The 86,424-nt window shown below is 61.4% G+C and carries 67 protein-coding genes and 3 pseudogenes (1 of these 70 only partly in view); 40 read left to right on the plus strand and 30 right to left on the minus strand.

What is annotated here, in order from left to right; translation table 11 throughout:
* Positions 1 to 4, minus strand: the beginning of a protein-coding gene (locus tag CAF63_RS12980; protein ID WP_085685266.1) for a LysR family transcriptional regulator. 899 nt of this gene lie to the left of the window's left edge; only the first 4 of its 903 coding nucleotides appear in the window; its start codon is at positions 2 to 4; its stop codon lies off the left edge, out of view.
* Between the two features lie 103 nt (positions 5 to 107).
* On the opposite strand from CAF63_RS12980, the gene CAF63_RS12985 reads away from it, so the two are divergent.
* The 4 genes from CAF63_RS12985 (at position 108) to CAF63_RS13000 (ending at position 3,629) form a co-directional block, all read left to right on the plus strand.
* Positions 108 to 440 carry a multidrug efflux SMR transporter gene (locus CAF63_RS12985; RefSeq protein ID WP_085685269.1) on the plus strand — a complete coding sequence of 111 codons (333 nt, stop codon included), beginning with the start codon at positions 108 to 110 and terminating at the stop codon, positions 438 to 440.
* A gap of 204 nt (positions 441 to 644) precedes the next feature.
* Complete coding sequence (locus CAF63_RS12990) at positions 645 to 1,820, plus strand: FAD-binding oxidoreductase (protein ID WP_085685272.1); 1,176 nt, start codon at positions 645 to 647, stop codon at positions 1,818 to 1,820.
* Positions 1,817 to 2,629 (plus strand): aldo/keto reductase, encoded by an 813-nt coding sequence (locus CAF63_RS12995; RefSeq protein WP_085685275.1) that lies wholly within the window; start codon positions 1,817 to 1,819, stop codon positions 2,627 to 2,629. The genes CAF63_RS12990 and CAF63_RS12995 overlap by 4 nt, the downstream gene beginning before the upstream one ends.
* A gap of 31 nt (positions 2,630 to 2,660) precedes the next feature.
* Positions 2,661 to 3,629, plus strand: coding sequence for a metal ABC transporter ATPase (locus CAF63_RS13000; protein WP_085685278.1), 969 nt, complete (start codon positions 2,661 to 2,663; stop codon positions 3,627 to 3,629).
* Between the two features lie 66 nt (positions 3,630 to 3,695).
* Here the strand turns inward: CAF63_RS13000 and hldE are convergent, their stop codons facing one another.
* The 4 genes from hldE to msbA all read right to left on the minus strand — a co-directional run bounded on the left by hldE (position 3,696) and on the right by msbA (position 8,567).
* The gene (hldE, locus tag CAF63_RS13005; RefSeq protein WP_011332149.1) at positions 3,696 to 5,120 is read right to left on the minus strand and encodes a bifunctional D-glycero-beta-D-manno-heptose-7-phosphate kinase/D-glycero-beta-D-manno-heptose 1-phosphate adenylyltransferase HldE; all 1,425 of its coding nucleotides are present in this window, start codon (positions 5,118 to 5,120) and stop codon (positions 3,696 to 3,698) included.
* A 102-nt stretch (positions 5,121 to 5,222) separates the two neighbouring features.
* Positions 5,223 to 5,834 (minus strand): adenylyl-sulfate kinase, encoded by a 612-nt coding sequence (gene cysC / locus CAF63_RS13010; RefSeq protein WP_085685281.1) that lies wholly within the window; start codon positions 5,832 to 5,834, stop codon positions 5,223 to 5,225.
* The gene (locus CAF63_RS13015) at positions 5,827 to 6,531 is read right to left on the minus strand and encodes a sulfotransferase family 2 domain-containing protein (RefSeq protein WP_085685284.1); all 705 of its coding nucleotides are present in this window, start codon (positions 6,529 to 6,531) and stop codon (positions 5,827 to 5,829) included. Before CAF63_RS13015 ends, cysC begins: the two co-directional genes overlap by 8 nt.
* A 233-nt stretch (positions 6,532 to 6,764) precedes the next feature.
* Positions 6,765 to 8,567, minus strand: a complete 1,803-nt coding sequence (gene msbA, locus CAF63_RS13020) for a lipid A export permease/ATP-binding protein MsbA (protein WP_085685287.1) — start codon at positions 8,565 to 8,567, stop codon at positions 6,765 to 6,767.
* A 154-nt stretch (positions 8,568 to 8,721) separates the two neighbouring features.
* On the opposite strand from msbA, the gene CAF63_RS13025 reads away from it, so the two are divergent.
* Both CAF63_RS13025 and CAF63_RS13030 read left to right on the plus strand, forming a co-directional pair.
* Positions 8,722 to 10,584: a bifunctional O-antigen ligase/aminoglycoside phosphotransferase family protein gene (locus CAF63_RS13025; protein ID WP_085685290.1), complete on the plus strand. Its 1,863-nt coding sequence runs from the start codon at positions 8,722 to 8,724 to the stop codon at positions 10,582 to 10,584.
* Positions 10,584 to 11,801 carry an acyltransferase gene (locus tag CAF63_RS13030; protein ID WP_085685293.1) on the plus strand — a complete coding sequence of 406 codons (1,218 nt, stop codon included), beginning with the start codon at positions 10,584 to 10,586 and terminating at the stop codon, positions 11,799 to 11,801. The genes CAF63_RS13025 and CAF63_RS13030 overlap by 1 nt, the downstream gene beginning before the upstream one ends.
* Positions 11,802 to 11,819: 18 nt before the next feature.
* Here CAF63_RS13030 and CAF63_RS13035 read toward each other — a convergent pair whose 3' ends face one another.
* The 15 genes from CAF63_RS13035 to glnE form a co-directional block, all read right to left on the minus strand.
* On the minus strand, positions 11,820 to 12,704 hold the full coding sequence (locus tag CAF63_RS13035) for a glycosyltransferase (RefSeq protein WP_085685446.1): 885 nt from the start codon (positions 12,702 to 12,704) through the stop codon (positions 11,820 to 11,822).
* Between the two features lie 14 nt (positions 12,705 to 12,718).
* Positions 12,719 to 13,873: a glycosyltransferase gene (locus tag CAF63_RS13040; protein WP_085685296.1), complete on the minus strand. Its 1,155-nt coding sequence runs from the start codon at positions 13,871 to 13,873 to the stop codon at positions 12,719 to 12,721.
* Positions 13,870 to 15,315: a PIG-L family deacetylase gene (locus CAF63_RS13045; RefSeq protein WP_085685449.1), complete on the minus strand. Its 1,446-nt coding sequence runs from the start codon at positions 15,313 to 15,315 to the stop codon at positions 13,870 to 13,872. Before CAF63_RS13045 ends, CAF63_RS13040 begins: the two co-directional genes overlap by 4 nt.
* Positions 15,316 to 15,323: 8 nt before the next feature.
* Entirely contained in the window at positions 15,324 to 16,220 is an 897-nt protein-coding gene (locus tag CAF63_RS13050; RefSeq protein ID WP_085685299.1) for an antimicrobial resistance protein Mig-14, read from the minus strand.
* On the minus strand, positions 16,220 to 17,350 hold the full coding sequence (locus CAF63_RS13055; RefSeq protein WP_085685302.1) for a glycosyltransferase: 1,131 nt from the start codon (positions 17,348 to 17,350) through the stop codon (positions 16,220 to 16,222). The genes CAF63_RS13050 and CAF63_RS13055 overlap by 1 nt, the downstream gene beginning before the upstream one ends.
* Positions 17,334 to 19,091, minus strand: coding sequence for a carbamoyltransferase (locus CAF63_RS13060; RefSeq protein ID WP_007952261.1), 1,758 nt, complete (start codon positions 19,089 to 19,091; stop codon positions 17,334 to 17,336). The genes CAF63_RS13055 and CAF63_RS13060 overlap by 17 nt, the downstream gene beginning before the upstream one ends.
* Before the next feature lie 172 nt (positions 19,092 to 19,263).
* A complete protein-coding gene (locus CAF63_RS13065; RefSeq protein WP_085685305.1) occupies positions 19,264 to 19,599 on the minus strand; it encodes a YceK/YidQ family lipoprotein in 336 nt (111 codons plus the stop codon).
* Positions 19,600 to 19,758: 159 nt separating this feature from the next.
* Positions 19,759 to 21,210, minus strand: a complete 1,452-nt coding sequence (locus CAF63_RS13070) for a lipopolysaccharide kinase InaA family protein (RefSeq protein WP_085685308.1) — start codon at positions 21,208 to 21,210, stop codon at positions 19,759 to 19,761.
* Positions 21,210 to 21,962, minus strand: coding sequence for a lipopolysaccharide kinase InaA family protein (locus tag CAF63_RS13075; RefSeq protein WP_085685312.1), 753 nt, complete (start codon positions 21,960 to 21,962; stop codon positions 21,210 to 21,212). Before CAF63_RS13075 ends, CAF63_RS13070 begins: the two co-directional genes overlap by 1 nt.
* Positions 21,959 to 22,693 (minus strand): lipopolysaccharide kinase InaA family protein, encoded by a 735-nt coding sequence (locus CAF63_RS13080; RefSeq protein ID WP_085685315.1) that lies wholly within the window; start codon positions 22,691 to 22,693, stop codon positions 21,959 to 21,961. The genes CAF63_RS13075 and CAF63_RS13080 overlap by 4 nt, the downstream gene beginning before the upstream one ends.
* Positions 22,693 to 23,499, minus strand: a complete 807-nt coding sequence (gene rfaP, locus CAF63_RS13085) for a lipopolysaccharide core heptose(I) kinase RfaP (protein WP_085685318.1) — start codon at positions 23,497 to 23,499, stop codon at positions 22,693 to 22,695. The genes CAF63_RS13080 and rfaP overlap by 1 nt, the downstream gene beginning before the upstream one ends.
* Entirely contained in the window at positions 23,500 to 24,621 is a 1,122-nt protein-coding gene (locus tag CAF63_RS13090; protein WP_085685321.1) for a glycosyltransferase family 4 protein, read from the minus strand.
* Positions 24,621 to 25,682 (minus strand): lipopolysaccharide heptosyltransferase I, encoded by a 1,062-nt coding sequence (gene waaC / locus CAF63_RS13095; RefSeq protein WP_085685324.1) that lies wholly within the window; start codon positions 25,680 to 25,682, stop codon positions 24,621 to 24,623. Before waaC ends, CAF63_RS13090 begins: the two co-directional genes overlap by 1 nt.
* Before the next feature lies 1 nt (position 25,683).
* A complete protein-coding gene (gene waaF / locus CAF63_RS13100) occupies positions 25,684 to 26,718 on the minus strand; it encodes a lipopolysaccharide heptosyltransferase II (RefSeq protein ID WP_085685327.1) in 1,035 nt (344 codons plus the stop codon).
* 51 nt (positions 26,719 to 26,769) lie between these two features.
* Positions 26,770 to 29,709, minus strand: coding sequence for a bifunctional [glutamate--ammonia ligase]-adenylyl-L-tyrosine phosphorylase/[glutamate--ammonia-ligase] adenylyltransferase (gene glnE, locus CAF63_RS13105; RefSeq protein ID WP_085685330.1), 2,940 nt, complete (start codon positions 29,707 to 29,709; stop codon positions 26,770 to 26,772).
* Between the two features lie 384 nt (positions 29,710 to 30,093).
* Here glnE and aceE point away from each other — a divergent pair, with 384 nt between their 5' ends.
* The 5 genes from aceE to msrA all read left to right on the plus strand — a co-directional run bounded on the left by aceE (position 30,094) and on the right by msrA (position 40,185).
* Positions 30,094 to 32,739 carry a pyruvate dehydrogenase (acetyl-transferring), homodimeric type gene (gene aceE / locus CAF63_RS13110; protein ID WP_011332129.1) on the plus strand — a complete coding sequence of 882 codons (2,646 nt, stop codon included), beginning with the start codon at positions 30,094 to 30,096 and terminating at the stop codon, positions 32,737 to 32,739.
* Between the two features lie 11 nt (positions 32,740 to 32,750).
* Positions 32,751 to 34,715: a dihydrolipoyllysine-residue acetyltransferase gene (gene aceF, locus CAF63_RS13115; RefSeq protein WP_085685333.1), complete on the plus strand. Its 1,965-nt coding sequence runs from the start codon at positions 32,751 to 32,753 to the stop codon at positions 34,713 to 34,715.
* A 278-nt stretch (positions 34,716 to 34,993) separates the two neighbouring features.
* Positions 34,994 to 36,391 carry an alkaline phosphatase D family protein gene (locus CAF63_RS13120; RefSeq protein WP_085685336.1) on the plus strand — a complete coding sequence of 466 codons (1,398 nt, stop codon included), beginning with the start codon at positions 34,994 to 34,996 and terminating at the stop codon, positions 36,389 to 36,391.
* Between the two features lie 238 nt (positions 36,392 to 36,629).
* Positions 36,630 to 39,326 (plus strand): GGDEF and EAL domain-containing protein, encoded by a 2,697-nt coding sequence (locus CAF63_RS13125; RefSeq protein ID WP_085685339.1) that lies wholly within the window; start codon positions 36,630 to 36,632, stop codon positions 39,324 to 39,326.
* Between the two features lie 193 nt (positions 39,327 to 39,519).
* A complete protein-coding gene (gene msrA / locus CAF63_RS13130; RefSeq protein ID WP_085685342.1) occupies positions 39,520 to 40,185 on the plus strand; it encodes a peptide-methionine (S)-S-oxide reductase MsrA in 666 nt (221 codons plus the stop codon).
* A gap of 146 nt (positions 40,186 to 40,331) precedes the next feature.
* On the opposite strand, the gene CAF63_RS13135 is transcribed toward msrA, so the two are convergent.
* The 6 genes and pseudogenes from CAF63_RS13135 to putP all read right to left on the minus strand — a co-directional run bounded on the left by CAF63_RS13135 (position 40,332) and on the right by putP (position 48,102).
* On the minus strand, positions 40,332 to 41,171 hold the full coding sequence (locus CAF63_RS13135) for a 23S rRNA (adenine(2030)-N(6))-methyltransferase RlmJ (RefSeq protein WP_085685345.1): 840 nt from the start codon (positions 41,169 to 41,171) through the stop codon (positions 40,332 to 40,334).
* 240 nt (positions 41,172 to 41,411) lie between these two features.
* Positions 41,412 to 41,732 (minus strand): hypothetical protein, encoded by a 321-nt coding sequence (locus CAF63_RS13140; RefSeq protein WP_085685348.1) that lies wholly within the window; start codon positions 41,730 to 41,732, stop codon positions 41,412 to 41,414.
* Between the two features lie 335 nt (positions 41,733 to 42,067).
* Entirely contained in the window at positions 42,068 to 42,790 is a 723-nt protein-coding gene (locus tag CAF63_RS13145) for a DUF4123 domain-containing protein (protein WP_085685452.1), read from the minus strand.
* Positions 42,791 to 42,817: 27 nt separating this feature from the next.
* Positions 42,818 to 43,207, minus strand: a complete 390-nt coding sequence (locus CAF63_RS13150) for a hypothetical protein (RefSeq protein ID WP_085685350.1) — start codon at positions 43,205 to 43,207, stop codon at positions 42,818 to 42,820.
* A 1,052-nt stretch (positions 43,208 to 44,259) separates the two neighbouring features.
* Positions 44,260 to 46,266 (minus strand): annotated as a pseudogene (locus CAF63_RS13155) (type VI secretion system tip protein VgrG); the annotation flags it as partial.
* Positions 46,267 to 46,617: 351 nt separating this feature from the next.
* Positions 46,618 to 48,102, minus strand: coding sequence for a sodium/proline symporter PutP (gene putP / locus CAF63_RS13160; protein ID WP_085685353.1), 1,485 nt, complete (start codon positions 48,100 to 48,102; stop codon positions 46,618 to 46,620).
* A gap of 456 nt (positions 48,103 to 48,558) precedes the next feature.
* Here putP and putA point away from each other — a divergent pair, with 456 nt between their 5' ends.
* Together putA and CAF63_RS13170 are read left to right on the plus strand one after the other, a co-directional pair.
* On the plus strand, positions 48,559 to 52,512 hold the full coding sequence (gene putA / locus CAF63_RS13165; protein ID WP_085685356.1) for a trifunctional transcriptional regulator/proline dehydrogenase/L-glutamate gamma-semialdehyde dehydrogenase: 3,954 nt from the start codon (positions 48,559 to 48,561) through the stop codon (positions 52,510 to 52,512).
* Positions 52,513 to 52,770: 258 nt separating this feature from the next.
* Complete coding sequence (locus CAF63_RS13170; RefSeq protein WP_085685360.1) at positions 52,771 to 54,573, plus strand: acyl-CoA dehydrogenase; 1,803 nt, start codon at positions 52,771 to 52,773, stop codon at positions 54,571 to 54,573.
* A gap of 119 nt (positions 54,574 to 54,692) precedes the next feature.
* Here the strand turns inward: CAF63_RS13170 and CAF63_RS13175 are convergent, their stop codons facing one another.
* The 3 genes from CAF63_RS13175 to CAF63_RS13185 all read right to left on the minus strand — a co-directional run bounded on the left by CAF63_RS13175 (position 54,693) and on the right by CAF63_RS13185 (position 57,260).
* The gene (locus CAF63_RS13175) at positions 54,693 to 56,630 is read right to left on the minus strand and encodes a methyl-accepting chemotaxis protein (protein ID WP_085685363.1); all 1,938 of its coding nucleotides are present in this window, start codon (positions 56,628 to 56,630) and stop codon (positions 54,693 to 54,695) included.
* Positions 56,631 to 56,730: 100 nt separating this feature from the next.
* Positions 56,731 to 57,033, minus strand: a complete 303-nt coding sequence (locus CAF63_RS13180) for a cell division protein ZapA (RefSeq protein ID WP_007952314.1) — start codon at positions 57,031 to 57,033, stop codon at positions 56,731 to 56,733.
* Positions 57,030 to 57,260 (minus strand): hypothetical protein, encoded by a 231-nt coding sequence (locus CAF63_RS13185; RefSeq protein ID WP_085685455.1) that lies wholly within the window; start codon positions 57,258 to 57,260, stop codon positions 57,030 to 57,032. The genes CAF63_RS13180 and CAF63_RS13185 overlap by 4 nt, the downstream gene beginning before the upstream one ends.
* A 343-nt stretch (positions 57,261 to 57,603) precedes the next feature.
* Between CAF63_RS13185 and CAF63_RS29245 the strand changes: the two are divergent.
* The 6 genes and pseudogenes from CAF63_RS29245 to trxC all read left to right on the plus strand — a co-directional run.
* Positions 57,604 to 58,260 (plus strand): annotated as a pseudogene (locus CAF63_RS29245) (MCP four helix bundle domain-containing protein); the annotation flags it as partial.
* A gap of 303 nt (positions 58,261 to 58,563) precedes the next feature.
* Positions 58,564 to 59,163 (plus strand): annotated as a pseudogene (locus CAF63_RS29250) (methyl-accepting chemotaxis protein); the annotation flags it as partial.
* Positions 59,164 to 59,441: 278 nt separating this feature from the next.
* On the plus strand, positions 59,442 to 61,184 hold the full coding sequence (locus CAF63_RS13200) for a potassium/proton antiporter (RefSeq protein ID WP_085685372.1): 1,743 nt from the start codon (positions 59,442 to 59,444) through the stop codon (positions 61,182 to 61,184).
* Positions 61,185 to 61,218: 34 nt separating this feature from the next.
* Positions 61,219 to 64,572 carry a mechanosensitive channel MscK gene (gene mscK / locus CAF63_RS13205; RefSeq protein ID WP_085685375.1) on the plus strand — a complete coding sequence of 1,118 codons (3,354 nt, stop codon included), beginning with the start codon at positions 61,219 to 61,221 and terminating at the stop codon, positions 64,570 to 64,572.
* Positions 64,573 to 64,620: 48 nt separating this feature from the next.
* On the plus strand, positions 64,621 to 66,084 hold the full coding sequence (selO, locus tag CAF63_RS13210) for a protein adenylyltransferase SelO (RefSeq protein ID WP_085685378.1): 1,464 nt from the start codon (positions 64,621 to 64,623) through the stop codon (positions 66,082 to 66,084).
* 81 nt (positions 66,085 to 66,165) lie between these two features.
* Entirely contained in the window at positions 66,166 to 66,600 is a 435-nt protein-coding gene (gene trxC / locus CAF63_RS13215) for a thioredoxin TrxC (RefSeq protein ID WP_064592954.1), read from the plus strand.
* Between the two features lie 7 nt (positions 66,601 to 66,607).
* On the opposite strand, the gene CAF63_RS13220 is transcribed toward trxC, so the two are convergent.
* Positions 66,608 to 67,378: a ParA family protein gene (locus tag CAF63_RS13220; RefSeq protein WP_064382864.1), complete on the minus strand. Its 771-nt coding sequence runs from the start codon at positions 67,376 to 67,378 to the stop codon at positions 66,608 to 66,610.
* A gap of 369 nt (positions 67,379 to 67,747) precedes the next feature.
* On the opposite strand from CAF63_RS13220, the gene CAF63_RS13225 reads away from it, so the two are divergent.
* From CAF63_RS13225 to CAF63_RS13325, 21 genes are read left to right on the plus strand one after another with little or no spacing between them, the layout of a single operon-like run.
* The gene (locus CAF63_RS13225) at positions 67,748 to 68,473 is read left to right on the plus strand and encodes a beta-ketoacyl synthase chain length factor (protein ID WP_085685381.1); all 726 of its coding nucleotides are present in this window, start codon (positions 67,748 to 67,750) and stop codon (positions 68,471 to 68,473) included.
* Entirely contained in the window at positions 68,449 to 69,258 is an 810-nt protein-coding gene (locus CAF63_RS13230; protein WP_085685384.1) for a 1-acyl-sn-glycerol-3-phosphate acyltransferase, read from the plus strand. Before CAF63_RS13225 ends, CAF63_RS13230 begins: the two co-directional genes overlap by 25 nt.
* The gene (locus CAF63_RS13235; RefSeq protein WP_007952344.1) at positions 69,239 to 69,499 is read left to right on the plus strand and encodes a phosphopantetheine-binding protein; all 261 of its coding nucleotides are present in this window, start codon (positions 69,239 to 69,241) and stop codon (positions 69,497 to 69,499) included. Before CAF63_RS13230 ends, CAF63_RS13235 begins: the two co-directional genes overlap by 20 nt.
* Before the next feature lie 9 nt (positions 69,500 to 69,508).
* Positions 69,509 to 69,763, plus strand: coding sequence for an acyl carrier protein (locus CAF63_RS13240; RefSeq protein ID WP_007947135.1), 255 nt, complete (start codon positions 69,509 to 69,511; stop codon positions 69,761 to 69,763).
* Complete coding sequence (locus CAF63_RS13245; protein WP_085685386.1) at positions 69,760 to 70,305, plus strand: hypothetical protein; 546 nt, start codon at positions 69,760 to 69,762, stop codon at positions 70,303 to 70,305. Before CAF63_RS13240 ends, CAF63_RS13245 begins: the two co-directional genes overlap by 4 nt.
* A complete protein-coding gene (locus tag CAF63_RS13250) occupies positions 70,302 to 71,981 on the plus strand; it encodes an acyl-CoA synthetase family protein (RefSeq protein ID WP_085685389.1) in 1,680 nt (559 codons plus the stop codon). The genes CAF63_RS13245 and CAF63_RS13250 overlap by 4 nt, the downstream gene beginning before the upstream one ends.
* Positions 71,974 to 72,708 (plus strand): glycosyltransferase family 2 protein, encoded by a 735-nt coding sequence (locus CAF63_RS13255; protein WP_085685391.1) that lies wholly within the window; start codon positions 71,974 to 71,976, stop codon positions 72,706 to 72,708. Before CAF63_RS13250 ends, CAF63_RS13255 begins: the two co-directional genes overlap by 8 nt.
* Positions 72,705 to 73,652 (plus strand): glycosyl transferase, encoded by a 948-nt coding sequence (locus tag CAF63_RS13260; RefSeq protein ID WP_085685394.1) that lies wholly within the window; start codon positions 72,705 to 72,707, stop codon positions 73,650 to 73,652. Before CAF63_RS13255 ends, CAF63_RS13260 begins: the two co-directional genes overlap by 4 nt.
* On the plus strand, positions 73,633 to 75,177 hold the full coding sequence (gene hutH, locus CAF63_RS13265) for a histidine ammonia-lyase (protein ID WP_085685397.1): 1,545 nt from the start codon (positions 73,633 to 73,635) through the stop codon (positions 75,175 to 75,177). Before CAF63_RS13260 ends, hutH begins: the two co-directional genes overlap by 20 nt.
* A complete protein-coding gene (locus CAF63_RS13270) occupies positions 75,170 to 75,595 on the plus strand; it encodes a thioesterase family protein (protein WP_085685400.1) in 426 nt (141 codons plus the stop codon). The genes hutH and CAF63_RS13270 overlap by 8 nt, the downstream gene beginning before the upstream one ends.
* Complete coding sequence (locus CAF63_RS13275) at positions 75,592 to 76,194, plus strand: outer membrane lipoprotein carrier protein LolA (protein WP_085685403.1); 603 nt, start codon at positions 75,592 to 75,594, stop codon at positions 76,192 to 76,194. Before CAF63_RS13270 ends, CAF63_RS13275 begins: the two co-directional genes overlap by 4 nt.
* The gene (locus CAF63_RS13280; RefSeq protein ID WP_085685406.1) at positions 76,178 to 78,517 is read left to right on the plus strand and encodes an MMPL family transporter; all 2,340 of its coding nucleotides are present in this window, start codon (positions 76,178 to 76,180) and stop codon (positions 78,515 to 78,517) included. The genes CAF63_RS13275 and CAF63_RS13280 overlap by 17 nt, the downstream gene beginning before the upstream one ends.
* Positions 78,514 to 79,674, plus strand: a complete 1,161-nt coding sequence (locus tag CAF63_RS13285) for a sodium:proton antiporter (RefSeq protein ID WP_085685409.1) — start codon at positions 78,514 to 78,516, stop codon at positions 79,672 to 79,674. Before CAF63_RS13280 ends, CAF63_RS13285 begins: the two co-directional genes overlap by 4 nt.
* Positions 79,661 to 80,908, plus strand: coding sequence for an NAD(P)/FAD-dependent oxidoreductase (locus CAF63_RS13290; RefSeq protein WP_085685411.1), 1,248 nt, complete (start codon positions 79,661 to 79,663; stop codon positions 80,906 to 80,908). The genes CAF63_RS13285 and CAF63_RS13290 overlap by 14 nt, the downstream gene beginning before the upstream one ends.
* Positions 80,905 to 81,630, plus strand: coding sequence for a class I SAM-dependent methyltransferase (locus CAF63_RS13295; protein ID WP_085685414.1), 726 nt, complete (start codon positions 80,905 to 80,907; stop codon positions 81,628 to 81,630). Before CAF63_RS13290 ends, CAF63_RS13295 begins: the two co-directional genes overlap by 4 nt.
* Positions 81,630 to 82,226, plus strand: a complete 597-nt coding sequence (locus CAF63_RS13300; protein ID WP_178081287.1) for a hypothetical protein — start codon at positions 81,630 to 81,632, stop codon at positions 82,224 to 82,226. The genes CAF63_RS13295 and CAF63_RS13300 overlap by 1 nt, the downstream gene beginning before the upstream one ends.
* Positions 82,223 to 83,419 (plus strand): beta-ketoacyl-[acyl-carrier-protein] synthase family protein, encoded by a 1,197-nt coding sequence (locus tag CAF63_RS13305; protein WP_085685417.1) that lies wholly within the window; start codon positions 82,223 to 82,225, stop codon positions 83,417 to 83,419. The genes CAF63_RS13300 and CAF63_RS13305 overlap by 4 nt, the downstream gene beginning before the upstream one ends.
* Positions 83,416 to 83,880 (plus strand): hotdog family protein, encoded by a 465-nt coding sequence (locus CAF63_RS13310; protein WP_085685419.1) that lies wholly within the window; start codon positions 83,416 to 83,418, stop codon positions 83,878 to 83,880. The genes CAF63_RS13305 and CAF63_RS13310 overlap by 4 nt, the downstream gene beginning before the upstream one ends.
* The gene (locus tag CAF63_RS13315; protein ID WP_085685422.1) at positions 83,873 to 84,601 is read left to right on the plus strand and encodes a 3-ketoacyl-ACP reductase FabG2; all 729 of its coding nucleotides are present in this window, start codon (positions 83,873 to 83,875) and stop codon (positions 84,599 to 84,601) included. Before CAF63_RS13310 ends, CAF63_RS13315 begins: the two co-directional genes overlap by 8 nt.
* Positions 84,601 to 85,836, plus strand: coding sequence for a beta-ketoacyl-ACP synthase (locus tag CAF63_RS13320; RefSeq protein WP_085685425.1), 1,236 nt, complete (start codon positions 84,601 to 84,603; stop codon positions 85,834 to 85,836). The genes CAF63_RS13315 and CAF63_RS13320 overlap by 1 nt, the downstream gene beginning before the upstream one ends.
* Before the next feature lie 20 nt (positions 85,837 to 85,856).
* A complete protein-coding gene (locus tag CAF63_RS13325) occupies positions 85,857 to 86,297 on the plus strand; it encodes a hypothetical protein (protein WP_007952363.1) in 441 nt (146 codons plus the stop codon).
* The last annotated feature ends 127 nt before the right edge of the window (positions 86,298 to 86,424 follow it).

Here is an 86,424-nt window from a genome sequence, read left to right on the forward strand (position 1 = left end):
TCATCGGGCCAACCCATCTTTTAAACAGATAGGTAATGACTTTACCCCATCTGGGGAGTCACTAAAATGCCGCCTCAGAAAGCCACGTTTCACATGAGGATTGAATCATGACCGCCTACGCCTACCTGGCCATTGCCATCTGCGCCGAAGTGATCGCCACCGTTTCGATGAAAGCCGTCAAAGGCTTCAGCACGCCGTTGCCGCTGCTGCTGGTCATCGTTGGTTATGGCATCGCGTTCTGGATGCTGACGCTGGTGGTGCGCAGCGTGCCGGTGGGCGTGGCCTACGCGGTGTGGGCCGGCATGGGCATCGTCATGGTCAGCGTCGCGGCGCTGTTCATCTATGGGCAGAAGCTGGATGTCCCGGCGATGCTCGGAATGGCGCTGATCGTGCTCGGCGTGGTGGTGATTCAACTGTTCTCGAAAACCGCCGGCCATTAACTGATTAATGCATAACCCCCTGTGGGAGCGGGCTTGCTCGCGAAGACGGTGTGTCAGGCAACATTGTTGTTAACTGATAGACCGATTTCGCGAGCAAGCCCGCTCCCACATTGCCCGACACCTTCCCCTCTGTTGATCATCGACAAATCCCCTTTTCCCCGAGTCTGTATACTGCGCCCTCGTCTTGAACACTGAGGTCGTTGCATGCCATCTCCCATTTCCACCGACGTGCTGATTGTCGGCGCTGGCGTCGCCGGTCTCTGGCTGAACGCGCGCCTGCGTCGCCAGGGTTTCTCGACCGTGCTGGTGGAAAGTGCCAGCCTCGGCGGCGGGCAGAGTGTAAAGTCCCAGGGCATCATCCACGGCGGCGCCAAGTACGCGCTGCACGGTGCGCTGACCGGCGCCTCGGAAGCCATCGCCGACATGCCGCGCCGCTGGCGTGAAGCCCTGGCCGGCAACGGCGAACTGGACCTGAGCGGTGTACGCCTGCTGTCCGAAGCCCATTACCTGTGGTCACCGGGCACCCTGGCCGGCAACCTCACCAGTTTCTTCGCCAGTAAAGCGGTGCGTGGCCGGGTCGATCAGGTCAAGGGCGATCAACTGCCGCCGGCCCTGCAAGACAAACGTTTCAAAGGCAAGGTCTACCGCCTCGCCGAACTGGTGATCGACGTGCCAAGCCTGATCCAGCGTCTGGCCGACCTGTCGGGCGACGGCCTGCTCGCCGGCCAGACCATCGAGCCACTGCTGGAAAGCGGCGTGCTGGTTGGCTTGAAGGTTGATGGCCGCGAGATCCGTGCCCAGCGCATCGTGCTCAGTGCCGGTGCCGGCACCGCCGATCTGCTGACTGCTTTGGGCCTGACTCATCCGGCCATGCAACGCCGGCCGCTGCACATGATCATCGCCAAGGGCCCGGGCCTGAAGCCGCTGTACGCGCACTGCCTCGGTGGCGGCACCAAGCCGCGCATTACCGTGACCACTCACCCGGCCGCTGACGGTCAGTGGGTCTGGTATCTGGGTGGTGACATTGCCGAATCCGAAGGCGTGGCCCGTGAGCCGGCCGAACAGATCGCCACCGCCCAGAAAGAAATCGGTCAGTTGCTGCCATGGATCGACCTGAGCACCGTGCAATGGGCGACCCTGCGCGTCGATCGCGCCGAACCGCTGCAAACCGGCCTGACCCGCCCGGACAACGCCTTCCTTGCAGAAGAAGGTCGCCTGCTGGTCGGCTGGCCAACCAAACTGGCCTTGGCGCCGGATTTCGCTGACCGCGTGATCGCATCCCTCGAACGCGATGGCATCCAGCCAAGCCACGCTGCTCCGCTGCCCGAGCTGCCAAAACCGCCGATGGGCGTTCCCGCCTGGGAGCAATTGCTGCCATGAGCCTGCCGACCCTGCACGATTTGCACCGCCCGCTGGGCAGCACCGGCCTGCTGGTCTCGCCGCTGGGCCTGGGCACCGTCAAACTCGGTCGCGACCAGGGTGTGAAATACCCCAACGGCTTCCAGATCCCCGACGACGCCGCCGCGCGCATGCTGCTCAAGCAGGCGAGGGAGCTGGGCATCAACCTGATCGACACCGCCCCGGCCTATGGCCGCAGTGAAGAACGCCTCGGCCCGCTACTGCGCGGCGAGCGTCAGGACTGGGTGATCGTCAGCAAGGTCGGCGAAGAATTTGTCGATGGCCAGTCGACCCACGACTTCAGCGCCGCCCACACCCGGATGTCGGTGGAGCGCAGTCTGCAACGTCTTGAAACCGATTTTATCGACCTGGTGCTGGTGCATTCCGACGGCAACGACCTGGCGATTCTCAACGACAGCGAAGTCTACGCAACCCTCGCGGCGCTCAAGGCCGAGGGCAAGATTCGTGGCTTCGGTTTCTCCGGCAAAACCGTCGACGGCGGCCTCAAAGCGCTGGAGCAAGGCGATTGCGCGATGGTCACCTACAATCTGAACGAACAAAACGAGAAGGCGGTCATTGACTATGCTGCTGCCCACGGCAAAGCCATTCTGGTGAAGAAGGCCCTGGCCAGCGGCCACGTGTGCCTGAGTCCCGGCGTGGATCCCGTGCGCGCGAGCTTCGAGTTGCTGTTCGCCCAGCCCGGCGTGGCCAGTGCCATCGTCGGGACAATCAATCCGCTGCACCTCGCCCATAACGTTGCGACCGTTGCCCAGGTCCTTCGTGGTCACTGACGCCGCCTCGCGGCCTTAAGCAGGAGCCGACATGCCGCGTACGCTCATCAGAAAGAACCCGAGCAACTTCAAGACGCTGCCGCTGTTCGTCGAAGCCACGCCGGAAGGCCTGACCTACCAGAGCGTCGGCATGCCGCTTAATTTCACCCAGACTTTGCAGCGGCGCAAACCGGTCAGCGTGGCCGACGCCGAGCGCTTTGCGCTGGAGCTGGCCAACCTCGGCGTCTCCGTGCGCCTGACCCTGCACTGGCAGAATCGCGATTACTGGGTGCTGGTGCGCCAGCGGCGGCAGGATCGCGGCGATGTGGTGCTCAAGCTGATTTCCGGCTACGTGCCGGCGCACGAACTGAATATCCCGCTGCACACAGCGATTCAGGAAATCGCCGAGGAATGCCTGCTGGAAACCCCGGAAGGCTGGCTCGGCGGGCGTTTCAATGACACCTGGCTACCGGCGCCCTACGCGGCGGCATTGCATTATCGCGAGGCCCTGCCCTTTCGCCTGACGCCGCTGTCCGGTTCGGCGCGGCCGGTGCGCTGCGCCAATCTGCAATTGCTTGAACGGCCACGGGCTTACGTGCACTTGCCGACCGCGTCCCTGCAATTGATCTACGACTTGCGGCTGGACGTACCCAAGGAAGCCAAGAACCTCAGCCTGTTCCATGTCGATGAACGGCTGGAAGGCGATCAACTGGTCGCCCGGCTCGACCGCAAACGCCCCGATTTGTATTTGATGCCGTTGCAGGATGGCGAACCGCTGCCCGAGCTGTATACGCTGAAGAAAGGTCAGTTGTACCCGGCAGGCACTCGCGGTCTGTACCTGGCGGAAAGTTTCGCCAGACAGGACGGCTGGCTGGTGCGCGATGAGCGGATTCGCTGGAAGGACTGGCTGCGCCAGCAGGGTTTGACGCCGCCACCCAAGGATACGGGGCTGGCACGGTTGCGCGGCAAGGCGAAGCAACTGCTGAAGAAGATCGTGCCGCGCAAGAAAGTGAATTCCTGAACGGCAAAAGACCGCGCCTGCGAGCGACTCCAGAGAGTCGTCGCAGGCGCGGTCTTTATGTTTGCATCACTCGGACTTGCGGATTTTTTCCACAATCGCCGTGGTCGAGCTGTTTTCTACCAGTCCCAGCACCTTCACGGCGCCGCCGTAGGCTTTGACGATGTCGGCGCCGACAACCTGGTCGATGCCATAGTCGCCGCCCTTCACCAGTACGTCCGGCTTGACCTCGCGCAGCAGGTTTTCCGGGGTGCCTTCAGCGAAGCTGATCACCCAGTCCACTGCACCGAGACCGGCGAGAACCGCCATCCGACGATCGACGCTGTTGATCGGTCGGCCCGGCCCTTTCAGGCGGCTGACCGAAGCATCGTCGTTGATCGCGACGATCAGGCGATCGCCTTGGGCTCGCGCCTGCTCGAGGTAGGTCACGTGGCCGGCATGCAGGATGTCGAAGCAACCGTTGGTGAACACGATCTTCTCGTTGTGCGCACGGGCATCGGCGACGGCCAGCAGCAGTTGCTCCAGACCCAGCACGCCACGCTCGGAACCTTCTTCACGCTGAATGGCGCGACGCAGTTCCGGGGCGCTGATCGCCGCCGTACCCAGCTTGCCGACGACGATGCCCGCCGCCAGGTTGGCCAGCGCCACCGCGTGCGGCAGTTCTTCACCAGCAGCAATCGCGGCCGCCAGGGTGGAAATCACCGTGTCGCCGGCACCGGTCACGTCGAACACTTCACGGGCCCGCGCAGGCAAATGCAGCGCCGGATGATCCGGACGCAGCAGGGTCATGCCGTGCTCGCCACGGGTCACCAGCAGTGCGCCGAGATCCAGGTCGTGCATCAGCGTCGCGCCCTTCGTCACCAGCTCGTGCTCATCGGCGCAACCGCCGACGATGGCTTCGAACTCGCTGAGGTTCGGGGTGATCAGGCTCGCGCCACGGTAGATCGAGAAATCCTTGCCCTTCGGATCGGCCAGCACCGGAATGCCCTTGGCACGGGCGGCCTGGATCAGCGCCTGATGGTTTTTCAGGGCACCTTTGCCGTAGTCGGAAAGCACCAGCACCTTGATGCCTTCGAGCAGATCATCGACCTGCGCGCCGAGGGCCAGGGCGTCGGTGGCGAACGGTTCTTCGAAGTCGATACGCAGCAATTGCTGGTGCCGGCTCATGACCCGTAGCTTGACGATGGTCGGCTGGTGCGCAATGCGCTGAAACAAGGCCCGCACACCCGCGCCCTTGAGGCTGTTGCTCAGGCTGTCGGCGGCTTCGTCGTCACCGGTCACACCGACCAGCGACGCCGGCGCACCCAGCGCGGCAATGTTCAAGGCAACGTTGGCGGCACCGCCCGGGCGGTCTTCGATTTGCTCGACTTTAACGACAGGAACCGGCGCCTCAGGGGAAATCCGTGAGGTTCCACCATGCCAGTAACGGTCGAGCATGACATCGCCGACCACCAAGACAGGGGCTTGATCGAATCGCGGCATGGACAACTTCATGGAGCAACCCACATACAAAATGAACAGGGGCGCGATATTAACACAGGGTTGGCGAAGGCTTGTGCGGCGGCTGCAACAGGATGAAACAGCTGGCTTTTTTGCTCATTTTTTGAGCAAAAAAGCCGCCAGCCGATGGCAGGCATCGGCCAGCCCCACCTCATCGGTATCAATCCGGCACTCGGCATCCAACGGCGCCTCGTACGGGCTGTCGATCCCGGTGAAGTCCTTGATCCGCCCTCCTCGCGCCGCCCGGTACAAACCCTTCGGATCGCGTCGGGCGCAGACCTCCAGCGAGGTGCTGACATGCACTTCAATGAAATCACCCTCGGCGAACAGCCGGCGTGCCGTATCCCGCTCGGCACGAAACGGTGAAATGGCGGCCACGATCACGATCAACCCGGCGTCCACAATCAACCGCGCCACTTCCGCGGTGCGCCGGATGTTCTCGCGCCGACAGGTCTCGGTCATCCCCAGATCGCGACAAAGACCGGCGCGCAGGTTGTCGCCATCGAGCAGGAACGTATGCAGCCCGAACTGATGCAGATGCAGCTCCAGTGCATTGGCCAGCGTCGATTTGCCAGCCCCGGACAATCCGGTCAGCCACAGGCAGCGCGGTTGCTGCGACTTCTGCTCGGCGCGAGCCTGGGCGGGAAGGGTCAGGGCATAGGGGCGGATGGCCGGTGGCAACAGGGAAACGGTCAGTGCTTCATTCATAGCCGAGCATCTCGTAGTCACGCTCATAGACCCGCCGAACTAGACGTCGGGTGCGCTGCGTGCAGAAATCGCGCGCCGGCGACGGACGCCGCTGCCTGGAAACATTGACGTGCTGCAATTGACTCGTCAGCCCCAGGTGCTCGCACACCAGACGGAAATCCCGCTCCAGATGCTCCTGGTATCCGATGAAGTCCAGCGCCAGGCGGCCCAGTGAATCAGTGAGAAAGTCGGTTTGTGCAGCGAAATGGAGTTGTCGCGCGATGTTGTCAGGATGCAGCCAGCGTCCGACAAAATCGTCAAAGTCCCGGTAATGCCTGACCAATTGCTGGGCGGCGTGATCCCGTCCGCTCAGCTCGTTGCCGCGCAGGAAAGCGTAGGCCGAATAAGCACGCTCAAGCGGATCGCGCACGAAAGCAAACTTGTACGCTGCAGCGAACTGAGCGGGAAATTGCTCTTCATACCAGTACAGCGGCAAATGGCCGGGACGCCAGCCGTCGAACATTGCCGCGCACACGCTGCTGCCGGCACATTTGGGCACATGAATGAACAGGCAGGAGCGCTGCTCGAAAGCCTTGGGAAACTGCAGGCTGGCCGACATCGACTTGTTCACCACTTGCCGGTCGACCACCGACAGGCGCCCGAGCAGAAAGGCCCGCTGCGGTTTGGGCAGCAATTTCCAGAGATAACGTTGCAGCATGCCAGCACCCGCGCGAAGAGGATGGCCCCTTCGATTGAAGTCAGAGTTCGTTCAGGAACCTTAACAAGCGCGATGCCGGGTTTTATGCCGGTTTGGTCAAGATGGGTAAAGGTCTGGATACAAATGAATGTGGGAGCGAGCTTGCTCGCGATGGCGTATGCACATTCAACATTGATGTTGACTGTTGCACCGTCATCGCGAGCAAGCTCGCTCCCACAGGATTTACTTCTTGATCAGGCGATGTCTTCGGCCGGGGCGTCGAGGCCCATGGCATTCAGGCGAGCGTAGTAGCCGTTCTGCGCCAGCAGACTGTCGTGCGTACCGCGCTCGACGATCCGGCCCTGATCCATGACCAGAATCAGGTCGGCCTTCTCGATGGTCGACAGACGGTGAGCGATCACCAGCGTGGTACGGCCCTTCATCACTTGATCCAGGGCGGCCTGAATGTGTCGTTCGGATTCAGTGTCGAGGGCCGAGGTGGCCTCGTCGAGAATCAGCAACGGTGCGTTCTTTAGCAGCGCACGGGCAATCGCCAGACGCTGGCGCTGGCCGCCGGAAAGCAGCACGCCGTTCTCGCCGACCTGGGTGTCCAGGCCTTGGGGCAGTTGCGAAATGAAGTCCATCGCGTAGGCATCACGCGCGGCTTTCTCGATGTCTTCGCGCGGTGCCCCGGCCAGATCGCCATAGGCGATGTTGTTGGCCACGGTGTCGCTGAACAGCGTGACGTGCTGGGTTACCTGAGCAATGTGGCGGCGCAGGTTCAGCAATTTGTACTGCTCGACTTCCACACCGTCGATCAGGATCTCGCCCTTGTCGTGGTGATAGAAACGCGGAATCAGGTTGGCCAGGGTCGACTTGCCGCTGCCCGAACGTCCCACCAGTGCGACCATCTGCCCCGGCTCGACCGAGAAGCTGATGTCGTCGAGCACCTGACGGTCGGTACCCGGGTAGGTAAAGCTCAGGTTGCGTACATCGAGCCGACCGGTGACTGAATCGCGCTCGACCGTGCCGGTATCGACTTCAGGATCGACATCCAGTTGCTCGAAAATGCTTTCGGCACCGGCCACGCCCTTCTGGATGGTCGAACTGACTTCGGACAGCTGACGGATCGGCTTGGGCAGCAAACCGGCAAGAGTGATGTAGGCGACCATGTCACCGGCCGAGGCGTCACCGCGCAGGAACAGCACCAGGAACATCAGCACCGCCATGGCGCTGTAGATCACCAGCTGCAGCATCGGCGTGTAGATCGCGCCAGTACGGGTCATGCGCAGTTGTTTGTCGGTGTTGCTCTGACTGGCATCGAGGAAGCGTTTTTCCTCATACGCCTCGCCGCCAAAGCTGCGCACCACGCGATAACCCTGGATGGTTTCCGAGGCGACGTGCGTCACGTCGCCCATGGCCAGCTGGATTTTCTTGCTCTGTTTGCGGAATTTCTTGCTCGCCGTGCGCACCATCACCGCGATGAGTGGCAGGATCGCAACCATCACCAGCGTCAGCTTCCAGTTCATGAACAACAGGGAGGCGAACAGGAAGATAACCGTCATGCCTTCACGGATTACGACCTTGATCGCATCTGTTGCCGCCCCCGTGACCATGGTGACGTTAAAGGTGATACGCGAAATCAGATGTCCGGAGTTATGCTTGTCGAAGTAACGGTTGGGCAGGACGAGCAGGTTATTGAAGAGCTGTACCCGCAAGTCATGCACCAGGCCCAGGGAAACCTTGGCCAGGAAATAGTTGCCCAGATAAGATCCCAGCCCCTGCCACGCGGCGATCAGGATGATCAGCAGCGGTACGGCCTGCAGCAGCTGCAGGTCGCGCAGGTAAGGCACGGTGGGAAACAGCACCGCCTCGGGATTGGACAGGCCATCGACAAAGTACTTGAGGATGTAGCCGAGCATCGGCTGGGTCGAGGCAAAAATCAGAAAACCGACGATGCTGATCAGGAACAGACTGATGTACGGCCGGACATAGCCGAGCAGGCGGAAGTAGATTTTCAAGCTCGAAGGGCTTGCGGCGGGACTGGAGTCGGTCATATCACGCGAAAGTCGATAAAAAGGACGCTGACTTTAGCACAGCTTCTTCAGGGTTCTGGCAATCGGGCAAAGGCTGTTATTGTTAGGCACCTTTTTCAGCGTCAAATAGCCATCATCGAATCGGCCGATCAACCTCAGGATTGAATTTCACAGCATGCAACTTCGCGGCTTCAGCAGTACGTCCAATCGAATCTTCGATTTCATTAGCCTGTGGATACTTCCCGTCGGCTACTTCCTGCTCTTGTGCGCGCTGTTCTTTCTGCCGGGCCGCAGTCTCCATCACAAGCTGTTTTACGGACTTTTCAGCATTCCGACGCTGATTGCCCTGTGCCTGCGCCCGCGAGAACTCAAGGAAATGCTGCGCGAACCGATTTTTGTCGCGTTGCTGCTGTTTGCCGCTTGGGCCCTTCTCAGCCTTTGCTGGGGCCCGCAAGACGAGCCGATAAGTGGCATGTTCAAGCCTCCTCTCCATACCCTGATGCTGTTCGCCGGCTGTTTCCTTCTGGTTCGCTACCGCAGCGACATTCTTTCGCCTCTGCTGTTTGCTGCCGCGCTGGTGGCACTGGTCACCACCCTCTGTTTCCTGATTCCGTTCATCCTCCACTTCGAGCCGGGCGCGCGCCTGATCGGTGGCGGGGCGTTCGACAACCCGCTGCTGAGCTCGCACCTGTTCGGATTCTTCTGCGCCTACTGGCTGAGCCTGAGCATGACCTGCAAGGATGGCCGGATGTACTGGCTCAGCCTGCCGGCGATGCTGATCATGTTCATGGCAGTGATCGGAACCGGTTCCCGCACCCCATTGGTCGCGCTGACCATGGCGGCACTGTGGCTGGCCTTCATCTGCTGGAACCGTCGCTCGCTGGTGCTGTTGGGCGCACTGGCGATCAGCGGTGTGTCGGTGGTCACTCTGTTCTCGAAAATGATCATCGAACGCGGTGACTCTTATCGTTTTGAAATCTGGCAACTAGCCTTGCAGAAAATCGCCGAACACCCATGGATCGGCCATGGCTACAACGCTGCTCTGGCTATTGATCCGGGCGTTGGTTACAACTTCCAGGAACCGCATAGCTTTGCGCTGGGCGTACTGTATTACGTTGGCATCCTGGGCATGCTGCCATGGCTGTTTTTTCAGGCCTGGGGGCTGCTGAGCAGCTGGCGTCAGCGTGTGCAGCCGCTGCTGATCATTGCCTCGACCTGGCTGGTATTCGGTATCGGCGCCGGCCTGACCGAGGGTGGCGGCATCATTTCACGCCCCAAGGAGCACTGGTTCCTGCTCTGGATCCCCTTGGCGCTGATTGCGGCCTTGAGCATCAATCAACGCGCAAGACGTCTTTTGGCGATGCCGGTGCAGAAGCTGTCGGCTTCAGGTCTGCAACAGTTGAGTACCAGCGCTCAGGTCATTGAAGAGGACGGCTTGGGGCCGAAGGTCCTGCGCCTGACCGACGGCAGCTTTCTCAAGCTGTTTCGCCGCCGCCGCTGGTATACCTCCGGTAGCTTCAATCCTTATTCCGAACGGTTTGCCGTCAACAGCGAACAACTGCGCCAGATGGGCATTCCCACACCACAGGTGCTGAACCTCTATCGCCTCGACGACGGCAGCAGCGCCGTGCATTACTCGCCGCTTCCGGGGCATACCCTGCGTCAGGTCTTGCAAGGGATCACTGCCCCTGCCGTGCGTCATGCGCTGGTGGAAAGATTCGGCAAGTTCATGGCGAGCCTGCACGAGCAAGGCGTATATTTCCGCTCGCTACATCTGGGCAATGTGCTGGTGCTGGAGGATGGCGAGTTCGGGCTGATCGATCTGGCCGACCTGCGGATCTACCCTTCACCCCTCAGCCTGTCACTGCGCCAGCGTAATCTGCGCCACATGCAACGCTACACCGTCGACAAACGCTGGCTGTTCGAGGATCACCTCGAAGCGCTGCTCCAGGGGTACGCCGTAACGGCGTCGAAATCCGCCGTAGACAATCTGCACAGGCAAGTGCTGGCCGGCAACACGCCGGCTCGGGTTCATTGATGATTCAGACCAGTCCGTTCATTGCGCCGGCCGCCTATCTGCTGGCCACCGTCACCGCCGCGTTGCTGCTGCGGGCCGTGCCGAAAATCGCACGCCATCTGCAGCATTCGGGTGAAAGCCGCTATGCCAGCATCGATGGCCTGCGCGGCTATCTGGCATTCGGTGTATTCGTGCATCACTCGATCATTACCTGGATCTTTCTGCGCACGGGCGTGTTCGAATTTCCGCCGAGCAATTTCTACTCGATGCTGGGCCAGGGCAGCGTGGCCCTGTTCTTCATGATTACCGGTTTTCTGTTCTGGAGTCGTCTGTTGGCCCAGGGCCGTCAGCACGACTGGCTGGCCTTCGGTATTTCGCGAGTGTTCCGGTTATATCCGCTGTATCTGCCATTGATGCTGGCGGTGTTCGTCACCGTGTTCTACCTGCAGGACTGGCAACTGAAGGAGCCGGTGTCACAGCTGTTCAAACAGGGCCTGCTGTGGCTGACGTTCGATCGCCCCGACGTCAACCAGTACCCGCAAACCGGCATGCTGATCTCCAATGTCACCTGGACGCTGGCCTACGAAGTATTTTTCTATCTGGCACTGCCTCTGGCGGCGCTGGTGTTTGTCTATCGCGGCAACTGGCGACAAGTGGTGCTGTGTCTGATCGGCATCTACACGCTTTATCAACTGGTTGGCTGGGAGCACTCGCTCAAGAAACACTTCCTGGCCAGTTTCCTCGGCGGGATCGCGGCAGCGTACTGGATTCGTCGCCCGCAACTGGTGGCATGGAGCCGAACGACGCTGGCCAGTGTGATCGCGCTAGTGGCTCTGGTTATCGCCTTCACTGCCTTCAACCGGGCCTTCAAGACCGCGCCGCTGTTTCTGTTGTCGCTGTTTTTCGTGATCGTGGCCTCGGGCAACAACCTGTTCGGCGCGCTGAAACCCCGCAGCATCCGCTGGCTGGGAGAAATCAGTTACAGCACCTACCTGCTCCACGGGTTCGTGCTGTGGCTGATGGTTCAGCGATTACCGCTGCTGCTGCACCTCGATGCCCGGGAGAGCGGGGTCTATCTGCCATTGCTGGCGGCATGCACTTGTCTGTTGATTCTTATCAGCAGCGCGACATTCCTCTATATCGAACAGCCTGGCATGAGTGCCGGCAGAAAAGTCGTGCAGTGGATTCGCCAACGCCAGAAAGGCAACAAGCGCCTGGCGGAAAAAGTCGCTCGCTGAGCACGAGCGACGAGCGCCTCAGTCTTTTTCCAGCGGCGAAAACAGCAACCGCCCCAACCCGCGCCAGGTCTTCTTGTTCCACGCCTTGAATGGAATCTGCGCCAGCAGTTCACGCGCCAGCTTACGGTCGCGGTTGGCGGTTTTCAGGAACATCGAATTGAGCGACTTGTAGCGCACTTCGTCGTACAGCGGATGATCGCTGAACAACGCGTAAGTGCGCAGGATGTTTTCGATCATGAAGCGGTGGTTCTTGTAGGAGTTGGTGGCGTGCTTGCGATAGCGCGCCATCACCACGTTCAGACCGTCGATGAAGTACCCGGCGCGGGTCACTTTCAGCTCGATGTACAGATCCTCGAGACGAATCGTCGGGTCGAACCCGCCCACTTTGTCCAGCGCCTCACGACGGATCATCAGGGTCGGTGCCGGCGGATACGGTTTGCGCTCCAGAAACATGTCATCGAAATCCAGGCGACGGAACGGGACGTCCCGGCGCTGACGCTTTTCCGGGTAGAGATTGCCGTCGGCGTCCATCAACTCGATGTTACCGGCGCAAATGCCCACTTCCGGCTTGCCGTCCATGTAGGCAACCTGGGTGGCGATCCGGTCCGGGTACATGATGTCGTCGGAACCGAACGGCACGATCAGGCTGCCTTTGGCCCGCGCGATGGCGCCGTTGAGCGTATTGGTCAGGCCCTGGTTCTGCTGCACACGAAAATCGAAGCCGTGCTTTTCCTGCAGGGCCTTGATGCGCTCAACGCTGTCGTCCTTGGAACCGTCGTCGACCACCAGCAGCTCGATGCTCTGGTAGCTCTGGTTGATGACACTGAGGATGCTTTCCTCGATGTACGGCCCGTGGTTATAGGACGCGATAATGACGGTGACGAGGGGCTGGGCATCGCTCAGGGCACTTGTATCGCTCATGACTGTTCCTTGCGGGCCTGCTCAAGGCCGGAGTCGATCAGGTTCAGGTATTCTTGGCGGAAGACCTCGATATCGTGCTGTTCCTGCAAATAGCGGTAGGCCTGCTCGCCCTTGGCCTTGAGCTCGTCATCCGACAGCGCGAGGTAGGTGTCCAGCGCCGCCATCAGGCTCGGTACGTCCTTGGGGGTGATCGACAAGCCGCCGGCACCTTCAATCAGCGGCAGCATGGCTGGCACGTTCGAGGCGATCACCGGCAGATGCCCGCTCATGCCTTCCAGCAGGGCCAGGCCCAGGCCTTCGGCCAGCGACGGCATGGTCCAGATATCGAACGCACGCACGTATTGCAGGGCGTTTTCCTTGAAGCCCAACAGGTGCGCCCGACCTGCCAGTCCAAGCTGTTCGATCTCGGCGGCCAGCGGCGCCTGCAGGCGTCCGGCACCGATGATGGCCAGTTGAGTGTTCGGGTATTTGTCTTTGAGTTGGGCGAAAGCCTGCAACAGATAAGTGTGGCCCTTGACCGACACCAGCCGCCCCAGGGCACCGATCAGGCGCACGTTCGGGTCGATGCCCAGCAATTCGCGCGCGCGTTCGCGGCTGTGTTGCAAACCCTCGGCCTGTTCGATATCGATGGCGTTGGTGATCGCATACGTGTTCTGGTCAGTGAAACCGCAATCGCAGTCCAGCAGATACTGTTTGACCGCCGGCGACACGCCGACGAAGCGCCAATGCCGGTCGATCAGGCGCTGAGTCTGGCGACGACGGTAGAAGCGGTCATACTCGCCGAAACCATGAGAAATACCGATGCACAACGGCACTTTCAACCAGCGGTTGAGCGTCAGCATCATATTCACCGGTTTGAAGCGGTTGCAGATCACCACGTCGAACTTTTCCCGGCGGCAGAACTTGTACAACTGCCACATCGCCCGCAAGCGCATGCCCTTGAGGGACTTGTCGGAAAACTCGAAATACACCGAACGGTCAGCCCGGCTGACGGCTTCGCCCGGCCCTGGTTTGCCGCGCAGGAAGGCTGCGGTCACTTCGTAACGATCGGTCGGCAGCGCCTTGACGATCTGTTCAGCGAGGTCGGCGAAATCATGGGATTTGACGTTGTAGTCGGGCTGCAGCTGCAGCACCTTTGCGCGTTGACTCATATCTCTCCCCGGTGCGATCCCGTCGCGCCTGTTTCGCTCTGCTTCAGTACCCAGAACAACTCCTGGCGTCTGACCGCTTTGCGGAAAAATTCATTCTCGCCGTAGACCGACGGCATCCGACCGGCAAGCAGTCGCTGCAACAGCCGGCGCAGGCGGCGCTTGAGCGGGGCCGGTGGTTGCAGGTCATGCATCATGCCCAGCGCCATGGCCTTGTCCCGTTGCAATTCGATCGACAGCGGCAGGCACAGCGGCTGCATCGCCACGCCTGCGTCGAACGTCGGCGGCAAGGCAATGCCCTGCCCGCTGTCGCCCATCGGCCAGCGGTCATTGTCGTGCAAGTGATTGGCGTAACCGAGCAGGGTCGGTTGGTAATCGAGACCGCGCAAGGCTTCCAGTACCGCCTCTTGGGCGCAGATATGGTCGGGATGCGGATCCAGCGTCGGATGCGGCAACACGATCACATCCGGGCGCGCGCGAGCCAGCACGTCATGCAGATCGGCCAGCAGGTTGTTCCAGGTCGGCGCGCCATCGGCATCGCCGGGCAAGGCAAACGGATTCAACTGACGGAACAGGCGTGTGTCACTCAGATCGGCTTCCCGCGAGCCAATCGGTTGATTGGGCGCAGCCTGCATCGCCGCCAGTTGCAGGCAGAAATAACCGAGCTGCACGCAATGTTCCTGCGGCACGCCGGCCCAGCGCGGTACGGCGAGGCTGTCCCAGGCACGCAAGCGACCCTTGAGCCGCGCCGCCTCGACCTTGTTCAGGCCCATCTGTTGATAATGTTCGGCTTCGATCTCGCCGGCGGTAAGTGTCACGATCCAGGCGTCCTTGGCCTGGCTGTACAGACCGTAGGCGGCCAGTTCGGCATCGTCGGCGTGCGGCGCAATGACCATCACCCGCTGCTGGCGGAAATCCGGTTGCTCCAGCGCCCACAGCACCGGCTCGCCGGACACCTGGCAAAAGCGCCCGCGCAGACGCAACTGGCCTTGTGACAGGGCCTGCGCCTGGCCGCTGAGGTTCAGATACCGCAGACCATTGACGCCACGTTCGAACGTCTGCGCATCGGGATGGGTGCCACCGGCCAACTCGACCCGGGGATCGAAGAAGCGTCCCAGAAAGCTGCTTTTGACCTTCACGGCGAGGATCAGCGTGGCGTCGTCCACCAGCATCACGCCCTCGTCGAGACGCAGCTGTTCACCATTCAAATGCACTTTTGGCTGCGGGGTAAACGGCGGAAAGCTGTATTGGTAATCGTCTTTCGGCGAATAGAACAGGTGATCGGCGAACCACGCTTCGTGAGCGATCCAGCCAATCACAGCCAGCACCAGCGGCAACCACCAGGCCACCAGTACGCCGAGGGCGATCAACACGATCAGTGCGATCAACAGGCCGATTCGTTTGTTACGCCGGTGACGCTTGAGCAATTGCTGTTTGCGGCTCATGGGCTGACTCATACGGTGAAGACCGGCACAGGATTGCACCAGCGATCCTTGTATTCACGGTCGGCGCGACCGAAGGAAAAGCGCAACGGCTTGTCTAGCGCCCGCGCATGTTCCCAGGCACTTTGCGTATTAAGGAAACTCAGGACGCTGCCAGGGCTGAATTCGCGGGTTTCAGGGTCGACGCCGCCGTTGATGTATTCGACGCTGATCCATTCCGGGGCTTCAACGCGATACACCAGTTGAATGGCAATCGGCGCGTCGTTGAGGAAGATCACCGAGCCGATCAACAATTCGCGCAGCAATTCGATGACTTCGGCCATGCGTGCCGCGCCAGTGGCCGGAAAACCCCAGCGACGCTGAAACAAGTCGCAGTAGATTGCTGCCAGTTCCGCACTCGAGAAGTCGCTGACCGGCCGCACCACACCGCCCGCCTCTTCCAGCAGGCGCAGTTCACGGCGCTGGTTGTAGCGAAACTTCTTCGACAGTTCTTCGGGGGTACGGGCCATGGCCAATTGTTCGGTCTGCAACTTGAGGCCGCTGAAGCGGTTTTCGTTGAGCGCCGACAGGTAGCGTCCGCGATGGCGCAGCGGGGCCTGGGCATCGACGGCGGCCGGCAGAATCAGCTCGGCGTTGCCGAGGTCGAACAAGCCTTTCTTGCCGTTGCGCTTGAGCACGTCCTTGGACAAGGCCAGGTCGCGGCCCCAGGTCGGGATCGCGGCTTTGACGTCGCCCTGCTGCTCCCAGGCCAGATAACGCACCGGGATGCCGGCCAGATCCGCCAGACGCTCGACCACCATGGGATGAGTCGCGACGCTGCCGCCGAAACGCTGCCAGGCCTGTGCATAAGTTGAGGCGTCAACGGGCGACCAGCCACGTTCGCGCCAGCCTTGAAATCGGTTGAGCATCAGCCCCTCGGTGCCAGATCGGTAACTTGTGGCAAATGCCAGAAAGTGTCGCGTACAGCTCGGTCGGAGAAGCGCTCGCGCAGACGATCGACCATCATTTCGGCGCATTGACGACGCTGCTGCTCGTCCATGCCGGCCAGATGTTTCAGACCCTGGGCCAGATGCTCGGCGTCACCCAGCGGGAACAGAATGCCCACGCCTTCGACCACTTCCTTCGCCCCGCCACACGCCGTGGCCAGCAACGGCACGCCGGCGGCCATGGCCTCCAGCAGCACCATGCCAAACGGTTCGTGGTCGGAGCTCAAGGCAAACACATCGAATGCGCGGAAATAATTGCGCGCGTCCGGCACCTGGCCGAGGAACAACACGCGATCACCGATGCCCAGTTCACGGGCCAGTTCCTTGAGGTCTTGTTCCAGACGCCCTTTGCCGAGAATCACCAGTTGGCTGTTGGCCGGCAGACCGGGCAATGCCGCAGCAAAACCGTGCAGCAGCGTGGCCTGATCCTTGTCCGGGTGCAGACGACCGACGTTGCCGACAATGAACGCATCCGCTGACAGACCGAGGGTTTCGCGGGCTTCACGGGCCGACACCTGACTCATCTGCAACGCCGAGACATCGATGCGGTTGTAGAGGGTCTGGATGCGCGCCGCCGGCCATTTCGGCAGGCAACGGCGCATGTCGTCGCGCACTGCATCGGACACGCCGAGCAGGCTCAAACGCTTGCGGAAAATATGCGCGAAGAGTTTGCGCGAACCACGTTGGTAATCGCCAAACGCGTGGTGCACGCCAATCACCGGCAGCGAAGTGCCGAGCAAGGCGATGTAGATCGGCTTGAAGCGATGGGCGATACAGAAACTGAAATTGCGTGAAGCGGCGATCTTGCGCAGATCGCCGATGGCACCCAGCTTCAGGCCACGAATGGCCTTGGAGCTGTATTCCATAAACAACACTTCATCGGAGGCGCAGGCTGCGGCCACCTCGCTATCGGCCGCCCCGGTCAGAAAGACCGTGGTGACCCGATAACCGGTGCCCGCAAACAGGCTGGCGTATTGCCGTGCGCAGTCGAGGAACGGCCCGTCATAGCCGTGACAGAACTGCAGCACATGGCGTTCAGCCGAGCGTGTCATAAGCGTTTGCGCCTTCTTTGACCACCAGGATGTCTTCCATGATCAGGTACTGCAGATCCGAGCCGAAGAACATGTTCAGGGCGTCGGTCGGCGAGCAGATCATTGGTTCACCACGGCGGTTGAGCGAGGTGTTCAGGGACACGCCGTTGCCGGTCAGCACTTCCAGCGCCTTCATCATGTCGTAGTAGCGCGGGTTGTATTCGCGCTTGAGCACCTGGGCCCGGGAAGTACCGTCTTCGTGGACGACTTCCGGCACGCGGGTCTTCCACTCTTCAGCCACTTCGAAGGTGAAGGTCATGAACGGCGCCGGGTGATCGATCTTGATCATCTGTGGCGCAACGGTGTCGAGCATCGACGGGCAGAAAGGCCTCCAGCGCTCGCGGAACTTGATCTGGTGGTTGATGCGGTCAGCCACGCCAGCCACGCTCGGGCAACCGATGATCGAACGACCGCCCAGTGCACGCGGACCGAACTCCATGCGACCCTGGAACCAGGCCACCGGGTTGCCATCGACCATGATCTTGGCGATCTGCTCTGGCATGTTGTCGAGCTTGCGCCAGGTCGGTTTGTTCTCGTGACGGGCGCACGCGGCGATCACGTCTTCGTTGCTATACGACGGGCCGAGGTAGACGTGTTCCATCTTCTCGACCGGCACGCCACGGGCATTGGACACATAGGCCGCTGCGCCGACTGCGGTGCCGGCATCGCCGGACGCAGGCTGTACGAACAGTTCCTTGACGTCGTCGCGGGCAATGATTTTCTGGTTGAGCTTGACGTTCAACGCACAGCCACCGGCGTAGGCCAGTTTGCCGGTTTCCTTGAGCACATCGCCCAGGTAGTAGTCGATCATCTGCAGCGCGATTTTTTCGAACAGCGCCTGAATGCTGGCGGCGTAGTGGATGTACGGCTCGTCGGCGATGTCGCCTTCGCGCTTCGGACCCAGCCACTCGATCAGCTTCGGCGAGAAGTAGTAACCCTTGCCCTTCTCTTTATAGCGACGCAGGCCGATCACGTTGGCGTAGTCGGTGTTGATCACCAGCTCGCCATTCTCGAACGAAGCCAGACGCGAGAAATCGTATTTGCTGGCGTCGCCGTACGGCGCCATGCCCATGACCTTGAACTCACCGTCCAGCATGTCGAAACCGAGGAACTCGGTGATCGCGCCGTACAGGCCGCCGAGGGAGTCCGGATCGAAGAACTCCTTGATCTTGTGGATCTTGCCGTTTTCGCCATAACCGAAGAAGGTCGTGGCGTACTCGCCCTTGCCGTCGATGCCGAGGATCGCGGTTTTCTCTTTGAAACCCGAGCAGTGATAGGCGCTGGAAGCGTGGGCCAGGTGGTGTTCAACCGGCTCGATCTTGATTTTCTTCGGATCGAAGCCCAGTTGCTCCAGGCACCAGACGATCTTGTTGCGATAGCGCTTGTAGCGACGGTTGCCCATCAGGATCGCGTCGAGTGCGCGGTCCGGGGCGTACCAGTAACGCTTGGCGTACTGCCAGCGGGCCTTGCCGAATATGCTGATCGGGGCGAACGGAATCGCGACCACGTCAACGTCGGACGGCTTGATGCCTGCCTGCTCCAGGCAGAACTTCGCCGATTCGTAGGGCATGCGGTTCTTTGCATGTTTATCGCGTACGAAGCGCTCTTCCTCAGCCGCCGCGACCAGCTTGCCGTCGATGTACAAGGCTGCTGAAGGATCATGGCTAAGGGCGCCGGACAGGCCAAGAATCGTCAATGCCACAGGGGTCTAGCCTCTTTAGTCTGCATTCAGGCGCGATGCGCCTTGAAAAATGATGTGCCCTCGCACCGGGCGAGAGACAGCTAAAGGGCGGGATTATAGCGTAAACGTGGCGGGAATGACCCTGTGCGAATTGCCCCATGTCGTTCAACCCACAGAACCCTTGCCCATGGGCCTATCCACGACCTGGCCGCCAATAAACACTGATATTCCCGTCCACCGCCTGACGATAGATCGTATACGGCAGGCAAGCCGTGTCGAACACGCCGGACAGGGTCAGGTCGAGCAGGACCACCGGTACCAGAATGCCGGTAGGATCGGGCGGCGCGTGCAGCAGGCAGAAATCATGGGCGAGCCCGCTGTAGATGCGCGGAATCGACTGGCAGTAGGTCTTCTGTTTGCGCAGGCCGCGCGTGGCGCCTTCGTCGTCCTGCAACACCGTGACGGCGGTGCCGCAACCGGTCAGTGCCAGGGAAAATGCGCCGATGGCGATAGCGTTTTTGATGGTCAAGATTTGCCCTCCGGGAACGTCGGGGCAAACTAGCATCGGGGCTTTGCAGGGGGCAGTTCATGGGTTCCGGGAAGGCCGTAGGACAAGTCACAAGGATTTGTCGCCACATGCCTTACCCGAATTCAACTGCAGAAACGTCTTACGCGCTGGCGAAAATAATCACGCAGTGCCCGCTACATCCTTGGGCAAACGCTGATCAATCACCTGATACAGCGCACTGCTCTCAGGCCAATTACGCATGAACCGCGCACGGTCCCGGGCATAGGCCGGAGCGAAGCTGCCCACCGAGCCGTGCTGGCACATCGAGTCCAGATCGATCAGCGCCCAGCGGTCGTCCTGCCAGAACAGGTTGTGGCCCTTGAAGTCGCCATGGCTGATGCGTTCGGCGATCAACCGTGCAAACAACTGATCCAGCGCCTGCAACTCGCTTTCCGGCGCCGCGCCGCTTTCGACGTAAGGCGCAAAGCGCTCGATGATGTCCGGCCCGGCCAGGTGTTCGGTGATCAGATAGGCCTTGCTGCGCAGCCAGAAAAACCGGGTTTCCAGCACCGCCAGCGGCTTGGGCGTGGCGATACCGAGGAACGCCAGGCGATTGCCTTCGCGCCAGGAATGCCAGGCGCGGCTTGGACGCCAGAAGCGCTTGAGCCAATGGGCAAAATTCTTGATGTTGTAACGCTTGATCACCAGAGGACGCCCGGCAACCTCGACCTTGCCGACACTCGCCGCGCCGCCGGTCTTGTACAGATGGCCCTGATCGAGCAAGGCATCGGCCTGTTCCAGCACCGGCAACATCGCGGGCTCTTCCTCGCGGCGAATCGACCGCAGACCGAACGCGCCGCGCTTGACGCTGAACAGCGTGCATTCACGACCGACCTTGATCAGGTAATCCTTCAAGCGCCAGGCGCGCACCTTGTCGATCTGCTTTTGCAGGGCTTCCAGCGGCAGCGCGTGTTCGCTGTTGCTCAGCAGGTAATACACCAGCAACTCTTCGGTGAACGGTTCGAGCGATTTGGGCAACTGGGCGAAGAACACCCCGAGGTTTTCCAGCACTTTCTGCCGGGACAATGGCTGGCCGGCGTTTTCGGCGCAGATACCCGCGCCATCGATCAGATACAACTGACCGCCGTGGCGCAGCAGGTTGTCCAGGTGCAGGTCTTCTTGCCACAAGCCTTTGCCATGTAACTGACCAATGGCGCCGAGCGCTTCCGCCAATACCGCCGACTGCTCGTCGGCCAGCACCGGCAAGGATTCGACCTTGCTCCAGGCATCGCCGAGGCTTTCGGCGCCTTCCAGGAATTCGAACAGCAGCCAGCCGCCCTCGCCGTCCTTCAATCCATCAGCCAGCAGCAACGGCGTGGTCATGCCCTGGGCGGCGAGCAGTTTCACGCCCTCCAGTTCACGCTGAAAATGCCGCGCAGCCTTGTTGCCGACCAGCAATTTGGCCAGCACCGGACGCCCGCGCCACACACCGGCACCGACGTAACGCTGCCCCGGCAAAACCCGCAGCAGACTGAGCAATTGCAGATCGGCAGCGCCCGCCGCGTCGGCCAGCGAAACGGTCAGCGGCAGGCTCGGCGTGCGCCCGGCATTTTTCAGGTCGGACAGTTGCATCAGCGGGTCTCCTTGCGACTGCGCCGCGCGGTCAGCCGCGTGACCCAGCTGTCGACCAGCGAACTGTCCGTCGGCTGATCGAGGTAAGCCGCCAGCAGCTCACGCAATTGCGCATCGCTCCACTCCGGCGCACGACGCAGCAGCGGCTCCAGATCCTTGACCCGGTCACGCATACCGAACAGCAACGGGCGGGTCTTTTCCAGATCAATCAACTGCGCCTGATAGCCATCGCCCTCGGCGCGCAAGAATATGTGTTTTGGATAGAAGCAGCCGTGCACCTGGCGCATGCCGTGGAGATGGCGCGCCAACAGGCCGCACGACTTGAGAATCGCCGATTGCTGCGCGGCATCGAGGTCCGACCAGCGCTGCAACAGCGAGTCGAGATCGTCCCAGCCGTCCAGCGCCCGGGTCAGCAGGAGCGCACGGACTTCGCCGTTGACCTTGCGCTCACCGAAGAACGCCGCCTGCAACGCCGGAATGCCGAGCTTGGTGTAACGACTGATGTTGCGAAATTCCCGGGCGAACGTCGGCTCGCCGAACGGCGCGTGCAGGGTGCGGGTCAGGTAATTGCACTGGCGCTTGAGGTAATAGCCATGCCCTTCCAGCTCCAGACGAAACACGCTGCTCCAGCCGCCGCCATCGGTGTTGGGCTCATCCACGGCGTCGAGCTGCTTGGACCACAGCGCATCGAACGTGCCGAGACCGTGGCGCTCCAGCAGCGCACGATCTTCAGAGGCCAGAAAATCAGTCATTCGCGTCCCTCGAAAAATCTCACCACGTGGCGAATCCGTTGCTTGTCGGCGGCATTCAGCCGATCACGTCCACGGTATTGCAGGTAGAAACGCAGGCGCTGGGTGTTCGACAGGTGATACTTGGCCACCTTGTCGAGACAGGCCAGATCCTTGGTGATCCGGTACTTGAGCCAGAAGCCGCGCCAGAAATCGCCGTTCGGGCAGTCGATCAGATACAACTGCGCCTGATCGTCGATCAGCAGATTGCGCCACTTCAGATCGTTATGGGTAAAGCGGTGGTCGTGCATGACACGCGTGTAACCGGCCAGTTGCCGGCTGACGCCGTCGACCCAGGCGCGATCCTTGAGTTTGGGATCATTGCGTTCGGCCAATGCCGACAGGTCTTCGGTGCGCGGCAGCTCACGGGTGATCATCGCCCCGCGATCGTAGGCCATGCCGTTGCGCTCCAGGCCCCACGCCACCACTTCGGCGGTGGGAATGCCCCACTTGGCGAAGCGCTTGAGGTTCTGCCATTCCATCTTCACCCGGGGTTTGCCCAGATAACGCCGCAAGCCTTTGCCGGCGCCGACGTAGCGCTTGACGTAATAGTTGACGCCGTTGAGCTGCACGCGAATGACTTCGGACAATGGATCGCGAGTCAAGCGCTCGCCCTGAAGGGCAAATACCGCTTCGAGGCTACCGAAATGCTGCGCAAGTTCACTGTACTCAGGCTCCAGATTCCAACCCGCCATCAGAGCGCATCCCCATAACGTTGCTTGCGCGCGTAGAGCTTGTTGGCCTTGCCTTCGAGCCAGTTCAGCAACGGCGCTTCTTCGGCCAGGATCTGGCGCAGCGGTTGCTGGAAGTAACCTTTGAGGAAGCGCAGCTTGTCGCGGCGGGTCAGGCCGATATCCAGTGCGGAAAAGTACAGCGCCGCCAGATCCTTGTTGCGCCAGCGCCGGGTGATCGCCGGACGGGTCTGGGCCCGGTGCAGGTCGATCACCGAGAGTTTGAAATCTTCGGGAGTGACCGGTTTGTCGGTGTGCAGCAGAAAATGGCAGATGTAGCAGTCGCGGTGATTGACCCCGGCGCGATGCATCATGCCGGTCATGCGCGCGACTTCGGCAATCAGCGCCCGCTTGAGTTTCGGCTGCGGCGGTTGCTTGACCCAGTCGATGCTGAAGTCTTCGAGACTGATGGTCGGCGCCAGCTCTTCAGTAACGATGAACGAATGCTGATCCGCCGGGTTGCTGCCCTTCTCGCCGTACGCGACGGCGGTCATGGTCGGCACGCCGACTTCCTGCAAACGCTGGATGGCTTTCCATTCCTGACCCGCGCCGAGCACCGGCAGTTTGGCAGTCAGCAGGTTCTTGAAGATTTCGCCCCAACCGATACCGCGGTGGATCTTGACGAAAAAGCCATTGCCGTCGACTTCCGTGCGCAACGTCCGGCGGGCTTCCAGCTCGCGGTACACCTCGCCCTGCAAGCCTTCGACTTCCACGAACGCATCGCGGCCAGCCCACAGGCTCTTGAACGGTTCAGCCAGCATCAACTTCATTTAAGCGTGCTCCGCCAGAATCACATCGGCCGCATGCTGCGGCATGCTGTAGAGGTCGGCCGTCTCGGCGAAGGCCAGACCGTTGCGGCTCCAGGCCGCCCGTGCAGCGTCGTCGTTCAACATGTCAGTCAGGTATTGCGTCAGTTGCGCCTGATCGAACGGTTCGTCCAGCACTCGCCCGGCGTCGGCCTCGGCGATGTAATGGGCATAACCGCAGACCGCGCTGACCAGCACCGGCAACCCGGCGACCAGCGCTTCAAGCAGCACCGTACCGGTGTTTTCGTTGTACGCCGGGTGGATCAACAGATCGGCGCCGAGCAGGAAACGCGGGATATCGCTACGCCCCTTGAGGAACGTGACGTTGTCGCCCAGGCCCAGCGTCGCACTCTGCATCTGGAACAATTTGGGGTCATCCTGGCCGATTACAAACAGCCGGGTGCGTTTCTTCAGCTCGGCAGGCAATGCGGCCAGCGCTTTCAGGCTGCGATCAACGCCCTTGGTCTTGAACCCGGAACCGATCTGCACCAGCAGCAGTTCGTCGTCCTTCAGATTGAATTCGGCGCGGAAACCGGCGCGAATCTGGTCGGCATCCGCAGGGCGGCGACGGTCCTGGGCAATGCCCGGCGGCAACAGGTGGAAGCGCTCGAGCGGCGTGTCGTAATGCTTGATGAACAGCGGCTGCTGCACTTCGGAAATCATCAACACTTCAGTCTTCGCATCTTTGGCGAACACCGCGCGCTCGTACTCGGCGAAGTGGCGGTAGCGGCCCCAGCGGCGATACAGGGAATTGCGCAGGTTCTGCGCCTTGTCTTCGAAGCAGCCGTCGGCGGCATAGTAGACGTCCAGCCCCGGCATCTTGTTGAAACCGATCAGGCGGTCCACAGGGCGCTTGGCCAGGTCCGCTTCCATCCACGCGCTGAGCTTTTCGTTGCGGCGGTGATTGAAGAACGCCTTGACCGGCGCCACCAGTACTTCGAAACCGGGTGGCACGTCGCCTTCCCAGATCAGAGTGTAGACGCGGATCTGGTGTCCGCGCTTCTGGCATTCGAGGGCGATGCGCATGAAATCGCGCTGCAAGCCGCCGAACGGGAAATATTTGTACAGGACAAAAGCCAATTGCATCAGCGCAGCTCCTCAGCCATCAACAACGTGCTCAGTCGGCTGGCAACACGCTCGGGATTCAGACGCGTGAAGCACAGAGGCCACTCGCGTTTCAGGTCAAACTGACGGGCATCCTGCGCGGTCGGTTGATACGTACATTTCTTTTGCAGGCACGGCGCGCACGGGAAATCGCTGCCGAGGTGAATCTGCAGCTTGCCGTAGGCGCCGGTCAGGCCCGGATTGGTCGGGCCGAACAGGGAAATCGTCGGCACGTCCAGTGCCGCAGCCAGATGGCCGAGACCGGTGTCCACCGCGACGCAGGCCTGGGCGCCGGCCAGCACCTTGCCGACCCCGGCCAGGTTCAGTTTCGGCAGCACTTCGGCGTGTTTGAAACCGGCGGCGATGCGCTCGGCCCGGGCCTTCTCCAGCGGGTTGCCCCACGGCAGCTTGATCCCGACGCCGAGGTAGCCGACCCGTTCGGTCAGCTCGCGCCAGTAGGCTTCCGGCCAGTGCTTGGTGTCCCAGGTGGTGCCGTGGAGGAACACCACGTAGACATTCTTGCGCGGCAGCTCGACCAGACGCTCGACATTGAGGCCGTAATCGCCCAGGCCCTTGGGCAAGTCGTAACCCAGGGCGATGGCGAACAACTGGCGCACGCGCTCGACGGCATGCTGCCCACGGGCGACCGCAAGTTTGCGGTCATAAAAGCGCGCCGCGATCGGCTCGCGGGCCGAGCCCTTGTCCAGACCGGCCACCGGGGCTTTGACGTAGCGGGTCAGCCAGGCGCTTTTCAGCAGGCCCTGCGCGTCGATCACCAGGTCATATTTGTTCGCCCGAACGGATTGCTTGAAGCGCTTCCATTCGCCGCTGGTGATGGTTTTCCAGATGTTTTTGCGCCAGCGGCGGATCGCTACCGGAATCACTTTGCCTACGGCCGGGTGCCAGGTCGGAATCTCGGCGAAGCCTTCTTCCACCACCCAGTCGAACTTGATCCCGGGAATCGCCCGGGCGGCATCGGTCAGCGCCGGCAACGCATGAATCACGTCACCCAGCGATGAAGTCTTGATCAGCAATACCCGCAAGTTAATGAACCTCGACCACAGAGCCCTGCAAACGCTGCAAGGCATCGTTGACCGCGTCCGGCATCAGCTGGCGCAGGCAGTTGTAATGGCCGAAACGGCAAGTGCGGTCGAAGCAAGGGCTGCAATCGAGGCCCAGACGGACGATTTCCACGTGTTCGGCCAGCGGCGGGGTAAAACCCGGCGAAGTCGAACCGTAGACAGCCACCAACGGGCGATTCAGCGCAGCGGCCACGTGCATCAGACCGGAGTCGTTGGAGACGACCGAATCGGCGCAAGACATCAGGTCGATGGCCTCGGCCAGCGAGGTGCCGCCGCTGAGGTTCACGGACTCTTCGCGCAGGCCCGGAATCAGCCGCGCGCGAATGTCTTCACCCACCGCATGATCGTTCTTCGAACCGAACAGCCAGACCTGCCAGCCTTCGCGGATGCGCGCCTCGGCGACCTTGGCGTAATGCTCGGACGGCCAGCGTTTGGCTTCACCGAATTCGGCGCCGGGGCACAGTACCAGCACCGGGCGGTCGAGGGTCAGGCCGAATTTGGCCAATGCGGCCTCACGGGTCACCGGATCGATCTGCAGGCTCGGGCGCGGATAAGGTTTCGGCAACTCGGCGTTCGGCTCATAGGCCAGCGCCATGAAACGCTCGATCATCAGCGGATAACGTTCTTTATCCAGCGTGCGCACGTCATTGAGCAGGCCATAGCGGAATTCTCCGCGCCAGCCAGTGCGTTTCGGGATGCCGGCGAAGAACGGCACCAGCGCCGACTTCAACGAGTTCGGCAGCAGGATCGCCTGGTCGTACTCGCCGGCCAGGGATTTGCCGATCCGCCGACGGGTCGCCAGCTCCAGCGCGCCGTGGCCGAGCGGGAAGCTCAAGGCCTTGCGCACTTCGGGCATGCGTTCAAGGATCGGCCGGCTCCACTCGGGGGCCAGCACGTCGATTTCGCACTGCGGGTGGCGCTGCTTGAGACACTGAAACAGTGTCTGCGCCATCACCATGTCACCGACCCAACTGGGCCCAACGATCAGAATATTCATGTGGTTTCCATAAACGAACCGGGGAGGCTTTACGCCTCCCCGTCTCGAGAATCAGCTTAGCCCCAGCTCACGCCAGATCCGCATCACCTGCCGCCGTTCGTCCGCGAACTGATCGCCCGGTATCACCCCGGCGTCCTTCTGCAAGGCCTGCCGGTGGGCGGCGGAACGATAGGCCTTGTAGGCCTCGCGCAACAGGCTGGCGTCTTCGGCAGGCATCAGCCCTTCGTGCTCCAGCTCTTCCAGAATGCGGATATTGTCCGTCCAGCGCAGCAACGGCGGGTGGGTCTGCGACCACGCCAGGGCCGCGTATTGCACCATAAATTCAATATCGACGATACCTCCGGCGTCCTGCTTGAGGTCGAACGGCGCCGTGGCCTCGAAGGCATTCGCCCCGGTACCGGCGGCTGTGCTCTTGCTGCCGAGGTTGTCACGCATCTTGGCGCGCATCTCGCTCACTTCCTGTTGCAGTTTCGTCAGATCCCGCGCCTTGCCCAGCACCTGGGCCCGAACGTTCTCGAAGGCCTGGCCGACATCCTTGCTGCCCACCAGCACCCGCGCCCGCACCAGGGCCTGATGCTCCCAGGTCCAGGCTTCATTTTCCTGATAGCGCGCGAACGCGCCGAGCGAACTGACCAGCAGCCCGGACGCCCCGGAAGGACGCAAGCGCATGTCCACTTCGTACAGCTGACCGGAGTTGGTCTGCGCCGTCAGCAAGTGAATGATCCGCTGGCCGAGCCGGGTGAAAAACTGCGTGCCATCGATGGGTTTCGGGCCGTCGGTTTCGGCCTGCTGGTCGCCATCGTGGATGAACACCAGATCCAGATCCGAACCATGCCCCAACTCGATCCCGCCGACTTTCCCATAACCGACAATGATGAAGCCGGGATCGCACAGCGTGCCATCGGTGCGCAGCGGCGTGCCGTACTTGGCCACGGTCTGGCGCCAGGCCAGGGCCAGCACTTGCTCCAGAATCGCTTCGGCCAGCCAGGTCAGGTAATCGCTGACTTTCATCAACGGCAGGCTGCCGGCGATTTCCGAGGCGGCGACGCGCAAGCGGTGCGCCAGCTTGAAATGACGCAGCGCTTCCATCTGTTGTTCGAGGTCGTCTTCCGGGATCCGGGTCAGGCGCTCACGCAACTCGGCGGCCAGTTCCGGCGCCAGCGGAGGTTTGAACAGGCGACCTTCGTTGAGCAGCTCATCGAGCAACAGCGGGAAGCGGGTGATCTGCTCGGCGATCCACGGGCTCGCGGCACATAGCGTCAGCAAGCGACGCAGCGCGCCGGGGTTTTCCGTCAGCAAGACTAAATAAGCCGAGCGCCGGGCCACCGCTTCGACCAACGGTAGAACGCGCTCAAGCACCAGATCGGGATTTTCATGCTCCACCGCCTGGGCGAGCAGGCGCGGAATAAAGGCATCGAGACGTTCGCGCCCCAGACGCTGCATCGCCCGCAACTGCGGGCTGGCACGCAGGCTCGCCAATGCCTTCAAGGCCTTGGTCGCGTCGGCGAAACCGCCCTCCTCCAACTGGCGACAGGCCGCTTCCTCGTCCTGAGCCTCTTCCCACAGCGGCAGCCATTCTCCGCCGACCACCACTTCACTCTCGACGCCTTCGTCCTCATCGGGATCGGCGATCACTTGCGCAAAGTGCCAGGCCACCCGGCCGCGCCAGAACATCAGCTTCTCGTGGAACGCCTCCCAGTCGGCAAAACCGAGCATGAACGCGATACGCGCCTGATCCTGAGCGCTGTCCGGCAGCATCTGGGTCTGGCGGTCGGCGATCGCCTGGATCGCGTGTTCGGTGTAACGCAGGAATTCGTAACCTTCGCGCAGTTCGCTGATCACCGCCGGCGGCAGATAGCCCTGCCCTTCAAGCGTGCTCAACACCTTTAATAGAGGGCGCTGTTGCAGACTCAGGTCGCGGCCACCGTGAATCAGTTGAAAGGCCTGAGCGATGAACTCGACTTCACGGATACCGCCGGAGCCAAGCTTGATGTTGTCGGCCATGCCCTTACGCCGCACTTCCTGCTGGATCAGCTGCTTCATGGTGCGCAGCGCTTCGATCGCCGAGAAGTCCAGATAGCGCCGGTAAACGAACGGCCGCAGCATTTCCTGCAACTGCTCGCCCGCCACCTGATCGCCAGCCACCACCCGCGACTTGATCATCGCGTAGCGTTCCCAGTCGCGGCCCTGATCCTGGTAATACTGCTCCAGCGCATTGAAGCTCAGCACCAGCGCGCCGGACGAGCCGTAAGGACGCAGGCGCATGTCGACGCGGAACACGAAACCGTCGACGGTGATCGGGTCGAGGGCCTTGATCAGGCGCTGGCCGAGGCGGATGAAGAATTCCTGGTTATCCAGCGGGCGCTTCACGCCGACGGTTTCGCCGCCCTCGGGGTAGGCGAAGATCAGGTCGATGTCCGAGGACAGGTTCAGCTCGACCGCGCCGAGCTTGCCCATGCCGAGGATGACCATCTGCTGTGGTTCGCCGCTGCGTCGGCCGGTCGGTGTGCCGAACTGGTCGCAATGGCGGCGGTACAACCATTGATAAGCCTGATCGATGCTGGCGTCGGCCATGTCCGAGAGATCGCGACAGGTCTGTACCAGATCGGCCTGGCGGTTGAGGTCGCGCCAGATGATCCGCACCTGATGCCGGGTGCGCTGACGACGCAGGGCCCGGCCGAGTTCATCTTCGGTCTGGGCGAGGCTGACGGCGGCGGCGATCTGCGCGCACAACTCACCTTTGGCGAACGACCGGTCGAGCTCGCCGGACTGCACCAGCGACAACAACATCAAAGGGTCACGAACGCTCTGTTCAATAACGAAATCGCTGGCGGCGCTGACGCGGGCGAACTGCGCCCAGCGTTCCGGCGTCCAGGACGAGAAGCCGTGATCGTCTTCCAGTTGTGCAACGGCCGCACGGAACGACTGCTCCGATCGGCTGACCAACGGCAGGAGAATGGCGGGCAGTTCGGCAAGCGCGGGCAGGGTCATGGTCTATCCTTGATCGGCGTGCAAATGGCCGCTTGTAGTGATGATTGAAAAACCGCTACGCGAAGGACTGTCGAACAAAAGTGAGAAATAGCTGAAATTTCTTTTTCTTTGGCAGCCAGCATCAAACTTTCACCTTTTTCGGATGGCTAAAGACCAACCTTAACGATTATTCTCACAACGCAGTCGGAGGCCACAAGCCTTTCATCTGTAGTTTTACTACTCGTCTATACATTCGAAAGGCTGAAATGCCGGATGATTTGTAGTAAAACTACACGCCGCCGGAACAACCTGTCGGCAATCCAAGAATTTTAAATCGTCTGCCCACAAGGCCAGTCGCAAACTCAGGCAACCGATTCTGGAAGCCTTTCCGCCCTGGAGCAAGCCATGCAAGACCTCGATCCCGTCGAAACCCAGGAATGGCTGGACGCCCTGGAATCGGTTCTCGACAAAGAAGGCGAAGACCGTGCTCACTATCTGATGACCCGTATGGGTGAACTGGCGACCCGCAGCGGTTCGCAGCTCCCTTACGCCATCACCACGCCTTACCGCAACACGATCCCCGTTACCCACGAAGCACGCATGCCTGGCGACCTGTTCATGGAACGCCGCATTCGCTCGCTGGTACGCTGGAACGCGATGGCCATGGTAATGCGTACGAACCTGAAAGATTCTGACCTGGGTGGTCACATCTCCAGCTTCGCTTCCAGTGCGACCCTGTACGACATCGGCTTCAACTACTTCTTCCAGGCCCCGACCGACGAACACGGCGGCGACCTGATCTACTTCCAGGGCCACACCTCGCCAGGCGTTTACGCCCGTGCGTTCATGGAAGGCCGCATCACCGAAGACCAGATGAACAACTTCCGTCAGGAAGTCGACGGTCAGGGCCTGTCGTCCTATCCGCACCCTTGGCTGATGCCTGACTTCTGGCAGTTCCCGACCGTTTCGATGGGTCTGGGCCCGATCCAGGCGATCTACCAGGCTCGCTTCATGAAGTACCTGGAACACCGTGGCTTCATCCAGCCGGGCAAACAGAAAGTCTGGTGCTTCCTGGGCGACGGCGAGTGCGACGAGCCGGAATCCCTGGGCGCCATCTCCCTGGCCGGCCGCGAGAAGCTGGACAACCTGATCTTCGTCATCAACTGCAACCTGCAGCGCCTCGACGGCCCGGTTCGCGGCAACGGCAAGATTATCCAGGAACTCGAAGGCGTGTTCCGTGGTGCTCAGTGGAACGTGACCAAAGTCATCTGGGGCCGCTTCTGGGACCCACTGCTGGCCAAGGACGTCGACGGCATCCTGCAACGCCGCATGGACGAAGTCATCGACGGCGAGTACCAGAACTACAAAGCCAAAGACGGCGCATTCGTGCGTGAACACTTCTTCAACACGCCTGAACTCAAGGCGATGGTTGCTGATCTGTCCGACGACGAGATCTGGAAACTCAACCGTGGCGGCCACGACCCGTACAAGGTCTACGCGGCGTACCACGAAGCGGTCAACCACAAAGAACAACCGACCGTCATCCTGGCCAAGACCATCAAGGGTTACGGTACCGGTGCGGGCGAAGCGAAGAACACCGCGCACAACACCAAGAAAGTCGACGTCGACAGCCTGAAGCTGTTCCGCGACCGTTTCGACATTCCGGTGAAAGACGAAGAGCTGGAAAACCTGCCGTTCTTCAAGCCAGAGCCAAACAGCGCCGAAGCCCGTTACCTGGCCGAGCGTCGCGCCGCACTGGGCGGTTTCGTGCCTCAGCGCCGCGCACAGAGCTTCAGCGTACCGACCCCGGACCTGGACACCCTCAAGGCAATCCTCGACGGTTCCGGCGACCGTGAAATTTCCACCACCATGGCGTTCGTGCGAATCCTCGCGCAACTGGTCAAGGACAAGGAAATCGGCCCGCGCATCGTTCCGATCATCCCGGACGAAGCCCGTACCTTCGGTATGGAAGGCATGTTCCGTCAGCTGGGCATCTACTCGTCCGTCGGCCAGCTCTACGAGCCAGTCGATAAAGACCAGGTGATGTTCTACAAGGAAGACCAGAAAGGTCAGATCCTTGAAGAAGGCATCAACGAAGCAGGCGCCATGAGCTCCTTCATCGCCGCCGGTACTTCGTACTCCAGCCACAACCAGCCAATGCTGCCGTTCTACATCTTCTACTCGATGTTCGGCTTCCAGCGTATCGGCGACTTGGCCTGGGCTGCCGGTGACAGCCGTACCCGTGGCTTCCTGATCGGCGGCACCGCCGGCCGTACCACCCTGAACGGTGAAGGCCTGCAGCACGAAGACGGTCACAGTCACCTGCTGGCTGCCACCATCCCGAACTGCCGCACCTACGATCCGACCTACGGCTACGAGCTGGCGGTGATCATTCAGGACGGCATGAAGAAGATGACCGAAGAGCAACAGGACATCTTCTATTACATCACCGTGATGAACGAGTCCTACCAGCAGCCAGCCATGCCGGCCGGTGCCGAAGAAGGCATCAAGAAAGGCATGTACCTGCTGGAAGAAGACACCCGCGATGCGGCGCACCACGTACAGCTGATGGGCTCCGGCACCATCCTGCGTGAAGTCCGTGAAGCGGCGAAGATCCTGCGTGAAGAGTTCAACATCGGCGCCGATGTGTGGAGCGTCACCAGCTTCAACGAACTGCGTCGCGACGGCCTGGCCGTAGAGCGCAGCAACCGTCTGAAACCTGGCCAGAAGCCTAAGCGCAGCTACGTCGAAGAGTGCCTGAGCGGCCGTAAAGGTCCGGTCATCGCCTCCACCGACTACATGAAACTGTTCGCCGAGCAGATCCGTCAGTGGGTACCGTCCAAGGAATTCAAAGTCCTGGGCACCGACGGTTTCGGCCGCAGCGACAGCCGCAAGAAACTGCGTCATTTCTTCGAAGTCGACCGTCATTTCGTGGTGTTGGCAGCCCTGGAAGCACTGGCTGACCGTGGTGATATCGAACCTAAAGTCGTGGCCGAGGCCATTACCAAGTTCGGCATCGACCCGGAAAAACGCAACCCACTGGACTGCTGAGGAGAAACTCTGTGAGCGAACTCATTCGCGTACCTGACATCGGCAGCGGTGAAGGTGAAGTAATCGAACTGTTTGTGAAGGTCGGCGACCGTATCGAAGCCGACCAGAGCATCCTGACTCTGGAATCGGACAAGGCCAGCATGGAAGTGCCGGCCCCGAAGGCCGGCGTCATCAAGAGCCTGAAAGTGAAGTTGGGCGATCGCCTGAAAGAAGGCGACGAACTGCTGGAACTGGAAGTCGAGGGCGCCGCTCAAGCGGCCCCTGCTCCGGCTGCTGCTCCTGCCGCCAAGGTCGAAGCTGCACCGGCTGCCGCTCCTGCACCGGCTGCACCAGCCGCAGCTCCGGCTGCCGCTTCGGTTCAGCAAGTTCACGTGCCGGACATCGGTTCGTCGGGCAAGGCCCAGATCATCGAGATCCAGGTCAAGGTCGGCGACACTGTCGAGGCTGATCAGTCGCTGATCACCCTGGAATCCGACAAGGCGAGCATGGAAATCCCGTCGCCTGCCGCTGGCGTGGTCAAGGCCATCAGCGTCAAGTTGAACGACGAAGTCGGCACTGGCGACCTGATCCTGGATCTGGAAGTGGCGGGTGCTGCGGCCCCTGCAGCTGCCGCTCCGGCCCAGGCTGCTGCTCCAGCCGCTGCCGCTGCACCAGCACCGGCCGCCGCGCCAGCTGCACCGGTTGCCGACAGCGTTCAGGACATCCACGTTCCGGACATCGGTTCGGCCGGCAAGGCCAAGATCATCGAAGTACTGGTCAAGGCTGGCGACAGCGTTGAAGCCGACCAGTCGCTGATCACTCTGGAATCCGACAAGGCGAGCATGGAAATCCCGTCGCCTGCCGCTGGCGTGGTGGAAAGCGTTTCCATCAAGCTGGACGACGAAGTCGGCACTGGCGACCTGATCCTCAAGCTGAAAGTCAAAGGCGCCGCTCCGGCTGCTGCCCCGGCTCCAGCTGCCGCCGCTGCTCCAAGTGCTCCGGCGCCGGCCGCTGCTGCTCCGGCCGCCGCTGCACCTGCTGCTGCCGCTCCGGTTGCCGCTCCAGCCAAGCCGGGCGCCAAAGTTCACGCCGGCCCTGCCGTGCGTCAACTGGCTCGCGAGTTCGGCGTCGAGCTGAGCGCTGTCGGCGCCAGCGGTCCGCACGGTCGCATCCTGAAAGAAGACGTGCAGACCTACGTCAAAGCCATGATGCAGAAGGCCAAGGAAGCACCGGCCGCTGCCGCTGGCGCAACCGGTGGCGCGGGCATCCCGCCGATTCCGGTCGTCGACTTCAGCCGTTTCGGCGAAATCGAAGAAGTACCGATGACCCGCCTGATGCAGGTCGGCGCTGCCAACCTGCACCGCAGCTGGCTGAACGTGCCGCACGTAACGCAATTCGACTCGGCGGATATCACCGAGCTGGAAGCGTTCCGCACCGCACAGAAAGCCGTCGCAGAGAAGGCCGGCGTCAAGCTGACCATCCTGCCGCTGCTGCTCAAGTCCTGCGCACACCTGCTCAAGGAACTGCCGGACTTCAACAGCTCGCTGGCTCCAAGCGGCAAGGCGATCATCCGCAAGAAATACGTGAACATCGGCTTCGCCGTCGACACCCCGGATGGCCTTCTGGTACCGGTCATCAAGAACGTCGACCAGAAGAGCCTGCTGCAACTGGCCGCCGAGGCCGCTTCCCTGGCTGAAAAAGCCCGGACCAAGAAGCTCTCGTCGGACGAGATGCAAGGCGCCTGCTTCACCATTTCCAGCCTCGGCCACATTGGCGGCACCGGCTTCACGCCGATCGTCAACGCGCCGGAAGTGGCGATCCTCGGTGTTTCCAAGGCAACCATCCAGCCAGTCTGGGACGGCAAAGCCTTCCAGCCGAAACTGATGCTGCCACTGTCGCTGTCCTACGATCACCGTGTGATCAACGGCGCCGCTGCTGCACGCTTCACCAAGCGTCTGAGCGACCTGCTGGCGGACATCCGCACCATCCTGCTGTAAAGCGCTCGGCCCTCCGGCAACGGAGGGCCGACCGCGTTCCACGTTTTCGAGCGCCACACGCTCGTACCTCAACCCCGTCAGTTTGGCGGGGCTTTTTTTTGCCTGAAATAACTGTCACCAGCATTTTTCCCACAACTTGCGCTGATATAGACCACGACTTGAGTCCACTTCCTGTCGATATTTTTCAGCAGCAGGCAACTAACCTTGGTGTATTAAAGTTTCACCAATAAAGCGGGAAACTTTGTTCATCACCAATACTTATTCGAATGGATTCGAACATGCTGAAACCTACTGTCGGCCCGATCGTTGGCCACACGACAACTAATCAGGCGCGAATCTTTATTCGCGGCGGACTACAACATAACGCGGCCGTATTTGCCGGCATTCGCTATCGGACACTGGATTCGAAACAATGGCAGACGAGCACGTTTGTAAAACTTGATTCAACTCGCGATATGACGGAAGTGCTGGTGCTCGATCATCTGCAAGCCGACACCGACTACGAATACCAGACCGGCTGGTTCAGCCCGATGAGTCCCGTTCATACCATCCACAGCGTGGCCGAGTTGCCACTGCAATGGCCGAGGGAAACTTATCGCCTGCGCACCCGCAGCAACCAGCCTTTGCAGCCCCGCGCCTACATCCTCGGTTCCTGTCGCTACCTGCGCCTGACCGCCGGCATCCCGTCACTCCCGCATCTGGGTGACCGGATTTTCGCTTCGATCAGTCAATTGATCGAAGGCGCACAACCGGCGATCAGCGCAATCATGATGTGTGGCGATCAGATCTATGCCGACGATCTGAACTTGTTCGCCCCGGACCGCGACTATGAAGACATCATTGCAAAGTATCGTGTGGCGTTTTCTCTGCCTAACATTCGACGACTGATGTCCGGCACTTCGACTTACATGATCCTTGATGATCACGAAATTGAAGATAACTGGCCAATGAACGCCGGAAAGTCCGACAACATAATGTTTCGCAACGCAATGGCGGCTTACGAAATCTATCAAGCAAGTCATAGCCCGATCTGTTCAACAACAACTAACAGCACAATTGATCGCACGACACTGAAGCACTACTGGTATCAATTCAGCGACGGCGATATCGAATGGTTTGTGACGGACAGTCGAACTCGCCGCAACTTGTCATCAGCTGATCGGCGCATTCTCGATGAAGAGCAGGAGCAGGCATTGTGCAAGTGGCTGGTCAAAAGTCCTGCGCGGGTCAAGTTCGTGGTTACCAGCGTCATGTTCTACCCCGATCGCAAGGCCCACGGCGACGACGCCTGGAAAGCCTTCCCGGAGCAAAGGCTGCGCCTGTTGGAAGTCATTCGCACCCACCGGATCGAGAATGTCATCTTCGTCAGCGGCGATGTCCATGGCTCACTGACCTCGCGCCTCACGCACAGCGACGATGCGGATTTCGAGGTACACACCATCGTCTCTTCACCGCTGTGCAACAGCAAATTGCTGCCATATGCCAAGGCGTCGACCTTCATCCTGGATCAGCCTCTGATTCGCACCGCAAGCGGCGAATACCAGCACGAACTGACCAGCCAGGTCATCAGCCAGGACAACTTCGCGCACATGGTGGTCGAGGCCGGGCGGATCCAGGTCAACTATCACGATCGGGATGGCAAGCACCTGCAATCCATCGAGATTCCGTTGCGATAAATCCAGCGGCACGACCGTTCCGGACGCTCGAAGGCTCTGGAGCGGCCATCTCCACGTTTGAAAGCATTAGTTTCCGGCACGTGCTGGAGAAATGTTCACTGCAGCCGACATATTCTTATAGCACTTGGCCTTCATGTCTCTTGTCAGTCGGTGCCGCAATGATGCAACCTTGCCGCAGGCAACAGTAAAGAGGGCGAGAGCCCGGCGCGTTCAGCAAATTTCCAAGCGAGTTCCCTTCATGAAGAGCCAACCCGATGCCGCCAGCCGTATGGTGGCCGAGGTAGTGACGCAGTTGCCTGTGCCCTCGCGGCTCGGCATGCTGCGTTTCGAGCGCCTGAATGAAGCCAGCTGGGCGATGCTGTTTCTCGATCCCAACTGCGAACGCCAGTTCGGCCTGCCCGCCGTCGAACTCTGCGCCCTGGTCGGCTCGCCCTACGCCAGCCTGATGGAGCCCGAAGCGCGCTATCAACTGCACGATGCGATCCAGCAACAACTCGGCGAAAGCCCGCATTATCTGGTGCGCTACACACTGCACACCGCCGCCGGCGCGCTGAGCATTCTTGAACTCGGCGAAGCCTACAAACAACACAACCGCCACTTGCTGCGCGGTTACCTGCTGGCGGTCGACAACGTATTCGACGAAGCACCACCGCTGCCGTCCGTCGACCTGGAAACCCAGAACTCGCGCCTGCAAATTGCCCTTGAGCTCAATCAGCGTGCCCAGCAGGAACAACTGCAACATCTGGAGCGGGTGCGCGCCCAGCAGGATCTGATCCTGTTGCTGGCCCGCCAGCGCTACAGCAGCCAGAATTCCCTGCAAGAAGCCGCCGAGCTGATCACCCGCTGCGCCTGCGATATCTACGAGATCGACTGCGCCAGCCTGTGGAATCTGGAAGGCCAGAAACTGGTGCCGATCTCGGCCTACCACCGCGCCACCCAGGAATACATCCTGCCGGATGTCATCGACGTCAGCGGCTTCCCCGATTACATGGACGCGCTGCACGGCAGCCGCGCCATCGACGCGCACAACGCGATGCGCGACCCACGTACCCGGGAAATGGCCGAAGCCCTGCGCCCGCGTGACGTCAACGCCATGCTCGACGCCAGCATCCGCGTCGACGGCCAAGTAGTCGGCGTGTTGTGCCTGGAGCAGACCGGTGTCACCCGGGCCTGGCAGTCCGACGAAATCGCTTTTGCCGGTGAACTGGCCGACCAGTTCGCCCAGGTCATCAACAACCACAACCGCCGCACCGCCACGAGCGCCCTGCACCTGTTCCAGCGCGCGGTCGAGCAAAGCGCCAACGCCTTTTTGCTGGTCAATTGCGACGGCGTGGTCGAGTACGTCAACCCGAGCTTCACCGCGATCACCCAGTACACCACCGAGGAAGTCCACGGCCAGCGCCTGTCGGAACTGCCGGCCCTGGAAAACCTCAGCGAGCTGCTGTTCGACGCGCCCTCGGCGCTGGCCAAAAGCAACAGTTGGCAGGGCGAATTCAAGAGCCGCCGGAAAAACCTCGAACCCTACTGGGGCCAGTTGTCGATCTCCAAGGTCTATGGCGACAACCGTGAGCTGACGCACTACATCGGCATCTACGAAGACATCACCCAGTCCAAACTGGCGCAGCAGCGCATCGAGCGCCTGGCCTATACCGACAACCTGACCAACCTCGGTAACCGGCCTGCATTTATCCGCAATCTGGATGAGCGCTTCGCCCGAGACAGCGATACCCCGATCAGCCTGCTGCTGGTGGACATCGACAACTTCAAGCGGATCAACGACAGCCTCGGCCACCAGACCGGCGACAAACTGTTGATCAGCCTCGCCCGCCGTCTGCGCAACAGCCTGAGCCCGAGCGGCAGCCTGGCGCGGTTCGCCAGTAACGAATTCGCAGTATTGCTCGACAACACTGACCTCGAGGCCGGCCAACAGATCGCCAGCCAACTGTTGATGACCCTCGACAAACCGATGTTCGTCGACAACCAGTTGATCAGCGTCACCGGCTCCGTGGGCCTGGCTTGCGCGCCGCTGCACGGCCGCGACCCGCAGACCCTGATGCGCAACGCCGGCCTCGCCTTGCACAAGGCAAAAGCCAACGGCAAACATCAGGTGCAAGTGTTTACCGAAGCACTGAACGCCGAGGCCAGTTACAAACTGTTCGTCGAGAACAACCTGCGCCGCGCCCTGACCCAGAATGAACTGGACGTGTTCTACCAGCCCAAACTGTGCCTGCGTAGCGGCCGGCTGCTGGGCATGGAAGCGCTGCTGCGCTGGAACCACCCGGAGCGTGGCATGATCCGCCCGGACCAGTTCATCAGTGTCGCCGAGGAAACCGGCCTGATCATTCCGATCGGCAAATGGATCGCTCGCCAGGCCTGCCGCATGAGCAAGGCACTGACCGCCGCCGGCATGGGCAACCTGCAAGTGGCGATCAATCTGTCGCCCAAACAGTTCTCCGATCCGGACCTGGTGGCCTCGATCGCCAACATCCTCAAGGAAGAGGCGCTGCCGGCCAATCTGCTGGAGCTGGAGCTGACCGAAGGCCTGCTGCTGGAAGCCACCGAAGACACTCACTTGCAGCTCGATCAGCTCAAGCGCCTGGGCCTGACCCTGGCCATGGACGACTTCGGCACCGGTTACTCGTCGCTCAGTTACCTGAAAAAATTCCCGATCGACATCATCAAGATCGATCGCAGCTTCATCCACGAAATCCCGGACAACCAGGACGACATGGAAATCACCTCCGCCGTGATTGCCATGGCCCACAACCTGAAACTCAAGGTCGTGGCCGAAGGCATCGAGACCGCCGAGCAGCTGGCGTTCCTGCGTCGGCACCGCTGCGACGTCGGCCAGGGCTACCTGTTCGACCGGCCGATTCCGGGCGGCGAACTGATCCAGATGCTCAAGCGCTACCCGCGCGGCCCGCTCTGCCTCTAAATCCCATAATCCCCCCAACCCTGTGGGAGCGAGCTTGCTCGCGAAAGCGGTGGGTCAGTCACTGCAAATGTTGAATGGATGGCCGCCTTCGCGAGCAAGCTCGCTCCCACATTTGAATAGTGCGAAATCAGGCATCATTGGGCACACTGGCGGTCAGACTTTTTACATCCCATCCTGACTGAGAGGAACGATCATGGTTCTGCGCTCGGAAATTCTGGTGAACAAAAACGTGCTACCGACTAAAGAACAAGCTCTGCCTGGCCGCGAAACCCCGATGGCCCTGCCTGAAAAACACTTTGTGTTCGAAGATACGCCGCTGCTCGGCCCGTTTTTCGAAGACGTCGACTTCGCGATTTTCGGTCTGGGTTGCTTCTGGGGTGCCGAGCGTCGCTTCTGGCAGCGCGAAGGTGTGGTCAGCACCGTGGTCGGCTACGCCGGCGGCTACACGCCGAACCCGACCTACGAAGAAGTCTGCTCGGGCCTGACCGGTCACGCTGAAGTCGTTCTGGTGGTGTATGACAAGGCCAAGGTCAGCTACGAAGAGCTGCTGGCGATGTTCTGGGAATTGCACAACCCGACGCAGGGCATGCGCCAGGGCAATGACATTGGCACTCAGTACCGCTCGGTGATCTATGCCACCACGCCGGAGCAACTGGATGCAGCGCTGAAGAGCAAGGCTGTTTATCAGGCTGAGCTGTCGAAGGCGGGTCTGGGTGAAATCAGCACCGAGATTGAACAGGCCCCGACCGTTTACTTCGCCGAGGCCTATCACCAGCAGTATCTGGCGAAAAATCCGGAAGGCTACTGCGGGATTGGCGGCACGGGTGTTTGCATGCCACCGAGTCTGGCGGGTAACTGAGCCCGCCCTGATCGCTCCCGCGCTACGCCTGATCGTTCCCACGCTCCGCGTGGGAATGCCTCAATGGACGCTCTGCGTCCGCTGTTGGGACGCGGAGCGTCCCGGGCTGCATTCCCACGCAGAGCGTGGGAACAATCGGTCAGCGATCAGCTCTCGGCGATCAACCAATCCATCTGCCACCCACCCTGGGTCTGCCCAAGTTTCTTGGACAGCCACGGCAGCAGCTCACGCAATTCTTCCTCCAGCCCCCACGGCGGATTGGCAATCGCCAGGCCAGAGCCGTTCAGGCTGTTCGGCGTGTCCAGCGGATGCACCAGCAGTTCGACCCGCAGCAACTTCGGCGCACCGGTGCCGGCCAGATCCTGATAGAAGCGCCGCAGTGCCCGCTGATCCTTCACCGGATACCAGATCGCCGCCACCGTCTGGCGCATCCGACCGATTGCCTCTTTCAACGATGCGGCGCAACGCTGCATCTCGTCGAGCTTCTCGAACGGCGGGTCGATCAGCATTACCGCACGTTTCTCGGCCACCGGCAGCAACGCCCGCGCCACATGCCAGCCCTCGCCCAGATGCACCGCCACACGACGGTCTCCCTTCATATTGTCTTTGAGCAGCACGCCGTCTTCCGGGTGCTTCTCGTTGAGCAACACCCGATCCTGGGAACGGGTCAGACGCCGCGCCAACTCCGGCGACCCCGGGTAATAGCGCAACTGGCCATCCGGGTTCATCTCGTGCAGCACGTTCATGTAGTCGGCAGTCAGCGCCGGCAGATCCGGCTGATCCCACAAGCGCGCGATGCCTTCCAGATACTCGCCGGTACGGTTGGCCTGATCGCCCTGCAGGTCATACAGACCGATGCCGGCGTGGCTGTCGAGATAGGCAAACGGCTGCTCCTTGCGCGACATCAGGGCGATGAGGCGGGTCAAGGTCAGGTGTTTGAACACATCGGCGTGATTGCCGGCATGGAAGGCGTGACGATAATTCATGGCTGCTCCTGCGAGGGCCGTGAAGTTTACCTTTTACCGGGCGGCAAGTCAGGGGCTCGCAGCTGAGTGGCGTCCCGCTGCACTAATGATCGTTCCCACGCTCTGCGTGGGAATGCAGCCCGTGACGCTCCGCGTCGCATGGGGTATCAGCCACAATGGCGGTGGACGCCTGGAACGCGGAGCGTCCCTGGAGGCATTCCCACGCAGACGGTTCGACGCCTCGACGTGGGAACGATCGAGTCAGGACGGTATGGCGTGTAGGCGTTTGCCAATCACATCCAGCACATCACAGCCATCACGCAACGGAATCACGCAGAGCTGGGCGAAGTCGCTGAGTATGACCGAGTCGCACTCGACCGAGCCGCGCATGCACATGTTTTCCAGGACCTGGATCACGGCGCGGATGCGGTAGTTGGCGGCGTCCATCAGAATGTCGAGCGGGGCGTGGGTGTCGATGAACAGGGTGGGCATGTCGTTGCAGTTGCTGGTCAGCGCCATGAGGCGGTTGTTGGGGTGAGGCGTGAAGGGTTCGTAGGGTGGATCGGGTTTTAACGTCGACATATTGTTTGCACCTCGGCAGGTAAAGTGAGGCTGCCAACGACCTTCCTACAGGTTTGGGTGGCAGCTGTACGCGAGAGTAGGAAACTGAGGAACCCACCAAACTCAGCTACGCCGAAGCGTTCCCGCGCACAGCCGCCGCGAACAATGTCATGGGCACGTTCAAGTGCCGCAATCAAAGAGCAGAGCGAATGCACGGTGAGTTTTCCAAGGGTTCCTACACCCTGTCACCACTCTCGCAGTGACAGCCAAAAGACTATCCCCGCACCACCGCGCCAACCAGTTCACGCAAACCGCCGCAACTCGCAGGAAACGTCCGAAGCCTTTGCCCGGAAATTTCACTCTGACTCGTCCCGCAAGTAGTCCAGCAATGCCGAAGCCGACGATTCGTCCGACGCCGTAACCGCAAAAAATCTGACAACCTTGCAGCGCAAGACATCGGCGGGGAAAGCTTCGAACAACGCCGGCTGCTCCTCGCTCAACCACTGCAAGGCATTGTTGATTCGGGCATCACTACCGAATTGCGCCAGCAGCTTTTCCGGCACCGACCACCAGGGAAACTCCCGACCCGAGACCCGCGCCCTGCCCCCGATCTCGACGGCCTGACCGTTGATCAAGCCTCGCGTGAGAACCGGCAGCAATTGCCCGGCATCCACCTCGGACGACTCAAGGATCGGCAACAAAAACCGCCCATCCCAAAACCGGAAGAACACCGCTTTCCCGTCCGACATCAGCACCTGGGTCAAACTGCGAAAGTGCTCGACCACCCCCTCAAGCCCCGCCGAAGAGACCGCCAGCCAGCCCCAGTCGCGATACTCCGTGGTCGCCACCCAATCCAGAAACCCACTGCCCGCGTCGACGATTCCCACGTAGGGCATCACCGCATCCCACTCGGCATAGTTCGTTTCCGCCCAAACAGGGCTGGGTGCCGACGCAAACTTCGAGCGTTGCCAAACTTTGAACGGCTCGGCACTGCTCGCATTGCAGAAGATGGCGAAGAGTTGTTCAGCACTGTCAACGGGGTGGGCTTGAAGCCAATTTCTAACGGAATCGTCTCTCATAAACCTATAACTGCCTGCCATTCAATTTCATTCAAGCCACCCCATAAAGTTCGCAACCAATAAAAAAACAACCATCACTACGAAGCTTCCAATTGCTGATAAATACACATAGCGAATCAAACGCAACAAACCCTTCGGAAAACTCAGAAAGTCACTCTCATCCAACGCCCCCCCCTTGATTGCCCGAGATGGCATGAGCAGGTACGAGCCGATGCACGCCAACATGAAATAAGCACCTGTAACCCCACCACTCAAAGGCTTACGAACTAACACGCCTTGCGAATTACTGAGAAAACGAAAAATCGCCTCCATTCTGAATAGAACGAGATAGATCTGACCGACAACAGATATGAAAGCAGACCCAAAGAACATTCCGCCAAAAGTCAAAACGAACCAGATTTCATCAGCCCTCGTCATGTGCCGACTCCTTCATAAATGACCTCACCAACCTTTTCACCCAAAATCTCGCCGCCCACTCCCCCTCCAAAAGTTCCAGCCCCGACCAGAACCAATGAGCAAAGCACCCCACCTGTTCCTGCCGTACCCAAGCCAATGCCAACGCATACAAGAGAGCCCGCGATACCACCACCGAGACTTCCCCCAAATGCACCGGCAAATTTCGCCGTCTCGATGAACTTCACTTTCCTGCAAGCTTCCTCCGTACCTAACCGGCAAGTCTCCCTGACCTTTAACCCCGAAGCCGTCGCCCCCAGACCAACCCCAACCCAACCACCTAACTTGATCACCTTGCTGGCCTTACTTACGCCTTGAATATGCGTTGCGTATCCAGGAATCTCACCCGCAATACCAGCCTTGCTCCAATGGTGAACGAGACTCCGGCTGGAAATACCCAACGTTTTTTTTAAGTTTGGATGATCGGGTAAACCAGCCGCTTTACGCACTAGCGGGCTAAGACTGCCATCGAGTTGCGCCATCAACTGTTTGCGCCTGGAAAAGAAATCAGCGCCCTGAAGCTTTCCGTGTTTTTCGAAGGTTTGCTTATGCAGTATCTCCAGCTCTTTCAGCGTCTTGCCAAGATTGTCCAGATGATTACTGAACATCGCCGAGCCGATCCCCACGGCCGTCGAACCCTGAGATAAAAACGACTGAATCTCACCGTGATGCCGCGCCATAAACTCAGCCTCCGCATCACTCATTGGCGCCAGTGCCGCATCAACCTTCTGCGCCGCCTCCATCAATAAGGCTTCTTCGCGCGTGCACTGCGTATTACGTGGATCACTCAGGACAATAAGTTGACCGGGTTTTGCGTATTGAGTGAGTTGTGGATTAAGACTGCGGAATTTATCCAGCACGGCAGAATCCGGCTGCGGGAACAACGTTGATTCAAGCGCTGCCCGAGACATTCCCTGTTCAACAATATGAAAGCCCGGCTCAACGCTGGAAGGCGTTGGCCGGGCCGAAGGCTTTGGGGAGTGAGTCAAGCTGTTCGAGGGCAGAGTCGGAGTTGGGCACACACCCTCCTTACAGCGCTCGCATTCTTCGCAGAACGGTGCGTCTCCTTTAAGGCTCATGATTTGCGCGGCAGTCAGAATCGCTGCCGGTGCCGCCACCAGTTTTTCCGGCAAACCCGGCACTGTCGGCGCCGCGCTCATCGCCGCCATCGGCGCGCCACCCACCACAATTGGCACGCTGCTGAAGATCCCGCCGGGGCCGATGTTGATCCACTGCCCGCCCGCCTGAATCGTCGCGCTCGCCCCACCGTCGATTACCACCTGCTGGCCGGCGCTGACGTGAAATTGAGCACTCGCGTTGATCGCCTGATTGCTCACGCGGATGTGCCGGTCGCCGGTCACCGTCAGATGGTCGTCCTGCTTCACTTCGGTCTGACGCTGACCGTGGGTGATGCGCTGCTCATCGGCTTTATGTTCATGTTTGGCGAGACCGGTGACGACGACACTGCGCTGGTTATCCACCTGCACCTGCTGATCGTTCAGCACATGCTGGGTCCAGTTTCGCTGGGCGCGCAGGTAGATTTCCTCGGCGCCTTTGCGATCCTCGATGCGCAATTCGTTGTAGCCCCCGCCGCCGGGACTGCTCTGGCTGCGGAAAATGCTGCGGGTCTTGTCGGCCGGCAGATCGAGCGGGACCGGCGTGGCGGCGTTCGGCAGGCAACCCATGACCAGCGGTTTGTCGGCATCGGAATCGATGAACCCCACAAGCACTTCCATGCCGACCCGTGGAATCAGCACGCTGCCATAACGGTCGTGGGCCCAGCCACTGGCGACCCGCAGCCAGCAGCTGGAATGCTCGTTGAGTTCGCCGTCGCGATCCCAGGCCAGTTGCACCTTGACCCGGCCGTACTCGTCGCAATGGATTTCACTGTCTTTCGGGCCGGTGACCACGGCGGGTTGATAACCGAGCATCCGAGGTTTTTCCGGGCCCATCGGCGGGCGGAAGAACACGTCCCACGGCGTGGCGAGAAAGGTATTACGGTAACCCTGGAATTCATCGCCATCGCTGGTGACCGATTCCTCCAGCACTTGCGGCTGTCGGCCATGGTGCTCGATAGCGGTCAGCAGCCAGAGGTCATTCAAATCCTGGCGCGGATGCTCGCTCAGTTGCAGGAAATGTCCGCTGACCAAGGCAGATTGATCGCTGCGCCCCTCGGCCTGACGGTAATCGGCGACATGTCGCTCAAGGGTGCGCCGGGCCAGTTGCTTGCCGGTTTCGCGCTCGGTGAACTGGCCGGGAAAGTGGTAATCCTCCAGCACCGGGCGCTGTTCGCTTTCCACCCGACTCTGCAACGGCAGGCGCGGTTTGGTGAAGTCGTAATCACGGCGGGTGACCACGCTGGTGCGGGTTTCCACACGGACGGTGAAGCGCTTGATCGCCGGTGCCGCCGCAGCCATGCCGCTGCCCGGCAAATAAAGCGTCGGCTCGGCCAGACGCGGGAACACCGTTTGATCGTCGCCGAACACCAACAGATGCCCGTCCGGGCTGTGCTGAAAGTGGAAATGAATACCGACCTCGGCACATAAGCGCTGAATGAACGCCAGATCACTCTCGGCGTACTGCACGCAGTACTCACGCGGCGGGTAATCGCTGCCCAGGCGAAATTCGAAGGCATCGCGCAGGATCGCGTGATCCTTGAGGATCTGCGTAACGATCTGCGGCACACTTTGGTGCTGGAAGATTCGCTGATTGATCCGGTGATCCAGATAGGCCAGACGCGGAACAAGACTGACGTGATAGCGGGTCAGACGCTTGCCGGAATCGCCCTGCCCGACCCGATAGATCTGACCGTGGACACCGGAACCGTCTTCATCAAAACTCAGAAACGCCTGACAGTGCAGCAGGCTTTCCAGATCCAGATCCGGCCGTTCACTGACCAGCTCCAGGTCGAAGCGGAAGGGTTGGCTGATGGCTTCCTTGCCCGTGAACTCAAGGACTTTGAGGTCAAACTGGGCGCCTTCGACGGTCAACGTGAAACGCGGTTGATTGGCAGGCGCGAACATCCGATGTCTCTCTGCAGATTGAGGGCGGGCGATTCTGCATGAGGGGCAAGGGGTGCAGGTCGGGTGACTGAAAAATCAGATTTTCCCTACTTGAAACTTCGATCTTCCCTTCAAAAATAAGCGCATTCGACTACAGACTTATCTCTCAGAAACATCACCAAATCCTGTGGGAGCGAGCTTGCTCGCGAATGCAGTGTGTCAGAAAAACAAATGTGAACTGACAGGACGCTTTCGCGAGCAAGCTCGCTCCCACAGGGCTTTTGGACACTTTCAAAGAACTTGCAGCAATAAAAAACGGCCCGCTTCTTGTAGGAAACGGGCCGTTTTCTTGTGAGCCTCAGCTCATTTCCATCACTTGTTCAGATGGAAATCTTTCTCTGCCGCTTCAAAGCGCTGAACCATGCCGGCGCTCGGCTGACCCATCAGGCTGACGAAGTAGATCGCCAGGCTGGCGAAGATGAAGCCCGGGATGATTTCGTACAGACCCAACAGTTCGAAATGCTTCCACACGATTACGGTGATCGCGCCGACCAGGATGCCGGCCAGTGCGCCGTTTCGGGTCATCTTTTTCCAGATCACCGAGATCAGCACCACCGGGCCGAAGGCTGCACCGAAACCGGCCCAGGCGTAGGACACCAGACCCAGCACACGGTTTTCCGGATTGGCGGCCAGAGCGATGGCGACCAGGGCGACCAGCAGCACCATCGCACGACCGACCCACACCAGTTCAACCTGGGAAGCGCTCTTGCGCAGGAAAGCTTTGTAGAAGTCTTCGGTCAAGGCGCTGGAGCACACCAGCAACTGGCAGCTCAGGGTGCTCATCACTGCCGCGAGAATCGCCGACAACAGCACGCCCGCAATCCACGGGTTGAACAGGATTTTCGCCAGTTCGATGAATACGCGCTCGTGGTTTTCGGTCACTGGACCCGCCACTTCCGGGTGCGCCGAGAAGTAAGCGATACCGAAGAAGCCCACGGCCACGGTGCCGCCCAGGCACAGGATCATCCAGGTCATGGAGATGCGACGGGCGTTGGCGATGGATTTCACCGAGTCAGCGGCCATGAAGCGCGCCAGGATGTGCGGCTGGCCGAAGTAGCCCAGACCCCAACCCATCAGCGAGATGATGCCGATGAAAGTGGTGCCCTTGAGCATGTCGAAGTTGCTCGGGTCCTGCGCTTCGATGGCCAGGAACGTGGTATCCACGCCACCGGTAGCCAGCAGCACGATGATCGGGGTCAGCAGCAGCGCGAAGATCATCAGGGTGGCTTGCACGGTGTCGGTCCAGCTGACCGCGAGGAAACCGCCGACGAAGGTGTAGGCAATTGTCGCCGCAGCACCGGCCCACAGCGCCGTCTCGTAGGACATGCCGAAGGTGCTTTCGAACAGGCGGGCGCCGGCCACGATGCCGGAAGCGCAGTAGATGGTGAAGAACACCAGAATCACGACTGCGGAAATGATCCGCAGCAGACCGCTCTTGTCTTCGAAACGGCTGGAGAAATAGTCCGGCAGGGTCAGCGCATCGCCGTTGTGTTCGGTTTGAACACGCAGACGACCGGCGACGAACAGCCAGTTCAGGTAGGCACCGACGATCAGGCCGATGGCGATCCAGCTTTCGGACAGGCCGGACATGTAGATGGCGCCCGGCAGGCCCATCAGCAACCAGCCGCTCATGTCGGAAGCGCCGGCGGACAATGCCGTCACCACGCTGCCCAGGCTGCGGCCGCCCAGAATGTAATCGGAAAGGTTGTTGGTGGAGCGATAGGCCATGAAGCCGATCAGCACCATTGCTGCGATGTAGATCACGAACGTGATCAGGGTTGGATTGCTTGCGCTCATTACGTACGTGCCCTGGCTTTGTTTTTATGTAGCGGCGGCGGTTGCACCGTTTGCAGACTGACGTCTGACAGACGATTCGCACGGCCACGCATTTATGACCAATGTTTCCCCAGGAAAGCCATTGGCCGGTGCGTAGGGTTTCCCCGGTTGCACCTTGGGCGCGAATCCTATGCAACAAAGCAAAACAGGTGCAACCAGTTTCTGGAGAATAAGTTGCACCCAGTCGGATTTATCCTGCGAAAGTCGCTTTTTGCTCCCTTTTAACGCAGTCACAGCGCTTTTCTAGAAGCAAAAGCACCAAGCAGGAGCAGCACTTTCGTACCAGAAATTATTTCCTGACGAGTTGCAGAATATTCCGACAAAAAAGGGTTGCACCCGGTTGCACCTCTTTCGGCTCGCGGCTAATCTTGCCGCCAGCTGTTGTCGCGCAACTGCGGCACCTATGAGGATAAAAATATGGCTACCACCACCCTTGGGGTCAAACTTGACGACCCGACCCGCGAGCGCCTGAAGGCTGCCGCAACCTCGATTGATCGCACACCGCACTGGCTGATCAAGCAGGCAATTTTCAATTACCTGGAAAAACTCGAGGGTGGTGCAACCCTGACCGAGCTGAACGGTTTGACCGCCAAGGACGCCGACGACGCGGGCGAAGTCCACACCGATCACGCTCACCAATGCTTCCTCGAATTCGCCGAAAGCATCCTGCCGCAATCAGTGCTGCGCGCCTCGATCACCGCCGCTTACCGTCGCCCCGAGCCGGAAGTGGTGCCGATGCTGATCGAGCAGGCTCGCCTGCCAGCGCCGATGGCCGAAGCCACCAACAAACTCGCTGCAACCATTGCGGAAAAACTGCGTAACCAGAAGAGTGCCGGTGGTCGTGCAGGCATTGTTCAGGGCCTGCTGCAGGAATTTTCCCTGTCGTCCCAGGAAGGCGTGGCGCTGATGTGCCTGGCCGAAGCGCTGCTGCGCATCCCGGACAAAGGCACTCGCGATGCGCTGATCCGCGACAAGATCAGCACCGGCAACTGGCAGCCGCACCTGGGCAACAGCCCGTCGCTGTTCGTCAACGCTGCGACCTGGGGCCTGCTGCTGACCGGCAAACTGGTCTCGACTCACAACGAAGCCGGCCTGACTTCGTCCCTGAGCCGCATCATCGGCAAGAGCGGCGAGCCGATGATCCGCAAGGGCGTCGACATGGCCATGCGTCTGATGGGCGAGCAGTTCGTCACCGGCGAAACCATCGCCGAGGCCCTGGCCAACGCGAGCAAGTTCGAAGCCAAGGGTTTCCGTTATTCCTACGACATGCTGGGTGAAGCGGCGCTGACCGAACACGACGCCCAGAAGTACCTGGCCTCGTACGAACAAGCCATTCACTCGATCGGCAAAGCGTCCCACGGCCGTGGGATTTATGAAGGTCCGGGCATCTCGATCAAACTGTCGGCCCTGCACCCGCGTTACAGCCGCGCCCAGTACGAGCGCGTGATGGACGAGCTGTACCCGCGCCTGCTGTCGCTGACGCTGTTGGCCAAGCAATACGACATCGGCCTGAACATCGACGCCGAAGAAGCAGACCGCCTGGAGCTGTCGCTGGATCTGCTCGAGCGTCTGTGCTTCGAGCCGCAACTGACCGGCTGGAACGGCATCGGTTTCGTGATCCAGGCTTACCAGAAGCGCTGCCCGTACGTGATCGACTACGTGATCGACTTGGCTCGCCGCAGCCGTCATCGCCTGATGATCCGCCTGGTGAAAGGCGCGTACTGGGACAGCGAAATCAAGCGCGCCCAGGTCGAAGGCCTGGAAGGCTATCCGGTCTACACCCGCAAGGTGTACACCGACGTTTCCTACATCGCCTGCGCGCGCAAATTGCTGTCGGTGCCGGAAGTCATCTACCCGCAGTTCGCTACGCACAACGCCCACACCCTGTCGGCGATTTATCACATTGCCGGTCAGAACTATTACCCGGGCCAGTACGAATTCCAGTGCCTGCACGGCATGGGCGAACCGTTGTACGAGCAGGTTGTAGGCAAGGTTTCCGAAGGCAAGCTGAACCGTCCGTGCCGTGTGTACGCTCCGGTCGGCACCCACGAAACCCTGCTGGCGTACCTCGTACGTCGTCTGCTGGAAAACGGTGCCAACACTTCGTTCGTCAACCGCATCGCCGACCAGTCGATTTCGATCCAGGAACTGGTGGCCGATCCGGTTGCGCAGATCGAGCAGATGGCAACCGTGGAAGGTGGTTTCGGCCTGCCGCATCCGCGCATTCCGCTGCCGCGTGACCTGTATGGTTCCGAGCGCGCCAATTCCAGCGGCATCGACATGGCCAACGAACATCGTCTGGCATCGCTGTCCTGCGCCCTGCTGGCGACCGCGCACAACGACTGGAAAGCCGCGCCGATGCTCGGTTGCGCCTCCAGCAACGAAGCGCCGGTTCCCGTCCTGAACCCGTCCGATCTGCGTGACGTGGTCGGCCACGTACAGGAAGCCACCGTCGAAGACGTCGACAACGCCATTCAATGCGCCCTGAACGCCGCACCGATCTGGCAGGCCACCCCGCCAGCCGAACGCGCCGCGATTCTGGAACGTGCCGCTGACCTGATGGAAGGCGAGATCCAGCCGCTGATGGGCCTGCTGGCCCGCGAAGCCGGCAAGACCTTCGCCAACGCCATCGCCGAAGTCCGCGAAGCGGTCGATTTCCTGCGTTATTACGCGGTACAGGCACGCAACGATTTCAGCAACGATGCCCACCGCCCACTGGGCCCGGTGGTCTGCATCAGCCCGTGGAACTTCCCGCTGGCGATCTTCAGTGGCCAGGTTGCTGCCGCACTGGCCGCCGGTAACCCGGTTCTGGCCAAACCGGCCGAACAGACTCCACTGGTCGCCGCACAAGCCGTGCGCCTGCTGCTCGAAGCCGGAATTCCGGAAGGCGTGCTGCAACTGCTGCCGGGTCGCGGTGAAACCGTCGGCGCCGGCCTGGTGGGTGACGAGCGCGTCAAGGGCGTGATGTTCACCGGTTCCACCGAAGTTGCGCGCCTGCTGCAACGCAACATTGCCGGCCGCCTCGACAACCAGGGCCGTCCGATCCCGCTGATCGCCGAAACCGGTGGCCAGAACGCGATGATCGTCGACTCTTCGGCACTGACCGAACAGGTGGTGATCGACGTGGTGTCGTCGGCCTTCGACAGCGCCGGTCAGCGTTGCTCGGCCCTGCGTGTCCTGTGCTTGCAGGAAGATTCCGCTGATCGCGTCATCGAAATGCTCAAAGGTGCGATGGCTGAAAGCCGTCTCGGCAACCCGGAGCGTCTGTCCGTGGACATCGGCCCGGTGATCGACGCCGAAGCCAAGGCTGGCATCGAGAAGCACATCCAGAGCATGCGCGACAAAGGTCGCAACGTGTACCAGGTGGCCATCGCCGATGCCGAGGAAGTCAAACGCGGCACCTTCGTCATGCCGACCCTGATCGAACTGGAAAGCTTCGACGAGCTGCAACGCGAGATCTTCGGCCCGGTGCTGCACGTGGTGCGCTACAAGCGTAAAGAGATCGATCAGTTGATCGCCCAGATCAACGCCTCCGGTTACGGCCTGACCCTCGGCGTGCACACCCGCATCGACGAGACCATCGCCAAGGTGATCGACAACGTCAACGCCGGTAACGTCTACGTCAACCGCAACATTGTGGGGGCCGTGGTCGGCGTCCAGCCGTTCGGTGGCGAAGGCCTGTCGGGTACCGGTCCGAAGGCCGGTGGTCCGCTGTATCTGTACCGTCTGCTGTCGACGCGTCCTACCGACGCGATCGAACAATCCTTCGCTCGCGGTGATGCTGCCGTAGCACCGGACGTTCGTCTGCGCGACGCCATGAGCAAACCGCTGACCGCCCTGAAAGCCTGGGCCGACAGCAACAAATTCGCCGACCTGAGCACCCTGTGCGTGCAGTACGCAGCGCAGTCGCAAAGCGGTATCACCCGCGTGCTGGCCGGCCCGACCGGCGAAAAGAACAGCTACGCGATCCTGCCGCGCGAGCACGTGCTGTGCCTGGCGGACATCGAAGGTGATCTGCTGACCCAACTCGCGGCGGTACTGGCGGTGGGTGGTTCGGCGGTCTGGCCGGAATCCGACACCAGCAAGGCATTGTTCGCACGCCTGCCGAAGGAAATTCAGGCGCGGATCAAACTGGTTTCCGACTGGAACAAGGATGACGTTGTGTTCGATGCAGTTCTGCATCACGGCCATTCCGACCAGTTGCGTGCGGTCTGCCAGCAGATCGCCAAACGTGCCGGCGCCATCGTTGGGGTTCAGGGCCTGTCCCAGGGCGAGACCAACATTGCGCTGGAGCGTCTGGTGATTGAGCGTGCGTTGAGCGTCAACACTGCGGCAGCGGGCGGTAACGCCAGCCTGATGACTATCGGCTAACCCCGATCAGCCGGACGCCTACTCAGGTGTCCGGCCCAGTAATAAACCCTGTGGGAGCGAGCTTGCTCGCGAAGGCGGTCTGCCAGTCAACGCAAATGTTGAATGTGCAGACCTCATCGCGAGCAAGCTCGCTCCCACATTTGCTTTGTGGTGTTTGTTAAGCCGCTGCTCGGCTCCAATATCACCATTATCAATCTTCCTGTTCAGCCTTTATTCGCACGCCTAGACTCGGCCCATTCCAAAAAAAGGTAGGCCGCCATGTCCGAGACGCTGCTCAGTTCCCGCAATCTGGCTTTCGAGCTGTACGAAGTCCTCGATGCCGAGGGCCTGACCCGGCGCGAGCGGTTTGCCGAGCACAACCGCGAAACCTTCGATGCCGCCATCGGCACGGCGCGCAACATCGCCGAGAAGTACTTCGCACCGCACAACCGCAAGGGCGATGAGAACGAGCCGCGCTACGAGAACGGTCAGGCGATTCTGATTCCTGAGGTCAAACCGGCGGTGGATGCCTTCCTCGAAGCCGGATTCCTCAACGCTGCGCGCAGTTTCGACGCCGGCGGCATGCAACTGCCTACATTGTTGTCCCAGGCCTGCTTCGCCCACTTTCAGTCGGCCAACGCGGCGTCGACCTCGTATCCGTTCCTGACTATGGGCGCCGCCAACCTGATCGAAAGTTTCGGCACCGAAGAGCAGAAGCAGCGCTTCCTGCAACCGATGATCGATGGCCGCTTCTTCGGCACCATGGCCCTGACCGAGCCCCATGCCGGTTCGTCGCTGTCGGATATTCGTACCCGTGCCGAGCCGGCGTCCGACGGCACTTATCGACTCAAGGGCAACAAGATCTTCATTTCCGGCGGCGATCACCCACTCTCGGAAAATATCGTGCACATGGTGCTGGCCAAGCTGCCGGATGCGCCGGCCGGGGTGAAGGGGATTTCGCTGTTTATCGTGCCCAAATTCCTGGTCAACGATGACGGCAGCCTCGGCAAGCGTAACGACGTGCTGCTGGCCGGGCTGTTTCACAAGATGGGTTGGCGCGGAACGACCTCGACTGCGCTGAACTTCGGCGATAACGGCGAATGCGTCGGCTATCTGGTGGGCAAGCCGCATCACGGTTTGAGCTACATGTTCCAGATGATGAACGAGGCGCGAATCGGCGTCGGCATGGGCGCGGTGATGCTCGGCTATGCCGGTTATCTGTACTCGCTGGAATACGCCCGCGAACGGCCGCAGGGTCGGGTGCCGGACAGCAAGGACCCGACGACGGCGCCGGTGGCGATCATCCAGCACGCCGATGTCAGACGCATGCTGCTGACGCAGAAATCCTACGTCGAAGGTGCGTTCGATCTCGGCCTGTATGCGGCGCGACTGTTCGATGACACCACCACGCTGGAAACCGAAGCCGAGCGCAAACAGGCTCACGAGCTATTGGATTTACTGACACCGATCGTCAAATCCTGGCCGTCGGAGTTCTGCCTGAAAGCCAACGAACTGGCGATCCAGATTCTCGGCGGCCACGGCTACACCCGCGAATACCCGGTGGAGCAGTACTACCGCGACAACCGCCTGAATCCGATCCACGAAGGCACCCACGGCATTCAGTCGCTGGACTTGCTCGGGCGCAAACTGGCGCAGAACGGTGGTGCAGGGCTCAAGCAACTGATCCGCCTGATCGCCGACACCGCCGAGCGCGCGGTGGCGTTCGAATCGTTGACCGCACTGCGTGAGCCGCTGGAGAAACTGGTGGCGCGTCTGCAAAGCGTGACGATCGGTTTGCTGACCGACCTGGCTCAGGGCAAGGTCAACAGCAGCCTGGCGAACTCGGCGTTGTACCTGAAGGTGTTCGGGCATGCGGTGATTGGCTGGCGCTGGCTGGAGCAGGCGATTCGCGCCGAGGAAGGGCTGGCCAAGGGGAATGCGGCGGACGCCGACTTCTATAAGGGCAAGTTGCAGGCGGCGCGGTATTTCCTGACGTGGGAAGTGCCGGGGTGCCAGCATGAGCTGGCGTTGCTGGAGGCGCGGGATGATACGTGTCTGGCAATGCAGGATGCGTGGTTCTAACCCCTAACCATGATCGTTCCCACGCTCTGCGTGGGAATGCCTACTGTGACGCTCTGCGTCACGATCTTGAGGGGACGCGGAGCGTGGGAACGATCAGCGCCTCGACAGGGAACGATCAGTCAGCTCAGTTTGAACCCACCCATCTGCCGCGCCAGATCATCCGCGAGCCGCTGCAGCATCTGACAATCCTCACGACAAGCCCGAACCTCCCCCGCTGTGGCCCGGGCCAGATCGGAAATCCCCTGCACGTTACGGTTGATCTCCTCGGTCACCGCCGACTGCTCCTCAGTCGCCGTCGCCACCTGATGGTTCATGTCACTGATGCGCTCGACCTGCCCGGTAATCGCAGTCAAAGAAGCCCCGGTACGCTGGCTCGATTCAACCCCAGTCCCCGTCGCAGCCTGCCCGGTACGCATGGATGACACAGCATTCTCCGCCCCCTGTTTGAGGCTGCCGATCATCTGCTGAATCTCGTCGGTAGACGCCTGAGTGCGGCGCGCCAGCGTCCGCACTTCATCAGCCACCACCGCAAAACCACGCCCCATATCGCCGGCCCGCGCCGCCTCGATCGCCGCGTTCAGCGCCAGCAGATTGGTCTGCTCGGACACCCCGCGAATCACCGCCAGCACCTGATCAATCGACGCCACCTGGTGCGCCAGCTCACCCACCGCGCCGGCAGCAACGCCGATTTCATCGGACATGCTTTCTATATGGCGAATCGACCCGCCAACCACTTCCCGCGCCTGCATCGCTTCATCACGGGCGGTTTGCGAGGCGAGCGCCGCGTTACCGGCGTTCTGGGCGATCTCCTGCACGGTCAGGCCCATTTCGTGGACGGCGGTGGCGACCATATCGGTCATTTCCTGCTGGCGACCTGAGCGTTCGGCGGTGTTATCCACAACCCTGGCCACCTGGCCGACGGCAACGCGCAGACGTTCGCTGGTGGTCAGCACTTCGCCGATCATCCCGCGCTGGCTGTCGAGGAAACGGTTAAAGCCCCGAGCGAGGTCGCCCAGTTCATCGGCGCGGCTGGAATCTAACCGGTGAGTCAAATCTCCACCACCGCTACCGATTGCTACCAGTGCCGCTGTTACCTGACGAATCGGTCGCACCAATCCCTGGGCCAGCCAGATCACCAGCGCCAGACAAACAACCGCCACGGCCAGACCGATACCGCTGCTCATCCACATCGCCCGGCGCGCTTCGGCGTAGATCTGCGACTGTGGCACTTCGGCCACCAGGGTCCAGCCGAGGTCGCGCAAAGGCAGACTGAAGGCGAGGAAGTCTTCGCCATCGCGCTGGAAGCTGCTGTTGGTCGCTACTTTGTGGCCCATGACCGCTTGCGCCGCATTGGCGCCGATCTGCTCCGTGAGGGTGCGTTTGCCGCTGAACTGTGCCTCGGGATGAACCTGAATCAAGCCGTCGGAACGCACGAGATAGACCTTGCCGCGTTCGCCGAAACTGAAGTTGTGGATCAGCTCGGACAGCTCTTTCATGCTCAGCCCAAGGCCCGCAACGCCGACCACTTTGCCGGCCTGCTGCACTTTCAAATCGATAAACAGCGCCAGCTCTCCGGTGGCCCCGTCGTTGTCGATGTTCAGGGTTCGCTGCTGATTGCTGTCGAGAAACGAGTAGAACCACGCATCGGCCGGTTTGTCGCGACTGAGGGTGCGATCCAGACCTTTTTCGGTGATGTAGTGATTGGATTCGGTGCCGATGATCAGCGCTGTGAAAGCCTTGTGTTCCGCGCGGATACCTTCCAGATACTGCGCGAAGCCGGCCGTTTTGCCGGAGTCTTCACCATTGGCCAGCCAGTCGCGGACCATGGTGTTGCTGGCGATGTCTTTGGCGGCGGTGAGGGGTTGAACGAGGATACGTTCGATGTCGTTGCGCGTCGCTTCGATGCTCGACGGCAACGCCTGTTCGACCAGATAGCTCTGGGCGAGGCGGTTGACCACCAAGGTATAAATGCCAACCACGATCAAGATGCTGACCAGCAGAGCGGTGCCCATGCCGAGGATCAGCTGCCATTGAATACTGCGACGCCAGAACTGCATGGAGCACCCCCAAAGAATAAGAGGCTGAAACACTGCAACAGCCGTGCCGATTGTATACAGCGCAATCGACAATCTTATTCTTTGGTTGTGCGCAACCCCATCAACCCTGATTGATGGTCTTGGCGATGGTCTCGACCGTGGCGCTGACTTGCTCTTGGTAACGCTCGAGTTCTTCCTGATGCTGCTTCTTCATTTCAATCTGCTGTGAGCACAGATTCATCGCCGCCAGCACCAGCAGGCGGTCGCCGATCAGGGTCGGGTATTTACGCTTGGTGTCGGCCAATGCGGCCTTGAGCATCAATGCAGCGTCCAGCAGGGTCTGTTCTTCCCCGGCCGGTGCCTTGATCGAATAGTCCTCCCCCATGATGGAGATGACTTTTACCCCTGCTGTGCCGTGGTTCATGCGCTGACAGGACCGGCGTTGACGCGATCAACCAGGGCCTGGATGCGCGCGGCGGTGGCGCCGTGCTTTTCTTCCTGTTCCATCAGGCTCAGTTGCAGGCTTTCGTTTTCATCCTTGGCCCGGGCCAGTTCCGTGGACAGGGTCTGGTTGGTTTCCGACAGGGTCTGGTTCTGTTGCACCAGGTCGCTGACGAGCTGTTCCAATTGGCTGAGGGATGCTTCCAACATTTTGATCTTCCAAGCGTTTTTCAAAGGGCGCGTACGATAAAGAAAAGTCATCGTGGATGCCAGGATTAAACCGGCGCAAGGCCTTGATTTTCCTGGCGGCCCGACCGTTCTTGCGAGTCTTAGAGACTGTGATCTGCCGATCTGGTTCCTGCACTTCGTCGCTTGCGTGCAGATGCGACAAATACGCACATGGACTAAAGAGTTCATTCGCCTGACCGATAAGTCACCCAACAGCAGTCTCAGCCCGCATGGATGCGGCCCTTCCTCGGTATCCTCCATGTCCCTTCGCAATATGAATATCGCCCCTCGGGCATTCACCGGCTTCGCCCTTATCGGTGGCCTGATGCTGATCCTCGGCGTGTTCGCCCTGAACCAGATGAGCAAAATCCGCGCAGCAGGTGAGGATATCGCCAGTGCCAGCGTGCCATCGATCAAGTCGCTGGATGAGTTCACCCAACTGACGCTGCGTCTGCGCGTGCTGTCGTATCGTTTGCTGCTCAACCGCGAGCCGGACGTCCAGCAAAAGACCCTCGAACTGTTCGACATGCGCAACAAGCAGATCGCCGATGCACAACGGGTCTATGAACCGCTCATCGATGGCCCTCAGGAGCGCGCCGCGTACGAACAATATGTGCAGTTGCTGGCTCAGTACCGGCAACTCGAAGACAGGATGAAAACCCTGTCGCGCAATAACCAGGTCGAAGAGTTGCGGCAGATGCTCAACACCGATTTGCTCGCCAACTCCGAAGCGGTGAATACCGCCCTCGCGCGCCTGCTGGAGATCAACACCCAACAGATCGCCGAGACCGATCAAGGCGCCGCCAACCAGTATTCGATGTCGTTCACCCTGGTGGTGACGCTGCTGATCATCGCCACCGGCCTGACCTTCCTGTTCGCCTGGTTGCTGACCGTCAGCATCACCAAGCCAATCGCCAAGGCACTGGATGCGGCGGAAACCATCGCCGAAGGCAACCTGACCCAGCCGATCCACGTGGATGGCACCGACGAAGCCGGGCGCTTGCTGGCGGCCATGGCCAAGATGCAATCGAAACTGCGCGACACCCTGCAGCGGATTTCCGGCTCGGCCACCCAACTGGCCTCTGCCGCCGAAGAGCTGAACAGCGTCACCGACGAAAGCGCTCGCGGCTTGACCCAGCAGAACAACGAAATCGAGCAGGCCGCCACGGCGGTCAACGAGATGACCAGCGCCGTGGAAGAAGTCGCGCGCAACGCGGTCAGCACGTCCGAAGCCTCGAAGAACGCCACCAACTCCGCTGGCGACGGTCGCGATCTGGTGCAGGAAACCGTCAGCGCCATCGAACGCATGAGCGCCGACGTGCAGAGCACTGCGACCCTGATCGGCGATCTGGCCAACGAATCCCGCGACATCGGCAAGGTGCTGGACGTGATTCGTGGTCTGGCCGACCAGACCAACCTGCTGGCACTGAACGCTGCGATTGAAGCGGCCCGTGCCGGTGAGGCCGGTCGTGGTTTTGCCGTGGTGGCCGATGAGGTTCGTGCCTTGGCGCACCGCACCCAGCAGTCGACCAGCGAAATCGAGCGCATGATCGGCAGCATCCAGAGCGGCACCGAACACGCCGTGGACTCGATGCGCAACAGCACCGAACGCGCCGAGTCGACCCTGAACATTGCCCGTGGCGCCGGTCTGTCGCTGGATACCATCAACAACGCCATCGTCGAAATCAACGAGCGCAATCTGGTGATCGCCAGCGCCGCTGAAGAACAGGCACAGGTTGCACGTGAAGTGGATCGCAACCTGGTGAACATCCGCGATCTGTCGGTGCAGTCGGCGACCGGCGCGAATCAGACCAGTGCGGCGAGCAACGAGCTGTCGCGCCTGGCGCTGGATCTGAACAATATGGTTGGGCGGTTTAGCCTCTGAGACAGAAGCCCCCCTTTTGATCATTCCCACGTCGAGAGGTTGATCGTTCCCACGCTCTGCGTGGGAATGAAGCCCGGGACGCTCCGCGTCCCAAAAGCGGACGCAGAGCGTCCATTGAGGCATTCCCACGCGGACGGTTCGACGCCTCGACGTGGGAACGATCGCCTCCTCTGGTACAAAACCTTTTTGACAGCATCACATTTCAACAGGTTAGAATCGCTGGCACGCAGACTGCATGGTCAGTTTGCGCCCGTCTTTCCGCTTCTGGAGTACTGCCTTTGAATGCGACGACCATCAACAGCCTGTTCTTGATCGGCGCGTTGCTGGTAGGCGCAAGCATTCTTGTCAGCTCCCTTTCTTCCCGTCTCGGCATCCCGATTCTGGTGATCATCCTTGCAGTTGGCATGACTGCCGGGGTGGATGGCGGCGGCATCATTTTCGATAACTACCCGACGGCCTATCTGGTCGGCAACCTCGCACTGGCAGTGATCCTGCTCGACGGCGGCTTGCGCACCCGGGTGTCGAGTTTCCGCGTGGCCCTGTGGCCGGCCTTGTCGCTGGCGACGGTCGGCGTCCTTATTACCACCGGCCTCACCGGCATGGCCGCCGCCTGGCTGTTTGATCTCAATCTGATCCAAGGCCTGCTGATCGGCGCCATCGTCGGTTCCACAGACGCCGCTGCGGTGTTCTCGCTGCTCGGCGGCAAGGGCCTGAACGAGCGGGTGACCGCCAGCCTGGAAATCGAGTCCGGCAGCAACGACCCGATGGCAGTGTTCCTCACCGTGACCCTGATCGACATGCTCGCCAGCGGCCAGACCGGCCTGCACTGGAGCCTGCTGACCCATCTGATCCGCGAGTTCGGCATCGGTGGCGTGATCGGCCTCGGCGGTGGCTGGCTGATGCTGCAACTGGTCAACCGGATCAACCTCGCCACCGGTCTCTATCCGATTCTGGTGATCGCCGGCGGCCTGGTGGTGTTCGCCCTGACCAACGCCCTGCACGGCAGCGGCTTCCTCGCCGTGTACCTGTGCGGTCTGGTGATCGGCAATCGTCCAGTGCGCAGCCGCCACGGCATCCTGCACATGCTCGATGGCATGGCGTGGCTGGCGCAGATCGGCATGTTCCTGGTGCTGGGCCTGCTGGTCACCCCGCATGACTTGCTGCCGATCGCCGTGCCGGCGCTGGGTCTGGCGCTGTGGATGATTCTGTTCGCACGGCCGCTGTCGGTGCTGGTCGGGCTGCTGCCGTTCAAGGCCTTTCATGGCCGCGAAAAGGCGTTCATTTCCTGGGTCGGCCTGCGTGGCGCAGTACCGATCATTCTGGCGGTGTTCCCGCTGATGGCCGGGCTGCCGAATGCACAGCTGTACTTCAACCTCGCCTTCTTCATCGTGCTGGTGTCGCTGCTGGTGCAGGGCACGAGCCTGCCGTGGGTGGCCAAGCTGCTGAAGGTGACGGTGCCGCCGGAGCCGGCGCCGATCTCCCGCGCCGCCCTGGAAGTACACGTCACCAGCGAGTGGGAACTGTTCGTTTACAAACTCGGCGCGGAAAAATGGTGTATTGGTTCGCCCCTTCGCGAGCTGAAAATGCCCGAAGGCACACGTATCGCTGCCCTGTTTCGCGGTCAGCAACTGCTCCATCCGTCGGGTAGTACGGTGCTGGAAGTCGATGATTTGCTGTGTGTTATCGGCCATGAACACAACCTTCCGGCCCTCGGAAAACTGTTCAGCCAGGCGCCGCAACGCGGCCTCGATCTGCGCTTCTTCGGCGACTTCGTACTCGAAGGAGACGCCCAGCTCAAAGCGGTTGCCGCCCTGTATGGCCTTCCGGCAGAAGGCATCGATCCGGACATGACCCTGGGCCACTTCATTGCCCAGAAAGTCGGCGGTGCACCGATCGTTGGCGACCAGGTGGAATGGAACAACACCCACTGGACAGTTGCGGTCATGGACGGGAACAAGATCGGCAAAGTGGGCGTCAGATTCCCCGAAGGAAGTCGCCCGGGCCCCGGACTCTTCCTCTAAACTGCGTCCACCATCACTTGCTTGACCGGTCTCTATGCCTACCCTGCGCTCCTTTTTCGTCGCGGCCCTGCTGGGCCTGAGTCTTTCCGTCGGCCCGCTGCAAGCCGCCGAACCGCCGTCCAGCGAAGCCGTGCAGGCCAGCCTGGACAAGATCGCCGACAGCAAACTGCCCGACGCCGATAAAAAGACCCTGCAAACGGTCCTGCAAAACACGCTGAACCAGCTCAACAATCGGCGTGACTATGAACAGAAGCTGATCGACCTCAAGCAGCAACTGGCCACTGCACCGAAGCAGACCATCGAGAACGCGCGCGAACTGACCCGCCTCAAGGCCAGCGCCGTGGTGCCGGTGGCGCAACGCTTCCCCAAGGAAAACATCCAGCAGCTGGAGCAGATGCTCACCGAGCGCTCGACCCAGCAAAGCGACCTGCAAAAAGCCCTGGCCGAAGCCAACAGCCTGATCATCACCGCCCAGACCCGTCCCGAGCGCGCCCAGGCAGAAATCGCCAGCAGCCAGACACGCATCCAGCAGATCAACAACATCCTCAAGACCGGCAAAGACGCCGGCAAGACCGTGAGCGCGGAGCAACGCGACCAGCTCAACGCCGAGCTGGCCGCCCTGAACGCGCTGATCCCGCTGCGTCGTCAGGAACTGGCCGGCAACAACCAGTTGCAGGATCTGGGCAACAGCCAGCATGACCTGCTTTCGGAGAAGTCCGACCGTCTGGACCGCGAAATTCAGGAACTGCAAACCCTGATCAACCAGAAACGTCTGGCGCTGTCTCAGGAAACCGTGACCCAGCAATCGATCGAAGCGCAGAAGTCTGGCGGCAGCACTCTGCTCGCCACCGAAAGCGCGGCCAACCTCAAACTCTCCGATTACCTGCTCAAAAGCACTGACCGCCTCAACGAACTCACCCAGCAGAACCTGCAGACCAAACAGCAACTGGACAGTCTGACCCAGAGCGATTCGGCCCTCGACGAGCAGATCAACGTGCTCAAGGGCAGCCTGCTGCTGTCGAAAATTCTCTATAAGCAGAAACAGGCCTTACCGCGACTCAAGGTCGACCGTGACCTGGCGGATCAGATCGCCGACATTCGCCTGTACCAGTTCGAAGTCAGCCAGCAGCGTGAACTGCTGAGCAACCCGACAACCTACGTCGACAACCTGCTGTCGACCCAGCCACCGGAACAGGTCACGCCGCAGCTTCGCAAGAACCTGCTGGAACTGGCCAACACCCGCGCCGATTTGCTGGAGCGCCTGAACCGCGAGCTGAGCGCGATGCTCAACGAGTCGATCACCCTGCAACTGAACCAGAAACAACTGTTAAGCACCGCGCAAAGCCTGCGCGCAACGCTTGATGAACAGATGTTCTGGATTCCCAGCAACAAGCCGCTAGACACCGAATGGATGCGCGGCGTACCAGAGCGCCTCAAGCGTCAGATCGACACCCTGCCGCTGGCCTCAAGCTTGAGCGAACTGACCGACGGCTTGACGCAACGACCGCTGTTGTTCCTGCCGCTGGCGCTGCTGATCGGCGCGCTGCTGTGGCGCCGCAAACAGCTGTACTCACGCCTGAACAAGGTTCACCAGGACATCGGCCACTTCAAGCGTGACAGCCAATGGCACACGCCGCAGGCGATCCTGATCAATATTCTGCTGGCAATGCCGGTGGCGCTGGGCCTTGCGCTGTGCGGGCTGGCGTTGCAGATCGACGCCCGCGGGCAGAACGCCAACATGGGCGCGGCGCTGTTGCAAATGGCCCAGGCGTGGCTGGTGTTCTACACCGCCTACCGCATCCTTGCTCCAGGCGGCGTGGCCGAACTGCACTTCCGCTGGGAAAAGCCACAGGTCGAATTCCTGCAGGGCTGGGTGCGTCGCCTAGGACTGGTGGTCATGGCGCTGGTGGCGGTGGTGGCGGTTGCCGAACTACAACCGGCGGCGCTGGCCGACGACGTGATCGGCATGCCGGTGGTTTTGACCTGCTACGCACTGATGGCGTGGCTGCTCAGCCGCCTGCTGATCAGCAGCCCGACCCACGAAAACGCCTCGCTGTTCCGCAAGGCCGTGGGTGTGATGTTCACCCTGCTGCCCATCGCGCTGTTCGTCGCCGTGTGCTTCGGCTACTACTACACCGCGCTCAAGCTCAGTGACCGCTTGATCAACACCCTGTACCTGCTGATGTTCTGGCTGGTGATCGAAGCGACTTTCGTCCGAGGTCTGGCGGTCGCGGCACGCCGTCTGGCCTACCAGCGCGCCCTGGCCAAACGTCAGGCCGCGAAAGAAGCCGGCGACGGCGAAGCGGTCATCGAAGAGCCGACCCTGGACATCGAAAAGGTCAACGAACAGTCCCTGCGCCTGATCCGCCTCGCACTGCTCGGCGGTTTCATCGCCGCGCTGTACTGGGTCTGGGCCGACCTGATCACCGTGTTCTCGTACCTCGACAACATCACCCTCTACGAATACACCAGCGGCACCGGCGCCAACATGAGCATGGTGCCGATCAGCATCGGCGACATGCTCGGCGCGCTGATCATCATCGGCATCACCTTTGCGCTCGCCCGCAACTTGCCGGGTCTGCTTGAAGTGTTCGTGCTATCGAAACTCAATCTGGCCCAGGGCAGTGCCTACGCGACCACGACGCTGCTGTCGTACGTGATCGCCGGGGTCGGTTTCGTCTCGACCCTGTCGACCCTCGGCGTCAGCTGGGACAAGTTGCAATGGCTGGTGGCGGCGCTGTCGGTAGGCCTAGGTTTCGGCATGCAGGAGATCTTCGCGAACTTCATCTCCGGCATCATGATCCTGTTCGAACGCCCGGTGCGGATCGGTGACACCATCACCATCGGCAACCTCTCCGGTACGGTGAGCAAGATCCGCATCCGCGCCACGACCATCACCGACTTCGACCGCAAGGACATCATTGTCCCGAACAAAACGTTCATCACCGGGCAACTGATCAACTGGTCGCTGACCGACACCATCACCCGGGTGACCCTGAAACTCGGCGTGGACTACGGTTCCGATCTGGATCTGGTCAAGGAACTGCTGCTCAAGGCCGCCCGGGAAAACCCGCGCGTGCTCAAGGAACCCGAGCCGCACGTGTACTTCCTCAATTTCGGCGAAAGCACCCTCGATCACGAATTGCGCATGCATGTGCGTGATCTCGGCGACCGCAACCCGGTACTCGATGAGGTCAACCGCTTCATCAACCGCGAGTTCAAGAAGCAGCACATCAACATCTCGTTCCGCCAGATGGAGGTTTACCTGAAGAACCTGCATGGCCAGGAATACAAGATGGTGCCGATCGAGCCGGAAACCAAAACCATCGTGCCGGTCAGCGACGAGCAAAAACCACTGCAAGAGCCGCCGCCCGCCAAACTCGACTAACCGGACTAATCCCAGCAGAATGCTCGGACATTCTGCTGGAGCCGGCCCTTGAAAGCCCTCGACGAACTGACCTTCGACAACCGCTTCGCCCGTCTGGGCGACGCGTTCTCGGCCCATGTGCTGCCCGAACCGATCGACAATCCGCGCCTGGTGGTCGCCAGCCCGGCGGCCCTGGCGCTGCTGGATCTGGAACCGGCGGCGGCTGACACCCAGGAATTCGCTGAATTGTTCGGCGGCCACAAGTTGTGGGCCGATGCCGAGCCACGGGCGATGGTTTATTCCGGGCATCAATTCGGCGGGTATACGCCGCAACTGGGCGATGGTCGTGGGCTATTGCTGGGCGAGGTCTACAACGAAGCCGGCGAGCACTGGGACTTGCATTTGAAGGGCGCCGGGCAGACGCCGTTCTCGCGCATGGGCGATGGTCGCGCAGTGCTGCGCTCCTCGATTCGTGAATTTCTCGCCTCCGAAGCGCTGTATGCGCTGAATATCCCCTCGTCACGCGCCGCCTGCGTGATCGGCTCCGACACTCCGGTCTGGCGTGAGAAACAGGAGCGCGCCGCGATGGTGCTGCGTCTGGCGCCGAGCCACATCCGTTTTGGCCATTTCGAATATTTCTATTACACCAAGCGTCCCGAACAGCAGAAGCAGCTCGGCGAGCATGTCTTGGCGATGCACTACCCCGAATGCCTGGAACAGCCGGAACCCTATCTGGCGATGTTCCGCGAGATCGTCGAGCGCAACGCCGAACTGATCGCCAAATGGCAGGCCTACGGCTTCTGCCACGGCGTGATGAACACCGACAACATGTCGATCCTCGGCATCACCTTCGACTTCGGCCCGTTCGCCTTCCTCGACGATTTCGACGCGAACTTCATCTGCAACCACTCCGACGATCAGGGCCGCTACTCCTTCAGCAATCAGGTCCCCGTCGGCCAGTGGAACCTCAGCGCCTTGGCCCAGGCCCTGACGCCGTTCATCAGCGTCGAAGCCCTGCGCGAAACCCTCGGCCTGTACCTGCCGCTGTTCCAGGCGCACTACCTCGACCTGATGCGCCGCCGCTTCGGCTTCACCACCGCCGAGGACGACGACCAGCAACTGCTGGAGCAACTGCTGCAACTGATGCAGAACAGCGGCGTCGATTACACGCTGTTCTTCCGTCGTCTGGGCGAGGAATCAGCCGAACAGGCCGTCGCTCGCCTGCGCGATGACTTCGTCGATATCAAAGGTTTCGATGCCTGGGGCGAGCGCTACGTCGCCCGTGTCGCACGCGATGCCGCGACCGATCAGGAACAGCGCCGTGCGCGGATGCATGCGGTGAATCCGCTGTACATCCTGCGCAATTACCTGGCGCAGAAGGCGATTGATGCGGCCGAGCAGGGTGACTACTCCGAGGTACGGCGGCTGCATGCGGTGTTGAGCAATCCATTCGAGGAACAACCTGGAATGGAGAGTTACGCGGAACGGCCGCCGGAGTGGGGCAAGCATCTGGAGATCAGTTGTTCGTCGTAAGCGGGAACGACTGAACCTTGATAATCGATCCGTACGGCTCCAGATCAGTCGTACGATCCCGTTTTATTCACCGAGCTGATCATGACCGACCCACTCCTCATCCCCTGCCCCTCCTGCAACGGCCTCAACCGCATCCCCGCCGAGCGCCTCAATGACCACCCGAAGTGCGGCCGCTGCAAGTCCGAAGTGCTGTTGAACAAACCGTTTGAACTCAAGCAAGGCGATTACGCCAGTCAGATCAAGGGCGATCTGCCATTGCTGGTGGACGTGTGGGCGGACTGGTGCGGGCCGTGCAAGTCGTTTGCGCCGGTGTTCGAGCAGGCGGCTGCGCAGTTGGCGGGCAAGTGCCGGCTGGCCAAGCTGGACAGCGAGGCCAATCAGCAGTTGTCGGCGCAGTTGGGGATTCGTTCGATTCCGAGCCTGATTCTGTTCCGCAACGGCCGGGAAGTCGCCCGTCAGAGCGGGGCCTTCCCGTTGCCGCAGTTGATGGCCTGGCTGCGCAGCCAGGGCATCTGACAAGGCTTCAGGCGTCTTCGAGCAGGTTGTGCAGCTCGACGAACTGCTGCGTCAGCTTGTGCCGTGGGTCGAGGTGGATCAGCGGCATGCTGGCTTGATGGGATTCGCGCATGCGCACTGAACTGGCGAGATAGACAGGCAATACCGGCAGGCCCTCAGCGATCAGTTCGTCGAGGATCTGCTGCGGCAGACTGGCCCGGGCCTGGAACTGGTTGACCACAATGCCTTCGACTTCCAGGCCTTCGTTGTGGTCTTCCTTCAACTCGTCGATCTCGGCGATCAGACCGTACAGGGCCTGACGCGAGAAGCTGTCGCAGTCGAAGGGAATCAATACCCGATCGGCGGCAATCAGTGCCGAGACCGCATAGAAATTCAGCGCCGGCGGCGTGTCCAGATAGATCCGGTCGTAATCTTCCGACAACTCATCGAGCAGTTTCCGCAACTTGTTGATCTTGTGTTTGGCCTCGAGCTTGGGTTGCAAGTCGGCCAGTTCGGCGGTGGCGGTGATGATGTGCAGGTTGTCGAACGGCGTTTCGTAGATATCCGCCTGATTCTTTTTCGAGAACGGCCCGGAAGACAGGGTCTGCTTGAAGAAGTCGGCAATGCCCATCGGAATGTCATCACCCGTGAGCCCGGTCAGATACTGAGTGGAGTTGGCTTGGGCATCGAGGTCCACCAACAGCGTGCGATAACCCTCGCTGGCGCTCACCGCCGCCAGATTGCAGGCAATGCTGGATTTGCCCACGCCACCTTTCTGATTGAACACCACGCGCCGCATGACAAAACCTCCGTGTATCAAAGAATGACCGAGTGTAGTGGTGCCCGGTGCCGGTTCGCTACCTCGATGGACGCGGACTACAAAGTCAGGCGCCAATCTCCCAATGAATACGGCGCAAAGACACTCCTTGATTGCGGATTCGCCTGACAGACAGACACCCGACAATCTGGATAATGGCCAAGTGACAGCTCTTGCCGCGTACCATTCGGTTCATTTCGTCGTTCAAAACGTAACCAGCATTTGCTACACACTCGTCGCACCGGGATAATGCGCGCCACCCGGCGCCACGCGCCATGCCATTTCAGGCTAAATCAGCTCAGCGGCGACGTTGGCGAAACCGCGTCAAATCGGCCCGCAGGGGCGGGATAAATGTCCGTGATCAACTTCAACATCGCCCAATGGCGCGCCTGGGCTCCCGGGCTCGACAGTGTGGAAGCCTGGCAGACCTGGAGCCGACAGCCGGTCGTGCTCGAAGTCAGTGATGCCGCACCCGATGTGTCGTTTCTGCCGGCCATGCAGCGCCGTCGTCTCAGTCGTCTGGCGCGGATGGCGTTCAGTGTCGCCTGGCCGCTCGCCGACGGTCGGGAAAATCTGCCGTTGGTGTTTGTCTCCCGACACGGCGAAACCCCGCGCACCTTTGAAATTCTCAGCGATCTGGCTAACGAACAGCCGCTGTCGCCGACCCAGTTCAGCCTGTCGGTGCACAACGCGATCATCGGCCTGTGGTCGATCATGCGCGGCGAAACCAGCGAAATGACCGCCCTCGCCGCAGCTGGCGACGGCCTTGAACACGGCATGCTCGAAGCGGCGACTTTGCTGAACGAAGGGGCTCCGGCGGTACTGCTGGTGATCACCGAGGAACAACCGCCCGAAGCCTATTCGACGTGGATCGACGACGTACCGTTTCCCTATGCCGTCGGGCTGTTGCTCACCCCCGGTACCGACTGGCGGCTGACCCTGAACAGCGCCCCCGAAGCACGGTCAAAAACGCAGTGGCCCCACGCACTGAATCTGCTGCGAACCCTGCTCGGTCAGCAACCTCATTGCCAACATGCCTGGAAGAATCGTCTATGGACCTGGCAACGCAACCCGTGATCGGAAAAAACCGCGACGCCTATTACTGGCGTCTGCTGGCCACCGCCACCAGTTTCGCCCTGTTCGGGCTCGGTGGCCTGTGCCTGCGCTTGCTGGTATTTCCATTACTCGGCTGCCTGCCGGGCGATGCCAGGGTGCATCGCGAGCGGGCGCGCCAGACCGTCAGCCGGTTGTTCTGGTTTTTCGTTCGTTTCATGGCCCGTACCGGTGTACTGACCTACGACATCCAGGGCGCCGAACGTCTCGGCCGTCCGGGGCAGATGATCATCGCCAACCACCCGTCGCTGATCGATGTAGTGTTCCTGATCGGCCTGGTGCGCCGGGCCAACTGCGTGGTGAAGAAAAGCCTGTGGGAAAACCCCTTCACCCGTGGCCCGTTGCGCAGCACCGAATACATCAGCAACGACGGCAGCATGGACATGCTCGACGCCGCCGCCGGTGCCTTGCAGAGCGGGCAGACCCTGATCATTTTCCCTGAAGGCACCCGCACCCAACCGGGTCAGGCGCCGGCCTTTCATCGGGGGGCGGCGGCCATTGCCCTGCGCGGTGCGAAAATCGTCACCCCGGTGGTCATCCAAGTCAGTCCGACCACCCTGACCAAGGCCGAACCCTGGTATCGCATTCCCAGTCGCCGCGTGCACTTCAGTTTTCGCGTCGGGGCCGATATAGACCCACAGACTTTTGCCGCGCAGGGACCTGCCCCGCAGGCTTCGCGCAAGCTCAACGACTATTTGCATCAATTCTTTATCAAGGAGCTCGCCGAAGATGAGCGATCTAAACCGTGACATCAAAGAGCTGATCATCGACGCCCTGGGCCTCGAAGACATCAGCGCAGAGGACATCGGCGACGACCAGACGCTGTTCGGCGAAGGCCTGGGCCTGGATTCCGTCGACGCCCTGGAGCTCGGCCTGGCGATCCAGAAAAAGTACGGCATCAAGATCGACGCCGACGCCAAGGACACCCGTAACCATTTCTCCAACGTGGCGAGCCTTGCGGCGTTCGTCACGGCAAAACAGGCAGCTTGAGACCGGACCATGCAAACTCGTGACGACATTTTCAACACCCTGCGCGATGCCCTGGTCGAGCTATTCGAACTGGACCCGGCCCGTGTGAGCCTGGAATCGAACCTGTATCAGGATCTGGAAATCGACAGCATCGACGCGGTCGACCTGATCGATCACATCAAGCGCCAGACCGGCAAGAAAATCGCCGCCGAGGAATTCAAGTCGGTGCGCACCGTCAGCGACGTGGTCGAGGCGGTCTACCGTCTGGTTCAACCGGCCGCATGAGCCGACTGATCGGCCTCGGCCTGCTGCTGGCAGGCCTGCTGTATCCCTTTGCGGTGTATTTCGGCATGGAGCATTTCGCGCCATGGCAGTTCGGCCTGCTGCTGGGCGGCCTGTGGCTGGCCCGGGCGCTGAGCGGCGAACGCAAACCCGGCAGTTTGTGGATGGCCTGCGTGGCGATTGTGTTCTGCCTGCTGCTGGCGGTGTTCGACAGCCCATTGCTGTTGCGTTGGTACCCGGTGCTGATCAGCGGCTTCATGCTGGTGCTGTTCAGCCTGAGCCTGAAATACGGCCCGCCGATGGTCGAGCGTCTGGCGCGCCTGCGTGAACCGCAACTGCCGCCCAAGGCGATTCGTTACACCCGCCAGGTCACCGTGGCCTGGAGCGTGTTTTTCTTTTGCAACGGTTTGTGCGCCGCCCTGCTGACACTGTGGGCGCCGCTGAACTGGTGGATGTTGTACACCGGCCTGATCTCCTACGGATTGATCGGCCTGATGTTTGCCATTGAATGGCTGATACGACAACGGGTAAGAGGTCGCCCATGAACTGGATAAAACTTGAGCAGCTGTTGCTCAAGGCCCTGCCGGCGCGCGCAGTAACAAGCGCACCGGCACTCGATCACGCACAACTGCGCGAACAGGCCCTGAGCCTGGCCGCCGGTCTGCAAGCTAAAGGCGTACAGCGTCTGGCCGTGCATCTGGAAGATGCCGCCGACCTGGCCGTCGCCTTGCTCGGCGCCTGGCGCGCCGGTGTCAGCGTGTTGCTGCCTTCGGATCTGCAAGCGCAGACTCGCCAGCGCTGGTCGAACGACGTCGATCTGTGGCTGACCGATCAGGCCGATGACGCTCGCCTGAGCGATCTGCAGCAACCGGCCCTGCCCGCTGCCGAACTGGATCTCGACCAATGCCGGTTGAGCCTGTGCACTTCCGGCTCCAGCGGCGAGCCGAAACGCATCGACAAATCCCTGCGGCAACTGGCCAACGAAGTCGAAGCCCTCGAACAACTGTGGGGCGCGGATCTCGGTGAGGCCTGCATTCTTGGCAGCGTCGCCACCCAACACATCTATGGCTTGCTGTTCCGCGTGCTGTGGCCGCTGTGCGCCGGGCGTCCGTTCCTGCGCAAGCAACTGGCCTTCCCGGAAGACCTGCAACGCGCCAGCCGCGAGCATCCGGCCTTCGCCTGGGTCGCCAGCCCGGCGCTGCTTAAACGCATGGGCGACAACCTCGACTGGCCGGCGCTGAGCGCTGTGCGCCGGGTGTTTTCATCCGGTGGCGCACTGCCGGCAGACGCCGCGCAAAGCCTGCATCAACGTCTGGGACAATGGCCGACGGAAATCCTCGGCAGCTCGGAAACCGGCGGCATCGCCTGGCGTCAGAGCGAATCGTTGTGGCAACCGTTTGCCGGCGTCGAGTTGAGCCTGGACAGCGACGGCGCCCTGCTGATCGCTTCGCCTTACCTGCCCGCCGGGCATGTCGAACACACCGCCGATGCGGCGCGCATTCAGGCCGATGGCCGCTTTGAATTGCTCGGACGGCTCGACCGGATCGTCAAACTCGAAGAAAAACGCATATCCCTGCCGATGCTTGAACAGGCGCTGGTGGCCCATGACTGGGTCGCCGAAGCGCGTCTGGGCGTGGTGCAGGAAAACCGTGCGTCCCTCGGCGCGCTGCTGGTGCTCAGCGAGTCCGGCCTGTTTGCCCTGCGTGAACACGGACGACGCAGCCTGACCGAAACCCTGCGCCGTTATCTCGGCGACCATTGCGAAGCTCTGGCCCTGCCTCGCCGCTGGCGCCTGCTACGACAACTGCCGCTGAACACTCAGGGCAAGTTGCCTCAGGCCGATGTCGAAGCCTTGCTGCTGGCGCCACGGCCAAAGGCGCCGGAGATTCTGGAACAGGCCGAAACCGAGGGCGAATGGAACCTGCAATTAAGCGTTCCGCCGGACCTGGCCTACTTCAGCGGCCACTTCCCCAAGGCCCCGGTGCTGCCCGGCGTGGTGCAGGTCGAATGGGCGCTGAACCTGGGTCGGCAACTGCTGAACCTGCCCGGCACGTTCGCCGGCATGGAAGTGCTGAAATTCCAGCAACTGGTGCGCCCCGGCGATGAAATCCAGCTGCACCTGCGTTTCGACCCGGAGCGCGGCAAGTTGTATTTCGCCTACCGCAACGACACCGCCACCTGTTCCAGCGGGCGGATTCTGCTGGGGACTGGCGATGCATAACCCTTGCGCAGTGATCCCGGTCTACAACCACGAAACCGCCATCGGCACGGTGGTCGACGCCCTGCTCGCCGAAGATCTGCCATGCATTCTGGTGGACGATGCCAGCAGCAAATCCTGCGCGGCGGTGCTGGACGCGCTGGCCGAGCGCGAGCGGGTTTATCTGGTGCGCCTCACCGCCAACCAGGGCAAGGGCGGCGCGGTCATGACCGGCCTGCGTGAAGCCGCGCGTCTGGGCTTCAGCCATGCCTTGCAGGTCGACGCCGACGGTCAGCACGACTTGCAGGATGTGGCGCGGTTCATCGAAGAATCCCGCGCACACCCCGCATCGCTGGTCTGCGGCTATCCGCTGTACGATGCCAGTGTGCCCAAAGGCCGTTTGTATGCGCGATACCTGACCCACGTGATGGTGTGGATCAACACCTTGTCGCTGCAGATTCGCGATTCGATGTGCGGCTTCCGGGTGTATCCGCTTGAACCGACGCTGGGCGTGATCGATTCGGCGCGGATCGGCAAGCGCATGGATTTCGACTCGGACATTCTGGTGCGCCTGGCGTGGCGCAATCAGCCGATGCGCTGGTTGCAGACCAGCGTGCATTACCCGCTGGACGGCGTGTCGCACTTTCGCCTGTTCCATGACAACGTGCTGATCTCGAGCATGCACACGCGCCTGTTCTTCGGCATGTTGCTGCGCCTGCCCGTGATCCTCTGGCGACGGTGGCGCCCATGACCGTCGAGACCGACAAGAAGCACTGGGCCGACCGCGAAGAGCGCGGCAGTTTCCTGCTGATGAAATTCACCGCGTTCGCCGCCAAAGTCCTTGGCCGACGCCTGCTGAGCCCGTTGCTGTACGGCATCGTTCTGTACTTTTTCCTGTTCGGCCGCACCGCCCGACGCAGTGCCTGGCAGTATCAGCAGCGCCTCGCCGACTGGAGCGGTCGCCCCGAATTGCGCCCGACCCGGTGGCGGGTGTTCCGCCAGTTCATGGCATTCGCCGATTCGCTGCTCGACAAGCTCGACGTGTGGAACGGCAAGCTGAAGATCGAGCAGATCGAAATCATCGACCCGGCGCTGCTGCGCAATCAGTTGCGCGGCAGTCGCGGGCAAATGCTGGTGGGCGCACATCTGGGCAACCTCGAAGTGTGCCGGGCGCTGGCGGAGCTGGGCGAAAAGGTCACGATGAACGTGCTGGTGCACACCAAGCACGCCGAGCAATTCAATCGCCTGCTGGGCGAAGCCGGAGCGACCAATTTGCGGCTGATCCAGGTCAGCGAGCTGGATCCGGTGATCATGCTGCAACTGCACGAACGCCTGGAACGCGGCGAGTGGCTGGCGATTGCTGGCGACCGCGTGCCGCTGCATGGCGGGCGCAGCGTGACCGTGGACTTTCTCGGCCATCCCGCGCCGTTTCCACAAGGGCCGTGGCTACTGGCCGGCCTGCTGAAATGCCCGGTCAACCTGCTGATGTGCCTGAAACAGCCCGACGGCCACTATCGCCTGACCCTCGAACCGTTCGCCGATGCCGTGGTGTGGTCACGCCGCGAGCGCGAACAGGTCATTCATCAGTGGGCCACCCGCTATGCGCAACGCCTGAGTCACTATTGCCTCGAAGCACCGTGCCAATGGTTCAACTTTTACCCATTCTGGAAAACCGATGACAACGCCAACTCCTGAGCCGGTCACCTTCGGCGAACGCCCTTTGCGCATCGAAGACGTGCTGGCCCTGGCCAACCGTCAGGCACCCGTGCAGTTGCAGAGCGACGCGCCTTATCGCGAACGCATCGCCAAGGGCGCGCGGTTCCTCGATTCGCTGCTGGACAAGGAAGGCGTGATCTACGGCGTGACCACCGGTTACGGCGATTCCTGCGTGGTCGCGGTGCCGCTGCATCACGTCGAGGCGCTGCCGCGTCATCTCTACACGTTCCACGGTTGCGGGCTGGGCAAACTGCTCGACGCCCCGGCCACCCGCGCGGTACTGGCGGCGCGTTTGCAGTCGCTGTGCCACGGCGTGTCCGGGGTGCGCATCGAGTTACTGGAACGCCTGCATGCATTTCTTGAACACGACATTCTGCCGCTGATCCCCGAAGAAGGTTCGGTGGGCGCCAGCGGCGATCTGACGCCGCTGTCCTACGTTGCCGCGACCCTGTCCGGCGAGCGTGAAGTGATGTTCCGTGGCGAGCGCCGCCAGGCTGCCGACGTACACCGTGAACTGGGCTGGACGCCGCTGGTGTTGCGTCCGAAAGAAGCGCTGGCATTGATGAACGGCACCGCCGTGATGACCGGTCTGGCCTGCCTCGCCTACGCCCGCGCCGATTACCTGCTGCAACTGGCCACCCGCATCACCGCGCTGAACGTGGTGGCGCTGCAAGGCAATCCGGAACACTTCGACGAGCGCTTGTTCGCCGCCAAGCCGCATCGGGGACAGATGCAGGTCGCCGCGTGGCTGCGCAAGGATCTGGCGATCGACGCACCAACCGCGCCGCTGCACCGCTTGCAGGATCGTTACTCGCTGCGCTGCGCACCGCACGTACTGGGCGTGCTGGCCGACAGCCTGAACTGGCTGCGTTCGTTCATCGAGACCGAACTCAACAGCGCCAACGACAACCCGATCATCGACGCCGAAGCCGAGCGCGTGCTGCACGGCGGGCACTTCTACGGCGGGCATATCGCGTTCGCCATGGACAGCCTGAAAAACCTCGTGGCCAACGTCGCCGACCTGCTCGACCGACAACTCGCGCTGCTGGTGGACGAACGGTACAACCACGGTTTGCCGAGCAATCTGTCCGGCGCCAGCGCCGACCGCGCGATGCTCAACCACGGCTTCAAGGCTGTGCAGATCGGCGCCAGCGCCTGGACTGCCGAAGCGTTGAAAAACACCATGCCGGCCAGCGTGTTCTCACGCTCCACCGAGTGCCACAACCAGGACAAGGTGAGCATGGGCACCATCGCCGCCCGCGACGCCATTCGAGTGCTGGAGCTGACCGAACAGGTCGCCGCCGCCACGCTGCTCGCCGCCAATCAAGGCGTGTGGCTGCGCGGTCGCGATGCAGACGCGCGTCCGCTGCCTCCGTCCCTGGCCGCGATGCACGAAGCGCTGGCCCAGGACTTCCCGCCAGTCATCGAAGACCGCGCCCTGGAAGGCGAACTGCGCCTGTGTCTGCAACGCATCGCCGAGCAACACTGGAGGCTGCATGCGTAGTGCCGGAGTGCTTCACGCCGATACAGAAATTCTCGTGCCGTTCTTTGACGTCGACACCATGCACGTCGTCTGGCACGGCCATTACGTGAAGTACCTGGAAGTGGCCCGGTGCGCATTGCTCGACAAGATCGGCCACAACTACAACCAGATGGTCGATTCTGGCTATGCCTGGCCGGTGATCGACCTGCAACTGCGCTACGTGCGCGGCGCGGTGTTCGGCCAGCGGCTGAACGTGCGCGCCAGCCTGGTGGAATGGGAAAACCGCCTGAAGATTCACTACCTGATCACCGACGCCGAGACCGGCGAACGCCTGACTCGCGCCAGCTCGGTGCAGGTTGCCGTCGAAGTCAGCAGCCGCGAGATGCAACTGGCCTCGCCGAAAGTCTTCACCGATGCCGTGGAAAGGATGCTGCGATGAATGTGTTGGTGAAATCCCTCGGGGCCCTGGCGCTGCTGACGCTGTCATCGCTGGCCAACGCCTTCGACCTGCAACAGTTGAGCGAGCAACTGGCGAAACCGGACGTGATCCACGGCCAGTTCACCCAAGAAAAGCACCTGCGCGCCCTGCCACAGCCGCTGATCAGCAAGGGCAGTTTCGTCCTCGCGAAAAACCATGGCCTGCTGTGGCTGTTGAAAACGCCGCTGCTGCAGGACTACCGCATCAGTGCCAAGGGCATCGCCCGACGTGATACCAGCGGCTGGCAACTGCTGCCAAACAAGAGCGCCGGCGCCGAGCAGAACCGTTTGTTCCTCGCCGTGCTGCAAGGCGACAGCAGCGGCCTGCAACGGGATTTCGAACTGGCCCTGAGCGGCGACGCGCAGCAATGGCAACTGACCCTGAGCCCGCGTTCGGTGCTGCTCAAGCAGGTCTTCAATCAGATCAACATCAGCGGCGGCGCGTTGGTAAACACCATCGAACTGCTGGAAACCCAGGGCGACAGCACCGTGCTGCGCATGCAGGACAGCACCGCCGGCCAACCTCTGAGCGACGCGGAGCAACATGACTTTGCCGAGTGAACGCAGGCTGCCCTGGCTGTTCCTGATCCTGCTGCTGGCCGTCGTCGCATTGGGCGCCTGGCAATGGCGCGACGGCGCGCCGCTGTCGGCGAACCTGATGGAGCTGGTGCCCGGCACCCACCCGGACGCCCTCGAAGTGCGCGCCGAACAACGCATGCAGGAACCGCTCAACCGCGACATGCTGGTGCTGGTCGGTCACGCCGATCGCCAGCAAGCGGTCGCGATGGCCCAGACCCTGGGCGAGCAATGGCAGGCCAGCGGCCTGTTCGAAAAGGTCCAGTGGAACCTGCAAGCCGATCTGCCGGCCCTGCGCACGCAGTTGCTGCAAGGACGGCTGGCGATGCTCTCGGCGGATGACCGGCAACTTTTGACCGAACATCCCGACGCCTTCATCCAGCAACGGGTGCAGGCGCTGTTCGACCCGTTCACCGGATTCAGTCTGGTGCCGAGCCAGGACGACTGGCTGGGCCTGACCGGGCGCATCCAGAATAGCCAGCCGCAACATGGCGCGGTGCAACTGGACATCGGCAGCGGCGCGTTGATCGCCGATGCCGACGGCAAGAGCTGGGTGCTGCTGCGCGCACGCACCACCGGCAGCGCCTTCGACATGAATCAGCCGCTGCAAGTAGCCGCTCTGCTGCAACATAGCCGTGAGCTGGCAGCGAGCGCCAACGTGCAATTGCTGGCCGCCAGCGGCCTGCTTTACGCCGCCAACGGTCAGCAACAGGCGACCCGGGAAATGACCTGGGTCGGCGGTGGCGCCACCGTCGGCATCCTGTTGCTGTTGCTGCTCGCCTTCCGCCGCTGGCGGGTGCTGCTGGCGTTTATTCCGGTGCTGGTCGGCATGCTGTTCGGGGCTGTGGCCTGTGTTGCGCTGTTCGGGCACATGCATGTGATGACCCTGGTGCTCGGTTCCAGCCTGATCGGCGTGGCGGTGGATTACCCGCTGCACTATCTGTCCAAGAGCTGGAGCCTCAAGCCGTGGCGCAGTTGGCCGGCGCTGCGCCTGACCCTGTCCGGGCTGACGTTGAGCCTGATCACCAGCGCCATCGGTTACTTGGCGCTGGCCTGGACACCTTTCCCGGCGCTGACCCAGATCGCGGTGTTCTCCGCCGCCGGTTTGCTCGGCGCTTATCTGTCGGCGGTGTGCCTGTTGCCGGCGCTGTTGAAAAACGTCGAACTGCGCCCGGCGCAATGGCCGCTGCAACTGGCCGAGCGTCTGGTGCGACTGCGGGAAAATCTGCTCGAACACGTCAGGACGCCGGTGTTGCTGGCCCTGCTGATCGCCTTCTGCGTCGGTGGTCTGCTGCAACTGGAGAGCAAGAACGACATTCGCCAGTGGGTCGGTGCGCCGCAACGCCTGACCGATGAGGCGCAGACCATTGCGCGGATTACCGGTTATCAACCGACCAGCCAGTTCTTCCTGGTGCGCGCCGCCGACCAGCAGCAATTGCTGGAGCGGCAAGCGGCCCTGAGCGAGCGGCTGGATCAATTGGTCAACCTCGACAAGTTGCAGGGTTATCTGGCACTCAATCAACTGGTCAGCCCGCCGGCTCAGCAGCAACAGGTTCGTGAAGCGCTCGGCAAGTTGCCGCAGTTCTGGCAACCGTTGCTGGAGGTCGGCGTGCCGCTGGCGGCGCTGCAAACCGAACTGCAACAGTTGCAGGCGCTGCCCGCCGAAGACATCGATGCGGCGCTGGCCGGCCCCCTCGGCGAGCCCTACCGCACGTTGTGGCTGGGGCCGACCGAGGACGGCGTGGCGGCGATGGTCAGCCTGCAAGGCCTGAACAATCCGTCGCTGTTGCGGGTGCAGGCGCTGGATCTGCCCGGCGTGATGCTGGTGGACCGGCTCGGTGATCTGAACAAGGTATTCGCCCAGACCCAGATCAGCGCCGCTGAACTGAAACTCGCGTCCTGCGTGTTGATCGTGCTGGTGCTGATGCTGCCGTTCGGTCTCGGCGGTGCTCTGCGGATCGTTGCCCTGCCACTGCTCGCAGCGCTCTGCAGCCTGGCCAGCCTGGGCTGGCTCGGTCAGCCGCTGACCCTGTTCAGCCTGTTCGGCCTGCTGCTGGTGACGGCGATCAGCGTCGACTACGCAATCCTCATGCGCGAGCAGGTCGGCGGCGCGGCCGTCAGCCTGCTCGGCACCTTGCTGGCGGCCGCCACTACCTGGCTGTCGTTCGGCCTGCTGGCGGTGTCGAGCACGCCGGCGGTGAGCAACTTCGGCCTGTCGGTGAGCCTCGGGCTGGCGTTCAGCTTCATGCTCGCGCCGTGGGCCGGGCGTCAGGCCCACGCGGTTGCCGTCACGGAGCCTTCAGCGTGATGGTGGTGATTTTCTGGCTGATGGCGTTGGCGCTGTTCTTCGTCGCCACCCGGGTCGGCCGGCATTTCGGGCTGATCCCAATCGTCAGTCAATTGCTGCTGGCCAGCTTCGGCCTGCCGCTGCTGATGTACTTCTGGATCGAACCGGGCTGGCAACTCAACGGCGCCGAACTGATTGCGCCGGGCTGGCTGAAAAACCTCTACAGCCTGAGCTTCGCCCTGCTGCTGGGGCACATCCTCAGCGACGTGATCGACCTGCGCCTGGACCGTCAGAGCGTGAAGATCGCCTTGCCGAGTTTCGCCGTGCCGTTCACCTGCGGCCTGGCGACGGCGTACTGGCTGTTGCCGGCGCAGCCGTGGATCAACTCGTTGGCGATCGGTCTGGTGTTCGCCATCACCGCGATCCCGGTGCTTTACCTGTACCTGCGCCACATCGACTACCCGCCCGCCGCCACCCGGCGTCTGGTGCAGACCGCGATCCTGATCGACCTGACCTGCTGGACCCTGTTCGGCCTCGCTCAGGGCAGCCTGCACCTGAGCAGTCTGTTGCTGCCGCTGGGGCTGGCCTGCGTGCCGGTGCTGCTGCGGGTGTTCGGCATCCGCCGGCCATTGACCTACAGCCTCGGTTTTTTTGCGCTGTTGGTGCTGGCCGAACATTACAAACTCAACGCACTGATTTTCGGCATCGGTTATCTGCTGTGCATGGCAGCGCTCAAGGTGCCACTGGTGTTGCCGCTGCCGGCGCACTGGATGAACCGCTTGCAGACGTGGGTCGCAATTCCGCTGATCCTTACTTTCGGCATCGTCCAGATCGACGTGCACAGCGCCCTCGCCAGCCTCGGCGCTGTGCAATGGGCGGCGCTGCTACTGTTGCCGATCGCCAGCAAAATCGTGGGCAACTGGCTCGGTCTCGGCTGGGCCGGCGCGTCGTTCGCAGGCGCCAGCCGCTGGCGCGAAAGCGTGCTGCTGAACATTCGCGGCTTAAGCGAAATCGTTTTTCTCAACTTGCTGTTGCAACAACAGCTCATCAGCCCGGCGCTGTACTTTGCGCTGATGCTGATGGGTCTGATCGCGACGCTGTTGCCGGCCTTCATCGGCCTGCACCGGGCGTCACTGAACCCTATTGCCGTACCCAGGAGCTCGCGTGCCAATCGTTGAAATGGAATCCCGTCAGGTCGTGATCATCGGCGCCGGCCCCTCCGGCGCCATTGCCGCCGCTTTGCTCAAACGCAAGGGACACGACGTACTGGTGATCGAGCGCCAGCATTTCCCGAGGTTTTCCATCGGTGAAAGCCTGCTCTGCCATTGCCTGGATTTCGTCGAAGAAGCCGGCATGCTCGAGGCGGTGAATGCCGCCGGATTCCAGCGCAAGAACGGCGCGGCATTCGCCTGGGGCGAGCGTTACAGCGCCTTCGATTTTGGTGACACCTTCACCGCCGGCAAACCGACGACCCTGCAGGTGCAACGCGCCGACTTCGACAAGTTGCTGGCCGATCAGGCGGCGTTGCAGGGTGCGGAAATCCGCTACGGCGACGCGATTGTCAGCGTCGATTTCGAACGCCCGCGACCGCAGCTGAATGTGCGTCGCGAGGACGGCAGCGAATACCGCGTCGAAGCCGATTTTGTCCTCGATGCCAGCGGTTACGGCCGCGTGTTGTCACGTTTGCTCGACCTGGAAGCACCATCGAATTTCCCGGTTCGACAGGCCGTCTTCACTCACGTTGAAGACCACATTGATCATCCCGGCTTCGACCGCGAGAAGATCCTTATCACCACCCACCCGCAGCACCGCGATATCTGGTTCTGGTCGATCCCGTTCAGCAACGGTCGCTGCTCGGTGGGCGTGGTGGCTGCCGCTGAACATTTCGCAGGTCGCGACACCGACCTCGACGCCTGCCTGCGCGGTTTCATCGCCGAAACCCCGAGCCTGGCCAAGGTGCTGAAAAACGCCGTGTGGGATACCCCGGCGCGCACTCTCGGCGGCTATGCGGCGAACGTCAAAACCCTGCACGGCCCGGGTTTTGCGCTGCTGGGCAACGCGGCGGAGTTTCTCGACCCGGTGTTTTCCTCGGGCGTGACCATTGCCATGCGTTCGGCAAGCATGGCCGCCGCTGTGCTGCACCGGCAGTTGCAGGGCGAGGCGGTGGACTGGCAACGGGAGTTCGCCGAGCCGCTGAAACGCGGGGTCGACACCTTCCGCTGCTACGTCGAAGGCTGGTACGCCGGCACCTTCCAGGACGTGATTTTCCACGAGCAAGGCTCACCGGAAATCCGCCGCATGATCTGCTCGATCCTCGCCGGTTACGCCTGGGACGAACGCAACCCGTTCGTCAGCGAAGCACGCCGCCGGCTGAAGACGATTTCCGAACTCTGTGCAAAGGACGACACATGAATTACTTGAGCGACAACTACGTCGAGGAAACCCGTTTCGGTTTCTGGTTCCTGCGCAGCCACACCTGGCAGCACCATGTGTTGCGCGTGGCAATCAACGATTTGCGCGGCTTGTTCAGCGAGTCGCTGCCGGCCAACCCGGTGCTGCTGGATGCCGGATGCGGTCAGGGCAAATCCTTCGGCCACTTGCGCCAGACCTTCGCCCCACAGCGCCTGATCGGCGTCGATGCCGACCCGCACAGCCTGGAACTGAGCGCCGCCGAGGCCGCGCGCCAAGGCTTCGACGTCGAGCTGATCGGCAGCGACTGCGCGACACTCAATCTTCCGGACGCCAGCGTCGACCTGCTGTTCTGTCACCAGACCTTCCATCATCTGGTCGAGCAGGAAAAAGCCCTCGCCGAGTTCTATCGGGTGCTCAAGCCCGGCGGTTATCTGCTGTTCGCCGAGTCCACCGAGGCTTACATTGATACGTGGGTGATTCGCTGGCTGTTCCGCCATCCGATGCACGTGCAAAAGAGCGCGGCGCAGTACCTGGAGATGATTCGCCAGCAGGGTTTCGAGTTCGGCGAACAGAACGTTTCGTACCCGTATCTGTGGTGGAGCCGATCGAAGGATTTCGGTCTGCTCGAACGTTTTGGCCTGCGTCAGCCCAAGCCCTTTGGCCAACGGGAAGAAACCCTGGTCAACGTGGTGGCCCGCAAACCCCTGCAAGGTGATAACTGATGCCACACATCGCATGTGGGAGCGAGCTTGCTCGCGAAAACGGTATTTCAGACACCAGAAAGGTTGAATGTGAGATCGCATTCGCGAGCAAGCTCGCTCCCACAGTGTCCGATGTATGCCGGTTTTTTGTGCTCGGCGTTGTGCTGCTTTTGAGTGCCTGCGCCAGTCAGGCGCCGCTGCCGGTTGGCAACCCGAGCCTGGTGCTGCCGATGCAATTGCATATCGAGCGGCATCTGGCCGGGCAACAGCAAGACTGGTTGCTGGTGATCCAGCGCGAAGGCCCCGGCATCCGCTGGTCGATGATGGATCCACTGGGCATTCCCCAGGCCCGTCAGCAGTTGATCGACGGGCACTGGCAGGCTGACGGCCTGCTGCCGCCCAACCCGGAAGCCCGGGAACTGTTCGCCGCGCTGCTGTTCGCCCTGACCCCATCGGGCGAACTGTCGCGCAACTACCCCGACGCGCAGCAACAGGGCGGCCAACGTTCCTTGCCGGCGCGCTGGGACATCCGTTACACCCAACCCTTGAGCTTCGAATTGAATCTGCCCCAAGGCCCGCACTATCGCGTAACGCCACTCGGTGAACCGACGTCATGACTGCCTACCTCAATGCCCTCGGCGTGATCTGCGCCCTGGGGCGCGACAAGCAAGCCGTGGCACGCAACCTGTTTGCCGGCGACTGCTCGGGCATGCGCCGCGAGTCCGGCTGGGTGCCGGAGCGCGAACTGCCGGTGGCCGCCGTGCACGGCGATCTGGCGCCCATTTCCGATGCATTGGCCGACCAGCGCAGCCGCAACAATCAACTGTTGTTGGAAGCCGCGTTGCAGATTCGCGATGACATCGAGCAGGTGATCCAGACTTACGGCCGCGATCGCATCGGTGTGGTACTCGGCACCAGCACTTCGGGTATCGACGAGGCCAGCCGTGGCCTGGCGCACTACATCCGCGACCAGCAGTTCCCGGCCGATTACGACTATCGGCAACAGGAGCTCGGCGCCCCGGCGAATTTCCTCGCCGACTGGCTGCAACTGAGCGGCCCGACCTATGTGATTTCCACTGCCTGCACCTCCAGCGCACGCGCACTGATGAGCGCCCGGCGCCTGCTTGATCTGGGCCTGTGCGACGCAGTGCTGTGCGGCGGTGTCGACAGCCTGTGCAAGCTGACCCTCAACGGTTTCAGTGCGCTGGAAGCCGTGTCGGACGAGCGTTGCAATCCGTTTTCCGCCAACCGAAACGGCATCAACATCGGCGAAGCGGCGGTGCTGTTCGTGATGAGCAAAGAACGCGGCGCAGGGCCGGGCATCGCCCTGCTCGGCGCTGGCGCCAGCTCCGACGCGCACCACATTTCCGCGCCGGAGCCGACCGGCCGTGGCGCACTGCAATCGATGCAGAAGGCCCTCGACCAAGCCCACCTGCAAGCCGGCGACATCAGCTACCTGAATCTGCACGGCACCGCGACCCAACACAACGACGCCATGGAAAGCCTGGCCGTCGCCGCGCTGTTTGTCGACGGCGTGCCGTGTTCCTCGACCAAACCGATGACCGGCCACACCCTCGGTGCCGCCGGCGCACTGGAAGCGGCGTTCTGCTGGTTGAGCCTGAGTGCCGACAATCCCGACCACGCCTTGCCGCCGCACATCTGGGACGGCCAGGCCGACCCGGCATTGCCAGCGCTGAAGTGGGTGACCGCAAGCGAACGCCTGGCGTCCATTGCACCCCGCTATTTGATGAGCAACTCGTTTGCCTTCGGTGGCAATAACGTCAGCCTGATTATCGGAGACGCCCCATGACTCACTGGCCGCTCGCCGAACTGCTGCCCCACGCTGGCGACATGATCCTGATCGACCGGATCCTGAGCTTTGACGACGAACAGATCCACACCACCCTCACCGTCCGGCCCGGCGGCCTGTTCAGCCTGCCCGACGGCAGCCTGCCGGCCTGGGTCGGCGTCGAGTTGATGGCGCAAAGCGTCGCCGCGTTCGCCGGCTGCCATGCGCGGCAGAAAGGCAACCCGGTGGAGCTGGGCTTTCTGCTCGGCACACGCAAGTTCGAATGCAACGTTGCGGCCTTTCCGGTCGGCAGCGAACTGACCATCCATGGCCTGCGCTCGCTGGAAGACGACAATGGCATGGGCGTATTCGAATGCCATATCAACGCACCCGGCATCGAGGCCAGCGCCCGGCTGAACGTGTTCCGCCCGCCCCACGCAGGGCAATATCTTGAACAAACCAAGGAGTCGAACGATGACTGAATCAATACTGGTCACCGGCTCCAGCCGTGGCATCGGCCGCGCCATTGCCCTGCGCCTGGCCAGCGCCGGCCACGATATCGTCCTGCATTGCCGTAGCGGCGTGAGCGAAGCGCAAGCGGTGAAAGCCGAAGTCGAAGCGCTCGGGCGCAACGCACGCATCCTGCAATTCGACGTGGCTGATCGCGAAACCTGCAAAGCCATCCTCGAAGCGGACGTTGAAGCCCACGGCGCCTACTACGGCGTGGTGCTCAATGCCGGCCTGACCCGCGACGGCGCGTTTCCGGCCCTGAGCGACGATGACTGGGACGTGGTGCTGCGCACCAACCTCGACGGTTTCTACAACGTCCTGCACCCGGTGATGATGCCGATGATCCGCCGCCGCGCCGCCGGTCGCATCGTTTGCATCACCTCGGTTTCGGGGCTTATCGGCAACCGTGGCCAGGTCAATTACAGCGCGTCGAAAGCAGGCGTGATTGGCGCTGCGAAAGCCTTGGCGATCGAACTGGCCAAGCGCAAGATCACGGTCAACTGCGTCGCGCCGGGCCTGATCGACACGGCGATGCTGGATGAAAATGTGCCGGTGGAAGAATTGATGAAAATGATCCCCGCACAACGCATGGGCACGCCTGAAGAGGTGGCCGGTGCGGTGAATTTCCTGATGTCGGCGGAAGCGTCGTACATCACCCGCCAGGTGCTGGCGGTCAACGGAGGCTTGTGCTGATGAAGCGCGTCGTCGTCACCGGCATGGCCGGCATTACCTCGCTGGGCAGCGACTGGGACACCATCGCCGGCAACTTTGCCGCCAACCGCAGCGGCATCCGCCGGATGGACGAGTGGGATCGCTTCAGCGAGCTAAACACCCGCCTGGCCGGGCCCATCGATGATTTCCAGGTGCCGGCGCACTGGACACGCAAACAGCTGCGCAGCATGGGCCGTGTTTCGCGGCTGGCTGTCGGCGCGGCTGAAAAAGCGCTGGCCGATGCCGGTCTGCTCGGCGACGAATCGATCAAGGACGGGCGCATGGGCGTGGCCTGCGGTTCGTCCACCGGCAGCACCGACGAGATCAAAGCGTTCGGCAACATGCTGCTCAACTCGGTGGCCGAAGGCCTCAACGCCAACTCCTACGTGCGGATGATGCCGCACACCACGGCAGCGAATATCAGCATATTTTTCGGCCTCACCGGCCGTTTGATCCCGACCTCCAGCGCCTGCACCAGCGGCAGCCAGGGCATCGGTTATGCCTACGAGGCGATCAAGTTCGGTCGCCTGCCGCTGATGCTCGCCGGTGGCGCCGAAGAGCTGTGCCCGACCGAGGCCATGGTGTTCGATGCGCTGTACGCCACCAGCCTGAAAAACGATGCGCCGCACACCTCGCCACGCCCGTACGACAAGGGCCGCGACGGTCTGGTGATCGGCGAAGGTGGCGGCATGCTGGTGCTTGAAGAACTGGAACATGCCCTCGCGCGCGGTGCGCGCATTCACGCCGAAATCGTCGGCTTCGGCAGCAACGCCGACGGCCAGCACACCACCCGCCCCGAACAAGTCACCATGCGCCGGGCAATGGAACTGGCGCTGGAAGACGCAGGCCTTGCGCCGGACGTCATCGGCTACGTCAACGGCCACGGCACCGCCACCGAACAGGGCGATGTCGCTGAAACCCTGGCCACCAGTGCCCTGTTCGGCGAACGCATGCCGATCAGCTCGCAAAAGAGCTTCCTGGGCCACACCCTCGGCGCCTGCGGGGCGCTGGAATCGTGGTTCAGTATCGAGATGCTCAACCGCGACCTGTACGTGCACACGCTCAACCTCGACGAAGTCGATCCGCACTGCGGCAAGCTCGACTACCTGCGCGGCGAGTTCCGCCAGATGAGCCACGAATACGTGATGAACAACAATTTCGCTTTTGGTGGCGTCAACACTTCGTTGATTTTCCGCCGCTGGCCACAACCGAATTAATCCAGGTCAAGGAGACCTCCATGCACTTCAAGAAACTCGCTGCCACCCTGCTCATCTGCGCCTTGCCGGCGGTCAGCCAGGCCCGTGACACGGCGGTATACCTGCCGTTCGACAAGGCCGTCGCCGAAGCGACCCGCACCGGCAAGATCGACGGCAGCGTGAAGTTCTATCTGGCGGGCAACGCCCCCGCCGGCAAAGTCACCGTCGTCAGCCCCGGCGCCGTGACCAACAAGAAGACCAACGCCTTCAACAAGACCGACCAGGAAGCCTGCGAGTGGGTCGTGCAATCGGCGATCATCAGCCTGCACCAGGCCGCAAAAAGCGCCGGCGCCAACGCCGTGACCAACATCGTCAGCTTCTACAAGAGCAACGAGCGCAAGGATGCGAAAACCTACGAATGCCACGCGGGCGCAATCATGGCCGGCGTAGCGTTGAAGGGCGATCTGGCGACGGTTCAGTAACGGCCGAAAACGACAAAGGGCGCCTTTCCAGACTGTGTGAAAACCTAGCAATCTGTCCGGCCCTTTAAGAAAATGCTCCGTATCGAAAGATACGGAGCATTTTTCGTTATGGCCTACATACAAGGAG

It is taken from the genome of Pseudomonas sp. B20(2017), from assembly GCF_002113125.1.
Classification (GTDB): Bacteria; Pseudomonadota; Gammaproteobacteria; order Pseudomonadales; family Pseudomonadaceae; genus Aquipseudomonas.

Bases quoted from the DNA above. Each gene is read 5' to 3' on its own strand.
- glnE (WP_085685330.1), bottom strand. From the start codon at position 29,709: ATGACCCTGCCCGCGCTTGCCGAACTGCCCGCCATTCTCCTGCCGTTG.
- waaF (WP_085685327.1), bottom strand. From the start codon at position 26,718: ATGAATATTCTGATCGTTGGGCCCAGTTGGGTCGGTGACATGGTGATG.
- putA (WP_085685356.1), top strand. From the start codon at position 48,559: ATGGCTACCACCACCCTTGGGGTCAAACTTGACGACCCGACCCGCGAG.
- CAF63_RS13145 (WP_085685452.1), bottom strand. From the start codon at position 42,790: ATGAGAGACGATTCCGTTAGAAATTGGCTTCAAGCCCACCCCGTTGAC.
- CAF63_RS13325 (WP_007952363.1), top strand. From the start codon at position 85,857: ATGCACTTCAAGAAACTCGCTGCCACCCTGCTCATCTGCGCCTTGCCG.
- CAF63_RS13275 (WP_085685403.1), top strand. From the start codon at position 75,592: ATGAATGTGTTGGTGAAATCCCTCGGGGCCCTGGCGCTGCTGACGCTG.
- CAF63_RS13320 (WP_085685425.1), top strand. From the start codon at position 84,601: ATGAAGCGCGTCGTCGTCACCGGCATGGCCGGCATTACCTCGCTGGGC.
- CAF63_RS13315 (WP_085685422.1), top strand. From the start codon at position 83,873: ATGACTGAATCAATACTGGTCACCGGCTCCAGCCGTGGCATCGGCCGC.
- CAF63_RS13025 (WP_085685290.1), top strand. From the start codon at position 8,722: ATGCAACTTCGCGGCTTCAGCAGTACGTCCAATCGAATCTTCGATTTC.
- CAF63_RS13090 (WP_085685321.1), bottom strand. From the start codon at position 24,621: ATGCAATTGGCTTTTGTCCTGTACAAATATTTCCCGTTCGGCGGCTTG.
- putP (WP_085685353.1), bottom strand. From the start codon at position 48,102: ATGAGCGCAAGCAATCCAACCCTGATCACGTTCGTGATCTACATCGCA.
- CAF63_RS13040 (WP_085685296.1), bottom strand. From the start codon at position 13,873: ATGAGTCAACGCGCAAAGGTGCTGCAGCTGCAGCCCGACTACAACGTC.
- CAF63_RS13250 (WP_085685389.1), top strand. From the start codon at position 70,302: ATGAACTGGATAAAACTTGAGCAGCTGTTGCTCAAGGCCCTGCCGGCG.
- CAF63_RS12990 (WP_085685272.1), top strand. From the start codon at position 645: ATGCCATCTCCCATTTCCACCGACGTGCTGATTGTCGGCGCTGGCGTC.
- CAF63_RS13075 (WP_085685312.1), bottom strand. From the start codon at position 21,962: ATGACTGATTTTCTGGCCTCTGAAGATCGTGCGCTGCTGGAGCGCCAC.
- CAF63_RS13295 (WP_085685414.1), top strand. From the start codon at position 80,905: ATGAATTACTTGAGCGACAACTACGTCGAGGAAACCCGTTTCGGTTTC.
- CAF63_RS13220 (WP_064382864.1), bottom strand. From the start codon at position 67,378: ATGCGGCGCGTGGTGTTCAATCAGAAAGGTGGCGTGGGCAAATCCAGC.
- CAF63_RS13300 (WP_178081287.1), top strand. From the start codon at position 81,630: ATGCCACACATCGCATGTGGGAGCGAGCTTGCTCGCGAAAACGGTATT.
- CAF63_RS12985 (WP_085685269.1), top strand. From the start codon at position 108: ATGACCGCCTACGCCTACCTGGCCATTGCCATCTGCGCCGAAGTGATC.
- CAF63_RS13245 (WP_085685386.1), top strand. From the start codon at position 69,760: ATGAGCCGACTGATCGGCCTCGGCCTGCTGCTGGCAGGCCTGCTGTAT.
- CAF63_RS13235 (WP_007952344.1), top strand. From the start codon at position 69,239: ATGAGCGATCTAAACCGTGACATCAAAGAGCTGATCATCGACGCCCTG.
- CAF63_RS13135 (WP_085685345.1), bottom strand. From the start codon at position 41,171: ATGAATTATCGTCACGCCTTCCATGCCGGCAATCACGCCGATGTGTTC.
- CAF63_RS13240 (WP_007947135.1), top strand. From the start codon at position 69,509: ATGCAAACTCGTGACGACATTTTCAACACCCTGCGCGATGCCCTGGTC.
- hutH (WP_085685397.1), top strand. From the start codon at position 73,633: ATGACAACGCCAACTCCTGAGCCGGTCACCTTCGGCGAACGCCCTTTG.
- cysC (WP_085685281.1), bottom strand. From the start codon at position 5,834: ATGAATGAAGCACTGACCGTTTCCCTGTTGCCACCGGCCATCCGCCCC.
- CAF63_RS13260 (WP_085685394.1), top strand. From the start codon at position 72,705: ATGACCGTCGAGACCGACAAGAAGCACTGGGCCGACCGCGAAGAGCGC.
- CAF63_RS13305 (WP_085685417.1), top strand. From the start codon at position 82,223: ATGACTGCCTACCTCAATGCCCTCGGCGTGATCTGCGCCCTGGGGCGC.
- CAF63_RS13080 (WP_085685315.1), bottom strand. From the start codon at position 22,693: ATGGCGGGTTGGAATCTGGAGCCTGAGTACAGTGAACTTGCGCAGCAT.
- msrA (WP_085685342.1), top strand. From the start codon at position 39,520: ATGGTTCTGCGCTCGGAAATTCTGGTGAACAAAAACGTGCTACCGACT.
- CAF63_RS13030 (WP_085685293.1), top strand. From the start codon at position 10,584: ATGATTCAGACCAGTCCGTTCATTGCGCCGGCCGCCTATCTGCTGGCC.
- CAF63_RS13270 (WP_085685400.1), top strand. From the start codon at position 75,170: ATGCGTAGTGCCGGAGTGCTTCACGCCGATACAGAAATTCTCGTGCCG.
- CAF63_RS13255 (WP_085685391.1), top strand. From the start codon at position 71,974: ATGCATAACCCTTGCGCAGTGATCCCGGTCTACAACCACGAAACCGCC.
- hldE (WP_011332149.1), bottom strand. From the start codon at position 5,120: ATGAAGTTGTCCATGCCGCGATTCGATCAAGCCCCTGTCTTGGTGGTC.
- CAF63_RS13015 (WP_085685284.1), bottom strand. From the start codon at position 6,531: ATGCTGCAACGTTATCTCTGGAAATTGCTGCCCAAACCGCAGCGGGCC.
- CAF63_RS13120 (WP_085685336.1), top strand. From the start codon at position 34,994: ATGCTGAAACCTACTGTCGGCCCGATCGTTGGCCACACGACAACTAAT.
- rfaP (WP_085685318.1), bottom strand. From the start codon at position 23,499: ATGAAGTTGATGCTGGCTGAACCGTTCAAGAGCCTGTGGGCTGGCCGC.
- CAF63_RS13045 (WP_085685449.1), bottom strand. From the start codon at position 15,315: ATGAGCCGCAAACAGCAATTGCTCAAGCGTCACCGGCGTAACAAACGA.
- CAF63_RS13140 (WP_085685348.1), bottom strand. From the start codon at position 41,732: ATGTCGACGTTAAAACCCGATCCACCCTACGAACCCTTCACGCCTCAC.
- CAF63_RS13225 (WP_085685381.1), top strand. From the start codon at position 67,748: ATGTCCGTGATCAACTTCAACATCGCCCAATGGCGCGCCTGGGCTCCC.
- msbA (WP_085685287.1), bottom strand. From the start codon at position 8,567: ATGACCGACTCCAGTCCCGCCGCAAGCCCTTCGAGCTTGAAAATCTAC.
- CAF63_RS13230 (WP_085685384.1), top strand. From the start codon at position 68,449: ATGGACCTGGCAACGCAACCCGTGATCGGAAAAAACCGCGACGCCTAT.
- CAF63_RS13000 (WP_085685278.1), top strand. From the start codon at position 2,661: ATGCCGCGTACGCTCATCAGAAAGAACCCGAGCAACTTCAAGACGCTG.
- aceE (WP_011332129.1), top strand. From the start codon at position 30,094: ATGCAAGACCTCGATCCCGTCGAAACCCAGGAATGGCTGGACGCCCTG.
- CAF63_RS13050 (WP_085685299.1), bottom strand. From the start codon at position 16,220: ATGCTCAACCGATTTCAAGGCTGGCGCGAACGTGGCTGGTCGCCCGTT.
- CAF63_RS13280 (WP_085685406.1), top strand. From the start codon at position 76,178: ATGACTTTGCCGAGTGAACGCAGGCTGCCCTGGCTGTTCCTGATCCTG.
- CAF63_RS13055 (WP_085685302.1), bottom strand. From the start codon at position 17,350: ATGACACGCTCGGCTGAACGCCATGTGCTGCAGTTCTGTCACGGCTAT.
- CAF63_RS13185 (WP_085685455.1), bottom strand. From the start codon at position 57,260: ATGTTGGAAGCATCCCTCAGCCAATTGGAACAGCTCGTCAGCGACCTG.
- trxC (WP_064592954.1), top strand. From the start codon at position 66,166: ATGACCGACCCACTCCTCATCCCCTGCCCCTCCTGCAACGGCCTCAAC.
- mscK (WP_085685375.1), top strand. From the start codon at position 61,219: ATGCCTACCCTGCGCTCCTTTTTCGTCGCGGCCCTGCTGGGCCTGAGT.
- CAF63_RS13125 (WP_085685339.1), top strand. From the start codon at position 36,630: ATGAAGAGCCAACCCGATGCCGCCAGCCGTATGGTGGCCGAGGTAGTG.
- CAF63_RS12995 (WP_085685275.1), top strand. From the start codon at position 1,817: ATGAGCCTGCCGACCCTGCACGATTTGCACCGCCCGCTGGGCAGCACC.
- CAF63_RS13180 (WP_007952314.1), bottom strand. From the start codon at position 57,033: ATGAACCACGGCACAGCAGGGGTAAAAGTCATCTCCATCATGGGGGAG.
- CAF63_RS13070 (WP_085685308.1), bottom strand. From the start codon at position 21,210: ATGCAACTGTCCGACCTGAAAAATGCCGGGCGCACGCCGAGCCTGCCG.
- CAF63_RS13310 (WP_085685419.1), top strand. From the start codon at position 83,416: ATGACTCACTGGCCGCTCGCCGAACTGCTGCCCCACGCTGGCGACATG.
- CAF63_RS13175 (WP_085685363.1), bottom strand. From the start codon at position 56,630: ATGCAGTTCTGGCGTCGCAGTATTCAATGGCAGCTGATCCTCGGCATG.
- CAF63_RS13150 (WP_085685350.1), bottom strand. From the start codon at position 43,207: ATGACGAGGGCTGATGAAATCTGGTTCGTTTTGACTTTTGGCGGAATG.
- CAF63_RS13170 (WP_085685360.1), top strand. From the start codon at position 52,771: ATGTCCGAGACGCTGCTCAGTTCCCGCAATCTGGCTTTCGAGCTGTAC.